The 94,912-nt window shown below is 58.6% G+C and carries 85 protein-coding genes and 3 pseudogenes; 27 read left to right on the top strand and 61 right to left on the bottom strand.

Annotated elements, in window-relative coordinates; genetic code table 11:
• Positions 1-107: 107 nt before the first annotated feature.
• The gene (locus IB244_RS23225) at positions 108-2,015 is read right to left on the bottom strand and encodes a glycoside hydrolase 5 family protein (protein ID WP_192240515.1); all 1,908 of its coding nucleotides are present in this window, start codon (positions 2,013-2,015) and stop codon (positions 108-110) included.
• A 229-nt stretch (positions 2,016-2,244) separates the two neighbouring features.
• Between IB244_RS23225 and IB244_RS23230 the strand changes: the two genes are divergently transcribed.
• Complete coding sequence (locus IB244_RS23230; protein ID WP_169682065.1) at positions 2,245-3,273, top strand: LacI family transcriptional regulator; 1,029 nt, start codon at positions 2,245-2,247, stop codon at positions 3,271-3,273.
• Between the two features lie 103 nt (positions 3,274-3,376).
• Here the strand turns inward: IB244_RS23230 and IB244_RS23235 are convergent, their stop codons facing one another.
• The 8 genes from IB244_RS23235 to IB244_RS23270 are packed head-to-tail and all read right to left on the bottom strand — an operon-like array spanning position 3,377 to position 10,887.
• Complete coding sequence (locus IB244_RS23235) at positions 3,377-4,525, bottom strand: fumarylacetoacetate hydrolase family protein (RefSeq protein WP_169682064.1); 1,149 nt, start codon at positions 4,523-4,525, stop codon at positions 3,377-3,379.
• Complete coding sequence (locus IB244_RS23240) at positions 4,516-5,412, bottom strand: aldose 1-epimerase (protein WP_169682063.1); 897 nt, start codon at positions 5,410-5,412, stop codon at positions 4,516-4,518. The genes IB244_RS23235 and IB244_RS23240 overlap by 10 nt, the downstream gene beginning before the upstream one ends.
• The gene (locus IB244_RS23245; protein ID WP_192305799.1) at positions 5,413-6,156 is read right to left on the bottom strand and encodes an SDR family oxidoreductase; all 744 of its coding nucleotides are present in this window, start codon (positions 6,154-6,156) and stop codon (positions 5,413-5,415) included. It abuts the gene before it with no gap.
• Between the two features lie 10 nt (positions 6,157-6,166).
• Entirely contained in the window at positions 6,167-6,898 is a 732-nt protein-coding gene (locus IB244_RS23250; RefSeq protein WP_169682061.1) for an ATP-binding cassette domain-containing protein, read from the bottom strand.
• Positions 6,899-6,901: 3 nt separating this feature from the next.
• Positions 6,902-7,879, bottom strand: coding sequence for an ABC transporter permease (locus IB244_RS23255; RefSeq protein WP_169682060.1), 978 nt, complete (start codon positions 7,877-7,879; stop codon positions 6,902-6,904).
• Between the two features lie 55 nt (positions 7,880-7,934).
• Entirely contained in the window at positions 7,935-8,912 is a 978-nt protein-coding gene (locus tag IB244_RS23260) for a sugar ABC transporter substrate-binding protein (protein ID WP_169682059.1), read from the bottom strand.
• A 41-nt stretch (positions 8,913-8,953) separates the two neighbouring features.
• Positions 8,954-10,162: a mandelate racemase/muconate lactonizing enzyme family protein gene (locus IB244_RS23265; RefSeq protein ID WP_169682058.1), complete on the bottom strand. Its 1,209-nt coding sequence runs from the start codon at positions 10,160-10,162 to the stop codon at positions 8,954-8,956.
• 11 nt (positions 10,163-10,173) lie between these two features.
• Positions 10,174-10,887, bottom strand: a complete 714-nt coding sequence (locus IB244_RS23270; RefSeq protein WP_169682057.1) for a FadR/GntR family transcriptional regulator — start codon at positions 10,885-10,887, stop codon at positions 10,174-10,176.
• 108 nt (positions 10,888-10,995) lie between these two features.
• Here IB244_RS23270 and IB244_RS23275 point away from each other — a divergent pair, with 108 nt between their 5' ends.
• The gene (locus IB244_RS23275) at positions 10,996-11,886 is read left to right on the top strand and encodes an SMP-30/gluconolactonase/LRE family protein (protein WP_312867263.1); all 891 of its coding nucleotides are present in this window, start codon (positions 10,996-10,998) and stop codon (positions 11,884-11,886) included.
• 446 nt (positions 11,887-12,332) lie between these two features.
• Here IB244_RS23275 and ligD read toward each other — a convergent pair whose 3' ends face one another.
• From ligD to IB244_RS23295, 5 genes are all read right to left on the bottom strand, one after another.
• On the bottom strand, positions 12,333-13,382 hold the full coding sequence (ligD, locus tag IB244_RS23280) for a non-homologous end-joining DNA ligase (protein ID WP_169682056.1): 1,050 nt from the start codon (positions 13,380-13,382) through the stop codon (positions 12,333-12,335).
• A complete protein-coding gene (locus IB244_RS23285; RefSeq protein WP_018856289.1) occupies positions 13,382-13,669 on the bottom strand; it encodes a DUF982 domain-containing protein in 288 nt (95 codons plus the stop codon). The genes ligD and IB244_RS23285 overlap by 1 nt, the downstream gene beginning before the upstream one ends.
• 661 nt (positions 13,670-14,330) lie before the next feature.
• The gene (locus IB244_RS32470; protein WP_169682055.1) at positions 14,331-15,086 is read right to left on the bottom strand and encodes an ImuA family protein; all 756 of its coding nucleotides are present in this window, start codon (positions 15,084-15,086) and stop codon (positions 14,331-14,333) included.
• 321 nt (positions 15,087-15,407) lie between these two features.
• Entirely contained in the window at positions 15,408-15,905 is a 498-nt protein-coding gene (locus IB244_RS23290; RefSeq protein WP_169682054.1) for an NUDIX hydrolase, read from the bottom strand.
• Between the two features lie 72 nt (positions 15,906-15,977).
• Positions 15,978-16,664 (bottom strand): VOC family protein, encoded by a 687-nt coding sequence (locus IB244_RS23295; RefSeq protein ID WP_169682053.1) that lies wholly within the window; start codon positions 16,662-16,664, stop codon positions 15,978-15,980.
• Between the two features lie 284 nt (positions 16,665-16,948).
• Here IB244_RS23295 and IB244_RS23300 point away from each other — a divergent pair, with 284 nt between their 5' ends.
• The gene (locus IB244_RS23300) at positions 16,949-17,224 is read left to right on the top strand and encodes an AAA family ATPase (RefSeq protein WP_246733677.1); all 276 of its coding nucleotides are present in this window, start codon (positions 16,949-16,951) and stop codon (positions 17,222-17,224) included.
• A gap of 53 nt (positions 17,225-17,277) precedes the next feature.
• Here the strand turns inward: IB244_RS23300 and IB244_RS23305 are convergent, their stop codons facing one another.
• From IB244_RS23305 to IB244_RS23360, 12 genes are all read right to left on the bottom strand, one after another.
• Positions 17,278-20,364 (bottom strand): efflux RND transporter permease subunit, encoded by a 3,087-nt coding sequence (locus IB244_RS23305; RefSeq protein WP_169682052.1) that lies wholly within the window; start codon positions 20,362-20,364, stop codon positions 17,278-17,280.
• Complete coding sequence (locus IB244_RS23310; RefSeq protein WP_169682051.1) at positions 20,361-21,461, bottom strand: efflux RND transporter periplasmic adaptor subunit; 1,101 nt, start codon at positions 21,459-21,461, stop codon at positions 20,361-20,363. Before IB244_RS23310 ends, IB244_RS23305 begins: the two co-directional genes overlap by 4 nt.
• Before the next feature lie 95 nt (positions 21,462-21,556).
• Positions 21,557-22,801 carry an arginine deiminase gene (gene arcA, locus IB244_RS23315; protein WP_018856278.1) on the bottom strand — a complete coding sequence of 415 codons (1,245 nt, stop codon included), beginning with the start codon at positions 22,799-22,801 and terminating at the stop codon, positions 21,557-21,559.
• Between the two features lie 19 nt (positions 22,802-22,820).
• Entirely contained in the window at positions 22,821-24,254 is a 1,434-nt protein-coding gene (locus tag IB244_RS23320; RefSeq protein ID WP_018856277.1) for a basic amino acid/polyamine antiporter, read from the bottom strand.
• Between the two features lie 188 nt (positions 24,255-24,442).
• On the bottom strand, positions 24,443-25,873 hold the full coding sequence (locus IB244_RS23325) for a basic amino acid/polyamine antiporter (RefSeq protein WP_192305801.1): 1,431 nt from the start codon (positions 25,871-25,873) through the stop codon (positions 24,443-24,445).
• A gap of 138 nt (positions 25,874-26,011) precedes the next feature.
• Entirely contained in the window at positions 26,012-29,098 is a 3,087-nt protein-coding gene (locus IB244_RS23330; RefSeq protein ID WP_192305803.1) for a complex I subunit 5 family protein, read from the bottom strand.
• A complete protein-coding gene (locus IB244_RS23335) occupies positions 29,092-29,460 on the bottom strand; it encodes a sodium:proton antiporter (protein ID WP_169682048.1) in 369 nt (122 codons plus the stop codon). The genes IB244_RS23330 and IB244_RS23335 overlap by 7 nt, the downstream gene beginning before the upstream one ends.
• Positions 29,461-29,470: 10 nt before the next feature.
• Positions 29,471-30,154, bottom strand: coding sequence for a hydrogen gas-evolving membrane-bound hydrogenase subunit E (gene mbhE / locus IB244_RS23340; RefSeq protein WP_169682047.1), 684 nt, complete (start codon positions 30,152-30,154; stop codon positions 29,471-29,473).
• Positions 30,151-30,492 (bottom strand): monovalent cation/H(+) antiporter subunit G, encoded by a 342-nt coding sequence (gene mnhG / locus IB244_RS23345; protein ID WP_169682046.1) that lies wholly within the window; start codon positions 30,490-30,492, stop codon positions 30,151-30,153. The genes mbhE and mnhG overlap by 4 nt, the downstream gene beginning before the upstream one ends.
• 3 nt (positions 30,493-30,495) lie before the next feature.
• A complete protein-coding gene (locus tag IB244_RS23350) occupies positions 30,496-30,753 on the bottom strand; it encodes a hydrogenase subunit MbhD domain-containing protein (RefSeq protein ID WP_169682045.1) in 258 nt (85 codons plus the stop codon).
• A gap of 4 nt (positions 30,754-30,757) precedes the next feature.
• Positions 30,758-31,018: a monovalent cation/H+ antiporter complex subunit F gene (locus IB244_RS23355; RefSeq protein ID WP_018856270.1), complete on the bottom strand. Its 261-nt coding sequence runs from the start codon at positions 31,016-31,018 to the stop codon at positions 30,758-30,760.
• Positions 31,011-31,577, bottom strand: coding sequence for a Na+/H+ antiporter subunit E (locus IB244_RS23360; RefSeq protein ID WP_246733676.1), 567 nt, complete (start codon positions 31,575-31,577; stop codon positions 31,011-31,013). The genes IB244_RS23355 and IB244_RS23360 overlap by 8 nt, the downstream gene beginning before the upstream one ends.
• Before the next feature lie 435 nt (positions 31,578-32,012).
• Between IB244_RS23360 and IB244_RS23365 the strand changes: the two genes are divergently transcribed.
• Positions 32,013-32,501: a YqhA family protein gene (locus tag IB244_RS23365; RefSeq protein ID WP_198011807.1), complete on the top strand. Its 489-nt coding sequence runs from the start codon at positions 32,013-32,015 to the stop codon at positions 32,499-32,501.
• Positions 32,502-32,621: 120 nt separating this feature from the next.
• On the opposite strand, the gene IB244_RS23370 is transcribed toward IB244_RS23365, so the two are convergent.
• The 4 genes from IB244_RS23370 to IB244_RS23385 all read right to left on the bottom strand — a co-directional run bounded on the left by IB244_RS23370 (position 32,622) and on the right by IB244_RS23385 (position 39,362).
• Positions 32,622-34,136 (bottom strand): peptide MFS transporter, encoded by a 1,515-nt coding sequence (locus IB244_RS23370; protein ID WP_169682044.1) that lies wholly within the window; start codon positions 34,134-34,136, stop codon positions 32,622-32,624.
• Between the two features lie 1,019 nt (positions 34,137-35,155).
• Positions 35,156-37,243, bottom strand: a complete 2,088-nt coding sequence (locus IB244_RS23375; protein ID WP_192305805.1) for a peptidase domain-containing ABC transporter — start codon at positions 37,241-37,243, stop codon at positions 35,156-35,158.
• A complete protein-coding gene (locus tag IB244_RS23380) occupies positions 37,240-38,580 on the bottom strand; it encodes an HlyD family secretion protein (protein ID WP_192305807.1) in 1,341 nt (446 codons plus the stop codon). Before IB244_RS23380 ends, IB244_RS23375 begins: the two co-directional genes overlap by 4 nt.
• Before the next feature lie 131 nt (positions 38,581-38,711).
• Entirely contained in the window at positions 38,712-39,362 is a 651-nt protein-coding gene (locus IB244_RS23385) for a DsbA family protein (protein WP_281412459.1), read from the bottom strand.
• A 450-nt stretch (positions 39,363-39,812) separates the two neighbouring features.
• Here IB244_RS23385 and IB244_RS23390 point away from each other — a divergent pair, with 450 nt between their 5' ends.
• A complete protein-coding gene (locus tag IB244_RS23390) occupies positions 39,813-40,391 on the top strand; it encodes a hypothetical protein (protein WP_169682040.1) in 579 nt (192 codons plus the stop codon).
• A gap of 74 nt (positions 40,392-40,465) precedes the next feature.
• Here the strand turns inward: IB244_RS23390 and IB244_RS23395 are convergent, their stop codons facing one another.
• The 8 genes from IB244_RS23395 to IB244_RS23430 all read right to left on the bottom strand — a co-directional run bounded on the left by IB244_RS23395 (position 40,466) and on the right by IB244_RS23430 (position 49,352).
• Positions 40,466-41,302: an alpha/beta fold hydrolase gene (locus tag IB244_RS23395; protein ID WP_192240516.1), complete on the bottom strand. Its 837-nt coding sequence runs from the start codon at positions 41,300-41,302 to the stop codon at positions 40,466-40,468.
• Between the two features lie 302 nt (positions 41,303-41,604).
• Positions 41,605-43,203, bottom strand: coding sequence for an MFS transporter (locus IB244_RS23400; RefSeq protein WP_192240517.1), 1,599 nt, complete (start codon positions 43,201-43,203; stop codon positions 41,605-41,607).
• Positions 43,200-43,640: a DoxX family protein gene (locus IB244_RS23405; protein ID WP_169682037.1), complete on the bottom strand. Its 441-nt coding sequence runs from the start codon at positions 43,638-43,640 to the stop codon at positions 43,200-43,202. Before IB244_RS23405 ends, IB244_RS23400 begins: the two co-directional genes overlap by 4 nt.
• A 198-nt stretch (positions 43,641-43,838) precedes the next feature.
• A complete protein-coding gene (locus IB244_RS23410; protein ID WP_192240518.1) occupies positions 43,839-45,716 on the bottom strand; it encodes an amidohydrolase in 1,878 nt (625 codons plus the stop codon).
• A gap of 102 nt (positions 45,717-45,818) precedes the next feature.
• Positions 45,819-46,106, bottom strand: a complete 288-nt coding sequence (locus tag IB244_RS23415) for a XapX domain-containing protein (protein ID WP_037089501.1) — start codon at positions 46,104-46,106, stop codon at positions 45,819-45,821.
• 86 nt (positions 46,107-46,192) lie between these two features.
• Positions 46,193-46,885 carry a hydrolase gene (locus tag IB244_RS23420; RefSeq protein WP_018856256.1) on the bottom strand — a complete coding sequence of 231 codons (693 nt, stop codon included), beginning with the start codon at positions 46,883-46,885 and terminating at the stop codon, positions 46,193-46,195.
• Between the two features lie 412 nt (positions 46,886-47,297).
• Entirely contained in the window at positions 47,298-48,209 is a 912-nt protein-coding gene (locus IB244_RS23425) for a helix-turn-helix domain-containing protein (protein WP_210334318.1), read from the bottom strand.
• Positions 48,210-48,419: 210 nt separating this feature from the next.
• Positions 48,420-49,352 carry a VOC family protein gene (locus IB244_RS23430; RefSeq protein WP_192305811.1) on the bottom strand — a complete coding sequence of 311 codons (933 nt, stop codon included), beginning with the start codon at positions 49,350-49,352 and terminating at the stop codon, positions 48,420-48,422.
• A gap of 117 nt (positions 49,353-49,469) precedes the next feature.
• On the opposite strand from IB244_RS23430, the gene IB244_RS23435 reads away from it, so the two are divergent.
• The 3 genes from IB244_RS23435 (at position 49,470) to IB244_RS23445 (ending at position 53,021) form a co-directional block, all read left to right on the top strand.
• Positions 49,470-50,369, top strand: a complete 900-nt coding sequence (locus tag IB244_RS23435) for a LysR family transcriptional regulator (RefSeq protein ID WP_169682034.1) — start codon at positions 49,470-49,472, stop codon at positions 50,367-50,369.
• Positions 50,370-50,764: 395 nt separating this feature from the next.
• Positions 50,765-51,754 (top strand): AraC family transcriptional regulator, encoded by a 990-nt coding sequence (locus IB244_RS23440; protein WP_192305813.1) that lies wholly within the window; start codon positions 50,765-50,767, stop codon positions 51,752-51,754.
• Between the two features lie 58 nt (positions 51,755-51,812).
• Complete coding sequence (locus IB244_RS23445; protein ID WP_192305815.1) at positions 51,813-53,021, top strand: MFS transporter; 1,209 nt, start codon at positions 51,813-51,815, stop codon at positions 53,019-53,021.
• Positions 53,022-53,352: 331 nt separating this feature from the next.
• On the opposite strand, the gene IB244_RS23450 is transcribed toward IB244_RS23445, so the two are convergent.
• Positions 53,353-53,988 (bottom strand): GntR family transcriptional regulator, encoded by a 636-nt coding sequence (locus IB244_RS23450; RefSeq protein WP_169682031.1) that lies wholly within the window; start codon positions 53,986-53,988, stop codon positions 53,353-53,355.
• A gap of 174 nt (positions 53,989-54,162) precedes the next feature.
• Between IB244_RS23450 and IB244_RS23455 the strand changes: the two genes are divergently transcribed.
• Genes IB244_RS23455 through IB244_RS23475 form a run of 5 tightly spaced genes read left to right on the top strand, consistent with a single transcriptional unit; the run spans position 54,163 to position 58,716 of the window.
• Positions 54,163-55,587: a M20 family metallopeptidase gene (locus tag IB244_RS23455; protein WP_192305817.1), complete on the top strand. Its 1,425-nt coding sequence runs from the start codon at positions 54,163-54,165 to the stop codon at positions 55,585-55,587.
• Positions 55,584-56,303: an ABC transporter permease gene (locus IB244_RS23460; RefSeq protein ID WP_192305819.1), complete on the top strand. Its 720-nt coding sequence runs from the start codon at positions 55,584-55,586 to the stop codon at positions 56,301-56,303. The genes IB244_RS23455 and IB244_RS23460 overlap by 4 nt, the downstream gene beginning before the upstream one ends.
• Positions 56,303-57,043 carry an ABC transporter permease gene (locus IB244_RS23465; protein WP_018856246.1) on the top strand — a complete coding sequence of 247 codons (741 nt, stop codon included), beginning with the start codon at positions 56,303-56,305 and terminating at the stop codon, positions 57,041-57,043. The genes IB244_RS23460 and IB244_RS23465 overlap by 1 nt, the downstream gene beginning before the upstream one ends.
• On the top strand, positions 57,040-57,822 hold the full coding sequence (locus IB244_RS23470) for an ABC transporter ATP-binding protein (RefSeq protein ID WP_025659290.1): 783 nt from the start codon (positions 57,040-57,042) through the stop codon (positions 57,820-57,822). Before IB244_RS23465 ends, IB244_RS23470 begins: the two co-directional genes overlap by 4 nt.
• A gap of 36 nt (positions 57,823-57,858) precedes the next feature.
• Entirely contained in the window at positions 57,859-58,716 is an 858-nt protein-coding gene (locus IB244_RS23475) for a transporter substrate-binding domain-containing protein (RefSeq protein WP_192305821.1), read from the top strand.
• A gap of 147 nt (positions 58,717-58,863) precedes the next feature.
• On the opposite strand, the gene IB244_RS23480 is transcribed toward IB244_RS23475, so the two are convergent.
• The 3 genes and pseudogenes from IB244_RS23480 to IB244_RS23490 form a co-directional block, all read right to left on the bottom strand.
• On the bottom strand, positions 58,864-59,670 hold the full coding sequence (locus IB244_RS23480; RefSeq protein WP_192305823.1) for a LysR family transcriptional regulator: 807 nt from the start codon (positions 59,668-59,670) through the stop codon (positions 58,864-58,866).
• A gap of 260 nt (positions 59,671-59,930) precedes the next feature.
• Positions 59,931-60,959: an IS110 family transposase gene (locus IB244_RS23485; protein WP_192305825.1), complete on the bottom strand. Its 1,029-nt coding sequence runs from the start codon at positions 60,957-60,959 to the stop codon at positions 59,931-59,933.
• 49 nt (positions 60,960-61,008) lie between these two features.
• A pseudogene (locus IB244_RS23490) lies at positions 61,009-61,134 on the bottom strand (LysR family transcriptional regulator); the annotation flags it as partial.
• Between the two features lie 109 nt (positions 61,135-61,243).
• Here IB244_RS23490 and IB244_RS23495 point away from each other — a divergent pair.
• Positions 61,244-61,507, top strand: coding sequence for a helix-turn-helix domain-containing protein (locus IB244_RS23495; RefSeq protein ID WP_192305827.1), 264 nt, complete (start codon positions 61,244-61,246; stop codon positions 61,505-61,507).
• A gap of 120 nt (positions 61,508-61,627) precedes the next feature.
• On the opposite strand, the gene IB244_RS23500 is transcribed toward IB244_RS23495, so the two are convergent.
• The 14 genes and pseudogenes from IB244_RS23500 to IB244_RS23560 all read right to left on the bottom strand — a co-directional run bounded on the left by IB244_RS23500 (position 61,628) and on the right by IB244_RS23560 (position 73,502).
• Positions 61,628-62,131 (bottom strand): GNAT family N-acetyltransferase, encoded by a 504-nt coding sequence (locus IB244_RS23500; RefSeq protein ID WP_192305829.1) that lies wholly within the window; start codon positions 62,129-62,131, stop codon positions 61,628-61,630.
• Positions 62,128-62,427 (bottom strand): DUF1778 domain-containing protein, encoded by a 300-nt coding sequence (locus IB244_RS23505; protein WP_192305831.1) that lies wholly within the window; start codon positions 62,425-62,427, stop codon positions 62,128-62,130. Before IB244_RS23505 ends, IB244_RS23500 begins: the two co-directional genes overlap by 4 nt.
• Before the next feature lie 136 nt (positions 62,428-62,563).
• Positions 62,564-62,680: pseudogene (locus IB244_RS32475) on the bottom strand (type II toxin-antitoxin system mRNA interferase toxin, RelE/StbE family); the annotation flags it as partial.
• Between the two features lie 54 nt (positions 62,681-62,734).
• Entirely contained in the window at positions 62,735-63,229 is a 495-nt protein-coding gene (locus IB244_RS23510) for an acyl-CoA thioesterase (RefSeq protein WP_192305832.1), read from the bottom strand.
• Positions 63,230-63,724: 495 nt separating this feature from the next.
• Positions 63,725-64,411 (bottom strand): fumarylacetoacetate hydrolase family protein, encoded by a 687-nt coding sequence (locus IB244_RS23515; protein ID WP_192305882.1) that lies wholly within the window; start codon positions 64,409-64,411, stop codon positions 63,725-63,727.
• A 111-nt stretch (positions 64,412-64,522) separates the two neighbouring features.
• Complete coding sequence (locus IB244_RS23520; RefSeq protein ID WP_192305834.1) at positions 64,523-65,449, bottom strand: dihydrodipicolinate synthase family protein; 927 nt, start codon at positions 65,447-65,449, stop codon at positions 64,523-64,525.
• Positions 65,446-66,153 carry a ribonuclease activity regulator RraA gene (locus IB244_RS23525; RefSeq protein WP_192305836.1) on the bottom strand — a complete coding sequence of 236 codons (708 nt, stop codon included), beginning with the start codon at positions 66,151-66,153 and terminating at the stop codon, positions 65,446-65,448. Before IB244_RS23525 ends, IB244_RS23520 begins: the two co-directional genes overlap by 4 nt.
• A gap of 14 nt (positions 66,154-66,167) precedes the next feature.
• Positions 66,168-66,953, bottom strand: a complete 786-nt coding sequence (locus tag IB244_RS23530) for an SDR family oxidoreductase (RefSeq protein WP_192305838.1) — start codon at positions 66,951-66,953, stop codon at positions 66,168-66,170.
• Between the two features lie 32 nt (positions 66,954-66,985).
• A complete protein-coding gene (locus IB244_RS23535) occupies positions 66,986-67,672 on the bottom strand; it encodes an RraA family protein (protein WP_192305840.1) in 687 nt (228 codons plus the stop codon).
• A 17-nt stretch (positions 67,673-67,689) separates the two neighbouring features.
• Positions 67,690-68,439, bottom strand: a complete 750-nt coding sequence (locus IB244_RS23540; protein WP_192305842.1) for a 2-keto-4-pentenoate hydratase — start codon at positions 68,437-68,439, stop codon at positions 67,690-67,692.
• Positions 68,440-68,441: 2 nt separating this feature from the next.
• Positions 68,442-70,079, bottom strand: coding sequence for an ABC transporter ATP-binding protein (locus IB244_RS23545; RefSeq protein ID WP_192305844.1), 1,638 nt, complete (start codon positions 70,077-70,079; stop codon positions 68,442-68,444).
• Positions 70,072-70,962 carry an ABC transporter permease gene (locus tag IB244_RS23550; protein ID WP_192305846.1) on the bottom strand — a complete coding sequence of 297 codons (891 nt, stop codon included), beginning with the start codon at positions 70,960-70,962 and terminating at the stop codon, positions 70,072-70,074. The genes IB244_RS23545 and IB244_RS23550 overlap by 8 nt, the downstream gene beginning before the upstream one ends.
• A gap of 49 nt (positions 70,963-71,011) precedes the next feature.
• A complete protein-coding gene (locus tag IB244_RS23555) occupies positions 71,012-71,929 on the bottom strand; it encodes an ABC transporter permease (protein WP_192305848.1) in 918 nt (305 codons plus the stop codon).
• Positions 71,930-71,993: 64 nt separating this feature from the next.
• Complete coding sequence (locus IB244_RS23560) at positions 71,994-73,502, bottom strand: ABC transporter substrate-binding protein (protein ID WP_192305850.1); 1,509 nt, start codon at positions 73,500-73,502, stop codon at positions 71,994-71,996.
• Between the two features lie 244 nt (positions 73,503-73,746).
• Between IB244_RS23560 and IB244_RS23565 the strand changes: the two genes are divergently transcribed.
• Complete coding sequence (locus tag IB244_RS23565; protein ID WP_192305852.1) at positions 73,747-74,643, top strand: LysR family transcriptional regulator; 897 nt, start codon at positions 73,747-73,749, stop codon at positions 74,641-74,643.
• A gap of 358 nt (positions 74,644-75,001) precedes the next feature.
• Here IB244_RS23565 and IB244_RS33205 read toward each other — a convergent pair whose 3' ends face one another.
• The 3 genes from IB244_RS33205 to IB244_RS23585 form a co-directional block, all read right to left on the bottom strand.
• Positions 75,002-75,268 (bottom strand): type II toxin-antitoxin system RelE/ParE family toxin, encoded by a 267-nt coding sequence (locus tag IB244_RS33205; protein WP_409564084.1) that lies wholly within the window; start codon positions 75,266-75,268, stop codon positions 75,002-75,004.
• Positions 75,265-75,573, bottom strand: a complete 309-nt coding sequence (locus IB244_RS23580; RefSeq protein WP_192305856.1) for a type II toxin-antitoxin system RelB/DinJ family antitoxin — start codon at positions 75,571-75,573, stop codon at positions 75,265-75,267. Before IB244_RS23580 ends, IB244_RS33205 begins: the two co-directional genes overlap by 4 nt.
• A gap of 229 nt (positions 75,574-75,802) precedes the next feature.
• Complete coding sequence (locus IB244_RS23585; protein WP_192305858.1) at positions 75,803-76,738, bottom strand: LysR family transcriptional regulator; 936 nt, start codon at positions 76,736-76,738, stop codon at positions 75,803-75,805.
• A 107-nt stretch (positions 76,739-76,845) separates the two neighbouring features.
• On the opposite strand from IB244_RS23585, the gene IB244_RS23590 reads away from it, so the two are divergent.
• Complete coding sequence (locus IB244_RS23590; protein WP_192305860.1) at positions 76,846-77,865, top strand: YeiH family protein; 1,020 nt, start codon at positions 76,846-76,848, stop codon at positions 77,863-77,865.
• Between the two features lie 351 nt (positions 77,866-78,216).
• On the opposite strand, the gene zwf is transcribed toward IB244_RS23590, so the two are convergent.
• Positions 78,217-79,668, bottom strand: coding sequence for a glucose-6-phosphate dehydrogenase (zwf, locus tag IB244_RS23595; RefSeq protein ID WP_192305862.1), 1,452 nt, complete (start codon positions 79,666-79,668; stop codon positions 78,217-78,219).
• 260 nt (positions 79,669-79,928) lie between these two features.
• Here zwf and IB244_RS23600 point away from each other — a divergent pair, with 260 nt between their 5' ends.
• The 5 genes from IB244_RS23600 (at position 79,929) to IB244_RS23620 (ending at position 89,339) form a co-directional block, all read left to right on the top strand.
• A complete protein-coding gene (locus IB244_RS23600; protein ID WP_192305864.1) occupies positions 79,929-85,040 on the top strand; it encodes a RecQ family ATP-dependent DNA helicase in 5,112 nt (1,703 codons plus the stop codon).
• 427 nt (positions 85,041-85,467) lie between these two features.
• Positions 85,468-85,911, top strand: a complete 444-nt coding sequence (locus tag IB244_RS33210) for a hypothetical protein (RefSeq protein WP_409564085.1) — start codon at positions 85,468-85,470, stop codon at positions 85,909-85,911.
• A 355-nt stretch (positions 85,912-86,266) separates the two neighbouring features.
• Positions 86,267-87,193, top strand: a complete 927-nt coding sequence (locus tag IB244_RS23610; protein WP_192305868.1) for an HD domain-containing phosphohydrolase — start codon at positions 86,267-86,269, stop codon at positions 87,191-87,193.
• A 487-nt stretch (positions 87,194-87,680) separates the two neighbouring features.
• Entirely contained in the window at positions 87,681-88,784 is a 1,104-nt protein-coding gene (locus IB244_RS23615; RefSeq protein ID WP_192305870.1) for a DUF937 domain-containing protein, read from the top strand.
• Positions 88,785-88,844: 60 nt separating this feature from the next.
• Complete coding sequence (locus tag IB244_RS23620) at positions 88,845-89,339, top strand: hypothetical protein (RefSeq protein WP_192305872.1); 495 nt, start codon at positions 88,845-88,847, stop codon at positions 89,337-89,339.
• Between the two features lie 92 nt (positions 89,340-89,431).
• Here IB244_RS23620 and IB244_RS32485 read toward each other — a convergent pair whose 3' ends face one another.
• Entirely contained in the window at positions 89,432-89,680 is a 249-nt protein-coding gene (locus IB244_RS32485; RefSeq protein ID WP_312867264.1) for a Fic/DOC family N-terminal domain-containing protein, read from the bottom strand.
• 502 nt (positions 89,681-90,182) lie between these two features.
• Here IB244_RS32485 and IB244_RS23630 point away from each other — a divergent pair.
• The 6 genes and pseudogenes from IB244_RS23630 (at position 90,183) to IB244_RS23655 (ending at position 94,637) form a co-directional block, all read left to right on the top strand.
• Positions 90,183-90,545, top strand: a complete 363-nt coding sequence (locus IB244_RS23630) for a hypothetical protein (RefSeq protein ID WP_156828790.1) — start codon at positions 90,183-90,185, stop codon at positions 90,543-90,545.
• Between the two features lie 529 nt (positions 90,546-91,074).
• Positions 91,075-92,037, top strand: coding sequence for an AraC family transcriptional regulator (locus IB244_RS23635; protein ID WP_018859142.1), 963 nt, complete (start codon positions 91,075-91,077; stop codon positions 92,035-92,037).
• 114 nt (positions 92,038-92,151) lie between these two features.
• A pseudogene (locus IB244_RS23640) lies at positions 92,152-92,804 on the top strand (nitroreductase family protein).
• A 34-nt stretch (positions 92,805-92,838) separates the two neighbouring features.
• Positions 92,839-93,384, top strand: coding sequence for a carboxymuconolactone decarboxylase family protein (locus IB244_RS23645; protein WP_192305874.1), 546 nt, complete (start codon positions 92,839-92,841; stop codon positions 93,382-93,384).
• Between the two features lie 43 nt (positions 93,385-93,427).
• The gene (locus tag IB244_RS23650) at positions 93,428-94,084 is read left to right on the top strand and encodes an FMN-dependent NADH-azoreductase (RefSeq protein ID WP_192305876.1); all 657 of its coding nucleotides are present in this window, start codon (positions 93,428-93,430) and stop codon (positions 94,082-94,084) included.
• An 85-nt stretch (positions 94,085-94,169) separates the two neighbouring features.
• Complete coding sequence (locus IB244_RS23655) at positions 94,170-94,637, top strand: DUF3788 domain-containing protein (protein WP_192305878.1); 468 nt, start codon at positions 94,170-94,172, stop codon at positions 94,635-94,637.
• The last annotated feature ends 275 nt before the right edge of the window (positions 94,638-94,912 follow it).

A 94,912-nucleotide genomic window follows, 5' to 3' on the forward strand; every position in this document is an offset into this window, starting at 1 on the left:
GCCGCAAGGAGTTTCGACGCAATATCAAATGCCCTGAGCGACATCTGTGCACTGTTCCCCGTCGAAGAATGTCGAAACTACTTCAGGGCCGCAGGGTATGAGGCGATTTAGACGCGACAAGCTTTAGGACGTCGAGCTACAGCCCCGCCAACGGTCAAGCAGTGCTTCGGCCGCACTCGAAGCATGACAGCATCCAGACCCGGCACCTCGATCCCCGTCCGACCGTCGACGCGTTCTTCATCCTTGCAGATATCTGTGACTTCCCATTCGTCTGGTACCGAGAACTCAATCGATCGAACTTCGCGGCTATGATTGATCAGGACGACAAACCGAAGTTCGGGCGAGAACGCGTGCTCCGTTACGGCAATTGCCGGATCGGCAACCTCTATCAAGCGCGACTTCCTGTTCGCCTTCGAGAACTGCGCATAGAGCCGCCAATAGGGATTGTCCTCACTAAACAAGGTTCCGGCAAATTCGACCTCAACTGGAAAAGCCAAAGCGTAAACATTACCCTTGCCGAGGCGATTGCTCCAGAAGACGGGATCGCCAGTATCGTCCCTCGTTGCAATGGCTTCGCCTGACGTCAATTTCACCCGTGTCTCGCCAGCTCCGAGTATTTCGATCTGATGGCCACCATCCAGGATCGTTGCGGACGCCGCCATCGGTGATTTAGACCGCGATACTATCTCGGCACCAAACGTTTCCACGAAATGGGGCACGATGCCGTCCTTGAAGGACACGTAAAGCGTCGCCCCTTCCCTGGCCCGCCGCAGCAGTTCGAGCCATACGCGCTTCGGTATGCAGTTGGGACCAGTCAACGAAGGCAGGATGTAGATGCCAGCTTCGGGAATCTCTTGATGAACGTGACAATAGGCGAGCTGCAACTTTGCTTGCTTGGCAAGGACAAACGATCCATAGGCGGCCGCCCAATCGTCCTGATTGTCCGACAGGATGCAGACAGCATCGATCGCTGCAGCAGGTAGCGTGCCATTTGGAACATGCCCCATCACCTTCTGGAATTTTGCGAACTCCTCCAAGACAGGTTTCGCCGTGTGGTCGGTCTTCACCAATCCGAGCTCGGTTTCGACGGCGAACCAATCATAGGGCGCATGACCGAGACCGGTTTGATCGTAGGCACACCACCATCCAAAGGCTCGGCAATCGTTCGCCCACAAGGACCACATGTTGACCCGAGCGAACTTCGCCGAAACTTCATCGCTGGCAATCATCGGACCCATTGTCCCGACTTCCTCGACGATACAGGGCTTGCCGCTGATATCGCGATAGAAGCTGGTTTCTGCGGTCGCGTGGAATGTCGTTCGGAAGTCATCGACGTGGCCGAGTTCGGCGTGGCGAACCCAGTACGGGTACGGATGCGTCGTCAGGATATCGGTCAACTCACCCTGATCTTCGATCAGCCACGGGTTCTTATGGCCTTTCAACCGCGAAGAAAGGGTATGCATGCCGGAGACGACCGACCGCGAAGGATCGGCGCGCTTGATGGCACTCGAAATGGCCGCGGTCCATGTATAGGCGACGTCCGGATTATCTGCGACGCCCATGCAATTGCATTCGTTTCCGAGATCCCATACCGCGATCGAACCCTCGTCCTTCAGGGCACTCACGAATTCTCGGACAAATCGTATCTGCCAGGCAATGCTCCTCGCGTCACTGATAGGATCCATGCCCTCCAGTGCCGGCGGAACAAACAGGCGGCCGCTCATCCATCCGGTAATCACACCGACAACGAGTTTGAGATCGTGCTTTTCGGCGAGAGCGCACATTTCCCGAAACCGGCCGATCATTGTCGAGGACAGTCCGGCCCGGCCAAGGGCATCGGTTCCAAGAGGCTCTTCGCGTAGCCGATATTCATAAGGGGCGGCGGAATGTGTTCGAAGCAGCTTGATCGGCTGAAAGTCGGGCCACAATGGGAAGACCCGCAACCAACGGACCCCATGCTTAACCAGGGCAGCCATGTCGGCATCAACGACGGACGGCTGCCAATCCTGCCACATGTTCGTCCCCGCATGGGATGCCCAGTAGTTGCATCCGAGTGCCAAGCCCCCCTGAGGAAAGAGCTTGATTGAATCATTCGCCAAACCGACCAAAACACATCTCCGAAATCGATTACGTAAGCGAATACACAAAATATCAAGACCCCACAAGTGCTGTAAAATCAGATATGTTTGACACTGTTCGTCGAGAGAATTAGGGGTAATCTCTATATCGTTTTCGGAGAGTTCCATGAGGAGCAATCGTGGTCGCGTTGATCGCCAGCCAAAACCAACGCTCAAAACGATCGCGCAGCTCACTGGGCTGACCCCTGCGACCGTCTCCCGTGCGCTCAACGATGCCGACGACATAAGCTCATCGACGAAAGAGCGCGTGAGGCTCGCGGCACGCCAGATAGGCTATCGCCCGGACCGCGCAGGGTTCAGACTTCGTACGGGCAAGTCACGCGTTATTGCCCTGGTGCTGAACATGGAAGATGAAATCCTTGGCATAGCCGGGCCGCTTGTAAACGGCGTCGCCGAGGTGCTCTCCCGTTCAGGCTATGGCATGGTGGTGGTGCCGGATAGCCCGCATGAGGACCCGTTGAAGGCCGTCGGAGAGGTTCTCGACAGCGGCATGGCCGATGGACTGATCATCACCCGTACCCAACCGATGGATCAGCGCGTTATCTTTTTGACGAACGAAGAGTTTCCGTTCGTCACCTTCGGTCGAACGCAGCTACGGAGTGTTCACGCCTCCGTCGATTTCGACAATGAGACCTTCGCTTATGAGAGCGTTCGACGGCTTGCGGACAACGGGCGGCGAAATATCGCGCTCCTGGCGCCACCGTCGCATCTGATGTTCTGCAAGCACATGTCGGACGGATTCCGCCGAGGCATCCGTGACTTTGGATGCGTGGAAGTACCGTTTGGCAACGTCGATCTCGACAGCCCCCTGGAGGATATTTTCAAGGAGGGGACACGCTGGCCATTCGAGAGCGGCTTGGTTGACGGCTTTGTCGCCGGCAGCGCAAGTACTGGTGTCGCTCTCCTTGCTGGACTCGAAAGCGTCGGAGCCCGGATCAAGGTCGATTTTGACATGGTTGCGAAAGAGCCGACGCGTTTCACCGAGTGGATCAGGCCCGAGATTATCGCCATAAACGAGGATATTCGTGCGGCCGGAAACGAATTGGCCCGCACTATCATTTCCGTAGCCAATGGCGTGGAACTGCCGAACCTGCAGTCACTCATTGCTCCGAAATTTCGTGACGCGTCGGTTTGATCCGACACCTTCGCTCCGGCCAATCCCTCTAGCCGGAGCCTATCTATGTGGGCTATTGCGCGCTCGGCGCCACCATCGGCGTTGGCCGATGAATTGTCATGCCCTAGTTGCCAAGCAGGCCGCGCGTGGCAAGGTTGCGCATGAGCGCGGCCGTCCCGAAGGTCCAGGGCGGGCATTCGGTCGACAAGGCCACCGTGTTGATCAGGCTGCCCAACTCAGCGTTCGAAATTGCTACCCTGTCGCCTATCTTGTGCGTAAAGCCCTGGCCGGGTGTATCGCGATCCTCGACCGGCGCAAAAAGGGTTCCCATGAACAGCATGAGCCCATCAGGATATTGATGGTGGCGACCAATCGTCTGGGCGACGAGATCGAGCGGATCGCGACTGATCTCCTTCATCGAACTGCTGCCATCAAGGACGAAACCGTCCCTGCCCTCGATCCGTAGTTCCAGTTCGGCGTTGCGCACGTCCGCGATCGAGTAAGTCTCGTCAAACAGGCGGATAAACGGCCCGATGGAGCAAGAGGCGTTGTTGTCCTTTGCCTTGCCGAGAAGAAGCGCCGAACGACCCTCGATATCGCGCAGGTTGACATCGTTGCCGAGTGTCGCCCCCTTCACGCGCCCCCGGCTGTCGACGGCCAGCACGATCTCGGGCTCGGGATTGTTCCAGTTCGACACCGGATGAAGTCCAACGGAGGCGCCCCAGCCGACGGAGGACAGCACCTGCGCCTTGGTAAAGACCTCTGCGTCTGGTCCGATACCCACTTCCAGATATTGCGACCAGAGGCCGACCTCGATCAATGCCTCCTTGACCTTTGCTGCTTCCTCCGATCCGGCACGCAGGTCGCGCAAGCTATCCCCGATAACCGCCGTCACGCGTTCGCGTATCGAGCGCGCCATGTCCGGGTTTCCGGCAGCTCTTTCTTCGATCACCCGCTCGAGCATCGATCTCGCGAAGGTGACACCGCACGCCTTCACCGCCTGCAGGTCACAGGGTGCAAGCATCGAAAATGGGGCATGGTCGGGTAGATCCGGGTCCATGATCGCTCCCAGCGACGCGACGATTTCGCCGGGCTGCGCGCGAACGAACGAGACCGGATCGTCTTTCTCCAGCAGGTCGCGCATCGTCGGCGCCTCGGCACAGGTGATATCGAACACCATTCCGTCGCGCACGACGACCACGGACGGACCGCCAAACTCGGAGCGGAATATCCGGCCAGCAAACGTGCCGCATTCGAACGAATTCAGTGCCATGAGGAACTCCAGTCCAAAGTCATCGAACTTGTGAGGGTTTTGCCGGGCTGAAGAACCGTCAGCCCGGGCATACCGGGAAGATTGTGCGCATCCACCGGATGAGAAACAGGCTCGAAACAGAAGAAATCCGCATCCGACCCGGGCGAATAGACGACAGTAACGTCGAGATTGTCAGATGCGCTCAAGCGAAAGGAGACGGCATCAGGGCCTTGTTCGACATCGCAGGAGCCCAGCCAGCCAGTGAACGCATTGTTGATCCACTCGGCCGGCAAAGGGGTCGGCGCCGAGAAATCCCAACAACCGTCCGCATCAATATCGACCAATGTCAGCGGCAGATGTCTTTCATTCTCCAGCCAGACTTTGTTCGCTGAAAACCGAACTGTTGTTCGTGCGCTTCGCGGAAACCAGGGATGAAACCCGATGCCGAAAGGCAAGGCCGTCGGTGATGTCGATGTCACCTCCAAACGCACGACAAGCCGGGTTTGCGACAAGACGAGCGTCTGCTTTGCATCATATCGGAACGGACCAATACTACCGTGAGGACAATGCAGCGTGATCGTCGATGTATCCCGCCCGGCGATCAGCCACTCCCGCATGAACGCATCTCCGTGAATCGGAAGCTCTTGACCGCCCAAATTGGGACTGACGGCGTGGAAGTGCTCGCCGAATACAAACCCTCCCTGCGATATCCGGTTGGAGAAGGGAACCAGAACATTACAGCCCAGAGCGAAAGGACCATCAGTGATCCGCCCGCTCCACGGCCGCAGGAGAGGCCGATACCTCCCCTCGGCGTCGCGAACATCAAGCCGCGCCAGACCGCCACCCAAGCTGGGAACAACGGCGACGCGGGCTTTGTCGTTCTCCAGAACGATCTCCTGCGGATGCAATTACCAGCCTCCGTCGATGGCAAAATTCTGGCCCGAGATCATATCGGACGCCGGCGACACCAGAAAGAGAACGAGGCTCGCGACATGGTCGGGCTCGATGCGCTTCTTCAGGCACTGACGGTCCAGAACCCAGTCGCTATATTGCTGCAGCCGATCCCCGAACACGCGCTCTTCTGCTTCGGAAACCACCGCGCCCGGCGAGACGGCATTGACGTTGATGCCATACGGACCGAGTTCACGGGCGAGCCCCTTGGTCAGACCGAGCATCGCGCCTTTCGACGCCACATAAGGCACATAGCCGTCCCACTGCCCGTTCATGGTGATTGACGTGAAATTGAGGATCTTTCCGCTTCGCTTCGGTTTCATGAACGGCGCGACTGCCCGCACCACCGCAAAAGCGGCGGATGAGTTGACCCGGATTTGATCCTCATATTCCTCCAGGCTAAACGCCTCGAACGGCCTGTTGATGATCAAGGCGGCGTTGTTTATAAGGATGTCGATGCCACCTAGGGCTTTGGCTTCCTCGCTGACAATTTCCTCCGTGACCTGCAGCTGGTTGAGATCGCAACCGAGGAACCGAACGCCGGCTCCAAGTTCTGCCGCTTTCTGCGCGCCGTCTTCGATGTCTGGCCGATCAAGAACGATCACGGAAGCGCCTTCGGCATGAAGCCGTAGCACCTGAGTCCTTCCCAGAGTTCCGAGGCCTCCTGTTATCAGGGCCGTCTTTCCTTCTAGCATTCCCATTGGCTTTTCCTCAGAGCACCGACTGAACTTCTTCGATCGTCGTGTCGCCGATCCGCTTGTCGAGCACGACTTGGCCACGGGCCATGGCGACAACCCGATCACAGCATTCGAAGACATGGTGCATGTTGTGACTGATGAAGATGCCGGTTACGTTCTGCTCTTTCAGGGAACGAACGAAACCGATGACCTTGTTGGTTTCCTTGACCGAAAGGTGATTGGTCGGCTCATCAAGGATCATCACCTTCGATTTGAAGTGCATGGCACGCGCAATGGCGACGCCCTGCCGCTGCCCGCCAGACAGCTCGCCGACAAGGGCATCCGGCGATCTCAGATGCAAATCCACATTGCTGATGGCCTTGACGCTCTCCTCACGCATCCTGCCCATGTCCATGACACCGACGCCTGCAATCGAAAACCGCATGGGCTCCCGACCGATGAAGAGGTTGCGCGCGATCGACATGGTCGGGACCATGGAGTTGTATTGATAGATGGTCTCGATGCCGAGCCGCATCGAGTCGCGAGGGCCAGAAATGGCGACCTTTTGGCCCTCCACGAAGATCTCGCCCTCGTCCTGTCGCTGGACGCCTGACAAGATGTTGATCAGGGTGGACTTTCCAGCACCGTTGTCGCCAATCAGCCCGACAGCTTCGTTCCGCGCGAAATCGATCGAAACACCTTTGACGGCATGAACACCCGAATACCATTTGTGCAGGTTTTTAACCGAAACGATGGGTTCGTTCATGGCTCACACCTCCACCTTGATTGCCTTGGCGCGCTTGCGCAGCCAAGAGTTTGCAATAACCGCGAAGATCGTCAGCGATCCGATAGCGAACTTGAACCAGTTGGCGTCGACCTGGCTAAGGATGAGGCCATTGTCGATGACGCGGATTAGCGCCACACCGATAATCCCTCCGAGAACAGCGCCGATGCCGCCTGTCAATGCAGTTCCGCCAATGACCGCAGCCGCGACAGCCTGCAATTCCATGCCTTCCCCGATGGATGGCAAGGGAGAGCCGAGGCGCAAGACCTGGATCAACCCAGCAAATCCACTCAGAACCGAGCATAGGATGAAGCAGGCAATTTTGACGCGCGCCGTGGGGATGCCCATCGCATTTGCTGCGGGAAGAAAGCCGCCAGTCGCACGCACCCAATTGCCGAAATTCGTGCGGCTCAGCAGCAAGGACACGAGGATTGCGACAGCGACGAACCAGATAAAGGACATACGGAAGAGCTCACCCGGTCCGACGAAACTGACAAATAGCCAGGTCGGTAGATCCGCCGACAGCAACGGCGGAAACCCACCGGAGACCACCACCGTTAGCGAGCGCGCCACAAACATCATTCCGAGCGTCGTGATAAAGCTCGGGATGGCGAACTGGATCGTGAGAAAGCCGTTCAGGAAGCCGATTGCGACGCACACTAGCAATCCCGCCGCCAGCGCCACGGAAAAGGGGACATCATGGGTCATTAGGACCGCGACCGTCATCGGCATCAACGCGAACACCGCGCCAACCGAGAGGTCGAACTCGCCACATATCATCAAGACGGTCACGCCGATGGCGACCAAGGCCATCTCGGGCAAGATTCCGAACACGCCTCGCAGGTTGCCAGCGGTAATGAATAGTCCTCCTGACCGGCTCTGAAACAGGAAGATCAAAACGACCAGCAGAAGGAGAGCGGCAAGCTCTGGCTTCTCCATATAAATCTTCAGAAGTCTTTTCATTAAGCAATCTCCAGAGTGGAAGGGGCTCATGAGTGATCCCCTTCCTGCCTTTGACTTAGCGCAGGCCCTTAGCGGACAGATCCATGATCATGCCTGCATCCGCCGGGCGCACGATGCCTTGGCCCGTATCGATGTTCGAGGGCGCAAGACCCAGCTTCTTGGCGAGGTAAACTTCCATCACCGGCATGAAACCTTGCATGTATGGCTGCTGGTCGACCTCGGCCTGCACATAGCCGGCCTGCATCTGCTGGACCACTTCAGGAACGAGGTCGAAACCGCCGAGCAGAACCTTGCCGGGCGCAATGCCGCGATCCTTCAGAACTCGTGCGACCGATGCATGCCAGAAACCCGTGTCGAGATAGGCGGTGGTTTCGGGATGCGCGTTGAGGTAGGCGCCGACACGGTCTGCGGTCACAGCAAGGTCAGTTCCGCTGTCGATGCGGTCCCAAGAAATATCCCGCGCGGGGTTGGCAGCCTTATATTCTTCAAGAAAATCAATGACACCCCGCCCGCGCGCCTCCGACCAGTTCTGCCCAGGCGCGGAGACGCCAACCAGAACCTTGACCGGCCCATCCTTCGGAAAACTCTCGGAGATCGCCTTGCCGAGCGAATGACCGGCCGGCCGGAAGCCCTGGCCGACGAACGCCGCGCGTTTGTTACCGTCGGCCCCCTTACTGTCATCAACGTTGACGCCAATCACAACAACGCCGTCTTTGACCGCGCGATCAATCACGTCGTCGAGCGCCTTGTCGTCAACGATCGAGGTCAAGAGCGCGTCAGGCTTGCGAGCAAGTGCTGCTTCAATGTTCGACAGCTGCTGCTCGACCGATCCTTCGGTTTGCGTGAAGACCATCTGGCAGTTCGCGCCGATCTTCTCGCAGGCGTCGTCGAAGCCCTTCTTGACCGCCTGCCAGAAGGTATTTGATGCCGACGAATGGTGCGCAAAAACGATGTTCAGCGGTTCGGCCTGTGCGATGCTCGTAGTGGCTAAAAGGGCAAGCCCCCATGCACCGCAGATAATGCTCTTTCTCATGCCTTTTCCTCCCAGGTTTGCGTGTTACTTCAGTTACAAAGTCAGATGCTTACGGAGTTCGATATGCGGCGAGACACCGTGAATGCCTTATCGAGATCGGGATGCAGTTCCATGCCCAATCCGGCACCAGGCGGCACGGTGATCATTCCGTTTTTCACCTCGGGCAATGCCGTGACGAGATCGCGATACCAGGTTTTGTAGAAGGCCCGCACACTCTCCTGGACAAGCGCATTGGGCGCGTTGAGCGAAAGATGCGTCGAGGCGCAAAGCACGACGGGCCCGGTACAATCATGAGGCGCGACCGGCAGATGCCAGGCTTCCGCCATCGCAGCTATCTTCCTTGCTTCCGACAGTCCCCCGCACCAGCTGATGTCGAGCATCACAACGCCAGCCGCCCCGGTCTCCAACAGATCGCGGAAGGCCCAGCGCGAACCCAGCGTTTCCGATGCCGAAATCGGTGCGGGCGACACGGCCGCGTAGCGTCCGAGACTGGAGAGACTGTCCATCTTGATCGGATCTTCGTGCCAGAATGTCTGGTAGGGCGTCAGCGCCTTTGCGATCTGCATGGCAGGCAGCAGTTGCCACATCGAATGGAACTCGACCATGATGTCCATCCTGTCGCCCACGGCCGAACGAATTTTCTCGAACGGCTCCAGCGCCCGCCTGAGATCCGGTGAGGAAATGTACTGGCCGCGGGCCTTCTCCGCCGCGATATCGAAGGGCCATATCTTCATGGCCGTTATCCCTTCTTCAAGCAGGGAGTGGGCGAGTTCGTCGGCGTGAAGAAGGAAGCCATTCAGATCGTCGTAAGCGTTGGTCGCAGATGTCGCCAGATCGTAGTTAGCCGTCGTTTGGCCGGTTGCCTTCTTGATGTATTCCGTACCGGCGCAGGTATTGTAAGTGCGGATTTCGCGACGGCTGAATCCGCCCAACAGCTGTGCAATCGGCTGTCCGGTTGCCTTGCCAAAGATGTCCCACAGTGCAATGTCAAATGCCGAGTTGCCCCGCACCTCAGCCCCTGACGACCGAAATCCGAGATAACCGACGAGATCTGCGGCCAGGAGATCGATCTGCAGCGGGTCGCGTCCAATAACGCGTGGCGCTACGTATTCGTGAATGTAGGCTTCCACGGTCTCTGCACCGAAGAAAGTCTCCCCGAGACCGGTAATTCCTTCATCCGTATGGACCAGTACCCAGAGCAGGTTCTGGCGTTCCGCGACACGCACGGTCTCTAGTTTCGTGATTTTCATAAGATGCTTCCCTATGCGACGCCGGCTGCCAGCAACGCCTTCACGCTCTCTTCAAAATGCTGGGCCATCAATTGGCTTGCAGCCTGGGGGTCACCCGCAACAATCGCCTCGGCGATCGCGACATGCAGGTCGTTCATGGCATGCCGCTCATTGTCAGATGATCGACTGCGCCATCCGATTGGCCATGTCTGTCTCGAGACACCCTGAAATGCGCCGACAATCATCGCGAAGATCGGGTTCTTGGAGGCGCGAGCAATCTCAAGATGAAATGCCAGGTCGCTCTCCATGACCCGTTCCGCCGCATCGAAATTTGTACGCATCGCCTCGGCATGCTCAAGAATCGCACGGGCTTCATCATTGGAGCGGCGCAGCGCCGCGAGTGTTGCCGTCCGCACTTCAATGGTCCGGCGCACGTCATAGATTTGCTGGACATTGATTTGTGCGGTGTCAATGCCATGCTCGATCATCAGCGACATCGCACCATGATCCAGTTGCGCGACCATCGCTCGCTTGCCGACACGCAGGTCGATGAGCCTCATTGCTGCAAGCGACCGGAATGCCTCGCGCACCACTGTGCGCGATACGCTGAGCTCTTTAGACAACGCTCCTTCGCTTGGCAGGCGATCGCCCGGGCCCAGTTCGTTCATGCGGATATGAGCGGTGATCGCTCCAATCGCATTGCTGACCAGCCCCGCGTTTCCGACTACCTCCGAAACAGTCGCCATGATAACTCCGTTTAAAAGTTCAAAACCTGTATGACAGCTTTCATTGATTTATGCGTATTTTATGATTACCCTGTCTGTCAACAGTCAATATTCGGACCGGGGGTTTCTGTGGGAATAAATGTTGAGGTGGCTCTGACGGCGGCCAACATCGTGGGGGAGAGCGCAGTATGGGATGACCACAGGCAGCGCCTGCTGTGGGTCGATATTGTTGGACGAGCCATCCATGCCCTGACGCCGGCAACGGGTGAGTACCAAAGCTGGCCGACGCCTGACATGCCAACCTCGATCGGACTGAGGCAAGACGGCGGAGCGATTGTCGGCCTCGCCACCACGATTGCGCTTTGGGATTACGGAGACGTGTTCCGGACGGTTGCGACAGTAGAGCCCGGGACGACCGGCAATCGATTGAATGAAGGCGTCGTCGGTCCGGATGGCGCCTTTTGGGTCGGCACAATGCAGAACAACATCGCCGCTGACGGCACGCCATTGGCAATGAACGGCGAGAAGGGTCGGCTCTACCGTTACACCCCCGATGGCAGGGTGCTACCCTTGACGAACGATCTATTCGGCATCACCAACACCTTGGTCTGGCCGGGTGACGGTACCGTGCTGACGGCGGACACGCTTCAAAACACGATCTACTCTTATGAGATCGCCGGCTCTATGCTCCGCAACCGCGTTCCAGTATTTGCCGGCTTCGAGCGAGGCCTTCCAGATGGCTCGTGCCTAGACGACGAGGGGTTCATCTGGAATTGCCGCGTCGCCCGTGGTGGCTGCATCGTCCGCTTAGATCCAAAGGGACGCGTGGACCGGGTCGTTGACCTGCCGGTTTCCCAGCCAACAAGCTGCACTTTTGGCGGCCATGACCTTTCCACTCTTTTCGTCACTTCCGCCCGGTTTTCGATGACGGACGAAGAGGTAAGGGGAAATCCGCTCGAAGGCGCCCTGCTCGCCATTAACATGGGAAAGCGCGGCCGAAGGGCAAATCGCTTCGGGTAGATCCCATCGCCAGCGGCAAGATAGGTATAGGCTGCACGCACAATCGGGAATGAGGTATTACCCGCGCATCAGAACTTGATTGCCGGCGTACTTTAGTTCCGCCTCTGCAACCGATCGAACATTGGCAAGTTCTCCGGATGCCGCCTATTGTCCGGCAGCCTATGGTTACGCCACCTATGGAGAAGCGGTAGGAGCCCATGCGGCTCGTCTTTCACCTGCAGCCGTAACCTGCCAGCTCCCGGCCGCTCGGACATCGGCGTGCGGAACCACTTCCGGCGCTTTGTCGGCCTCTCTGAAATGCGGTAATCTCATTCGCTTTGCGAGCGATGGGTTCTTCTCCAGGTGTCGTTCTTCGAACGCGGTGCACCCCTCCGCCTTTTGCGCATTGTCGCCCAGCTTACAGCCAATGAGAAAGTCGCATGTGCTGGTCATGTCTACTTTCCAGGTCATGAATCGCAGCCGACTTCGAGCACCGCCGCATTGTCCTGGTGCTCTCGCAGCCCCTTGTAGGAGGCGTGCCGAAGCTTTCCATCATGCGTCCATGCTCGATACTCAACTTCGGCGATGAGGGTCGGCTGCACCCAGACAATGTCCTTCTGGCGGCCGTCGTACACGACTGGCGGCCGCCTTCTGACGATGCGGTCCAGCAGTTTCCGAAGCGCGGCCGCGCTATTTTCATTGAAACCCGTGCCAACGTTGCCAACATAAATCCACGCGTCCCCCTTTCGAGCAGCCAGCAGCAGACTGCCGATCCCTCCTCGCGCCACAGGCGATGGCTCGTATCCGACCACGATAAAGCTGTCGCGCTGGACGCATTTGATCTTGACCCAATCGCCAAGGCGACCTGATCGATAACTGCTGTCCTTGTGCTTGGCGATTATCCCTTCGAGCCCATGCCGGGATGCAGCGGCAAAAATCTCACGGCCATCACCATCAATGGTATCGGACAGGCGGATAGCGCCATCCTCGTTTCGCAAGAGTGACTCCAGAAAGTAGCGCCGCGCCGTCAGTTCCAAGCTGCGGATATCGTGACCGTCGAAATAAAGCAGATCAAAAGCCATCATCATCGCCTGGCCGGACCGAAGCTTGCCTCCTCGTCCCCCGAGCGAGTTCTGCAGCATTCCGAAGTGAGGGCGACCTTCGGGATCGAGGACTACCGCCTCCCCGTCGATGATGGCGCTCCCAACATCCAGTGCCTTAGCCGCCTGGTCAATGTGTGGGAAGCGATGCGTCCAGTCGTGTCCGCCACGCGTCAGGATGCGAACGTTACCCTTGTTGAGGTGGACCGCGATCCGATACCCATCCCACTTTACTTCATAGAACCATTCGTCGCCGACCGGCGGGCGCGGCTTCAAAAGCGCCAGGCACGGCTCGATCCGGTCGGGCATTGGGTCGAATGGCAGCTGAGGCTGCTTGGGGTCGCGCGGCTCTCGTGGACGGGAACGGATTGGCTGGTAGTCGGCCAGCAACGGCCGTTCACGAGGAGCCTTCACCATTAGCCAGCCTTTTTCATCTCGGCGATGTCGTCGGGAAGTACGAGCATGCCTGCCTCGTGGGCAGCATCGACGAACGCGGCCCTGGCTGTATCGGCATCGGTATAAAATTCCAAGGCCTCCACCGATCGCATCAGCGCACTGTGAAATTTCTCGCCGCCGCGATGATGCCATTTGCCGCTGAGCAGCATGGCCGCCAGTTGGTCGACGGTCTCCGCTTTTCGATATCGTCCCATGCCATCGATTTCGACCTGCAGGGGCTTAATAAACACGGGAAGATCGACGGCCATGGCGAAACTCCTTGACATATCTCCGCCCACTAAAATGCCAAGTGATTCGTTTGTCTAGGGGAGTGAAAATATATAAGTCCAGCGGAACAAAAGCGTCGCATGGGAGTTAACCTTTCCCCTGAAGGATAGCCGTTTCCATTTGGAAAACACTTCTCTGGGTCCACTCTGATGTGGCTTTTTGCGGGATTGCTCAACTCTTTATATCAGTCATCACTAAATCAAAGAGCGTTGTGTCGTTGCCCAGCGAGCAATGGTGCATCAATCTGCGCTGGATTCCCGTACCTCCCGGGCGCACCAACTGGCAGGTCCTTTTTGCGCTCAGTTCCCACAGTTGATCATCGCTCAGATCTTGGCTTCCAACCCCGCGTTAGACCGCTGCTCATGCATTTCTGAGCGGTATCGAGCTGGTCTCGAAGGAAGCGGCAGTCGTCGATCAGTGTGGCAATCGTGGCATGCAGATCGCCATCGTGCCACTCTATAGCTTGATCGACTGGACTAATTTCCTCGCGCACTTGCTTCATCGCAGACATGACATTTCCTTTGTCGTCTTCGGTTTCATCGGACAGGATTTGTTAAGGTCACCCGGCGTCACTGCTCGGCGAACATGCGCGTCATGCGGCGTGTACCAGCAAGGTGGATTAGATGAGTGATCCTGGTAAACTCAACTGGCATGGGCGGATCGATTTCCTCCGGTACTCCAAGTTCCAGCCGACGTTGGGATCGCAATGCGACCGGACAAATCACAAGCTTCGACTTCGAACTCGGCACACTCGCCAGCTTTCACTCTCATTAACTCCAGCATCCAGCGAGCCCTCCCCACACCAGGAACAGGAAGCTCTTCCGATGGCATAACGCTTACCCTCCATCGCGTGGCCGAGGCCGTTGGCTGACCGAAGTCCGTTGCCTCGCTCTGTCGGCGCCACCGCCGAATAATCAATCCCAGTGTGCCGGACTTTTCCGCCGCCAGTTGCAGCCGTCGGGACGCCGTCATCGGCAGTCGAACCAATTCAGCAACGACGGCTCCTAGTGCACCGTAGGAAAGGGCTTCCTCCATCGACGCGAGAACATCCTCCTCTCGATCCGCTTCGACGAATATTACCCGGTTCGGGTGAAGGCCGACCTGCGCCAGCGCAGGAAAGAAGAGATCCGGTCGGGTAAGGCACCAAATCACTTTCCCTTTCGTGCGAGCGGCGACCCCGGCTGCAAAAAGGGCTGCGGCTGCCCCATCCACGGCCCCCGCACCACCGCCCGCGAACTCGTGGATCGCTCCCAATGCCAGCCCCCCACCAGGCAGATGGCTATCAATTTCCGGCACACCAAATGGCAGGGCGCATTTCCGTCGCGATAGGGCGCCATCAAGATGAGAAATACGCTCGCGAAGCTCGGAAATAACGGGGTTTGCGCTCGCATGCGCCATCTGTAGCCTTCGTCAATTCATGGGTTCCATCTCGCTTTGGAAGCGATTATGTTCTACATGTGTTCCGGTAAGGCAGTCTAGTCAATAGGGCTATCTGCGGTCACCATGGGCAGCTCGGCTTTTCTAGGGGTGGCATGAAAATGATCCGCGAACGAATCCAATGCCGTAGCCGGTCGAAATTCAAGTTCGTACGATATCTAACGATGAGAAAAAATTCCTGCGACGAGAGAACCTCGCGGAAGTATCGCGGCTCAATCATACCTTGGTGTGCGGCGTCTGCGACCGGAGTATCGAACTCGGCCGCAAAGCTGGCAACACGTATCAGGCCACTGATCTTGCGCTAGCTTTCCACTTCCGACCCAACTTTAGGATCAACCCCTTCAGCTCTGGCTCTTGCACCAAGACGGCTGCTTCTCGCGGATGTCTCCAAATCAAATCGCGCTGGTCTTGCTCTGGAAACTTTAAGCGCTCCCGCCTGACCTCGAGCAGATAAACGCCGACGATCGAAGTTACGTGCTCGTTGTCCTTCAGGTACTTCGTATACGTGTAATGACCGAAGGTCTTCTTCCTGATCTTTCCCCGGACGCCGGCCTCTTCCCACGCTTCCCGCTCTGCGGCCTGGTACGCTTTCAAATTAGCGCACGGCCATCCCTTGGGAATGGTCCACCGCTTTGTTTGGCGGGTCGTGATCAGAAGTATGTCGATACCGCGGAGAGATTTCCGATAGCAAAGCGCCCCGACCTGCTCCGCCAGGTCGCCTGCAAAAACCCTGTGCGTGTAAGGCGTCAGCTTCGAGAAATGTCGATCCGGCTGGTCCATCGCGCGAACATGGAGCGAAGGCCGATACGCGGCAAGGCTTTCGAGTAAGTGGCCTCGCCCCTGCGGCCATGGCTAGGTAGGCAACGGCTCTCCCGTTTGTTCCTTTACCATGTATTCCGCATACCAGATTGGCCAACCTTCATCGTGTTGCCCGGTCAGTTTCTCGTGTTCACCATGGGCCTCTGACGCGCGCCGCAGCGCGGCCTCGAGTTCGGCGGAAGAAACGAAGGCTGCCCCGCCCGTGTCTATGCGACCCGGCAAGCGGCCGGTGACCTCCTGCAACAACCAGCCGTTCCCATCAGGATCATTGAACGAGGCGTAGGTCCTATAGGTGCGGCGCTCAGGGTCGCGGCCGCTTACTCTCCGGCTCCCGAAAAGGTACGGCTCGTCGGTACCAATCTTTTCTTCGCCTGCATGAAACACTTCGCTGATCCGTACACCGCGCGCCAGAAGTTCCTCGCGCGCCGCGCCGATGTCGGAGACGATCAGATATAGGCCCCGCGCAGAACCGGGCGCAGCCGAAGTGACGTTCTTTCCGAAGATGACCGAGCATCCCGAACCGGGCGGCGTGAACTGGATTACGCGCCACTCGCTACCAGCGGTGAAGTCGCCGTCTAGCCGCCAGCCAAGGCTCGCGTAGAAGCTCTTGGCCCGATCGACGTCGGCTACGGGGATTACGACCACTTCCAGCTTCATGTCGACGCCTCGATCGCGCGTGGGCCGGGGTGAATTTTCGCTGCGAACCTCGGTATTACCCATCTCGAGTCTCCTAGATTGTTTAGCTGCGAGATAAACGGCAGGTGGGGAGCGCTCACGGATGACGCGAGTTATCAAACTCTACAAACCTGCACTACGGCCGACATCAACGCGATTGCCCCTATGGTGCCCCCAGACCCGAAGTCGGATTTTAGTCGGCACGCCTCATCGAGACAACAATCCGGCAGTTGCGAGGATTTGCCGCCCATTTTCGCTGGCGTCTAAACGGAGGTTATGGCTCCGATTTCCTTGCAAGCACCAACGCTGCTTCGATGCCCGCCTCTAGTATGTCCTCAGCCAGAGACATATCCGAAACAGCGCGTGCGGTTTGCAGGGTCATCGTCATCGGCGCGACGAACTATCCGCACTTGATCGACGCCGTATTACTGCGCTCTGGCCGTCTCGAGCGCCATTTCGAAATCGGGCTTCCGGACGAGAAACCACGCGCGGATATCTTCCGGTTCTACCTTCGTGGACGCCTTTCCGACGAGGAGATCCGGACTGTGGCGTCGGATTCCGAGGCGGGTCTGGCACGGCACTACAACACGAAATGCAACATGTGACATGCCTCGGCAATACTATGGCCCGGCAAACAGTTACGACCCTACAATCTATCCTAGGATGCGGGCTGCGCCACGGCCTCGGCAATCGGAGCGGGTCGTCGTTCCAATTCAGGTGGAATCCGGAACCACAGGACATAAAGCGCCGGAAGGAAGATCAACGTCAGCGCCGCGGCAACGACCAGACCCCCCACCACGGTAAAGGCAAGCGGCGACCAGAACGGATCGCGGATGATCGGCAGCATGCCGAGGATCGTCGAACCGGCGGTCAGGAAAACCGGCCGCAGACGCTGCGCGGTGACGTCGATGACGCCCTGCCAACTCCTGCCTTCCTCCTCCATCCGTCTATCGATCTGGTCGATGAGCACCACCGAGTTTCGGGTGATCATGCCGATGAGAGCGATCATCCCGAGGACGGCGATGAAACCGACTGGCACGCGAGTGATAAGCATGATCAGCACGACGCCAATCAGCCCGAGCGGAACAACGCTGACGACCAGGATAAGGCGCTGCACGCTCTGCAGCTGAAACATCAGGACGATGAGGATGATGACAGCCATGACCGGCAGCATCGCTACGACTGCTGCGAGCCCGTCTTCCGCACCCTCAACGGAGCCACCCACCTCGATCAGATAATTGGGATTGTCGCGAATGAGTGCAGCGATCTGCGGCGTGGCGGCGTCGACGATGTCAGTCGCCAGCACGCCTTTTTCCGCGTCGGCCTGGACGGTGATCGTAGTCGAGCGGTCGTGCCGCCAGATCAACGGCTGCGTTGTCTGGTATTCCACTGTCGCGATGCTTGAAAGCGGCACGGTGTGATTGGGACCGACCGGTATCTGCAGCGAACGCAGCGTATTGATGTCGACGCGTTGATCCTCCGTCGCGCGTGCGACAACGTTGACCAGATAGATGGAATCGCGCACCTGCGTGATCGGCAAGCCCGAGGAGGTCGCAAACAGCGTCTGCGCGATAACGGACGAGTTCAACCCGACCAGCCTGGCGCGGTCTTGGTCGACGTTGATGACGACCTTCCGGATAGGTTCGTTCCAGTCGAGGTGCGGTTGAACAGCGCCTGGGACGGTATGGAGAACGTCAGCAACCTTCCAGGCGAGATCGCGCACACCGACGATATCAGGGCCGCTGACGCGATATTGAACGGGCCAGCCGACTGGTGGGCCCATTTCCAGCGGAGAGACACGGGCGATGATATCTGGGAACTGCTCGTCGAGGAGTTTTTGCAGCCTCTGCTGCAGGGCATCCCGCTGGGAAACGCTCTTGCTGATGACAACTGCCTGCGCGCGGAAGGGGGCCGGCGGATTGAGGTCCATCGAGAGATAGAAGCGGATCGGGTCGGAGCCGACGTAGAAGCTCCAGTTGGCAACCCCTTCGTCGGCGGCGAGGATTTCCTCCACCCGCTTTACCTGGGCGGCAGTCGCCTCTTGCGAGGCATCTTGTGGCAGGACGAGCGACAGAAGCAGTTCCGGACGATCTGACGATGGGAAAAATTGCCGGCGCATATACTGTGAGCCGAAAAGCGACGCGGCAAACAGGGCGACGGTCGCCAGAATGACGAGAACGCGCATGCGGACGCAGGCGCCGAGCAGCCTCTTGAAACCGCGGATAAGCTTGCTCTCGGTCTTTTCGCCGGCTTTCTCGCTCGGCTTCAGGACGGCAAGGCCAACGATCGGCGTCAGAAGCACCGCCACCAGCCAGGACACGATCAGGGAAAAGCCGATCACGAAGAACAGCGAGCGCGCGTATTCGCCCGAGGAACTCTGGGCGAAGCCAACCGGAATGAAGCCTGCAATGGTGACAAGCGTTCCCGCAAGCATCGGAAAGGCGGTGGATGTATAGGCGTACGCTGCCGCCTTCACGCGGTCCATTCCTTCCTCGAGCTTCGCCATGGTGATCTCAACCGTCACCATCGTGTCGTCGATCATCAACGTCAGCGCGATGATCAGCGCACCGAGCGAGACACGCTGCAATGCAATGCCGGTGATGTCCATGAAGAGGAAGGTCAGCGCCATCACCAGCGGGATCGAGACTGCGACGGCAAGGCCCGCTCGCACGCCGAGTGCCAGGAAACTGACACCAAGGACGATGACGACAGCCTGCGCCAGCGAAGTCGTGAAGCCGCGAATGGCGGTTTGCACCACTGTCGGCTGGCTCGCGACCCGCGTCAGATCAATGCCGATCGGCAGATCGTGCTCGAAACGATTCATGACGCTATCGATGTTTCGGCCAAGCTGCAGAATGTCGCCGCCGGAGGCCATCGAGACGGCAAGCCCGATCGCCGGCTTGCCATCGACGCGAAAGCGCGGTTGCGGCGGATCGACGGTGCCGCGCACGATATCGGCGATGTCGCCGAGGCGAACGAAGCCGGAGGCGGTCGGAATATTGAGCTCGCGCAGATCCTTTTCGCTGGCGAGACTGCCCGAAACCTCCAAGACCGTGCGATCGCGCTCGGTCGTCAGCTGGCCGGTGGGAAGAACGGCGTTCTGCGCCTGAATCGTCGAGATCACGCTCGGCATGCTGAGGCCGAGGCTGGCGAGCCGATTGGTCGAGAACTCGATGAAGATCGTCTCGTCCTGCGTGCCAATAAGCTGAACCTTGCCGATATCGTCGAGCTTGAGCAGGCGGTTGCGCGCCTCGTAGACCCAGTCACGCACCTCGCGGTCACCGAAGCCATCAGCAGTGAAACCGTAGATGATGCCAAAGGTATCGCCGAAATCGTCGTTGAAGAACGGCCCGCGGACGCCAGCCGGAAGCGTCGAGACGATGTCGCCGACCCTGGTTCGGGCCTGATACCAGGATTCGCCGACCTGGTCGGGCGGCGTTGCGTCGTCGAGCACCACGTAGATCACTGACTGGCCGGCGCTGGTCAGGCTCCTCAGGTGATCGAGATGCGGCACCTCCTCGAGTGTCCGCTCCAGCCGGTCCGTAATCTGGTCTGTAGTCTGCTCGATGGTGCCACCCGGCCACGCGGCAGACACGATCATCGTCTTGAAGGTGAATTCCGGGTCCTCGTCGCGGCCGAGATTGAAATAGGCGAGAATGCCGCCGACAGCGCTCAGAAATGCGAGGAAGACGATCAGGCTTTTGCGCTGAATGGCCCATTCGGAGAGATTGAATCCTCCGTTCATTGGACGCTTCCTTCAAGCAGGCGAACCGCCATGCCGGGACGCAGCTGCTGGACGCCGGCGACGACGACCTGATCGCCGCTCGACAGCCCCTTGCTCACGAGGAAATCCTGCGTATCGAATCGATGGACCTCTACCGGCACGAGCTTGGTGGTGTTGCTTGCCGGGTCAACCACCCAGACGGCCGGCTGGTTGTTCTGGTTGAACAGCGCCGTCATCGGCAGCCGCGCGACGGGCGCGCCTGCGATCTGGATCGTACCACGCACCGAACTGCCGAAACGGAACTCTTCAGGCGCGTTGTCCAGGCCGACGCGGACGGTGAAATTGCGCGTAACCGGATTGGCGGTCGGCGATATTTCCCTGACGGATCCACTCGCCGTCACATTTGGATTGCTTAACAACCGAACTTCGACGTGGGCATTGCTGTTGGCGGTCTGGATCGTCGCCTCCGGCACCTGGAACACCGCATCCCGCGGACCAACCTGCGCCACGCGGACGACCATCTGACCCCCGCCGACCACCTGGCCCACTTCGCCGCCAATGCCAGTGACGACGCCGGCACCATTGGCTTTCAGCGTACGGTTGTCGAGGTTGGTCTGGGCAATCCGCAACGCCGCCTCAGCGGCATCGACACCGGCCTGGGCAACATTGGCCTGCGCTATGGCCGCGTCTAACTGCTGACGGGTCGACGTCCGCGGGAAGAGTTGCTGCTGGCGATTGCGCTCGATCTCGGCGTTCTGGAAGGTCGACTGCGCGGAAAACAGATTGGCTTCCGCCTTGCGGAGCGCATCCTGGGCATCTTCGGAATCGAGCCGGGCGATCACCATTCCGACCTCCACGCGATCACCGACCTCGACGTCGCGCTCCCGGATTTCCCCGCCCTGGCGGAAGCCGAAGCTGGTCTCGACCCTTGGCTGGATCTCGCCAACCAGGGAGCCGAACGTATCCTCGGGATTGAACGAGACAGCCTGCGTCTTGACTGGCCGCGTCGGCAGCTCTTCCTTTTCCTCGCTTCTCTGGCAGCCGGAAAGGACAAGGGCGGTAAGCCCCGCGTAAACGAAAATCGCTTTGTGTCTCGACATCAAGGAACGCAACGGCATGGCGGCCTCTCACTTCTCGAACACACCCACAAGTTGGCGCGGCTTACACCGCGTCAGCGATCGGTAACCCGGGCGACCGGAGCACGCGTAAAAGGTCAGTAATCGACCGCGTCGCGGATGATCGGGCAGGTCATGCAATGCCCGCCGCCGCGCCCGCGTCCAAGTTCAGCACCAGTAATGGTGATGACTTCGATACCTTCCTTGCGAAGCAGCGTGTTCGTGTAGGTATTGCGGTCATAGGCATAGACGACGCCCGGGGAAGCGCAGACAAGGTTGGCGCCGCTATCCCACTGGGTGCGCTCGCGCATGTAGTCATTGCCCCCGGTCTGGACGACGCGCATCTTCTTCAAGCCGAGGGAGTCGCGGACCGTCTCGACGAAGCTGCCCTTGTCCTTGTGCAGCTCGACGCCGCCTTTGCCGTCCGGGCGGTAGGAGAAGGCATCGATCTTGTCGACGATGTCGGGATAGATCAGGACGCAATCACGGTCGGCGAACGTGAAGACCGTGTCGAGATGCATGGCCGCGCGCAGCTTCGGCATGGCCGCGACAATAACGCGTTCGGCTGCACCCTTTTCGAACAGCGCCTGGGCAACCTGGCTGATCGCCTGGCGCGAGGTCCGCTCGCTCATGCCGATTAGCACGTTGCCTTTGCCGATTGGCATGACGTCGCCGCCCTCGAGCGTGGCAAGCCCCCAATCCTTGGTCGGATCGCCCCACCAGACGTTCACCTTTCCGGCGAAATCCGGATGGAACTTGTAAATGGAGCTGGTGAGGATTGTCTCCTCGTGGCGGGCCGGCCAGTAAAGTGCGTTGAGCGTTACCCCGCCGTAGATCCAGCAGGTGGTGTCGCGGGTGTAGAGCGTGTTCGGTAGCGGCGGCAGCAGGTATTCGTTGACACCCGCCGCGTCGCGTATCAGCGCGAGCTGCTCACCACCGATCGATTCCGGAAATTCAAAGGTCGAGAGGCCGCCGATCAGCGTTTCGGCGAGCTCGCGGTTGGAAAGCCCCTCCAGATAGGAGCGAACCTCGTCAAGCAATCCGAGCCCGATCTGGTTCGGCGCGACCTGGTTATCGAGGATCCACTTCTTCGCTTCCGGGATGGCAACTGTTTCGGCGAGCAGATTGTGCATCTCAACGACTTCGACGCCGCGATCGCGCATCTTCGTCATGAAGTCGAAATGGTCGCGTTTGGCATTGTCGACCCAAAGCACGTCGTCAAAGAGAAGATCGTCGCAATTGCTCGGTGTCAGGCGCTGGTGAGCCCGGCCGGGCGCGCAGACCATCACCTTGCGAAGCTGGCCCACTTCCGAATGCACGCCGAAAGGGATGTCTGATGTCATGACGCTCCTGCCTTTCTGTTCAAGGTGTGATGATGCCCGTCAACAGGCCGTAGGCCCCGATCAGGCCGGCAATCAATGTAACGGCGAAGATGATGAGCTCGGTGGAGGTAAACAGCTGCAATTTCTGCTCACGCCGCGCCCAGACATAAAGAATGGTGCCAGGCACCAGGAGGACGGCGACGAGAAGCACATATTTGAGACCGGCGGCAATGAACATGAAGATCGTGTAGATGACGGCGATCCAGGCGAAAATCTGGTCGCGACCGCGCTCATTGGGCGTCGTTTCATAGCCCACGCCGCTGCGGGCAAGCAAAACGCCGTAGCCGGCGACGAGGAGATAGGGCAGAAGCGAGGTGACGCTCGTCATGTCGAGCATGAAATTGAAGGCGTCGCGTGACCAGTAGGTGGAGATGATGAACAGCGACACGACCAGGTTCGTCAACCACAACGCGTTGGCTGGTACGCGATTGGCATTCTGCGCGGCAAAGAGCCTCGGCATGTCGTCGGACTTGGCCGCGGCGAAGAGCACTTCGGCGCAGATCAGCGACCAGGCGAGATAAGCGCCCAACACCGAGACCAGAACGCCAATCGAGATGAATACGGCGCCCCAGTGCCCGACAACGGCTTCGAGAACCGCGGCCATTGAAGGTTGCTGGACCGCGGCAATCGCCGATTGCGGCATCACCGCATAGGGAAGCATGGTCACCGCCACCATCAGACCGGTGACGCCGACAAAGCCCAGTATGGTTGCGGCGCCGACATCGGAGCGTTTTTCGGCAAAGCGTGAATAGACGCTTGCGCCTTCGATGCCGATGAACACGAACACAGTGATCAACATGGTATCGCGGACCTGCGCGACCAGCGGCTTTGCCGGCATGTCCGCACCGCCAAAGAAGTTCTCGGAGAACTGCGTGTAGTTGAAAAAGAAGATCAGCAGCAGGATGAAGACGAGGATCGGCACGATCTTGGCGACGGTGACGACGGTGTTGATGAACGCTGCCTGCTCCACTCCCTTCAGGATCATGAAATGGAAGGCCCAGACGCCCAGCAGCGACACGATGATCGCAATCGCGCTGCTTCCGTCGCCGAAGATGCCCGGGAAAAAGCGCCCTAGCGTCGACCCGATGAGCACCCAGTAGAAGACGTTGCCGAGGCAACTTCCGAGCCAGTAACCGAAGGCCGAAAGGAAGCCCATGTAGTTGCCGAAACCAGCCTTGGCATAGGCGAACACGCCCGCGTCGATGTCCGGCCGTTTCTCGGCGAGAGCCTGAAACACACGCGCGAGCATGTACATGCCGGTACCCGCGATTGCCCAGGCAATGATGGCTCCGAAAGGCCCCGTGGCGGCGCCGAAGCGACCGGGCAGGTTGAAAATGCCGGCCCCGACCATGGATCCGACAACCATGCCAGTGAGTGCCAACCGGGAAAATTTCTGCGTGGATTGAGATGCCATGTCGCCCTCTCATGCCAACTGATGTTGCTTTTTAAGGCTTATGCACGTCGTGTAATTATTTGCTCTGGAACGATAATTCGTTTCCCCGCGACTGTGATCCGTATGAAGTACCACGAATATGCGATGCCTGCAATTTTTTGCGACCACTGGCTGTAAATGCGCGACCACTCATCGCGTTGCGCGATCGACTAAATGCTAATACGTCCTGTCGCGATGCCGAGGATCGCGACAACTGCGCCGACGGCCGCAACCATAAATATGGCGGTCTCCGCCGGAGTAAAGGCTCGCGCACTCTGCTCGCGTCTGGCCATGAAGTAGAGGATGGTTCCAGGTCCATAGATGGCGGCCGACAATAGCAGGTGCTTGGCGCCCGCGGCATAGATCAGCCCGGCGGTATAGAGAAGCGCGATACCGGCCCGCACGAAGTCGCCACGATGACCGGACGAATCCCGCTCGTATGTCTCGCCGGTCCAGGCGAGCTTGAAGCCGTAAGCCGCAACTAAGAGGTACGGGATCAGGATCATCGAGCTCGTCAGCTCCAGCGCCAGGGTGAAGGCGTATTGCGCAAAGAGAGTGAGGATCAGGAACACCTGGACCACAATGTTGGTGAGCCAGAGCGCGTTCGAAGGAACACCGCTTTCGTTCTCTTTGGAAAGAAAGCGCGGCATCGTGTCGAACTTCGATGCCGAATAGAGAATTTCGGCGGCGAGCAGCACCCAAGAAAGGTAGGCGCCGGCGACCGAGATTATCAGAGCGGCGCTGACGAACAGCCGACCCCACGGTCCGACCACCGCTTCGAGCACGCCGGCCATTGAAGGATTTCTGAGCGTTGCGAGATCCGTGCGCGGCATTATCCCGTAGGACAGGAGCGTAATCAGAACCATCAGCGAAAGCACGCCGAGAAAGCCGGTCAGCGTTGCGATACCAACATCGGCCCGGTTGCGTGCGTAACGCGAATAAACGCTCGCGCCCTCGATACCGACAAAGACGAAGACCGTGACCAGCATGGTCGCGCGCACCTGGCTGGAAATGTCGGCGAAGGTCGGGTCACCGCCGCCCCAGAAATTGGCGGCGAACAGGTCGTATCTGAAACCCGCAATCACGAAGACGATGAAGAGCAAGATGGGAACAATCTTCGCAAATGTAACGATCGTGTTGATTACCGCGGCTTCGCGAATGCCGCGCAGGATGACGAAATGCATGCACCAGAGGAGGATCGAAGACGTTGCGACCGCGAGTATCGTGTTGCCATCGCCGAAGATCGGGAAGAACAGCCCCAGTGTCGATTTGATGAGCACAAAGTAAGAAACATTGCCCAGCAGCGCCGCCGACCAGTAGCCAAGAGCCGAGAGGAAGCCGAGATAGTTGCCGAAGCCGGCCTTGGCATAGGCATAGATGCCTGCGTCGAGATCGGGGCGGCGCCGCGACAGTGATTGGAAGACGAAGGCGAGCATCAGCATGCCGACGCCGGCAATCGTCCAGGCGATGATGGCACCGAACGGTCCGGTTGCGCGGCCGAAGGCCTGTGGCAAGGAAAATATCCCTGCGCCGACCATCGAGCCCACACACATCGCCATCAAGGTCCAAATCGAAAACTTTCCTTCAGAGGGGGAGGTCATGACACAAACCGAGTTGTTGGATGGGTGAAGTTTAGCGCGTCCTTTGACGCAAAGTGCTCAGCAAGAAATCCAGAAACTACGCCTCCAGTCCCATTTGCAGGATTACGCACGGGCCGCGCCTGTATTGGATGCCGATCATTAACCACGTGCATAGGTCCCGAAAAGGTAAAGGACGATGATGTAACAGAGTATCTGCAGTGAGTAGGTCTGGCCATTGCCGGTATAGGCCTGGCGAACCCACTGCGCCGCTCCAATGACCGTCGCGCTAGTCCCGTTCCAGACGGCCCTGGCCAAGGGTTCGGTGACCGCTGCCAACGCCGGTTTATAAAAGCGATAGAAGGCGTCGATGCTCGTTTTCGAAAAGCGGCCGAGATTGCCCCGGTAAATAAGCCAGGCGACGAGAAAGATCGCAGCCGACAGCATAAGGGCGACCGTCATCGCTGGCAGTGGATTCCAGTGCGCATAAACCGCTTCGAGCGACATTCCCTGCCAGACGAGCCTTGAGGAAAATTGCGGGTCGATTGCTGCCGAAATCGGACCCATCACGAGTTTCGGGAAGAATGAGAGTGCCAGAATGGCGACCGCAAGCAGCGCTTGCGGCGCAAGCAGGCTGATCGGGGCTTCACGCAGATATAGCCGGTCTCCTTTCGGTTGGCTTAGGAAGATCGCGTAGGCGAAGCGGAACATGTAAAGCAGACCGAGCAAGGTCGCAGCCACCCCAAGCGCGGCCAGCCCGTACCACCCACGATCGATCATGGCACTGAGGAGCAGCCATTTGGCGCCGAAGCCGACGAGTGGCGGCAGTCCCGACATTGACAGCAGCGCGACGACGGCAAGCACGAACGTGAGCGGCATTGCCGTCATAAGTCCGCTGATCTCGTCGAAGCGGCGCGTGCCGGTTCGCAAAATGACGGCAGCTGCCACGAGAAAGAGAATGCCCTTGACCATCAGATGGTTGGCGATGAGATACATCGCCGTCACCCAGCCAAGATGGCTCATCATGGCGATGGCCGTCATGATATAGCCGATCTGGCTCATGCTCGAGTAAGCGAGCATGAGCTTTACGTCATCCTGCTTGAGCGCCATCGCTGCACCGCCAAGCGTGGTCAGAAGGCCGATCCAGGCCATCACATGTGCAAGCTCCAACCCCGTGTTTGCCCTTATCGCCAGATAGGTGACAAGAAACAGGCCGACGATCGCGACCTTGCTGACCACGGCCGATAGCATCGCCGACATGTCATCATCGGCTTCCGCATAGGCGCCGGGAAGCCAAACATGCAGGCCGATCGCGCCGGCCTTGATGAGAAAGCCAATCCCCAAGAGGGTGAATGCCATCGACGCCATGCTGGATGAAACGAGGGCGTCCAGGGAGATGGTGCCGCTCGCTGCAGCCGAAAGCCCGAAACCGGAAAGAATGCAGAAGGCCGAAATCAGGGAAAACATCAGGAAGGGCAAGGCATGCGGGTGCGCACTTCGCCCTTGCATGATGAGGAAATAGGTCGACAGGGTGATCAGTTCCCAGTTGAAGAAGAACTCGAGACTGGTGGGCGCCCAAAGCAGTCCGACGATCGCAAGCGGCAGGACCGTCATGAATGGATAGTAGCCGGGACGCTGATCGGTGCGATAAAGCCCCGCCATGGCAACGACGAGCCCGCCCCCAAGCAGTAGAGCCGCGAACAGCTGATTGAGCCCGGACATCAAAGAGACTTGTGCCATACCGAGAAAGAACACGAGCGCGAGCATCAGCACGCATTTGATCCGGCCGGGAAGCCCGTCCACGCAGAAGACGACGAGACCCGCCAGGAGCGGCAGGAAAAGCTGGAGCGAGGCAACCCCGGCAAGGCGTGATGCGATCCAACCTCCCGCAGTCAGTAACATCACGCAGACAAGCGACGGCGCGAGTGCAGCGATCCTGGGCCAGGCTTCGGCAATCTCGGCCGACGCCCGTGTCGACTGCTTGAACCAGCGAAACATATAGGCAGCTTCGAGAAGCGACCCAGCCAGAATGAGGATCACCCAACCGTAGCGCTCGCCCGCGGCAAGGCGCACCACGAGTTCCCACTTTGCCCAGAAGCCGGGGAAAGGTGGCAGACCGGAGATTGCAACCAGCAACATGGCAAAGACGAGGAGCGTCAGCGGTCGGTTGGCGATGGCAGGCCATGCCGCGGTGCGTGGGAGCCCAACCGCACCGACCAGCCAGAACAGGCCGGCCTTCGCGAAAAGATGGTTGAAGAACAGCCCGCCGACCACAAGCGGCATCGCTGCGTCGGCGTCGAGTTCTCGCAGCAAGGCAAGCGACAGCATCAGCAGGCCCATCTGGGCAATCGACGAATAGCCGAGCAGGCGCTGCACCTTCGTCTGCGGCAGACCGGCGAGATTGGAGAAGAGAAAGGTCAGGCCACCCGCCCAGGCGATGAGGTCGTAATGGGTCGCAAACAGCGGCAACAGCTTGAACAGCGCAAAGAAGACGCCCGCCGACACGCCGCCGGAGATGAGGGCCGCAATCCCGGCGGGCGCGGTTTCGTAAACGTCAAGACCCCAGCCATTGGCGGGGAAGGGTTTCAGTTCGAGTATCAGCGCCGACAGGACAAAGAGAAGCGCCGTCGTGCCGATCGGGCCTGATATCAGCGCCCTGTGTTCGATCATGTCGTCGATGTTGAGGGTTCCGGTGACGTGGTAGAGCAGCACCGCGCCCAACAGGAAGCATGACGAGGCAAGCACCGTCGCCATGATATACTTGAAGCTTGCCGAAAGTGCCGCAGGGCTGCCCTCCATCCCAAGCAGGCCGTAGGTCGCGATCGACATGATTTCCAAAAAGACGAACTGGTTGAACAGATCGCGGGTCATCACCATGCCGTTGATGCCCATGACCAGTATGAGATAGAGCAGCAGTGCCGCATAGGAGTTACGCAGCCGGCCCCACAGCTGCCAGACGCCGAGCATTGCGGCGAGATTTACGCTGACGGCGAAAAACCCCTCCCAAAGCCCGAAGCGCAGATTAATGGAAAAGGGTGGGATCGCTCCGGCGGTATAGATCTCGTTTGTCGAGCCGCCACGGAGTAGCCACCACAATTGGACTACAGAGACCAGCGTCATACCGGCAAGGGCAGCGAAGAAGACGATGGCCGGGAGCGGCTTGGCAATGCGATAGACAAGCGGGATCAGAAAGCCGCCGCCAAGGCCGAGCAGGAAGATCGTCAGCGGTTGCAGCACGCCTCCTACCATTTCGATTCCGTCAGCGCATCGATGGAGAGAGTTTTCCTGGCATCATGGATACGGATCGCAAAGGCGAGCATCACGGCGGTCACGGAAAAGCCGATGACGATCGCCGTGACCACCAGCGCGGCGGGGATGGGATCAACCGAACGCACCGTTGCTTCGGAGATTGAAAGCGCCTTGTCGATGATCGGCGCCGTCCCCCCGGTTACATAGCCTGTCGCGACCATCACCAGATGCAGGCCGGTATTGATCAACGAAAAGCCGATGATGATGCGCAGTATGTTGCGATGGCCAAGCATCCCCCAGAAGCCGATGAGGACGAGCGCGAAGCCCGTGACCATGAGAATGTGCGACACCGGCAGCCCCATGTTTCCTCCTTCAGCTTCTGAAGCGATCGATGACGACGCTGAGCTCCGCCCCTACCTTGATACCCAACAGCGCCGAAATCACCGGGATCGCCCCGGCGCTGGCGAGCGAGCCAAACTCACCCTTGGGCAGGATGTGGCTGTCGAGAAACCCGCCTGCGAACCAGAGCCCGCAAATCCCGAGCAGGACGTAAATGACGCCCGCCAGCGATTCCGTTACGCTTAGAAAGCCTTGATGGAGGCCCGTGCCGGGGCGGGCGAGCACTAGCAGCATCACGCCCGACGCCACCACGGCCCCTCCCTGGAAGCCGCCGCCGGCCGAAAGGTGACCGTTCATGATAACATAGGCGCCGAACAGGAAGATCAGCGGCAGGATGATCTTCGCGCCGTTTTCCACGAGCTCGCTTGGTCGCGGGGCTTCGTTCGTGCGGTCTTGCGCCGGCGATCCGCCAAGCAGGATGCCAACGCTCGCAGCCACCATGAAAAGGACGGCCACTTCGCCGAGTGTATCGAAGCCGCGAAAGGTGATCAGGATGCCGGTGACGACGTTCGCTCCGCCGAGATCCTGTGGCACCGCGGTGAGATAGTGCCGGGCAAGCGGCGAGAGCGTCTGGCGTTCGCTATATCCGCCTGCGACGCCGGCGAAGATTAACGCGAAGACGAGGATGGCAAGAAGGCTGAAGACGCGTTTTGTCATGCCTTGCCCTCCTTGGCCGCCTCATCTGCATCGCGAAGCGCGTCCACAACCGTCGTCTCCGCCATCGGCGTGCGTACTGCATGGGCCGCGCGCGACAGCGCGTGCGACGACAGGGGGTTGGTTATCAGAACGAAAACGGCGACAATCAAGAGCTTGAGCGACCAATCGGGATGGTAGATGCCAAGCCCGGCGACGACAAGAATGTTGCCGAGCGTCGAGGCCTTGGTCCCCGCCTGGATGCGGGTGAAGACATCGGGCATGCGCAAAAGCCCGAGGCCGGCGGAAAAGAGAAAGAACGCGCCGACGAGGATGACGATGCTGCCGACTAGCTCCTGCACATCTCACTCCTTCTCACTACCGGCGTCTCCGCCGCCGGTTCTGCGAATGGCATAGAGAAAGATCAGCGTCGCGAGCCCGGAACCGATTGCTGCTTCTGCCATGGCGACATCGGGCGCGGCAAGCAGCACGTAGGAGACGGCCGCAAGCAGGCTCGCGAGCCCCGAACTCACCATCGCCGTCATGAGATTGGGAAGGCGCACAGCAAGAACCCCGCTGATCAGGATGCACCCGCACACCAGCATAACGAGAAGCTCCAGCATCGTGTCACGGCCCCTTTTCCAGGAAACGAGCGATAGCAAGCACGGCAAGGAAGCTGAGCAGCCCGTAGACGAGCGCCACATCGATATACACGAACCGGCCGGAAAGATGCGCATAAAGCGTCACCAGCGCGATCGAGACCACGGTCAGCATGTCGATTGCCACGACGCGGTCCATGAGGGTTTTGCCGATGATCAGACGCAGCGCCCCAAAAACGATGCTGAAGAAGATGAGAACGGCGGCAATGCGAACGATGAAATCAGCCAAACGCCGCCCCCAGGTGCTTTTCGAAGGGTCCGGCGATCATCGCGGCGGCTTGCTCCGGGTCTGTCGTCTTCACATCGAGCCAATGAACGAAAAGGGCGTCGTCCCTGATGTCCATGACCAGCGATCCGGGGGTCAGCGCGATCGCATTGGCAAGGGCAAGGCGACCGATCGGCGATTTCAGCCGCATCGGGATCCTCACGATGCCGGGGTGAATGTCGATGCGCGGCGAATAAACGTAGCGCAGCATGTTGACGTTCGCCTTCACCAGTTCGATGAAGAATACCGATGCAAAGGCAAGGAAATGGTATGCCGCGCCCGGTGTCAGCGCGGTCTGCTGCCATAGTCCATAGCGACGAGAAACGATCGCTGCGATGGAAAGGGAGATGACGGCGCCTGTCATCACGACCGGCAGAGCGAGTGAAGCGTTCACGATCAGCCAGAGCGCGAACAGCAAAACCCAAAGGCCGATCAACCCCTTGAGGGCTTCAGGCAAGCCGTGTTCGGTAGTTTCGCTCTCCGCCGGCATAGCATCGACCTTCGTCGCCACTGCTAGTAGCAATCAAGCAGGGTTACCCCTCGAAATCAAGGGGGGCCGCCCTCCCGTAGGCCGACACCGATCGAACGAAACCTGACATCGCCGACGAAGGTTGTGGCATTGCTTGCTCAAAATCTCGAAACCCGGGAAGCCCCAAGATGATCAGAGCCTCAACCAAATGTCATCGAAATCAAGCTTGAAATTTGCAGCAGAGCCGTTCGGACTTTCAAAGCTTTTCAAAGAAATCGTTCAAAGGCCGGATTGCGTAGAAGACAATTCGAAGACATTCGATCCTCGAAATTATCTTAATGCTCCGCTAACATTTCATAAGTTTAATCAGAGTTAGAAGCCGGGAAGTAACTTGGCGGCAAGACGCTCTCTGGCGAATTGCTGCCTGTCTTGCCGTTAGCAGCCACTTTTCTCCCCGACAGCTTCATTGAAGCAATCAATGATCGACGAGTGGTGATCAAGATGTTTGCCAGGCTATTGGTACTAAGCCGTTATATCATGATCCTGCCAGTGGTCGTGACGTTGATTGGAGCCATATCGCTGATAGTTTACGAGACTGCGGTCATGGCTCTAAGTATCCGCGATACAGTGGAGAACATTGCTATCTCGACGCAAGCAGTCAAAATGTTTGCGATCGGAGTGGTCGAGGGCATTGATGTCTTCCTAATCGCCGTAGCCGCCTACATTATCAGTCTCGGCCTTTATACGCTTTTCATTGACGAGAATTTGGAGCGCCCCCGATGGCTCATGCTGAAAGATCTCGAAGACCTGAAAGCAAATTTGGTCAGCGTGGTGATTGCCGTGCTTGCGGTACTGTTTCTTCGAGAGGCTGTTGCGTGGGATGGGTCGCAAAGAATTGTCTATTTGGGCGTGGCGACAGCCCTTATCATCTTTGCGCTAGCTTTCTACCTTTCTAAGCACAAAGGCTCCCCGCCATGATGCGTGGTCGTTCGTCGGCAGGCCGCTTCTTCGTCAAGCCGGCCGGCGGCTGAGGACGGAAAGTTCTGGCCTGCGCACCATTGCCGGCCCGGCAAATTGCCTGGACAGCACGAATAGCATCTATTGCGCCGGAGCCGTTTCCTCTATCCGCTCGCTTCCGCCGAGCGCCCACCGGGTGACTGGGCGAGCGAGAAGGACGAGGACGATCCCGAAGCCGGCGCTGATCAGGAAGATGCGGGTGAACGCGTCCGGAAGTCCGGCGGCATGTTCGGTGTCCATACCTGCGGCCAGCAATCCCGCCATCAGGTTGCCGAGCGACGCGGCGACAAACCAGAACCCCATGATCTGGCTGGTGAAGCGCTCTGGCGCAAGGCGGGAGAAGGTTGAAAGCCCGACCGGACTGAGCATCAGTTCGCCGACTGTGTGCAGCAGGTAGGTACAGACGAGGAAGAGCCCGGTAACCTTTACGCCCGTTGCCGCTGTGTGCGCCGCCGGCACTAGGATCAGGTAGCCCAGGCCCATCGCGACGAGCGCCAGTCCAAACTTCACGAAAACGGGAATGGTCCAGCGTTTCTCGGCATAGATCCAGAACGCCGCAAAAGCCGGGGTCAGCAGGATGATGAAGAGGGAGTTCAAGTTCTGGAACCATGAGGCAGGCACCGTGAAACCGCCAAGTTGGCGCTGTGTGAGGTCGTTTGCGAAGAGGTTGAGCGAGGAGCCGGCCTGTTCAAAACCGGACCAGAAGAGCGCGGCGGCCACGAAAAGGAGCGCAAGGACGATCATGCGCCGTTTCTCCGAGCCACTCAGGTCCCCTGCCAAATAGATGTTGAGGAAGAAGCCGATGGCCACAGTCACGATGATCAGGCCCATGGCCTGTGCCAGCCCTTGCGCGCTGGTCAGATTGATCTGACCGGTTAGCGCTGCTGCGGCGACCAGGACGACGACGAGGCCACCGATAGCACCCGTGAAGAGGTGGTCACGACGGCCGGTCGCCGCGTCGGGGTGATGGTGCACGGCGGGCGCCCCACCTTTGTCGCGAAGCGAGGTGCGGCTCGCCCGCAGGAAGTTGATCAACCCCAAGAACATGGCAACGGCAGCCGCGCCGAAACCCCAATGCCAGCCCCAGTTCTCGCCGAGATAGCCGGCAATAAGTCCTCCGAGGATCGCGCCGATGTTGATGCCCATGTAGAAGAACGAGAACCCTGCGTCGCGGCCGCCGATATCGTTCTTGTCATAGAGTTGGCCGACCATGGTCGAGATGTTTGGCTTGAGAAGCCCGGTGCCGATCGCGATGCAGAGGAGGCCGAGGAAGAACACGATTGCAGCGGAGCCGGAGACCGCGAGCAGGACATGCCCGATCATGATGACGACACCGCCAACGACGATCGCGCGCTTGCAACCCCAGAAGCGGTCGGCGATCCAACCGCCTGGCAGCGCCAATATGTAGGCCGACGCGGTATACAGGCCATAGATCGCTGCGGCGTCGGCCGTGGCGAGACCCAGGCCGCTGTTTTCGACCCGATCCACGAGGTAAAGGATGAGGATCGCCCGCATGCCGTAGTAGCTGAAGCGCTCCCACATCTCGACGAGAAAAAGCGCAACCAGTCCTGGTGGATACTTGACAGACGTCGTCATCGGCTCCCCCCGACTTTTTCATCTGCGCTAGTATAGCGCGAATCACCGCGGAAAGCGCGCGCTACCTACCTCGCGCTATGGCGAGGAGAGCGTCCAATACCCGCGAATGCTCGTAAGTCCTTTGCCGCAACATTGGAGTCGGCAGCATATTGGATGAATTTGATTTCAGCTTTGAGCGATCACAAAGGCGATATCAGGTTGGGACAAGGCGTGGCAAAACCGGACTTAGGGCGGCGCAGTAACGGAGTGTGCAACCTCGCTAAGGCGATGGGGTGGATTGCAAGGGCGGTGCATTGAGCCGGCCGCGTGCCTGCTGCGAGGAGGTTTTTTGTATCAATGCTGCTTGGCGCGAGCACGCCCACACTCTGGAAACGAATTTGCTTCATGCTTCTTCCCTAATATTTGCTATATAGATACGCGATTGATACTCGTGGTTGGCGCACCATTATCCTCCGTAGGAAATCTTGCTCGAGCAAACATAGTTGGTGGAAGAAACGCGATCATGTTACGCTCATTGCTCCTAGTCATCTGCGTGACCATTGCAGGAGGCTCCCTTTCAGCGTGCGCTCCTCATACCGAGCCCATCGATGTTAACAGCAATGCCGCGCTCAGCACGAAGTCAGCAAATAGGAGCCCAGGCCCTAGGCGCGTCAAAGGCACGACTGACTGCAAGGCAAAGCCCAATTACGCAGGGATGCTCCGTACACTCTGCTATTGACCGCTTAGAGCCTCTTTCAACGGACTTGGGCGGCCGAGCCAGCGGGGACACTGGCATGGCCATCTAACGTCGAACACGAGAAGTTGCTGCTCGTCGTGACGCGTGCGGCTTGAGACGAAGCGGACCTCGCAATCAAGGGTTATCGAGCACGCGTCACAGTTCCTCGGCTTCGAGCGATGACCAATCCGCGAAGATTTCGACGCGAGCACGTTGCGGCCTTGAAATCGATTCGTCAAAGGCCGGCATTGGTGACAGAAAGAAGAAGGCAACTGCAGTACCGACAAGGCCACTACCGCAAAAATCAAGCAAGGGAAATCTGTCGATCCGCCATATCGATTGTTGATTGCCGGTGCGCGACGATGACTCGAGTAATCCTCAAGGCCCCGACTGCGTTGTTTATCGTCGCTTCACTCTTGGAATCTAGATGACTGGTTGCTTCATCGAGAAAGAGGATCGAAGGCCGCCGGTACAAAGCCCGCGCCAGAAACAATCGTTGTATTTGGCCGCGCGACAGAGCACTCCCCATATCCCCCACGAGTGTCTCGAAGCCCATGGGCATCTTAAGGATGTCTTCGTCAATGGCTGCGATTCTGGCACACTCCTCAACCCATTTGTCATCGAACTGCGGATCAAACACAGCAATGTTCTCTGCAATTGACCCCGCAAACAACCGGTCCTCCTGCAACACGCAGGCTATCTGACTCCGGTAGTAACTTAGACCCATCTGCCGGATATCTTGCCCGCCGAGGCTGACGGTTCCGCTCGTCGGCGTGATCAACCCTGCCATGATTCTCAGGACGGTTGTCTTTCCGGAACCGGACGCACCGGTTATCGCCAGACTCTCTCCCGGTGAAACAGAGAGGCTCAACCCGTTTAAGACGAAGGGTTCGCTGTCGCCGTAGCGGAAACATATGTCTGTCGCGCACAATGCTCCAAGCCTCACTGGATTCACGAGAGTGGCAAAGTCACGGCGGGTCATTTCTTCTGGTTCAGCCAGGGCAATGTCGGCTACACGCTCCGTGTGGAGGTTCAACATTCGCAGTTTGATCACAAACCCAATTAAGCTTTGAGATCGCACGATGAACATCCCTTTGTATGAAATGAACGCGATTAGCATGCCGGTCGTCATATTGCCGCCGATCACCGCTCTGGCACCCATCCAGAGCGTCACGATGCCTTCCACACCTGCCACAAAGGTCGCAACTGTTCCAAAAAGTAGATCCAACTTCTTGATCCGGAGTCCAGCATTGATGGTGTCAACAAGCAGGTTGAGCCAGGCGTTTTGGCGGCGCTCGCAAATACCCAACGCCTTGATGCTTGCAATGCCGCGTATCGTCTCCATGAAGTGTGTGTCTTCTTTGGCGTTATGGACGATTGCCGCCTCATTCGCCTCCCTGTAGGGGACGTATGCGAGAAGTCGAAGGATCAGATCGAGACCGAGGCTAACGAGCGCGACAGCTGCAAGCTGACCGCCGAAGAGTACCATCATCGCCGCTGAAGCGAAGATGACGATGACGTCAAGCATGGTGACAACGAGTTCGGCGGTTAGTGTCGTTTGAATTGGGGTGAGCGACCCAAACCGCGAAACGATATCCCCTATGTGCCGCTTTTCGAAGAAATCCAACGGCAGTCGCAACAAATGATCGAAAAGGCCAATTTGCCAATGAACACTCAGCGATGTACCTAGCATCAAGCTGGCCCATGACTGGGCAACGCTGACCATCGTTTGGACGAAGAGGAACAATCCGAGCCCAATGGCAATAAGGCTGAGGAGGTCGAGGTCGCCCGCTACGATGGCCTGATCCACAATGATCTGCGTCCCTATTGGTATTATCAGCCCTAAGATTTCCAGAGCGAGGGACAGGGTCACAATTTGAACAAGTGCTCGCTTCAGTCCGACTATACGACGAAACAGACAAATAAGAGGGAGCCGCTGACGCTTGCTTTGCCTTTCAAAATCGCTCCCGGGCCAGGCTTCTAGGGCAACTCCAGTGAAGCTGCTTGAAAATTCGCTTAGCGGCACACGTCTGCGGCCTCGGGCGGGATCGACGATCGTAGCGTGGTTTGTTGCAACACGCTCGAGCACCACGAAATGCCGGAGATCCCAATGCAATACGCAAGGCAGTCGCAGATTGCGCAATTCATGTAGGTCGAGCCGAAGCGCCCGAGTTGTCAATCCTAACGAAGAAGCAATTCGAACCATACTGTCCAGCGTGATGCCCTTCAAGGAAGCGCTGAATCGCCGGCGAAGGCTTGCAAGATCAACCTCGTATCCGTGATGTCTGGCCACCATTGCCAGGCATGCCAGACCACATTCCGCGACCTCCGTTTGCAGGATGACAGGGATCGTCCGTCCGAAACCGAAGGACAAGCGACGCAATACGCTCATTTCGTTCGGTCTTCGAAAACGTCGGCGGCACGGCCGCGCAAGCTGTACAAGGGCTCTAAAACCCATTTCCACAATGGCCGACGGTCAAGAAGAATATCGGTTTCAACCTGCATCCCCGCCTGAAGGGGTCGGGCTTGGCCGTAAGCCGTAACGAATTGGGTCTTCGGTACGACGGTCACACGATATGAACCGGCCATGGACGGATCTCCGGCAAGCGCCAACTCCGCATCGCCCGGCTGAATGGTCACCCGCGATACCTTTGTCACCGATCCCGTATACTGGCCGAACCTCTCATAGGGAAAGGCGGCGTAGCGAAGCAACACTTGGGCCCCCACTTTCACAAAGCCGATCGCACTGCTGGGAACGGAAAAATAGATCTCCTGCTTTGATCCCGACGGCAAGAGGAACAGAAGCGGTGCACCCGCGAGCACAAACTGTCCTCGTTGGGCGAGTATAGCTGTGACTACACCTTCGCGTGGCGCGTACACGAAAACGCGTCGCCTCGCCTCGCCCTGCGCGATTTGAATTTCGATGTCGGACAATCGACATTTCAGATCGCTAATGAGTGACGCGGTGCGCGCTGGCCTGCTTGCCAGTCTAGCGTGGACTTCAATCAGTCGCTGATCCAACTGCGTACGCTGCCGTTGCAACGTGGCCAGGCTGGCTCTGGTTTGCATGAAATCCTGTTGGCGAGTTTCGAATTCCCTTTGAACTGTGATGCCCTGCCCCGCCAAAAGACGATGCTTCTTCATCAGGGTTCGCAGGACATCCACGTAATCGGAGGTGCCATTAATCTGGTTTCCGATCACCTCCACTTCGCGAACCAGAGCTTGTTCTTGATCTTCGAGCTCTCTTTTTTCGATCTCATCGAGATCGTTGCGACGGTGTATCTCTGCAAGAATTTCCTGGCGCTGAATCTCCAGTTGTGACAGCACTATCGCCCCTGTTTCCCCCAAACTGGTCCAGCTATCAAACCCGAGCGTAGAAAGCGTCGCACCCTGACGCACGGCGACACCTTCCGCGACGCCGATGTTTATCACGCTACCGGCCTGCGGAGCGACGACTCGCACAACGCCGGCGCTCGGCGTCACAATGCCCACAACACGGACTCTGCGCGTGTATTCGCCGAAGATTATGAGGAGCGCCACCAGGCAGATGGCTATCGTTGCCATGCTCGCCACCATCAAGATCGGAAGGGGCTGCAATAATTTCGGCCTACCCAACCAGTTGACGCGCTGTGCGGCGATGACTTCGGGGCGAAGAAAAGAGGACGCAGTTATTTGCGATAAAGGATGACCCGAGTTTTCTGGCGGCGAGTTGACCATCGTCGACGTCATTTTAGAATAGCGACGCGCAACCTGTCGCACATGAACTCAACAGAATAGCCCGTTGGCGAAGCACTCCAAAAGGGCAATGACAATGCAATGACCGCTCTCGTCGTACCTCGCACTAGGAGCGTAGTTTGAATTTACGGACGCACGAGTACGCCTTCCAGGTATTTCGACATCTCATCGACGGAAAAGGCACCGGAATAGCGCTTTGCGTTGATAAAGAACGTGGGCGTCCCATGCACGTCAAAAAGTTGCTCAGCTTTCTTTCGCCCGTCAATGATTTGATCCAACAAGGTCTGGTTTGATAGGCATTTGAGAAACGCAACTTCAGACAATCCTGCAAGTCTTGAAATGCGCAAAAGAGCTGCCTTAGCATTTGCGCCCCGAGCCCATTCATTCTGCTGCTCGAAAAGCGCATCAAGCAACGGCTGCCGAGCTTTCGCCGGAACGCATCGCCCCAACATGGCGGCGCCAGCTGATGCCGTATCGAGCGGAAAGTCCCGCATAACGAAATTTGCCTTACCGGTGTCGATAAATCTCTCCCGCAGCGCTGGAAAAACCTGCGTGGCGAACGCTGCACAGTGTGGACATCCCATCGACGCATACTCAACTATGGACACGGGCGCATTCGCGTTGCCGATGATTACATCGTCAAGGGGCTCGTTGCTTACTAGAACCGCCTGTCGCGTGAATTCGCTGGATTGTGGCGCTCGCGAAAGCAACCAAAGCCAAGCGCCACCTGCCAAGAGTATAACGAATGACAAGAGAATTAGGCGCCGAACGCTCATGATTGATTGTTTATACAACTAATACCTCGTTTTCGGCACCTAAGTCTCGTGCTGCAATGCGGTCTGCTACGAGGTCGGCGCCCCCCCTGGCGCGCAACGATCCTTTCCGTTAGAGCCTGTGGAAGGACGCCCATTCAGGCCCTTGCCATCAGATCCAAATACTCCGCCGGTCGGGGACCTGCTGGAACTCTTCGAAGTCGACTTCCCAGGGTTGCCACTTCCACCACCCCTGCCCCCGCTGATGAGACTTAGTTCGTGACTGTTCAGTTCGCGCATTCGATCTACCTCCTAGCGTTAAGCTTTTCAGACAGGCAACACTACTTATAAGGGCCTATCTTGAGGATGCTATCCGTAGATGTACCTAGGAAATATCATCGGCTTTGGCTTTTACTTATCGATTTCAAACGGACAAATGTCATATGCCCATTAGGGTTAGCCACCAGATTCCGGATGCCCCACCCGCTCGACGTCTCCCAGATCGACAATGCCTCCACGGACATTCATTTCCTGGAGGTGGTCGACGGAGCGGTTGTGGTCGTCGGCCGTTCGTATTTGGCCGTCGTCACCCGATATGGCGACACTGGCCATCGACTTCTGCCTCACCTGGAAAAGCCATCGGTCTTGTCGGTCGCGCTTTGTCTTACCCAGGCCATCCGCGAAAAATGGCTTGCGGCGCGAAATCTCAGTCACCCCTGGCCAATGTTCGGCCGGCCGCGTCTGTTCGCGGATCTGGAGCGCTGCGTGCCGTTGGCCATTGTCAATCACAACCTTCAGGAAAACCCCAAGATGCTGAAGTGCCGTTCATCGAATGGCAATACAACACTGCGGCTCCGACTACTTGCGGCGACGAACCCAGCGGGTGCTGTTGTCGTTTCTGCCGGGTACGGCAATTGTCGCCATAAGGGATCAGCATGTTTGCCTTGCACTATTATTCACCGTGGCTCGGCACCGTCGTTTCACAGCCCTACCGGCTTCGCAAAGCTGGAGGTCAGATACAATCCCCGCGACACTAGTCGTAGGTGGATTTAACAGATCGCCCAAAATGCCAAGCCACAGGCGTCCCGGGATGCGGCGATTTCTCGCCGCACCCAACGCATCTGGCTTTAAGCTTTGATGAAGGCCAGCAGATCGGCGTTCAGGACATCGGCGTTAACCGTCAGCATCCCGTGCGAAAAGCCTGGATAGGTTTTGAGCGAACCGTTTTTCAAAAGCTTGGTCGACTTGAGTGCCGAATCCGCGATCGGCACAATCTGATCGTCCTCACCGTGTAGGACAAGCGTCGGCACGGTGATTTCCTTCAGGTCTTCCGTTTGATCGGTTTCGGAGAACGCTTTGATGCCATCATAGTGGGCCTTGGCGCCGCCCATCATGCCCTGACGCCACCAATTCTGTATCACGCCTTCCTGGATCTTCGCACCGTCGCGGTTGAAGCCATAGAATGGGCCGGCCGGAACATCGCGGAAGAACTGCGCGCGGTTGGCGGCAAGTGCCGAACGGAAGCCGTCAAAAACTTCGATCGGCAGGCCCTCGGGGTTCGAGGCCGTCTTGACCATGAGCGGTGGAACGGCGGAGACGAGAACCGCCTTGGCGACCCTGCCGGCCTTTTGACCATGCTTGGCGACATAGCGAGCGACTTCACCGCCGCCTGTCGAGTGACCGATATGCACGACATTCCTTAGGTTCAGGTGCTCGACGACGGCAAACGCATCGGAGGCGTAATGGTCCATGTCGTGACCTTCGGAGACCTGGGCCGAACGGCCGTGACCGCGGCGGTCATGGGCGACGACGCGATATCCATTGGCGAGGAAGTACAACATCTGTGCGTCCCAATCGTCGGACGACAGCGGCCAGCCGTGGTGGAACATGATCGGCTGTGCGTCCTTCGGACCCCAGTCCTTGTAGAAGATCTCAACGCCGTCCTTAGTGGTTACAGTGCTCATGTTTTTGCTTCCTTCAGTGGAGTGCTTCGTGGATGCAGCGTTGGCTGCAACGCTGAAAGAGGTTGGAATTGCAAGGGACGCAGCGGCGGCAGCTCCAGTGACGAGGGCAGCGCGGCGTGTAACAGGGAAGAGGTTATCGGTCATTTCGGCTCCGGTTTCCGTCGGGTGTGGTGCGCGACGGGTGTCTGATGGACGGATATTGTCGAAGAACATGGCCATCAACAATTGCATCAATAATTCAGATTTAATTGCGCATATTGAAATTATCGGCGGGCAACTACTCCCGCCACCAATGACGAGAATCAGGCAGCCCCCGGACGGTTGATCGTCAGGAAATGTCGGACGACTGGTCTTTCCGAGCCTGAATGATACGTCAGAACCTTGCTCTGCAGGTCCGCATCCGCTTGCGACACACGCTTGTGCTGGCGCAGATGCTCGGCCCAGGACTCCACCATGAACCATTCGACAATCTTTTGAGGATCGGCCGAATCCTCGGTGATGCCCCAGCCGTAGGCGCCATCGCGGCGACGTTCCTCGGAGAGTTCGTCGATTGCACGAAGGAAGGCAGTGCGGTGATGTTTTTCCACCTGGTACTCGATGAGGATCAGGACTGGGCCACGGTCATGGGCGACCGGTTCTGCGACCAGCGGTTCTGGCCAATGGTTTGAGGCCACGAGATCAGCATCGCCGGCCGGCAGTTTGATGCGATGCATGATGATACCAGCGACCAACAGGCCCGCAGCGCCGATCAGCAGTGTACCGGGTACGCCGGCAACCTCACCGACTGTGCCCCAGCCGATGCTGCCAGCCGTCATCGCGCCGTTGAAGACGGTCAGATAGACGGCAAGGCCACGGCCTCGCACCCAGTTGGGCAGGATTGCCTGGGCCGCGCCGTTGAGAGTCGTCAGCGCGGTGATCCATGCGCCCCCGAGGAAAAGCAGGACGATGATGGCGACCCATTGCGGCGGGGCGAGCGAGAGCGCTGCCATAACGAGAGCCGTAATGACTGCGGCGCCGAGAAGCAGTCGATCGGCGTCGAAGCGTTCACGCAACTTCGGCATGACGAGCGCACCGCCGATGGCACCGGCACCGACCGCACCAAGCAGAATTCCGTAGAAGCCGGCATCTCCGCCAAGCAATTGCCTGGCGACGAGCGGCAGTAGTGCCCAGACGGCGCTGGCGAAGGCGAAGAAGATTGCCGCGCGCAGAAGCACGACATGCAGCGGACGGCTGGCGCGGGTATAACGAAGACCGGCACGGAAGGCGCCAAGGAAGCCCTCGGCGAGCGCGTCATCGGCATTCTTTGCTCGTGGCCACCAGACGAGGGCAGCGATGACAACGAAATAGCTTGCGACATCGGCGCCATAAGTAATGCCGGCCCCAAAAGCTGCCAGAAGCAGGCCACCAGCAGCAGGTCCTATCGAGCGGGCAATGTTAATGCCGAGCGAATTGAGGGCGACGGCGCTCTTTACATCCTCCCGCTTTACCAGTTCCGGCACGATCGCCTGCCAGGTGGGGCCCATCAGCGCAGCACCAATGCCGCCGAGGAAGGTAAGTCCGATCAGGGCGCTGACAGAAAGCATTCCGGTGTGTGCCAGAACCATCAGCGTGATGCTGACTGAGGCGAGCAGGAATTGCACGGCGATCAGGAACTTGCGGCGATCGAGGATGTCGGTCAGCACGCCGGCCGGAATGGCGAGAAGGAAGATCGGCAATGTGCCGGCCGCCTGAACCAGCGCCACGGCAGCTGGCGAGGCCGAGAGGTCCGTCATCAGCCAGGAGCTTGCGACATCGCGCATGAAACTGCCTGTGTTGCCAAGCACCGTGGCTGTCCAAAGAACTGCGAAGACAGGTTGAGCGAGTGGGGCGAAACTGCCCCCTGAGGACCGTGCGGGGCTCATTTGGCTGCTCCTTTGGTGAGATCAACGGCGGCGACGAGAACGAAGGCGCCAGTCAGGCCCAGATGTTCGAAGAAGGCATTCGTTGCCATCATCCGCTCCATGCCAGGGGCGAGTTCCCAGAAACGCAGCGCCACGAGGGTTGCGAGAAGTGTAAACCCCGACAATGCCAACGCCCCTGCCCAACGCAGCAGGCCCGAGACCACCATTGCGGAAGCGGTGAGCTCAAAGGTGATCACAGCCACGGCAAAGAAAGGCGCCGGATGCAGGCCGAAATGGTCCATCTCGGCGATCGCACCATTGAAATCTGCGATCTTGAAAAGCGGTCCCTGGATATAGGCCGCGCAAAGCGCCAGAAGCGCAACCGTGCGCGTGGTGGGAGCGGTGACGACTGCTGCGAGCGCGCTCCGCTCTTTTTTGAATGATGCTTTGTCAGTCATGTCTGCTCCTTTGAATGTGGCCGGTCGTAAGAAACGGCGCTCTGTATGGCTGTTGGAGCGATATTGGCTGGAATTATTGCCGCCAACAATTGCATCAATAATTTCGTATTAATTGCGAAATTTGCAATTAAGTGGAAGGTGGGAACGGGGCAGCGGTGATACGCTGCCCGCGCTAGACGCCTGTGGTCGTGACGGGTCTTAGACGGCCCAGCAGGAGCAACCAAGCGCGCCAAAGAAGCCCTTCAGGTCGGCGATCGGCAGTTTCGAAGTCCAGGCGCCGGCATGGTCATGGCCGTGGACACCGCAGTCGTTGGCGCAGCCGCACGAAGCGATCGCGGTGCGGCGCAGCGAGTGGCGACCAGCGCCTTCCGGTTCGCCCCAGGCGGCATAACCGCCAAACTTTCTGACCGGCGACCAGTCGGGCATGGCTGGAGGCACGTCGCTTTCGTCGAGCGCCTTGAAGTCGCCGGCGCCATAGACGACCTTGCCGCCGACCATGGTGAGATCCGATGTCAGGAAGGAGATCTCGTCCTCGGCGCAGGAGAAGAAGTCCTTGTCTGGCACGACGAGATCGGCGAACTGGCCCTTCTCGATGCGACCCTTCTTGCCTTCCTCGTTGGAGAACCAGGTCACCTTTTCCGTCCACATCCTGAGGGCCGTTTCGCGGTCTAGGCAGTTGGCACGTGGATAAAGCTGCATGCCGCCGACTGTCTTGCCGGTGACCATCCAGGCAAGCGAAACCCAGGGGTTATAGGAGGCGACGCGCGTTGCATCGGTGCCGGCCGAGACGTTGACGCCTTTGTCGAGCATGCGGCGGATCGGCGGGGTGGCTTCAGCGACGCCGTGGCCATAGCGCTCCACGAAATATTCACCCTGAAAGGCCATGCGATGCTGGGTGGCAATGCCGCCGCCAAATGCCGCGATGCGGTCGATGGAGCGCTCCGAGATCGTTTCGGCATGGTCGAAGAACCAGTTCAGGCCTTCGAGCGGAATATCCTTGTCGACCTTCTCGAAGACGTCGAGCGCGCGCGAGATGGTTTCGTCATAAGTGGCGTGCAGACGCCAGGGCCAGCGGTTCTGAGCCAGCACCCGAACGACCTCTTCGAGCTCGCCTTCCATTTCCGGTGCCATCTCAGGTCGCGGCTGGCGAAAATCCTCGAAATCGGCTGCCGAAAAGACCAGCATCTCGCCGGCGCCGTTGTGGCGGAAATAATCATTGCCCTGCTTGTATTTGACCGAGGACGTCCAGTTGAGGAAGTCCTCCTTTTCCTGCTTGGGCTTCTGGGTGAAGAGGTTGTAGGCGAGGCGGACAGTGAGCTGGTTTTCGTCCGACAGTTTCTGGATGACTTCGTAGTCATCGGGATAGTTCTGGAAACCGCCGCCAGCATCGATGACGCCGGTAATGCCGAGCCGGTTCAGTTCACGCATGAAGTGGCGGGTAGAATTGACCTGGTAATCGAAGGGCAGTTTCGGGCCCTTGGCCAGCGTCGCATAGAGAATGCCGGCGTTCGGCTTGGCGAGAAGCATGCCGGTCGGGTTACCATTGGCGTCGCGGGTAATTTCGCCGCCTGGCGGGTTCGGTGTGTCCTTTGTGTAGCCGACGGCACGAAGGGCTGCACCATTCAGCAGTGCCCGGTCATAGAGATGCAGCAGGAAGACAGGCGTGTCGGGCGCAACCGCATTGATCTCCTCGATCGTGGGCAGGCGCTTTTCGACGAACTGGTGTTCGGTAAAGCCGCCGACAACGCGCACCCATTGCGGGGCGGGTGTCACGGCCACCTGGCGCTTCAGCATGTCCATGGCATCGGCAAGCGAGCGAACGCCATCCCAGCGCAGTTCCATGTTGAAGTTCAGGCCGCCACGCACGACGTGGGTGTGGTTATCGATCAGGCCCGGCAGGACACGCTTGCCCTTGAGGTCGACGATCCTGGTGTCGGGGCCGGCGAAAGCCATGATTTCGGCATCGGTGCCAACCTCCAGAAAGGTACCGTCCTTGATCGCGACGGCAGTGGCATTCGGTTTCGAACGGTCGAGCGTGGTGATCAAACCGTGGTGGAGGATGAGGTCGGCGAACATGAGATATGCTCCTGGCTTCACTATTAAGATTGATTTCAACGCTTTGCGCCGGGGCAACTGGGCATCGGCGGCCCCATCGCAAGCGAATCTCCTCTTGCGGCCTCAGCTATCAGACTTCGTCTGAGCTTGGCGAGACACGACGATGTCATTGCGGACGTCGCCTTTCGGCATATGGCCGAACATGTGCGGCTTGATCTGGTTGATCCACGACACTGCCGCGGGCTCCTTGGCGATCAGCGTTCTTGCGAAGGGAATGAGCTGTTCGCCAACCAGAATGCCAAGCAGGCCGACCAGCGCAACCACCGGCGGAGCCGGAGAGCGGACATTGAGCAGGCTGTAGACAATGCCGACCAGAAGACCGGCGCCCAGGGAAAAGAGATAGAGTTTCATTGGAGCGTCCTCGACGATGGAGGCGCCGCTTCGGCAAGACATCCTTTCATGCTGCCGAAGCGGGCCGAATGGGTTGGATGGCGGACTTACTTGGCCGGGTTCGGGCCGATGCGCTTGCCGTGGGTGACGCGTTCGTCTACGTCGTGGACCATCGTGTAGGCATAGTCGATGCCCATGCCGTAGGCGCCGGAATGCTCCTTGGCCAGCGAGGTGACCGCGTCATAGGTCTCGCGGTGAGCCCAGTCGCGCTGCCATTCGAGCAAAACCTGCTGCCAGGTCACCGGAACCACCCCGGCCTGGACCATTCGGTCCATCGCGTATTTGTGGGCCTCGGAAGACGTGCCGCCGGAAGCGTCGGCGACCATGTAGATCTCGTAGTCGGGCATGTCGTGCATCGCAGACAGCGCGAAGGTGGTGTTGCAGACTTCTGTCCAAAGGCCGGAAACGACGATCTTCTTGCGTCCTTCGGCGGCGTTCTTGGCCAACGCATCGCGAACGTTCTGGTCATCCCAGGAGTTCATGGAGGTACGTTCGAGGATGTCGTTTTCCGGGAAGACGGCGAGGAGTTCAGGGAAGGTGTGGCCGGAAAAGGACAGCGTCTCGACGGTGGTGATGGTCGTCGGGATGTTGAAGATCTTGGCAGCCTTGGCGAGGCCGACAACATTGTTCTTCAGTACCTGGCGATCCATCGACTGGACGCCGAACGCCATCTGCGGCTGCTGGTCGATGAAGATGAGCTGGCTGTTCTTCGGGGTCAGGACTTCGAGCTTCTTGGACATTTCAGGTTTCTCTTCCGTCTGCTTGAACCGCTGATGCGGCGGGTTGACATGTGAAGCACTTTTCTGGTCGGCGCGGAGTGGCTTTCAGAATGCTCTTGGGTGGCCGGAGCCGGTTAATCGGTGTTAGCGGCCCATCTCTTTTCGTTCGTCTTGGCTGCTGAAATGGAACCTAGATCGGTTTGGTGTGCGGCGGAATTGCAATATTAATTCCGATTGAATTGCTCCAAATGCAATAATCTACGCGATGAAAGCCCTTTCCAGATTGCGGGCGCTCACCGAAAAAACCTAGTTTGAATGGGTGACAAATCGCTCAATTGTCGAGGCGGGTCTTGTCTAAAAGTCAGGTCGATTGGACGAAATGCACTTGCGGTCAATCAAAACCTGGAAATCGCCGCTGCCCCAGGCGTGGTCCTCAGCAACTGCGCCGCCAGCTTCCAGGCGTCGTGCCGACAAGATTGGTGAAAACACGAGTGAAATGGCTCTGGTCGGCAAAGCCGCATGAGGTTGCGACTTCCGAAAGCGGTATATCGGGCGTGCGCAAGAGTTCTCGAGCACGCGAAACCCGTTCGTTGAGAAGCCACCGGTAAGGCGTCATGCCCGTCGTCTCGCGGAAGGCTTGAATGAAGTAGCCGCGCGAAAGGTTGCATGCCCTGGCGACGTCGAGGACAGATATCTCCCCATCGAGGTTGTCGAGGAGAAGGCTCTTGGCCCGCTTCTCCTGAACACGCGACAGCATTCTGGAGCGGAGCGCCAAGGGGGTCGATCTATTGCCATAGCGCTGCACGAGATAGCTGCCGATTGCGGTGGCCATCTGGTCGACAAATAATTGCGGTGCTTTTTCGGGGCTTTCCAGCGCGGGTATCAGCACGCGGGCAAGGTTGGAAAGCACGACATCCTTCGACGCCGTTTCCGCAGTGAGCGAATTCACTCCGGCTAGCTCGGCCTCCTCTGCTATCCGTTCGAGCGAAGTCGGTGAGATTTGAAGGAGCAGAAAGTCGAAAGCGCCGCCAAGGTCAGCCTTGTAATGGTCGGACATGTCTCGGATGTAGATCGCGTCCCGATCGAAGGCATGATTGGTCGCGTGGTGCTCATGGAAGACACGCCGGGTATGCCTTCCGGTGGTGGATAAGCCCACGACAAAACCGCGATTGCTGGCCTCGGCCTCGATCTGCTGCAGATGGCCGTCGCGACTACCCTTGCGGAAAAAGACAATATCGGCCCCCACAATCGACTGGTCCTTGTAGAGCTTGTCGAACGGGCAGCCAAAACTGTCCGTTGGCTTTGACTGGGCTGGTTTGATGTGATCGATAGAGATGGGTCCCAAGTCAGCAACCTTCCGTTCGAAGCATTCGGCACGGCATCTCGATGCCGCGGCTCACGACGGGATCGCCTGGTGAGCCGAAAGTTCGTTTACGGGCGGCGCCTTGCCTCTTCAAGACAGGTTTGCGGCAATCCGCAGAACACAAAATCGTGTAACGCCGCAGGGGGTTAGTCCTGCGGCGCTTTGAATTGTCGGTGTCTGCCAAGGGCTCCCTCAGGCAGCCAGCGGCTGGAGATTGGCTTCGATCCTATCGCGGAACGGCTCGTAGCGGGTCGGCAATTTCAGCACTTCGCCGAGATGCGCGGTGTCCTCATCACGATTAAAGCCAGGTTCATTGGTGGCAATCTCGAACAAGACCCCACCCGGCGTACGAAAATAGATGGCCCAGAAGTAATCGCGGTCGATGACAGGGGTTACCTGATAGCCCGTATCCATTAGCGCCTTGCGCACTTCGATCTGCTTTTGGCGATTGTCGACGGCAAACGCTATATGATGGACCGATCCGGCGCCCTGGCGAGCAAAGGGCGTTTCTGGCAAGGCGGCGAGATCGATTGTGTCGGCACCATTACCGTCGGGCATGATAAAGCGGGTAACATCCCCTTCCTTGTCGGCGCGCTCGTAGCCCATGAAGCTCAGCAGTTCTTCTGTCGCAGCCGTGTCACGCACGTTGAGGCGAGCCCCGGAAAAACCTCGGATCGCAGCCTCGTGCGAGACATCACCGCCAGTCCAGGCCGGTCTGGCGTCATCGGCAGTCTCGATGAGTGCAAAACCGTCGCCGTCCGGGCCGTTGAAGCGCAGACGCCTGGCGCCGAAGACCGTGTCTTCCTGCAGGCCGCCAACATTCTGTGCGGCAAGGCGCTCACGCCAGAAGGCAAGCGAGCCCTTCGGTACGGAGAACTGGGTTTCGCCAACTTCGCCGACACCGGCCCTGCCGCGCATCATGTGCTCGAAAGGGAAGTAAGTCATGACTGTTCCGGCCGAACCGTTCTCATCGCCATAATAGAGGTGGTAAACACTCGGGTCGTCGAAATTCACGGTCTGCTTGACGCGGCGAAGGCCGAGCGTGTCGGTGAAGAATTGGTTGTTCTGGCGGGCATCCGACGCCATCGATGTGACGTGATGCAGTCCCGTGATATCCTTGATCATGTTCCTGGCCTTTCTCTCGGGCGTTGTCTGTTTGATGCCCAAGATGTATGTCGGTTGATCAGTCCCCGGAATTGCAATATTACTTTCGATTGAATTGCTATTTTTGAAATAATCGAGATGAACGACTATAAAGCCCTGAAAACATTCCTCTTGGCGGCCGAGAAGCGCAACTTCGCCCAGGTCGCACGCGAACTCGACATGACCCCCGCGGCGGTGACGCGAGCGATTGCCGCACTGGAGGCCGATCTCGGCCTCCAACTTTTCGTGCGGACCACGCGGCAGGTGTCGCTGACGACTGACGGTGCTGTGTTTGCCGCCCAGATACAGCCGGCGATCGCGATGCTGGAAGATGCGCGCAAGGAGGTGATGAATGCTCACAAGGCCGATGAAGGGCGGTTGCGGATCAGCGCGCCGACCTGGTTCGGCAAAACTGTGCTGCCGCCGATACTGTCGGGCTTCAGGGAGCGTTATCCAAGGATAAGCTTCGAGATTTCGCTGTCGGACGGGCTCGTGAATATCGTCGATGACGACTATGACCTGGCAATCCGCATATCCTCCCAACCGTCCGACAAGTTCACCATCTGGCGCAAGATTCGCGTCGTTCCTCGTATTCTGGTGGCAGCGCCGGGAAGCCGGTACGTGACCATGCAGCACCCGGGCGAGCTGACGCCAGACGATTGCCTTGCCTATAGCGGCGAGAGCCGAAGAGAGACCTGGGTGCTTTCGGACGGCGGATCGAGCATGACGATCTCGGCGGGGCGCTCCTTCAGTGCCAACAATGGTGAAGTGCTGGCCGACATGGCTGCCGATGGGACCGGTGTCGCGATGCTGCCCGGATTTAATATTGCCGAGCATCTGCGAAGCGGCCGCCTTGTGCACGTGTTCCAGGGCTGGGCGCCGCCCGACCTGTGGCTAACGCTCTATTACCCACCCTATCAGGCGCTGCCACCGCGCATTGCTACTTTTTCCAAATTCTTCGAGGAGCAAGTGGCCTCGCAAATGACGCTGCTCGGCTAGTATCGAATTTGGAGTTTCAAGGTTTGATTGACGACGGGGGAGGTTCTTAGGAGCCCTGACTGGAGTCATTGAACGTGGCTTGGCCTTATAGACTGGTCGCCGCGATCCTGGCGGGTCCACGCAAAGGGGCTCGGTTGCTGCTAGGTCCTGGCGCCCGCACACGTTATGCAATCAACGCATAGCTGAGATCGAGTCTTCGCGATCAGAAGGCTCGAAATGTAGCGCGCTTCCGTCTTTCGAACCTGATTTCAATCCGGCGGCTGGAAGCCATAAGGGGCGCGGCTGTTCTGCAGCGATCATATTTGAAATCAGGAACAGGAACAGTGCAGGAAAACCAATTGCGCCGCGTGGCCACCCTGCTTGAATGCTGGACGCTCGAGACCTAGATTGGCTAAATGCTTGACCGTTCGTCTCGACCATTGTCGTCGTCAAATATCCCCATGGATGCGCTAAGTGAAGTCCTGCAAGACTTTCGCTTGAGTGGGGTCAACTATGGACGCTGCGAACTCAGACATCCATGGAGCATCGCCTTTCCGCAACAACAGCTTCTTCGTTTTCACTTTGTAAGCCAGGGTCCGTGCTGGATCCACACGGAACCCCAAGGATGGCAGGAGTTGAACGATGGCGATCTGGTGCTGCTGCCGCAAGGCATCGAGCATCGATTGGCCAGCGCACCAGATGTTGAGGGCGACTCGCTTAAAAGCTGTCAGATAACGAGGTGGGGGAGCAACGTCTGCGAAGTGGTACGGGAAGGAACGGGTGCGACAAGCACTCTCTTCTGCGGCTCCATGGCGTTGGGCGCGCATGCGCTTAATCCCTTGATCGCTCTGATGCCACCAATCATCAAGGGCTGCGATGTTGCCGGCAATGACCCGGTCGTTGGCCCCCTGCTGGCAGCAATGTCGGCGGAGGCGACACAGCCACAAATGGGGAGTGCTACCGTCTTATCGCGAATGGCGGACTTGCTCGCAGCGCGTCTTATCCGCTGTTGGGTCAATTGCAGCGGGGCCTTGACCACGGGTTGGCTCGCCGCCATCCGCGATCCTCACATCGGTCGTGCCTTGGCAGCCATGCATCGAGACCCCGGCCACAACTGGACCCTGGAAAGTCTCGCCGGCGTGGCAGGCCAGTCGCGTTCCATCTTTGCGGAGCGCTTCAGTGCTATTTTGGGAGAAGGCGCAGCACACTATCTCGCCCGTCTGCGCATGCAGCTTGCTCGTGAGTTGTTGGGGCAAAGCGGCATGTCGGTTGCCGAGGTTGCTTCCCGGTTAGGCTATGAGTCCGAGGCATCCTTCGCTCGCGCCTTCAAGCGTATCACGAGGGTCTCACCGGGTGTTGTGCGCCGCACAAATTCCGGACGAATAGACATGGATTTCGGATCCTAAGATACATATCATCCAGAACAGTTCGTCTATGACATCTCCAACCTAAGGAGAGACACGGATGACGGACACAACATCACAGCTTGACGGAGCAGCAATTGGCCTGGAGATCCCTGAGCCATCCACGTGGAATGCTGCGACCTGGCTTGCCGTTCTTTCGATGGCGGCCACCAGCTTTGCACTGGTATCGGCCGAGTTCCTGCCGGCGGGCCTGCTGACGCCGCTGGCGCGCGACCTCGGGATTACCGAAGGAACAGCCGGCCAGGTCGTCACCGCTACCGCTTCCGTCGGTGCTGTGACTGCCCTTCTGAGCAATGTTCTCATCGGCAGATTGAACCGAAAGACGGTGCTGGTCGGTCTCAGTGCATTGGCAATCGGATCCAATATTCTTGCAGCACTAGCGACCGATTTTTCGCTATTGTTGTTAGGCCGGGCTGGATTGGGCATCGCCCTTAGCGGTTTCTGGGCGCTTTCAGTTGCCGTTGTGTCGAGGCTGGTCGGCGCCAATGCAACGGGCCGGGGCATGGCTATCGTCACCCTCGGCGTGTCGCTCGCCACAATAGCTGCACCATCGATGGGTGCTCTGATCAGCGACTGGCTGGGATGGCGCAGCGCCATGGCCATGACAGCGGGGCTTGCCGCGCTTGCAATGCTGCTGCAGGTACTCACCTTGCCAACACTGCCTGCAAGTACAAGCAACAGTCTCGCAGATGTTTTTCGGCTGACACGGCGGCGTGGCATTCAACTGGGGATGCTGGCAATCCTTTTGCTCATGACGGGCCATTTTGCTGGCTCGGTTTATGTGCGTCCCTTCCTCGAACGAGTGACGCTTCTTGAAACCAGATCGATCGCCCTGGCGCTGCTTGGGTTTGGCATTGCCTCAGTGATCGGCAACATCGCTGGTGGCAGAATGGCCGACGCCAGTATCCGCCTGGCACTCGTTGTCACGGCAGCGTTAATGGCGTTTGCTGCATTTGCTTTGGTGCTCTGGGGCGCTCATAGCGCCATTGCGTTCGCTCTCGTCACGCTTTGGGGCTTCGCCTTCGGCATGGCGCCGGTGGTGCTGCCCACCAATCTTTCCCGCGGCGCACCCGACGCTCTGGAGGCGGCAGGCAGCCTGATGGTCGTCTCTTTTCAGGTCGCCATCAGTATCGGCGCGGTTTTCGGTGGCTATATCGTTGACCACTATGGCGCTGTTGGGCCCCTGACCCTTACCGCAGTCCTGGCTGCATCGACCCTCGCCTTGGCGTCGATGCAACCTCGCAGTTGATCCTTGCTTCTGGATTGTGAAGCAAAGGCAATCGGACCGAAGATGCTGTGAGACCCTGCGCATCTGTAGGCGCCGGCTCGGCAATGCGCGCCGGGCCGAGTGGCACTCTTGCCGCGCTCTGGATATGAGGACGCCGCCGGCCATCGTCGGCGTTCTTTTTGGTAGCAGTTGAAAGGAATGCGCGACCCTTCATTGCTTTCTGGAAAAACTCGACGCAACTAGCTCAATAATATACTCCGGCCGGCTCATGGGCCCAGATCTGCAATATCTTGGCTTTCCGCCAGCTTGGGTGAAAATCGGTTGCCAATAGCAGGATCAGCGCATGGGCCTGTCAGTTCTGACGAATGTGCTGCCGCATAAGGTCCTTCAGCCGTTCGGTCTCACCGGCAGCGATCGCATCAATCATCAAGTGATGCTCCCGGCCGGACTGTTCGACGCGGGCACGTGTGCGCCATTGGGAGACCGGCGCGGACGAGGTTCTCTGGCGGATCTCGGTGATGAGATCGACGAGTTCCAGATTGCCGCCGAGCACCAGCAGCTGGCGGTGAAAGGCAAGATTGGCCTCATAGAGCTCCAGCATCGTGCCGTTCAGCGCCATTTGATCGAAGTGCTCGGCAAGCGTCCTGAGAGTGCTGACATCCCCTGCCGAGGCGTTCTGGATGATTGTTCCAGCAATGGCCGTTTCGAGAATGACGCGAATTTCGCTGACTTCCCGCGCCCGGCGGCCGTCCGGCTCATAGACGTGATAGCCGCGGTTCTGCACGTGCTCGACTAGCCGTTTCTGCGCCAGGCGATCGAGCGCACGGCGCACTTCGGGGCGGGTACAATTGTATCGACGTTCGAGGTCAATCTGCTTCAACCACGTCCCAGGAGGCAGAATGCCGGCCAGAATGTCCTGCAGGATGAAGTCTGTCACGTCGCGCGTGCCGGGCGCTTCCGCCTTTTCTTCCATCACGACATCTGCCATGCGATCTCCCCGTTTTTCATCACCGATAGCACGCCAATCGCGGATTCTGTAGGCGTAAGAAGCGCTTGAGGTTGTCCAAAATTTATTCATGCACACGGATTGCACAAATAAAATTTGTACCATAAATTGGCGCCAATTTTGGATACTATGCGAAATGAAGCCGGTTTGAAAGCCATGAAAAACACCGAAGCCGTGTGGGACATCGTCGAAGCAAAGCGTGAGGCCTTTTTTGCGCTCAGCGACCGCGTCTGGGATATGCCGGAAACGAACTATGAGGAATATCGCTCTGCCGAAGAGCATGCGCGGCAGCTCGAAACCGAAGGTTTTCGCGTCGAGCGCGGCATCGCCGGTTTGCCGACAGCCGTCATGGGCGAAGCTGGCGAAGATGGGCCGGTGATTGCCATCCTCGGCGAGTTCGACGCGCTTCCCGGCCTCAGCCAGGTCGCTGGGCTGGCTGAAAAGCGCGAGGCGCTCGCGAACGGCAATGGCCATGGCTGCGGCCACAACATGCTCGGCGCCGGTTCCATGCTTGCGGCTGCCGCCGTCAAGGACTTCCTCGAAACAAATGGCGTCAAGGGCCGTATCCGCTACTATGGTTGCCCTGCCGAAGAGGGCGGCTCATCCAAGGGCTTCATGGTCCGCGCCGGCGTCTTCGATGATGTCGACATCGCCATTTGCTGGCATCCGGCTGCCTTTGCTGGAGTGAACAATCCGGTATCGCTCGCCTGCAACGAGATCAATTTCCACTTTAGCGGCCGCGCCTCACATGCTTCGGCCACGCCGCATCTCGGCCGAAGCGCCCTTGATGCCGTGGAACTGATGAATGTCGGCGTCAACTATATGCGCGAGCACATGCCGTCGACGGCACGCATCCACTATGCCGTGACCGACACAGGCGGCTCGGCACCGAACGTAGTACAGGCCAGAGCGACGGTGCGTTACCTTATCCGTGCCCGCAACCTGCCCGAGCTCCTGTCGCTTGTCGCCCGTGTCAAGAAGGTGGCTGAGGGCGCAGCCTTGATGACCGAGACGTCGGTGCGAAGTGAAGTGATCAGCGGTGACGCCAACCTCGTCGGCAATGTGCCGCTCGAGGAACTGATGTTTGCAAATCTCCAGCGTCTCGGGCCACCGGTCTTCGACGATGCCGACCGCGACACCGCGCGCAAGTTCCAGGCGACGATGAGTGCCGAGGACATCGCCTCCTCCTATGCCCGTTTCGGCTTGAAGCCGAAAAAGGACCAGCCGCTCTGCGAGGAGATCTTCCCTCTCTATGCCGGCGACAGCACGATCGTCGGTTCCACCGATGTCGGCAGCGTCAGCTGGGTCGTCCCGACAGTGCAGATGCGCGGCGCCACCTATGCGATCGGCACGCCAGGCCACTCCTGGCAGCTCGTCGCGCAAGGCAAGCTTCCGGCGGCCCACAAGGGCACGGAGCATGCCGCGAAGGTCATGGCGAGCACCGCCATCGCGCTGATTTCAAATCCGGCGCTGATTAAGGCGGCCAAGGCGGACCTTCAGGCTCGCCTCGATGGGTCACCGTTCGTCAATCCGATCCCAGAAGACGTCGAGCCACCGCTTCCCGAAAGGCAGGCATCATGAACCAGCCCGGGATCCTCGAGCTCGTAAGCTTCGGCCCCGACGGATGGGGCAAGGCGCTGCTTGCCGGCGCGTGGATGACTGTTCTGATTGCCCTTGCCGGCTACTCGATCGGCGCAGTCATCGGTTCGTTTGGCGCCTGGGCGAAAATATCAGGCGGACGGGGAATTCGCATCGCTGCCGATACCTGCACGACCGTCCTGCGTGGCATTCCGGATCTTCTCGTCATCTATCTCTTCTATTTCGGTGGCAGCGCGGCAGTCACCGCCATCGGCCGACTGTTCGGAGCAGAGGGCTTCCTCGGATTCCCCGGTTTCCTCGCTGGTTCGCTTGCGGTCGGCGTCACTTCGGGCGCGCAGTTCACCGAAGTTTTCCGCGGCGCCTTCAGGGCCGTGCATCACGGCGAGATCGAGGCGGCGATTGCCTGCGGCATGGGCAGGACCCTACGCTTCCGGCGGATCATCGCACCGCTCACCCTTCGCCATGCCCTTCCGGGGCTTGGTAATGTGTGGCAGGTTGTGCTGAAGGAATCAGCCCTGGTATCGATCACAGGCGTCGCCGAGCTTCTGCGCCAGACGCAGGTGGCTGCCGGATCGACTGGCCTGCCCTTCGATTTCTACGTCATCGCGGGCGCGATCTACCTGATCATCTCGACAGGCTCGGGTCTCTTTCTACGCGGTGCCGAAAGGCACTTCTCGCGCGGCGTGAGGAGAGGCTAATGGACTGGTCGTTTCTCTTCGAGACATTCGTCAGCCTGGTCTCGGCAATCCCGCTGACGCTCGAGCTTGCCGCGACCTCGATTGTGCTTGGGGCGATGCTGGCGCTTGCGATCGCGCTTTGCCGGCTCTCCGGCATTGCGCCGCTTGAATGGTTCGCGCGGAGTTATGTCTTCGTCTTCCGTGGCACGCCGCTGCTCGTACAGATCTTCCTGATCTACTACGGCCTCGGCCAGTTTCCGGCCGTGCGTCACAGCATTTTCTGGCCGTTTCTCCGCGACGCCTACTGGTGTGCGGTATTGGCGCTGACGATGAACACTGCGGCTTATGCAAGCGAAATCATCCGTGGCGGTCTGCTCTCGGTTCCGTTCGGCCAGATTGAGGCAGCGCGAGCCTGCGGAATGCCGCGGCTCATGCAGTTCCGCCGCATCGTGCTGCCGCTGGCGATCCGCCAGGCCCTGCCGGGCTACAGCAACGAGATGATCGCGATGGTCAAGGCAACCTCGCTTGCCTCGATCATCACACTGATGGAAGTGACCGGTGTTGCGGCGCGTATCATCTCGGAGTCCTATCGGGCGATCGAGGTCTTCATCGTCGCCGGCGCGATCTATCTTGCGATCAACTTCCTGCTGACGCGCCTCGTCCATCTCGTCGAATACTGGTTGAGCCCGCACCTGCGCCAGCCCGTTCCCCACCACCCGGCAGTTCCGGCTGCTCCCGCACTTGAAGGAGACGCCCGATGACAGCGGCGAACGCCTCCCCTTCCCCAATCGCGCTCAGCGTCAAGGACTTGCACAAGAGCTTCGGTCCGGTCGAGGTGCTGAAAGGCATTTCACTCGATGCACATGAAGGTGATGTGGTCTCTATCCTGGGCTCGTCCGGCTCCGGAAAGTCTACCTTCCTGCGGTGCATCAACCTGCTTGAGACGCCAAACTCCGGCGAAGTGACCGTTGCCGGCGAGACGATCCGAATGGTGCCCGATACCAGGAACGGCAGCCGTCCGGCCGACCGCAGCCAGGTCGATCGCATCCGCTCTCAGCTCGGCATGGTGTTCCAAAGCTTCAATCTCTGGACCCACAAGACCGTACTCGAGAATGTCATCGAGGCGCCGGTTCATGTGCTCGGTCGGTCCCGGGCGGAATGCGTCGAGGAAGCCGAAGCGCTGCTTGCCAAGGTCGGCATTGCCGAGAAGCGCAATTTCTATCCGGCCCACCTATCTGGCGGCCAGCAGCAGCGGGCCGCGATCGCACGGGCGCTCGCCATGCGGCCGAAAGTCATGCTCTTCGACGAGCCGACTTCCGCGCTCGATCCCGAGCTCGTCGGCGAGGTTCTGCGCGTCATGCGCGCGCTCGCCGAGGAAGGCCGCACGATGCTGGTCGTCACCCACGAGATGGGCTTTGCCCGCGACGTCTCAAGCCGTGTCGTCTTCCTGCATCAGGGCCGCGTCGAGGAAGACGGCAAGCCGCAGGAGGTATTCGCCAGTTCGCGCTCGGACCGTTTCCGTCAGTTCATCAGCAAGTAAATCTCTCAACCCAAACCAACAAAAGGGGAGCAAAACATGACAATTCTTTCGAGGGCACTTTTGACTGCGGCCGCAACGGCGCTTGTCGCCACCGCCGGTGTTGCACACGCCGAAGAGAAGAAGTGGACGACCGTGACGATCGCCACCGAAGGCGCCTTCAAGCCCTATAATTTCACCAAGCCCGACGGTTCGCTCGACGGCTATGAAATCGAGCTGACAAAATATCTCTGCGACCACATGAAGGTCGAGTGCAAGATCGTCGTGCAGAACTTCGACGGCATGATCCCGGCGCTCAATGCCGGCAAGTTCGACGCCATTATTTCCGGCATGTCGGCGACCGCCAAGCGCGAGGAAGTCATCGCCTTCAGCAATTCCTACGGTTCCACCGGCCAGGCGTTCGCGACCGCCAAGGAAGGCGAGCTCGCAAACCTGCCAGAAAAGGGCCAGGTCTTCTCGCTTGCCAGCGACGAGGCCGGGGCTGCCGCCGAGATCGAAAAGATCAAGCCTGCCCTGCAGGGCAAGATCATCGGCGTTCAGACCGCTTCGACCGCGGCGACTTTTGTCGACAAGTATTTGAAGGGCGTCGTCGAGGTTCGCGAATACAAAACGACGGAAGAACATGATCTCGACCTCAAGGCCGGCCGCGTCGATCTGGTGATGGCGTCCATGGCCTATTTGACGACGGCCTCGGCAAAGCCGGGCAACGAGGACATGACGACTGCCGGACCGCGCTTCCAAGGCGGCTTCCTCGGTCGCGGCAGCTCTGTTGGCCTGCGCAAGTCCGACACCGAGCTGAAGGCTATGTTCAACGACGCCATCGAGGCCGCCAAGGCCGACGGCACGATCAAGACGCTTTCAGAAAAGTGGTTCGGCTTCGACGTTACGCCGAAGTGAGTGGAAGCGTTCACAACGATGGGCCCGGCGGGACTCCCTGCCGGGTCGCGACAGCGGAGCTTAAAACTCAGCGTCACGGCAGGGGTTGAAACGCGGACCGACTGCCCCACGACCGCATATCCTGTTTCTAGCCGAACTCGCAATCAGTCATTGTCCTTGCAACCGATCGGCGGCCTGCCCGCGCCTTGCCAGCGACCGTGCGATGTCGACGATATCGTCGCGGCCAGCGGTTGGATCTTCTCTGTTCCAGGCAATGCCAAGCCCGATCCGGAAGTCGATCCCGCTTACCTTCTTCAGTTCAAAGCCGCGATTGGGAAGATCCAGCGTCCATTCCGGTGCAAAGCCGATGCCAAGCCCGGCAGAGACCAGCGACACCAGCGCATAGGTGTCATCGCAGCTGAAGGCGATGTTGGCGGTGAGGTCGTATTCCGCAAACTTCTCATTGAAGTAGCGCTCGGAGAACGACAGGTTCTGCCGGTTGAAGGCGATGATCTTCTGAGTGCGCAGATCGTCGATGCTGATCTCCTCCCTGGCGGGCAGCGGATTGGCATGGCCAACCGCCAGGTAGTAGCGCTCATGCGCAAGCGAGACGAAGCGCAAGGAGCCGATGTTTTCCACCGGGCGGATGAAGCCTAGATTGAGCTGGCCGGTCTCCAGGCCGCGGATGATCTCGCCGGTATTGCCGGACGCGATGTGGATGCGGACATCGGGATACTTGCGGGCGATCTTGGCAAGGAAGGTCGGCAGCATGCCCATGGTGGCCGGGTAGATGCTGCCGATCCGGATCTGGCGAATGCGACTGCCGCCGGCTGCCCGCGTCAGTTCCGTGGTCAGGTCGATGTCGCTCAGGATCCGCACACAGCGATCGTAAAAGGTTTCCCCTGCCCTGGTCAGTTCCACCCGTCTCGTCGAGCGGATGAACAGCGGGCAGCCAAGCTCCCTTTCCAGCGACATCACATGATTGCTTCTCTAATCGGGCATTTGGGTCAAGCTCTTTCTGATCTTTGATGGCCTGATCGATCATGCGGGTCACGCTTCTCTCCGCAGTCTGGTGGCTCCGTTCGTTTGGAGCCGCTGCACGCATGCATGGGATCAGGGTCTGGAGAGCCTTGCTTAAGGACGCGCTCGAAGCGCAGCAGTCATAGTCGGCTTCATCCATCCCGTCGTCCGCATGGGACGATCCGGCCAGGATCGGTTTCGGTGGCTGTTTCAATTCATGCTGCAGCCTCCAATCCGAACCGGAATTCTGTGCCGTCAATCCACATGCGATGGAGCAAGACAGCAATTTTGCGGGCAACAGCGACAATGGCTCGCCGTCTTCCTTTGGTTTTCATGAGGCGTACACCCCATGCTTTCAAGCTGCTCCACGCAATCGATCGCATGAGCATCGCGTTGGCCGCGGCGTAGAGCGTTGCGCGCACATCGGCGTCACCAGCGTGTGAGATGCGGCCGGGATTATCTTTTTCACCAGATTGGAAGCGTCGTGGTGTTAATCCAAAGTGGGCTCCGACAGTTCGTGAGCTCTTAAAGCGAGCGGGGTCATCGACTGCTGCCTTGAAGCTCAGGGCCGTGACATATCCGACGCCCGGAACGCTCATGAAACGGGTGGTTATGGTGTCTTGATTGGCGGCCTTCCGGACACGTCGATCCAGCTCGAGGAATGTCTCCAAGAGCATTTGCCTAGCCTCTAGCATTGGCAAAAGCGCATGACTGAGCGGTGGATCGTTTTCGATCGTGTCGCGGACAGCCTCTTCAAACGCACCGCCCCTGAGGCGTATGGGCAGCTTCACGCCGAAGACCTTGAGCAGCCCTCGAATCTCGTTTTCGAGATCAAGGCATTTTCGCTGCATCACCTTCCGGCTACTAAGTAGCGCTCGGGTGTAGTGGCTTTCGACGCTCTTCACATGTACCCGGCTGTACCAACCCGATCGAAGCAGCTGGGCAATGCCGCGCGCATCGTTCTTGTCCGTCTTATTACGCATGGCCGAAAGAGCAGCATTGACTTGGCGAGCCTCCATGCACACGACATCGAAGCCCGCCTCCGTCAAACCGTAAGTCAGGTGCTGGGTGAGCGTGCCAGCTTCGAGCCCGACCTCGTGGATAGGTTCGCCGAACTCGTCGAAGCAGCGGACAATATCGGGAACGTCCGATGGCACAGAGCGTTCGAGCCTGACTTTTCCAGTCTCATCGATAATGCAGATAGCCACTGCGCGCAGTGACACGTCCAAAGCAGCATAGAACATCGTCATCTCCCTTCATCGCGGTTGAACCGGGATTGTACTAGGAGCTTGCCTCTTGCGGGACCGCCCGATTACGCATGCTTAAGGCCGGCTGGGCAATGTGCATCCTGGCTGCCGCCCGGCCAAAGTGCAGTTCCTCGGCCACCGCTTTGAAATAGGAGAGTTGGCGTAGTTCCATGAGGGTCGCCGATCCGCTCTTTCCAAGAGAATCCCTGTCCGGGAGGATTAATATATTATGTCGGATATATCCTATGGATTAATGCAACGCAAGATGGTGGCCATGAAATATGGACACTCGTGCTCGCATCGGTTGGAATCTTCGACAACTGCGCTCATCGCTGGGCGTTACCCAGGAAAACCTGGCGGTCGATGCAGGAGTAGATCGCACAGTGATCAGCGATCTCGAACGAAGCAAACACAATGCGTCAATTGATCTGCTTGATCGCCTTGCAAGAGCTCTCAAGGTGGACGTCGCGATTTTTTTCACCTCACCTGATCCGGCCGATCCCAGACCGGAGCCATTGAAGCCCGGTCGCAAATCGCACAAGTAATGTTGGAAAAACCTAATTGGTCGCCTTGACGAGAAGCGAACCCACAACACGGCATGGTTTCTACACTGGTTACAGCAAGTTAGAAACGACTGTAAGTGCGCTGCGCCAAACGTCGACAAACTAAGGTTGGGAGTTCATCGCGCTGTTGAGATCATTCAAGCCGATCATCAGCATCATGGAATCAGATGGCGAAGGCAGAAAGCCCACCGCCTCATAGAAGGCTCGCGCGTCATCGGAAATCGCATGCACCAGCACGCCGCGGATGCCGAGGATCTCTGCGGCATTGAGCAAGCGCAAGCCTGCGTCGCGCACCAATGCTCTGCCGATCCCGCGCCCCTGATAGAACTGATCGATGGCGAGACGACCAAGCACGGCAACCGGAATTGGATCTGGCATGTTGCGCCGAAAACGGCCGGGCACTTCCGGCTGTTTCACTGCGCCGGAAGCGAGTGCGTAATAGGCGATGACGCGATTTTCTTCACACACGACAAAGGTACGGGATGCGGCACTTGCCTGATTGGCGCGGGCGCGGCGACGTAGCCAGTCATCCAGTTCAAAGACGCCGGAATTGAATTCTGCCAGCTCGTGGTGATGGGCCAGTGGTATCGGTGCGCTGAGAGTCACGCCTCATCCCACGGCGCTTTGGTCGACATGGTGCGTTTCAAACGCTCATTGGGCTGCGTGGGCGCATCCAGTCGCGCAAGGTATTCGGCATAGATTTCGGGGCTGACCGTGAAGATAGTACGGTCGAGCAGCACTTCCTCTGCGCGGCGTTCAGAGGCTTCCAGCATGAAATCCGTGCGCGTCTTGCCAAGTAATTCAGCAGCGCGGTCTATCAAGTTGCGGGTCGCAGGCTTGATACGCATATTCAGCGGCACGCTGGCGTCCGGGCTTTTATTCCTATGCGGGGTGGTGGGCATAGAAATCTCCTGTTTTCACCGACCATATAGCGTAACGACGTTATCTTTACAAGTTTCGTGTCGCGCTGTTTCGACACCTCAACTTCTTTGCCGGTCTTGAACGGATCCGAACCGACGCAGCGCTAATAAGGCCGATTTAGCTGGTCGGCAGGGAGTCTGGCCACTCCTGCGCGCCATGGAGGACGCGCAGAATGCGAACGGTTGTTTCGCTAACGGCGTTCGCCGCTACATACGGCGTCCCGTTGATCACAAGTATGTGTCTTACCGGTCGCGTTGCATTGACCCCGCGCAAGACAGCTAGGCGAGGTCACGCCGGGTTCTGGCCAGCGGCAGCCGCCTCATGGCGCTCCGCAAACTCCCGTCGGAGAGTCCGACGCAGTTCCGCCGCCTGATGCCGTCGCCTGTCGATCTCCGTGACGGGTTTCCAATCCGGAACGGCCACGGGTCGCCCCTCATCATCGACGGCAACCATTGTGAAATAACAGGAATTCGTATGGCGGCGCAGTCCAGAGCGAATGTTCTCTGCTTCCACGCGAATACCGATTTCCATCGACGTTCGCCCTGCATAGTTGACGGAAGAGCGAAATGTCACGAGCTCGCCAACATGGATTGGCTCCTTGAACATCACTTGGTCGACGGAGAGCGTAACCGCATACTGCTTGGAGAACCTCGACGCGCAGGAGAAAGCCACGCGGTCGAGGAGGTTCAGCAGCGCTCCTCCATGCACCTTTCCACTGAAGTTCGCCATGTCGGGCGTCATGAGCACTGTCATTTCAAGGATTCGATCTTGCTCGGCTATCATTAGGAAATCCCCTTCCTTCATGTCATACAGACGCAGCCGGCCCCAGTTAGGGCCTATGCCGAGAGAGTATGCTTTGCTCGCACGACGACAATCACGATCAGTATGGACCAGTGGGCTGATATGCAGCCCGGCATGCTCAGAAAGCGCCAAGGCGACTTTCAATATCCCGAGTAGATAGTCTGATCGCGACGATGGAGAAACACTCAACCGCGCGCTGGATCTTTACCTGCGTGGCCGCACGCTCGGCCATCGCTCTGATCTGTGTGGCGTTCTAAAACTCGAGGTCATGGGGCTCATTGAGCGAGAAGGAGCCAACGCCTCGCTCCAGTTCTCTACTATTTGCGCTCGACTAGAGGACACCATAGAGCGACTGAGATGACACTACCCACTGCACAAGTGCCAGGAGAATTGCCACTGCCACCACGACCCCGATACTGAGGAATTTCCATCCGGTAGTTTCGTCGTCGCCGTTCTCCATCTCAATTTCGGTCCTGCCTACAATACCTTGACCGAGATTTCGTCGACGCCCGCAATTCGCGCGACCATGTCATCTCCCACTTTGATCGGTCCGACGCCAGCGGGGGTGCCCGCGAAGATTAGATCACCAGGGCGTAACGTGAAGAGCTTTGAGAGATAGGAAATCATCTCCGGGACCTTCCAGATCATCTGATTGAGGTCACCGGACTGACGGCGCTCGCCGTTGACGCTAAGCCAGATGTCGCCAGCCGAAGGATGACCAATGCGTTCCGCCAGTTGGATTCGTCCGCAGGGTGCTGAATCCTCAAAAGCCTTTGCCACTTCCCAAGGCCGCCCCATTTTCTTGCCCACGTCTTGGAGATCGCGCCTCGTCATATCAAGACCGACAGCATATCCGAACACGCATTCGAGCGCGCGATTGACCGGAATATCGGACCCACCCTTGTGAAGGGCGATGACCAATTCGACCTCATAGTGAACGTCTTCCGACTGCCCCGGGTAGGGAAAGCCACGTTCCGGCCGAACCAGCGAGTCGGAGTTCTTCTGGAAAAAGAACGGCGGCTCCTTGGTCGGATCGTGGCCCATCTCGATCGCATGGTCGGCGAAGTTTCTGCCGACACAGTAGATTCGATGGACCGGGAAATGGATGTCGCTTCCCGCAATCGGCAAAACCGATGTCGCTGGAGGGGCAAACGCGAGTTTCATTTCGTCGCGGACACCTGGGCTCATATATGCTTCCTGGAACTAGCCTATGTCATACTGGGAATGGGGCCGTCCGCGGCAGCCGGGGCTACTGCAAACGGCCGGTTCGGGTGTTTAGAGCGCCGCCCTCTTGTCACGCTTGCCGACGCGAGCGAGAAGGTAGTCGACCTCAGCCTTCGCTGTGGCCGAGAGCATCTGAGCGGGCTTACGCTGGGCATCCGTGGCGATAACGCCGCGACGCTTGAGCACGTGCTTACGCACCGCTAGCCCGACGCCGAGCTGCTGCTCGTACCGGATGAGCGGCAGATGTGCGTCGAAGAGGTCATGCGCCTCGTCACGTTTTCCAGAGGCGAATAGACCGACCAGTTCGGTGAGCATGTCCGGGAAGCCATAACCAGTCATCGCGCCATCAGCTCCACGCTCAGGCTCGAAATCGAGGAACATTCCGCCATTGCCGCAGAGAATGGAGAAGTTGCGGAGCTCGCCGGTTTTCTGCATAGATCGCAACTTCGAGATCTTCTCCAGACCCGGCCAGTCCTCATGCTTCAACATCAAGCACGAGCTGTGGTTGGTCATGATCTTGGCAATCACACCAGGACTCATCACCACAGTCAACGTCAGCGGATAGTCTTGGAGAACCCAAGGCACATCATCTCCGACCGCTTCGACTGCCCCTGCGAAATAGTTGACAATCTGGTCGTCCGTTCGCATCGCCGGAGGCGGTGCGATCATCACCCCCGCAGCTCCCATCTCTATCGAATCCCGCGCAAGCGAGCGCATGGCGGCATATCCTGGCGCAGAGACACCGACGATGACCGGGATCTTCGACCGGGCAAGCACCCGCTTGACTATCGCCCGGCTCTCCTCTGGCTCCATCTTCGGAGCCTCTCCCATGATGCCGAGAATGGTAACGCCCGTGCAGCCGCTCTCCTGGTAGAAGTCGGTCAGCTTGTCGATCGAGTTGAAATCGATCGACCCATCTTCGAAGAACGGCGTTGTCGCGATTGCGTAGACGCCCTTGGACTCCGTTCCGAAGGTCATTTCCCGCTATCCTTCCATGCCTGATAGCGTTCCTTGGTCTCGGCATTCATCGGGTAGAGGCCAGGCAGAGGCACGCCGCGATCGACTTCCGTCATGATCCAAGCTTCCATCCGCTCCTGCTCTGGAGCCTCGGCTAGTACCTCTTCGAGGAAACCTGCCGGGATCAACACCGCGCCATCCTCATCGACAACGACGATGTCGTCGGGGAACACCGCAACGCCGCCGCACGCGATCGGCTGCTGCCACGCAACGAAGGTCAGACCAGCAACCGACGGCGGAGCGGCAATGCCGTCGCACCAGACATTCATGCCGCTGGCAAGGACCCCTTCTGCATCGCGCATTACGCCATCGGTGACGAGACCGGCGACACCGCGTTTGGCCATTCGGGCGCAGAGGATATCGCCAAAGATGCCGGCATCGGTTATGCCCATCGCATCGGCAACGACAACGCAACCTGCCGGCATGTCCTCGATGGCGGCACGAGTGGAGATCGGTGATGCCCAGCTTGCAGGAGTGGCCAGATCTTCGCGGGCCGGCACGAAGCGCAATGTGAATGCCTTGCCGACGACACGGCCCTGACCCGGCTTGATCGGCTTGGTGCCGCGCATCCAGACGTTACGCAGCCCCTTCTTCAGGAGCACCGTCGTAAGTGTGGCGGTAGACACGCCCTTGAGGGTTTCTACGATTTTGGGATCGAGTGACATTGAGATTTTTCCGTTCAGATGCTGTTGATCAGGCCGCCGTCAATGCGGATGACGGAGCCGGTGATGTAGGAAGCGCGAGGGCTGGCAAGGAATGTGACGGTATCGCCGTATTCCTTCGGATCGCCGTAGCGTCCAACCGGGATCGAACCGGTGCTTTCGGCGGTGACATCCGCGACGGGTCGGTTCTCGCGCTTGGCTTTCTGCTCGTCGAGAAAGACGATGCGGCCGGTGGCGATACGGCCCGGCAGGACGATGTTGGCCGTAATGCCGTCACGGCCGATCTCGCGCGCCAGCGTCTTCGACCAGCCGACAAGTGCGAGACGAAGAGAATTGGAGATGCCGAGATTGGGGATCGGTGCGACGACACCCGACGACGTAGACGTGATAATGCGACCCCACTTGCGCTCGCGCATGCCGGGCAGCACCGCATCAGTGACAGCGATGACGGGGCGCACCATCATGTCGAAATATTTCGACCAGTCGGCGGCGGATTGTCCGGAAGCAGGCGTTGGTGGCGGACCACCCGTATTGTTGACAAGGATATCGACCGCGCCGAATTTCGATGCGATCTGAGCGAGCTTTTCCTCGATGAGCGAGAGATCGGCTATATCCCAAACAAGGGCAGTTGCATTCCCACCGGCTGCCGAGATCTTTTCGACCGTCGCCTTCGCAGCATCACCGTCGATGTCGGCGACGACGACCGAAGCACCCTCGGCCGCCAGTGACTGGGCGATAGCGCCACCCAGACCACCACCGGCGCCGAAGACCAGCGCCGTCTTGTCATTCAATTGAAGATCCACGACATTCTCCTGTAATTCTTGATTTGCTAGGACTAGGTGCGCGCAATCTCGTAGCCGCACTCGTCGAGGGCCTTGTCGACCCATTGCCGATTGTCCGGCCCGTAGGCGCCTGAGAGTATGTCCTGAAGCTGCTTCGCTTCCGCCGCGGCCTTCTTCGAGGCGTTGGCGTAGACTGTTTCCAGCATCGCGTAAGGGATCGAAACTAGACCGTCATCGTCGCCGACGATCAGGTCGCCTGGCTCCACGACCATCCCGTCCAGCGCGATCGGCACGTTCATCGACCCGGGACCGTTCTTGTAGGGGCCGCGGTGAGTTACGCCCGCAGCGAAAACCGGAAACTCGTGCGTCTTGACGAAAGCGCTGTCGCGGATCGCTCCATTTACGACAACGCCAGCAAAACCCCTCTTCTCGGCGTAGGCGAGCATCATTTCGCCCATTAGGGAGTTCGTCAGGTCGCCGCCCCCATCGATGACAAGAACATCGCCGGGCTTTGCCATGTCGATTGCCTTGTGAATGATCAGGTTGTCACCCGGACGCGTTTTGACCGTGAAGGCCGGACCGCAGAGCGTCCCACCGGAATGCATCGGCCGAAGTGTTGGGCCGCCGGCTTCCGTACGAAGCATGACGTCGCTGATGGTCGCGACAGGAAGTGCTGCAAACTTGGCGATGACATCCGCCGACGCACGATGCTGCGGCTCAAGAAGCCTGATGACGTTCATTTCTCTTCCTTCCTTCATTATGCAATTGATGCGGCAGCGAGGCTGACATGCCCGACGCCAGACAGTGTTGCGTCCAAAGACGAATTTGCTGCGATGGGTACCGGCCCTACCCGGGCGCCGGTAATGATGATCTGACCAGTCCTGAGTGGTTGGCCCCTGGCGGCAGCGTGGTTGGCAAGCCAAAGAACTGCATCGAGCACACCGCCACTGTCAGGTAGCGTCTTGGTGACTTCGTATTGCGTTCCGCCCATCTTGAGGACAGGCGCAAGCCCAGCGGAATCGAAGTCTTGGACACCATCAATGCCATCGCCTGCGACGACAAGGCAGTTGCTCTGACCGTCGGCTAGCGCTGTCAGGGCAGATACCTGCCTACGGTCGACGAAGCGGGAATCCAGGATCTCCAGCGCCACGTGAAGGCTGCCGACAGCGGCGGAGACATCGGCCCGGCTCGATGCCACTGGGAGGTCCTTGGAGAGCTTGAACGCGACTTCGACTTCGACCTCAGGCGCATGCAATCCTGCGGGAAGTGCTGAACCGTTCTTCACAAATCGGCTTGCTGCGATCGGCGAGCATCTAGGAACCTGGCCCGCGGCGGCGGGCGCCACTTTCCAGCCACCGATCTGTTGGCCCACGAGGGTCGCATCCTGAATGGCGTAGGCTGTATCAACGGAAAGCGGAACGAGGTCCTCCGGAAGATCCGTGATGCGTTCGCCTGCCGTCGCCTTGGCTAGGATGTGGGAAGCGCGCAGGATTAGATCACTATTCATAGTCAAGCATCCATCGTTGAAGGATTCGAGTGTCGGCTGCGGTGTAGATCCGGATCAGGCTCTGGACTGGCAGCGATCAGTTCTCGCGTGTAAGGCTCCTTTGCGTCGGTAAAGATCGCACTGGTTGGTCCCTGTTCCACGATCCGTCCCTTCTGCATGACGATCACACGGTCGGCGAAATCCCGGACCAACGGCAGGTCGTGAGCGATGAAGATGTAGGAGAGCCCAAGCTTCGACTGAAGATCCTTGAGCAAGGTGATTACCTGCGCCTGCACGGAAACGTCGAGCGCAGAAACTGCCTCGTCGCAGAGAATAACCTCGGGCCTCAAAGCGAGCGCCCGCGCGATTGCAATCCTCTGACGCTGTCCGCCGGAGAACTGGTGCGGATACCGTTTGGCGTGCTCTGGCTTAAGTCCGACCTGGACGAGGAGTTCCTCAACGCCCGCGGGCCAATCCTTCTTGGGTTTCACGCCCTTGTGGATCGCCCAAGGCTCGGAGATGATCTCGAATACGGACATACGCGGATTGAGCGATGCCGTGGGATCCTGGAAAACGACCTGTAGCTTTCTGCGATAGTCGAAGAGGTCGTCACCTTTCAGCTCGAAAATATCCTTCCCGCAATAGGTCACCGTCCCCGCGTCGAGAGCGTTTAGGCGCAAAAGAGTCTTTGCAAGCGTTGTCTTGCCCGAGCCGGATTCTCCAACGATGCCGAGTGTTTCTCCCTTCCGGAGTTCGAAGCTGACGTTGTCTAGAGCTCGGAGCATCGGAGCACCGGCAGAAAGGTGATATGCCTTCTGCAACCCCTTCGCTTCCAGCAGAATATCTTCTCGTTCTACTTCCGGGCGAAATGGCTCCTGGCCGGGAATGGCCGCTAGCAATTGACGGGTGTAAGGATGGCGGGGCTCACGGAAAACCTCCGCAACACCACCCTCCTCAACGATCTCGCCGTCTTTCATGACAACCAGTCGGTCTGCAACTTCAGCCACCACACCAAGGTCGTGGGTGATCAGCAGCAGCCCCATACCTTCCTCCTTTTGCAGCTCACGAAGAAGCTTGAGGATCTGTGCCTGCACCGTGACATCGAGGGCAGTCGTAGGTTCGTCAGCGATCAACAGGTCAGGCTTCATCGCGATAGCCATCGCGATCATGATCCTCTGGCGCTGCCCTCCAGAAAATTCATGCGGATAGGAGCTGGCCCGGGAGGCAGCATTGGGAATACCCACGCGCTCAAGCAGTTCGACGGCCCGGCTCCGGGCCGTTTTGGCAACCGTTCCGTGGATTCTCATCACCTCGGCAATCTGCCAGCCGATCGGAAAGACGGGATTCAGGTGCGCCAGCGGATCCTGAAAGATCATGGCAATCTTTTTTCCGCTAATGCCGCGGCGTTTGTCGTCAGTCATCTCGAAGAGATTGCTGCCACGGTACGTGATAGTCCCACTCGTGATGAACCCCGGGGGGCTGTCGATGAGCCCCATCACAGCAGATGCGCTAACACTCTTCCCGGAGCCGCTTTCGCCAAGGATCGCTAGCGTCTCGCCGCGGCCAATGCTCCAGCTAACATTCCGGACGGCCTTGGTGACTGTATTGCGCGCGCGGAACTCGACCGAGAGATTCTCAACGTTCAAAATTGTCTCAGACATTTTTGTCCTCCGGCTTTTCGAGACGCCAGCGCTGTACCGGGTCGGTTGCTATGCGCAGCCAATTGGAGACGAGGTTGAGCGACATGGTGACGAGTGCGATCGCAAGGCCAGGCCAAAAGGACAGCCACCACGCGGTGCTCAGATATGCGCGGCCTTCGGCAACCATCACGCCCCACGTTACGTTGGGTGCCTGGACGCCGAGCCCAAGGAAACTCAGACTGGCCTCGGCAAGCATGACGAAGGCAAAATCCAGGGTCATGATCGTGATCAGCGTCGGAGCGACGATCGGAAGGATGTGCTTGAATACAAGGCGGAAGGTGCTCGCCCCCGTTACCTCGGCAGCAATCACGAACATCCGGCTTCGGATTTCCATCACTTCAGCCCTAGTGGTGCGCAGGTAGATGGGAACGCGGGTGATGGCGAGAACGATGATCACGTTCGTGATCGCCGGACTGAAAACATAGAGAACCACTAGCGCCAACAATAGAGAGGGAAAGCTCATCACGATATCTGTGACGCGCATGATCGCCTCGCCGACAAGGCCTCCACGATACCCGGCGATGAGACCAAGCAGAGTGCCAATGACGAGCGAACAGATCACCGCCGCCGCTGCTATCATTATCGTCGTCTGTGAGGCGAAGAGGACGCGTGCCAGGATGGAGCGTCCGAGACTGTCTGCGCCAAGGATATATTCGAATCCTTTGCTGAGATCGAACGGCGGCGCGTTGCGTGCACGCAGATTCATCATCGTTGCAGACCGGCCAAGCAGCCAGGGACCGAAAAGTGCCGAGAATACGGTCAGCGTGAGGATGATCGCCGCGACGAAGGCGAACTTGTCGCGCCACAACAATCGGAAGACGGTCTTGATCCGATGTTCCGACATTGTCTCATCCGGAATAGAGGTCGATAGAGTGTGCGTTTGATGGGCCATTTCAGTTCACCCGGATCCGCGGATCGAGAACCGCGTAGACGATGTCGATCCCGACGTTGAGCATGAAGATTGCGATAGCCGTGACCATCACGCCCGCTTGGATGACCGCGAAGTCGCGGTATGTGATGGAGTCGATCATCAGCTTGCCAATTCCGGGAAACCCGAAGATGGTTTCCACGATGACTGCGCCGTTGATGATGCCCGCAGCCTGGTCGCCTGCGACAGTGACTACGGGAAGCATCGCATTGCGAAGAGCATGGACGAATATAATTCGACGGCCTCGGGCACCCTTGGCGCGCGCTGTCTTCACATACGCCGACGACAGCACGCTGATCATCGAACTCCGTGCCACCTGTACGAGGAGGCCACATGGCCGGATAGCAAGGACAGCCACCGGAAGGATCCACTGCGATACGCTGCCCGTTCCCGAAGTCGGCACCAGTCGAAGGCCGACGGCGAAGACAAGAACGCCGACGATCGCGATCCAGAAGTTGGGTAGGCTTGCGCCAATCAATGAAAGTAAGGTCGCGATGCGGTCGAAGACGCTGTTGGGTCGCCACGCCGCCAAGGCGCCCGTCACAATGGCGATCATAAGGGCGGCGGTGATGGACCAAAGGGCCAGGAGCAACGTGGTTGGCATTGCCTCCAGCACGAGAGCCAAAGCCGGCCGGCCCTGGCGCAGGGACTGACCGAAGTCGAGAGTAACCAGACCACGGAGAAAGTCGAAGAACTGCACATAGACCGGTTGGTCGAATCCATGGAGCCGCGAGAATTCCTCTCTCATCGAAGTCGGCGCATCGATTGGCAGATAGAGATCAGCGGGTGACCCCGTCAGCCGTGCCATGAAAAAGACCATGACCACGAGAAGGAATAGCGAAAGACCGCTCCAGATCGCGCGCTTGCTAAGATAAATACCCATCAGTTCTCCTCCGGCTGAACTGGCAGCCGGAAAGGATTCCGGCTGCCGCCCTCTGCAAAGTGGGTCACTTGCTCAGCGCGATATCGGACAGCTCGAACTGTACGGTGCTGAGACCGTTCGGTTCGTAATTGACGCGAGGACCTACGCGCATTTGACTGACCATGTGATATTGCGGCACGGCCGGGATGATCTCGTCTGCAATGATCCTGTTGGCTTCCTGGAAATCCTTTGTCCGATGCTCACCGGTTTCAGACATCGCCTTGTCGATCAGCGAGTCGACCGCCGAATTGTTCATCTCGGATTGCTGGCCCTTCGAGTGATACCGGAAGTACATCGTGAACGCGGCGTCGCCGTTGTTGTTGTCGTGCATTTCCTGGATCATCATCGCACTGCGATCTGCCGGATAGGGCTTGTTGACGAGCTTCAGCCACTCCGCCGACTCCATCATCTCGACCTTTACGTTGAGGCCGATCGCCTGCCACATCTGCTGGATCGCCTCGAGGACTTCCGGCTCGTTCGGGAAGAAGTTCGTCCGCCCAACGAGGCGTATCTCTTTGTCAACCGGAACGCCGGCCGCCTTCGCTTCGGCCACAAGCGCCGCCGCTTTGTCCACATCGAAGGGCCAGACCTTGAGATCGGGATTGTACCCGTTGATCTTCGGCAGAATGAACTGCGTGGCGGGAACCACCTTGTCGCTCAGGACCGTGCCGACGAGAGCCTGGCGGTCGAAGCCGAGGTTGAGCGCCTGCCGAATGCGGATGTCGTCGAGCGGTGGCTGCATGATCAGCCGGATACGCGTCGTCTCGCCATTCAGGAAAGACTTGTCCATCTTGGGATCGTCTGCATCCTGCGGAGCGATCGCGAATGCGATGTCGGCCTCTCCCGTCTTCACCATTGCCGCGCGGAGGGCAGATTCGCCCCGGAAAACATAGGTCGCATTTTCGACTTCAGGCTTCTTGCCCCAGTACTTGTCATTGCGCTTCAGCTTGACGCCGTCGCCGTCCCAGGAAACGAACTGGAACGGACCGGTGCCAACTGGGGCGCGGCTCAGTTCGGTCGTCGACGTGTCAGGGCCGACGATACCCATGAATGAAAGGAAGACAGGCATAAGGACCTGCGCTGGGTCGGCGTGGATATCGACGGTCTTTTCGTCTACGGCAGTGGCCGTCAGTTTGACATTTGCGATCTTGGTACGGTCTAGGCAGGTCACTCCCGTGCTCTGCATGCGCGTAATAGCCTTCACCACAGCGTCGGCATTGAAGGGCTTACCATCGTGGAATGTTACGCCTTCCCGGAGGGAGATCCGCCAGGTTCCGTTGCCTTGATCGTCCCACTTTGTCGCAAGCCTAGGCAGGACCTTGCTGTCATTGGGATCAAGCACAGTAAGCGTCTCGACGATGTTCTCTTTGACGATGGTATTGATACCATTCACCGTCGTATTGCAGCCGTCGATGTTTGCGGGTTCGACCGGGACGGCAATCTTGACGTCGGCACCCTGTGCCACCGCAAGCGACGAAGCCGTGGCCACTAGGGCAAATAGCGCGCCACCAAGAATATGAGATCTGTTTGGCATTGTTCCTCCACCGTGTCACCGAACACACAACGTCTCAGGCAGCACAGAAGGTGCCGCCCCGCCGATCGTTCGGTTGTTTGCAAAGCTCCATCCGGACCCGGTCCGCTTCGAGTGCGGTAGTTGTCGGGTGCAGAACTGGATCGCGTTTCCTCCTGCGAACCAATGACCAGGAATCTAGGCCATAAAAAAAGATGCGCCACTACAGAGTTTTGATTAGGGTATCAAAATCTTGTATGAGGCATGCATGAGCTCTGCTTTTTTTGATTTGAGACGCGTACGTTACATTGTGGCTATAGCCGACGCCGGGTCGATCTCCGCCGCGTCTCGCACTTTGAATGTCGCCCAACCTGCCCTCAGCTATCATCTCGCGGAAATGGAGAAGGCACTCGGTGCATCCCTCTTCGAAAGATCCGCGACGGGCATGACCCCGACAGTTCCAGGTCTTCTGTTTATCGAGCATGGACGAGTCCTTCTGAACGCCGTGGCCGTTGCAGACCTCGACATTCGGCGACAGATCAAAACAAAGGCGGTCCAGGAGACCATCCGCCTGACTATAATCCCTTCACTGGCATCAATCATGCTGCCACGCCTAATCGCTGCGTTCCGGGAGAGGATGCCGGACAAGGTGCTCCGCGTCATCGACGCCCGCACCCTGTTTGCGGATGAACTGATCGATAGCGGCAAAGCTGACGTGGCGATCAAGCTTCCCCTAACCGAAAGCTTCCCGGAAACCCCAATTGTCTGGGAGCCGCTCTATTGCATAATGCGGGATAACGGTTCGAGAGGACCGATCTCGTTCCGAGACGTCGCGGCGTTGCCCTTGGTCCTGCCGGCCAGGGAAAACCCGTTGCGAAAGCTGCTGGAGCGGGCTGCCGAAAAGGAAGGCCTCGTCCTGAACGTAGTGATGGACGTCGATGGCTTCGAACCCCGGCGAGAGGTAGTCGTATCCGGCTACGGGGTCACGATCTTTGGCGAGCTGTCGATTCCGCAGGATCAGATGAGTTCCCATCTCATTGCCCGGAAGATTATAGACCCGGATCTGACGCATCCTCTCGTCCTGCGTTCCCGCGAAGGACTCGATCCTGCCTTGGATGCGGCGATTCGCGAGATCCTTTCCGAAGTCTTTCGTAACTGGCATTAACTGATTGGACTTCGACGGCAGTGAAGAAGCTATTGTTCCTATCACCGGGCAAGCTGTACCGACCGATTGCTCCTACCTTAGGAGCAGAAATCAATTGTGGCACGACCGTCTAAACTAGGCTCGCGTATGATCCATACTCGGGGCAGCACTCGCCTTGATCTGAACCCTTCAAACTGGACCAGTTTTGGTTAGAGTTTTCCGGTGCATGCGACCTGCCAAATATACGGGGGCCGCACTCACGCAACGCAGCGCGGCTTGCGCCGTCTTATGCTTGGCAAGGAGAGGTGTCCGCTGTCGGTGACGCGCGAGATGATCTGTCTAAGGCTTGGGTTGGCGTTTGTGGTAAGCTGTCACGGACTTAAATAGCTCCCCAATCGCGAGCACCCGTCGATCCGACCCTTGGGGTCCTATGATCTGCATCGCAAGAGGAAGTCCGCGGTGGTCTATCCCCACTGGAAGAGTGAGGGACGGCAGTCCGACCGCTCACAGGAAAATCGATCAAGCGGCGAGTTGCGTCCACAATCCGTTCGTCGATTAAGACGGCAGCTGAAGGATTATCTGTCTCGATATATGTGAATATTGCATCGCGATCAGATAACGCGAACGCGGACCAAGTAAGCTTCACGATTTGCGCGCGCTCGCCCTAAGTCGGGCTGCCGCTCGACGTTCCGCAAAATGGGCCTCAACCTCATTATCTGGGATGTCCGGTCGAGTATCGTTCAGCGCCTCAAGCACCCTAGTGCGAAACCAAGCGTCATGCGCCTCGCTACTCGAAAGGAGTTCGAGGGGCAGCGCGCCCTCGTTGGCGGTGCGGGTCAGCAGGATACGGACTGCGTCCGATACCGTAAGGCCCATGCTCTCAAGCACGGCGGAGGCACGATCCCGAATTTCGGCATCAATGCGCGTTTGGACAAGTGCATTTGCAGCCATAGCTTTCTCCACGTCTGAAGAGAAAGTAATGCATTTGAATGACAACTCAACAAGAAGTTTCGAACAATCATCAATCGCTTGCGGCTCTTTTATGCTCTTGAAAGGATCCGAACCGTCGCCACCTGATTTGGCTAAGCTGCTGGATTATTAGGAAAATCTGCCACATAAGCCGCTGTTGTGGAATAATCGCCACGACTATGCGGGCTGCAGGAAGGCCGGCCCCGGTATTTTATCGAGCCGATACATAGTTTGCCGCACCCGTTGCAGCGCTGGATGAGCTTTGAGCCGAATGGCGGCACATCTCGATTAGCCTCGAGGCGGCCTTGCTGCTGTGCCGCTCCTTGTGTCTCAGGAGTCGGAACTCGCGAATCGCCCGGCAGAAGTTGATTTCGATGAGCTTGCCGGCGTCGATGTGCTGCTGGGCGGCAAGGCGGGAAACGGCGGCGGCACATATGCTGTCTTTCAGCGCCGACAGGATCGCCTCGTTGGAGGGAAGCACCATCGCGACGTTCAGATCTTCCGAATTGACACCGATCTTGGCCAGCACATGCTCGAAGACCGACCGGGTTCCAGAACCCACCTCGCGCATCACCCAGCGGGCGGTCGTGAAATCGCTGGCGGCAAGCGTCTTGGCGCCAGCCCAGGGATGGGTTGCCGCCACAACGACCACCAGTTCGTCCTGGTCGATCACCGATGCGGCAAGCGCCGGCTCATCGAGATCGCCCTCGACGAAGCCGACATCGGCCTCGCCATTGATGACGGCGTCGGCCACTGTACGGGTGTTGCCGATGGTGAGGTTGAGGTCGATGCCGGGGTGAGAGGCATGAAACCGCATGAGACGGGAAGGCAGCCAGTAGCTTGCGATCGTCTGGCTGGCGAAGACGCCGAGCGTCCCCCGCTGCATCCCGCCGAGTTCGCTGAGTACGAGTTCGGTTGCGCGCGCTCTCGCCAGCAGCGTTTTTGACTCGGAGAGAAAAATCCGGCCGCTCTCCGTCAGCTCGATGCGCCGGCCGACTCGGTGAAAAAGCTCGACACCGTAACGGTGTTCCAGGTTCTTGATGGCCGTGCTGACGGCGGATGGCGTAAGATTGATCGAGGCGGCGGCCTTGGTGAGATGCTCGCGCTCCGCCACCGCGACAAAAATTGCAAGCTGTTCAAAGGTCATGGGAAATCATTCTACTTTCTCGAATGAAATGTAGAAGAATATTCGATGGAAGTCGACGCGATTAGCTGAAAAATCTGAAGGGCAATCTCTGAAATTCCAGGTGCCCGATGACCCTCCAGAACTGTTTCAAGCATACAAGCCAGATCGTTCCTGGCCTGCTCGTCTGTATTGCCGTTGCTGCCGCTGCCTATCTGTTCGAGCAGCTCGAGCATGCCGTGTTCGGCGTCGGTCCTTTGGAAGCGCTCGTCTTTGCGATCGTTATCGGGATCGTCACGCGAACGGCTTTGCCCAGCAGGAAATCCTGGCAGCCTGGTATCAGCTTCAGCTCCAAGACATTGCTCGAGATCGCCATCGTGCTCCTTGGCGCGTCCCTGAGTTTCGGGACGCTGTGGAGTGCCGGTGCGACACTTGTTGTCTGTGTCGCGGCGATCGTTGTCATCTCGATCTGCCTCAGCTTCTTCGTCGCTCGATTGTGCGGCCTGTCGGACCGACTTGCCATGCTGATCGCCTGCGGCAATTCGATATGCGGCAACTCCGCCGTCGTCGCCGTGGCGCCGGTCATCGACGCGGATTCCGATGAGGTTGCTGCCGCGCTCGCCTTCACCGCGGTCCTGGGCGTTGCCTCCTTGCTCATTTTGCCGCTGATTTATGTCTATGCCGGCATGACGGCGAGACAATATGGTGCGCTGACCGGCCTGACCGTCTATGCGGTGCCGCAGGTCCTCGCTGCAGCCGCCCCTGCGGGGTTGGTCGCCGTGCAGACCGGAACAGTGATCAAGCTCCTGCGCGTCTTGATGTTGGGACCGGTCATCTTCGTTCTCGGCCTTCTCCGGATGGGCCACAGCGACTGCGCGCAGGCGCAGCGCGGTCTTGTTCCCTGGTTCATCATCGGCTTCATCGTCGTCGTGATCGCCCGTTCGATGGGGCTCATTCCCACCGCCCTCATCCCGATCCTCCTGACGATCTCGGGCGGCCTGACGGTCGTTGCGATGGCCGCGCTCGGCCTGTCGGTCAATATGCGGACGGTGGCCAGCGCAGGGAGACGAGTGCTTTTCGCGGCATCGGCTTCGCTGCTATTACTGACGACCATGAGCTACTATTGCGTTGTCCTTGTCCTCGCCAAGTGAAAGTGCACAAGAGTCGGAGGCAGAACGGCGTTGTCAGGTTAGGGTTTGAAGCGCGCTTTCGCCATGGCGCGTGGCTCAACCACTGGTCCCGGTCACGGCCCTCAATGCGCGATCGCCCTGAGGCGATTCAGATGGGCGGCGATGGCTGAATGTCGCGAACGGGCGGCATGAAGAGATTTCGCACTATTTGGGCGACGCAAACTATCATCGCTGAAGCCGAAGATTCTAACGTTCGACGAAAGCAACATTGTTCGCGATAGGCTGCGCCAATCAATAAGCTTGGACCTCGCCGGTGGCGAAGAGCTCCATGACAATCTGATCGCCCGATATGCATGCCGGCAAGGATGCCGGTTACTCCTTGGCCGAATCTCGCCAGGCTCGCTCGAACGGTAGGCGCCAGGCATGCGGGGCGATGAGTTGGTGGATCGATTTCGGGCCCCAACCGCCCTGATCATAGAGGCGCACTGGTGGTGGGTTTTCCAGAAGAGGTTGCGAGACCTCCCACAATCGCTCAATGCCCTCGGCGGTGTTGAACAGCGTGTGATCGCCACGCATGGCGTCGAGGATCAGGCGCTCGTAGGCCTCGAGCACTTCGCCGATCAATCCGGTTTCGCTCATGGCGAACTGCAACGATAGCTTGTCGAGCCTGAAGCCAGGGCCAGGCCGCTTGCCATAGAAGGACAGGGAGACCTTTGAGGCATCGGCAAGGTCGAACGTGAGGTGGTCCGGCCCTTGTGCCCCAACGCCCGAACCGGCCGGAAACATCGATTTGGGTGGCTCTCGGAAGGCGATCGAGATGATGCGTTGCCCCTCGGCCAGACGCTTTCCGGTACGCAGGAAGAAGGGCACACCAGCCCAGCGCCAGTTGTCGATGGCGCATTTTAAGGCGATGAAAGTATCGGTGTCGCTCTCCGGATCGACCCCAGGCTCCTTGCGATAGCCGATGTATTGGCCGCGCACCACGTCGCGTGGCTCGATCGGCAGCATGGAGCGGAACACTTTGTTCTTTTCCTCCGAGATCGGCGCCGGCTCCAGAGCCGTGGGCGGCTCCATCGCCATGAAGGCGAGGATTTGAAAAAGGTGAGTTACCACCATGTCGCGATAGGCGCCTGTCGTCTCGTAAAAGGCGGCGCGAGTGGAAAGCCCTAGCGTCTCCGGAACGTCAATCTGCACGTGATCGATGAAGTTACGGTTCCAAATCGGCTCGAAAAGGCCGTTGGCGAAGCGGAAAGCCAGGATGTTCTGCGCCGGCTCCTTGCCGAGGAAGTGGTCAATACGGAAAATCTGCTTCTCGTCGAAAACCTCGTGCAGTTTCGTGTTCAGTTCCACAGCGCTGGCAAGGTCCGTCCCAAATGGCTTCTCCATGATAATCCGACAACGCTCGACCAGTTCGGCCTCGGCAAGGAGTTGCACGGCTGGAAGCGCCGCCTTCGGCGGCACAGAGAGATAGTGAACGCGCCGCGTCTCCGGCCCAAGCGCCTCCTCTGCCCGCTTCACCGCTTCCTTCAGGACGCCGGCGCCGGCAGAGAGCGAGACATAGTCAAGCGAAGCGGAGAAATCTTCCCATTCGGCCTCCGTGAACTTGCGAGTCAGGAACTGATTCAGCGACTCGCGTGCGATGGCGCGGAAACCATCGGCATCAATCTCGTCGAGTGAGACGCCGACGATGCGGCACCCCGGGATGAAGCCGGCCTTAATGAGATGAAACAGCCCCGGCAGCAGCTTGCGCCGTGAGAGATCGCCCGTTGCACCGACGAGAACGACGAGCTGCGGATAGCCAGGTCCGACCCGAGTGGAATTCATTCGCACAGTGCCCGCTCCCTTTTCTGCCGTTGCGTGATGATTAGAGGCATGAATTACTCAGTCAATCAAGGTCTTACGGTCTCTGTGTGCGGGAAGCCGCACGGCTGCAGGGACGACGGAAGACTGCGAAATCGGCGTTACGCGGAGCACACCTTCCCGGGTGGAGCCGCCGTCGCATGTTCTCACCTCTAGCGTGCGCTCGTCCGTCGTGCTTATCTCGCAAAATCAGGATGTTGATGTCGCGGGTGGAAGACTGACGCATGGGTGGAGTTGAGATCAGTCACATTGATGATTCTCTCGTTAGCCGCTGCCTGTCGATCGACCTTGAGGTTAATCCGGGCCAAGCCAAGATTTTCGCCTTTGCCGCGGTTCGCTCCCAGGGCCAAAAGGTGGTTTTCCGAAGCGGAAACCGCGAAGCCGCACTTGACGGTCTCGAGGGCCTCGCTTCCCAAGCCCACTTCCTGCTTGGCCACAACATAATAAGATTTGATCTTCCACACCTCGCAGCCGTGAGGCCACGTTTCGCGCAGTTAGCAGCAAAGCCAATTGATACACTTTGGCTAAATCCCCTGGCCTTTCCGCGCAATCCATATCACCGTTTGGTCAAGCACCATCACGACGGGCGGCTGCAAGCAGGACATGTTAACGATCCGGAGCTGGATGCGCGCCTCGTCCTCGATGTGCTGGCCAACCAGATCGCAGCCTTTGCAACCTTGGCGCAGGAGACGCCTGCCGCTCTTACCGCCTACCATTACCTGACCACCTGCATGCCTGGGAGTGACGGGTTCGATGCGTTGTTTACCAGCTTGCGCACCGCGCCCAGACCCGGAGCGGCTCAGGCCACGAAAGCGATGATGGAGCTGCTCGATGGTCAGGCTTGCGCTTGGCGGATCCAGCAAACACTGAACCGCCTGTCCTCACCACAGCTGGGCTGGCCGATGGCCTATGCACTTTCGTGGATCTCGGTCTCAGGCGGGGATTCCGTTATGCCGCCTTGGGTGCGGGCGCAATTCCGTGAGGCATCGCTGATCGTTCGGCATCTCCGCGATCGCGCATGCGACGACCCAGGCTGCCACTGGTGCCGGGAAAAGAACGACCCGAGGAAAGCGCTCTCGCGCTGGTTTGGCTTTGACAGCTTTCGACCGGAGCCAAAGGATGATGCCGGACGCCCCTTGCAGGAACGCATTGTTGCAGAGGCCATGGAGGGTAAATCCGTTCTCGGTATCCTTCCTACTGGAACTGGGAAGTCTGTCTGCTACCAAATTCCCGCGTTGGCGCGGTTCGACAAGCTCGGCGCGCTTTCTGTTGTCATTTCGCCTCTCGTCGCACTGATGGCCGATCAAGTTCAAGGTCTCGCGCGGCACGGAATCAGCGGCTGCGTTACGATCAACGGGCTTCTCTCAATGCCAGAACGCCATGCTGCGCTGGATCAGGTGCGGCTGGGCGATGCTGCCATGTTATTAATCTCGCCCGAGCAGCTCCGTAGCCCCTCGGTGCGCTCGGTCCTCTCGCAGCGGGAGATCGGATATTGGATCCTGGATGAAGCCCACTGCGTCTCGAAGTGGGGGCATGATTTCCGGCCCGACTACCGTTACGTCTCGCGCTTTATCCGCGAGTATTCCGGTGATCAGGACCCGGCGCCAGTGGTGTGCTTGACCGCGACTGCGAAGCCGGAAGTGGTGCGCGATATCCGGGATCACTTCCAATCCCGCCTTGGAGTAGATCTGCTCCTGCTCGATGGCGGCGCGACGCGTGAGAACCTTACCTTTGAAGTGCAGGAGACCCACCGCAATCGGAAGCTAGCCGATATTCTCGATACCATCGAACGCGCCCTTCCGCGCGATGGTGCTTCGGGTGCGGTTGTTTATTGTGCAACGCGATCTGCGACCGAGCGTATCGCGGATTTCCTACAGCAGCAGGGATTGGCCGCCGACTTCTTTCACGCCGGCTTGACGCCCGAACGCAAGCAGGAAGTGCAGGAGCGTTTCCGTGTCGGTGAGCTGCGTGTCATTGCCGCGACCAACGCCTTCGGCATGGGGATCGACAAGCCCGATATCAGGCTCGTGGTGCATGGTGATATTCCAGGTTCGCTCGAAAACTATCTGCAGGAAGCAGGAAGGGCCGGCCGTGACCGCGATCCCGCGATCTGCGTGCTTCTGTTCAATACCGAGGATGTCGAGCGGCAATTCTCTCTTAACGCGCGCTCGCGTCTGGCACGGCATGAGATAGGCGCAATCTTAAAAGCTCTCCGTCGGCTCGATACCCGCGGGAAATCTAGCGGCGAGGTCGTCGCCACCCCAGGCGAAATAGTGCGGGAAGAGACAGCCCAGGAATTTGAACGCGACAGCGCAACTGATGACACGCGCGTGAAGACTGCTGTTGCCTGGCTCGAAGAATCCACGCTGCTGACACGGGAAGAGAACCGGGTGCAGGTCTTTCCTTCATCCCTGCGAATCCGCACCATGGAAGAGGCCGAGGCGATCCTGTCGAAGACCGAGCTCGCCGGAAGCCGGCGCAAGCAACTTCTGGACCTCGTACGGCATCTAATGACAGCCTCTCCAGATGCCGGGGTCTCGACGGACGAGCTTTCCGGAGCTAGCGGTCTGACAGGCGGGGCACTTCGGAAGGCTTTGTCCGATCTCGAGACGCTTGGTATCGCGACCGACGACACGGCCATTACAATCTTTATTCATGTCGGGGTCGAGGGCGCATCAAAACAGCGCTTCCAAATCGCTACGGCCCTGGAAACCGCGTTGATCGCAGCGATGCGTGAAGCGTCGCCCGATGCAGAGGGTAGCGAAGCGCAACCCTTACTTCTCGCAGCAACCTGTCAAATTCTACGCGATCAGGGCCATGTCGGGGCGCGCCCGGACCTAATTGAGGCGCATCTGCGGAGTTTGGCGCAGGATGGGCGCGATGAGGAAGGCGGGCGCGGCAACATCCATCTGCGCAAAGCGAACAGGAACACCTGCTTGGTGCGGCTGCAGCGGTCCTGGGAAATGGTAAGCCGGACGGCGGAAGTCCGGCGGAGGGGTGCAGAGCTTCTGCTCCAGCATCTTGAAGGGTTGGTGGCGAAAGCCACGCGCGGCAAAGATCTAAGGGTCGAGACCACGACGGGCAAGATGCAAGCCGCCATAATGGGTGATGTTTTCCTGAAAAGCTCGGTCCGGGATGCGACCAAGTTGCTCGGCAGGGCGCTTATGTGGATGCATGAACAGGGCGTGATCACACTTGGCCGGGGCCTGACAATCTTCCGCCCAGCGATCACTATCCACCTTCGCCCCGGCGGTGGTCAATTCACTCAAAAGGACTTTTCGCCTCTCGAGGATCATTACAGCGAGCAGACCATCCAGACACATATCATGGCGGCCTATGCAGAGCGCGGCCTAACCTCGACGAAGGACGCCGAGCTGCTCTCGGCCGACTATTTCAAGCTGGACAAGGAAGCCTTCTTGAAGCGCTGGTTGCCGGATCGAGCGGGCGAATTGCGCCGCCAAACGACACCGGAAAGCTGGCGGCAAATCGTGGACGGTCTTGGTAACCCGGTGCAGTCGAAGATTGTCGCCGATGATCGCGAACAGACGAACGTGCTAGTCCTTGCAGGACCAGGCTCCGGGAAGACCCGAGTGCTGGTGCATCGCGTCGCTTATCTCGTGCGAGTCAAACGCGAAGATCCGCGTGGTATTCTTGTTCTGACCTATAACCGTCATGCTGCAGTCGAAATCCGCAAACGTCTGAAGGAGCTGATCGGTGACGACGCGAATAGCGTGACCGTCTCGACCTGTCACGCGCTCGCGATGCGACTGGTGGGAGCAAGTTTTGCAGGCGAAGCCGATACTCCGCATGAGTTCGACAAGATAGTGATGGAGGCCGTCACCCTGCTGAAAGGCGAAGGCCTTCCGAAGGTCGAAGCCGAAGCCCTCCGCGATACCCTAATTCAAGGCTATCGCTGGATCCTAGTCGACGAGTATCAGGATATCGGTCCCGAGGAATACGCCCTGATTGCCGCCGTGGCAGGCCGATCGCTCGATGACGCAGACCAGCGCCTCAGCCTGTTTGCAGTGGGCGACGACGACCAAAACATCTATGCCTTCGCCGGCGCGTCGATTGAGTTCATCCGACGCTTCGAGGCTGACTACTCTGCCAAGCCCAGCTATCTGATCGAGAACTATCGCTCCACAGCGGCAATTATCGAGGCGGCCAATAGCGTGATTGCGCCAGCCACTGACCGGATGAAAACCGGCCATGACATCACGATCAATCGCGGCCGCGCTAAAGACCCAGAAGGCGGTGCACTGGCATCGCGGGATCCGGTCGCACAGGGACGGGTTCAGCTCTTGCGCACGGCGTCAGACCCCGCAGCACAGGCCAACGCCGCCGTTGATGAACTAGTCCGCCTGTCCCAGCTGGGGCCGGACTGGTCCTGGGCAAAGGCGGCGATCATCGCACGCGAATGGCGGCTCCTGGAATCGGTGCGCAGCTATTGTGAGGCGCGTGGTATACCGGTTCAACTCGCGAGCGAGGGCATGCCTCCCTTCTGGCGTTTGCGGGAAGTCCAGGTGTTTCTTGCCTTCCTTAGAGCGGAGCCTACGAAGATGATAGCCGCCGGAGCTATGCAAGCCTTTATAGCCACCCAGACTTCGAACCATTGGTGGGCTCTGATCTCAGAAGGTGTCGCGGCACTCGATACCGAGCTCGACGGGAGAGCTGTTCCCGTTGCTGATGTCATTGAGATGATGGCCGAATGGGTTCGCGATATCCGTCACGAGCAGCGCGGATTGATGTTGATGACCGCCCATCGTGCCAAGGGGTTAGAGTTCGACGATGTTGTGATCCTTGATGGCGGATGGGATCGGATATCGAAAGAGGAGGATCGCGACGCCTCCCGCCGGCTATTTTATGTCGCTATGACCCGGGCGAAGCGCAGCTTGGCGATCTTGTCGATGCAAGATAGGCATCCGATTCTGCGCGAGGCCGCGGCAAAATTGCTGGAGCGTCGGGTAACTCCGGTTAAGTCTTCGCAAACCGACTTTGGCTTGCGATACCAGACCGTAGAGCCGCACATGGTGGATTTGTCCTGGGTGGGCAGGCAGGCGGCAATCCATCCGGTCCATCGGGCTCTGGCGAAGATACAAACCGGCGATCCCGTCCAACTGACAGAGAACAACGGACGTTGGGAGGTTCGAACCAGTGACGGAGTGACGGTCGGGCGGATGGCTCAGGGCTACCGTCCCTTGGACGGATCGTTCGTTCGTGGCGAGGTTAGCGCAATCATCCGTTGGCGAAAGTTCGACAATGCTGAAGAATTTCGCGGCACGCTTCGCCGTGAAGCGTGGGAGGTTGTTCTTCCAGAGTTGGTTTTTCGCCATTAAGGAACTCAGCATGTTTTCGATGTCGGAACAATGGGGCGGCTAGTCGTAGTGATTAGCGTGGTGCACGACACCAAACGGGGAGGCTATGGTAGATTTAGACGGTATTGCGCTGCTGGGTATCGACGTCGGCTTCTCGAGATCGCGACCAACGACGGGTATCGCTTGGAGCAAAGGTGGAGCATTCAAAGCTACAAAGACATACACCGACTGGCAGCGCCGTAGTCAGCACATTCCCTCAGCGACGACATTCGCTGTGATCGCAATCGACGGTCCTCTTGTTCCTCTCGGTTCGGCCGACAGTCTCGAACGTCTCTGTGAGCGAATCTTCATTCGCGGCTCCTTCCAAGTGCGATGCAAGCCGGGCTTGAGCCATCATGGATATGGCCGCGACTTGAGGCGTGCCGCAGCGGAGACGGCGGAGCAGGTCGTGCATCTCGCCGCCCGGAATACTGCAGTGGAAACGACAATTCGGATTGGTGCCTCGATTGTTGAAGCATTTCCCAACGCATTCTTAGGGGTTCTGTTACCCGAAGCGCGCTTCGCAATGCCGGCGGCGGGCAAGCGCAAGAAGTTCGATTGGCTGTATGATCACGCTGTCGATAGTGGCGTTCTCGAAAATCTGTTTCACACGATCGGATGGCAGAACCTCGAACTGGTAGGCACTGTATTGGCTGAGAGGGATCACGAGAAACGGGCCGCCTGGATCTGCCTCCTTACTGCAGCGTGCGCCGCGGCCGGAAAGTCAGAGGTTGTCGGTGACGAGCTTGGCGGGTGGTTTTGGCTGCCTCCCACAGATCTCTGGGCTCAATGGGCGCGTGACGCCTTGGCCCGCAACACCATAGAGTTGTGGAGAAACACGCATGCCAGCTGAGCCTCAGTCGCCACGACTTACCGTCCTCATCGACAAAGACAACGCTTCGGCAAGCGCTCGTCACGGAACGAAGCGATATCCTGCTGGCTCAAGCCGATCATCGTCCGGTAAGCCAACTCGCCTCTGACGGGGAGCCAAGGATTATCCCGGCGTCTCAAGATACGTATCGTCTTCGCACTTGCGACGAGTCCTTGCCTCGTCAGTAAGCAGACAAGGGTGCCTGAATATCCTCTCGTTCCGGTCGGCTCAGCCTGCCGCAACCGCAGCTTTCTATCGAAACACGTAAAGGTTTTTTATTAGATATTAGATATACCCTTAAAAGGGGAAAAGTATCAGCAATGAGGGGTCGCTGAGCGTGATCTTGCGCATTCCGAAGTCTATGCTTCGCAAAGGAATGTTTATTGAATCGGTAGAATGCTCGGACTTGGAGTTCTCCGGCCGACGCTTCTTGTTGGAAACGGATTCCGCTCTGCATTCTATACTCGCCTCGTCGGCGGAAAACGTGTTGGTCAACCGGGTAAAGAGCAGGGTCGATTGTGGGTTACCGGTTTTCCGACAGGCGGACGAAGACCTCCAACCCAAGTCTGTGCAGGAGCTGAACGAGCGCACGCGGATCCAGCACACTGTAGCTCAAGTTACCGGGATTTTGCGCGACGGTTTTGAAGATATCAAATTAGGAAAATTCGATATCGATCGATTCGCCCCCGCAGCCAGGCACATAGCCGCCTCCTTAAAGGCCTCGCCCCATCTATTGGTCGAGGTCACGCGGCTGAAGACCAAGGATGAGGGAACTTACGTGCACTCGCTCGCGGTCGGCGGGCTAATGACGGGGCTCGGCCACCTGTCGGGCCTGGAAGAGGAAACGATTAAAGAACTGACCCTAGCCGGCCTCTTACATGATCTTGGCAAGCTGATGATACCAAACGCTGTCCTCAACAAGACCGGACAACTGACAGATGCGGAGCGCAAAGTCATACGCAGTCATCCCGAGCGCGGCTACATGCTCCTTAAACAATATCCGGAAGTCTCTGACCTGATTCTTGAAATCTGTCGATTTCACCATGAAGCCCTGGACGGAAGCGGCTATCCGCTTGGCCTTAGAGCCGATCAACTGAGTTTGCCTATTCGTATATGCACGGTGTGCGACGTGTTTGACGCCCTTACGAGCGTCCGCCCCTACAAACGCGCATGGAGCAACACGCAAGCGCTGAAGTGGATGTTCGATAGGGGGCACCTCTTCGACAAAAAGCTGATCCTGCGAATGGGCAGCCTGTTTGATTGAATTCAGGTAGTCCCACGTCTTGCCGGGAGTGACTGACGGAATCGCCAGCCACTTTTCGGCTTCGAGCCTACCGTCGAACGACTGCGGCGGGGCTGTTGCCGGGCCGGCGCACCCGTTCTTCCCAGCGTCCCCTGAGCTTTCTGATCGACGCCATGTGATCTCCAACAGCTGTTGTCGATCAGGCGTGTCCTTCGGCGGGGTGCCAAGGATTATCCCGCCATGGGCCCTGCCCGTCACGATAATCGATGGGCTTTCCGAGGTGGCTCGCTGGGAGCCGATCAGGATGGACTGCGTCGTTGGCCACCCAGCGACATACAAACTGGTGCAATGTATCTTTAAATGCTAATAAAAGTAGATTGGAAATTCTGACAACCAAGTCTCGGGGCGAACTCCGAGAAGCGCGAATCGTTTGCAACCTGTCACCACACCGTCGAGTAGATGGCTCGGAGAAGGGCAGTTATCAACGATATCTTGGGGAGGGGCACCAATGGCCAGCAATCTTGTTTCGTATGTCATGCAGATGCTGACGCCTGATGTGATCGGGCGTATCGCGGCAGCTCTGGGGCTCGATAGCGGCAAGGTGCAGAGCGCTGTGGGTGCTGCCGTGCCGGCAGTTCTAGCAGGGCTTGGGAGTATTGCCGCACAACCAGGTGGGGCGCAGAAGATCGCCGACGCGGCCAGACAGCAGAGCGGATCGCTTGGTAATCTCGCTGGAATGCTCGCAGCGGGCGGCCCGGAATCGCTTGCCCAGAGCGGCTCGCAAATCATTTCGTCGGTGTTCGGCTCCAAAGATGGCGGAGCGCTTGCGAATGCCATAGGCAAGATTTCTGGTCTGGATCAGAATGCAAGCGGGTCGTTGCTTGGAACGCTGGCGCCGCTTGTCATGGGAGGCCTCGCCCAGCACAGCGGCGGCGATCTCAGCGCCAACGGCATCGCCGGATTGCTCGCGAGCCAGAAGGACAATATTGCCGCTGCATTGCCGTCGGGGATGAGTGAACTACTCGGCGGCGCTGGCCTGCTCGGGTCGCTCGGCGCTACGGCGCGAGCGACTACAGCGGCCGCCGGCCAAACAGCACGCAGCGCAGCCTCGTCCGTTTCCTCCATCAGCGGCGCCGGGCAACGCGCGGCCGCAACCGCACCGCCCGCATCGCGCAACTGGCTCTATTGGCTGGTTGCCGCCTTGGTTATTGCAGGCGTGCTTTTCTATCTGTTCGACCGGCAGAGCCAGCCAGTTACTCCCCAGGTCGCCACGGGCGAGCAGAGCTTGATGGTCGGCGGAATCGACGTCGGCAAGCAGGTCAAGGACAGCCTTGCCAGCCTTCAAACGACGGTCACCGGAATAACCGACGCAGCCTCAGCCAACGCCGCCTTGCCAAAGCTGCAAGATGCAGGGAACCAACTCGACAAGGTCAGCGCCGTGCTGGGACAGCTTTCTGCTGGCCAGCGGGCCGCCCTTACGGCACTGGTAAGCCCGCTGATACCGACGCTCAACGGATTGTTTGACAAGGTCTTGGCGATCCCTGGGGTCTCCGAGATCCTGAAGCCCACCATCGACACATTGAAGACGAAGCTCGCCGCCCTGTCGGCGTGACAGCTGCGAGATCGCCGACAATTGTGCCGACGAAAACCAATGAGCAAGGGAGTGGCAGCCATGGCTGACAAGTCGACGTTCACCACAGACGAGTGGAAGACCCTTCTGCAGAGCGCGATGATGGCCGGCATCGCGGTGACTGCGGCGGAGCCGAGCGGTCTCTGGGGCACACTCAAGGAGAGCCTTGCAAGTAGTAGCGCGCTCTTGCAAGCCAAGACCGGCGACGCAAATCCACTGATCTTAGCCCTCGTCGGCGATTTCGAAACTTCGGAAGGACGCGATGCCGCGCGAGACGGATTGCAGGCGAAGCTCAAAGGCGCCAAACCCGACGAAATGAAGACCAGGTGCATCGAGGTGCTCAAGCAGGCCAGAGCGATCATCGAGGCCAAGGCTCCGGGCGATGCGGCGGCCGTCAAGGCCTGGCTATACCAGATCAGCCAGCGAGTGGCGGAGGCTTCCAAGGAGGGTGGCTTCATGGGCATAGGCGGCGTCGCCGTCAGCGACGCCGAGAAGGCGACACTTGCGGAGATATCGGCAGCGCTTCAAACGGGCTAGGCGTCGCCTGCTACGCGCGATTGACGTGTGGGCGCTTTTTATTAGAAAGCTGGACAGAGGTGCTCCCTGCTCGATACTTCTCTGTGCAGCGGTTAGCGCACGTCCGTATAGGAAGACTTCGATCGCTTCGTTGCGATAGTGTCCTCCAGAGCCGTCACCGCTTCCCTCTTGGTCGGCTTCGTATCGCAGCACTTCATCCGCGTGCTGACGGTGCCCTCCATACGTGAGGACACAACGGCTTCTTGATTGCGGAGTGGCGCAAGCAAGATCTCACTATTGTGCATTCCCTTTAGCATTTGATCGTAGCGAGCCAGTGCCGCCGATGCCGAGGCAATTGGCATGATCAAACAGCCAGCGTCGATTCCGTGCGGAGGGAATTGATCATAGTGATATTCCACTACTCAAGGGGCGTTGAGCGCTATGCGTTACAGCCAAATGCCTTTTGAGCGCCGAAAAACATAATTCTTGAGAGTCAACCGATCTTGGCTTCCATCCATGAGATACAAACAGATTTCTCTGCCAAAATTAAGCAAAAGTGGAACTCAAGCTTGAAAAACGTTGGCAGTGCAGGCTGGAACCGCTTCTTTCGTATCCGGCGCGCGATAGGTTTCGACCTTCGCTACCAGTCCAATCTTAAAACAATGAAATCAAATACGTTTTATGGCGGAGAGGGTGGGATTTGAACCCACGATACCCTTGCAGGTATGCCGTATTTCGAGTGCGTTGAAATTCGCCTCTGGGTCGGACCCGAAGGAGTTTCCGTTACGCCGTTATCTCAATGTTGACTCCGGCACAAAAGAGAACATAATAAGAACATCCAAACATCAGAAGAGGATCACGGCCATGTCACACATGCCGGCCGGACAGCCGCGCGCTGAGCAAATTGCGGGAACCTACCGGACGCTACCCAGGAGGGCGACGTTGGCCGAGGTTCACCCCCTTCTGATGGCGATCATAATCATGATGCCGAACCATCAAGATTGGGGCCTCTATTCGGCTGACGTCTACGACATGGCTTCCGGTGGCCCGCTCGGCTACTTCGACATCGCGTTTGACCCGCCCACACATCGCGCCTGCGGGTACTACAGTGCCGTCGGCTCCTCGGTTGTGATGCGCTCACCGCGCTGGTTCCAATGTCCAGGAGACATCAACGACGCCATGCGGGCCTTTCATGCTCTGCTCAGGCAAGCGGGTCATGTCCACTGAGTCGAAGAAGCAACTGGAGGTGGATTTCGAGGTCGAAGCCGCGCTCGCGTTCGATGACTAAGATGCCAATGTAACCATCGTCACGCTCCACGGGGAGATGACGAGCCGGGCATGACCCGCAGCTGGGAACCCAAGTTCGACCGGGAGCTTTGATGCACTCGACAGGACTAGACAATCAGCAAAGCCGAGCTTCGAGATGGCGTCATGGTCGCGCGGCAATCTCGCCCGATCGATCCCGCTCCCGCTTTATGTGTTTTGCGCAACAAGCGGTCGTCGGTTCTCCTGCGTTTGCATCCGTTGTTACATTGGCATTTCCTTTCTGAACCGTCGCTTTTGCTTGTTCCTCCCCGTTACCCGTCGTGGCACGTTGGTTTCTGGACACCACTCTAATGCGGGCTGTGCAAATCAGGGCGCCTGCATAGCTTTCAATTTACCCCGCCGGTGTCGGCTCGCACGCAAGGCCATGTAGCGCGCACAACCGTCGTTAGGATAGATAAGGTGCTTGAGCCTTTTAACTCCCCGAGGTCCAATGTCTGAAGTCGACTGGTTGAGCCATCTCCTGCAAATCATCACGGTGACAGGTCAGCTCGAGGTCCGCTGTGCCTACGGTGCGCCATGGCGCGTGGCCTGGAGCCGGGCGGCGGCGAACGAAATCCCCTATCACGTCATCGTCAAGGGTCGAGCCGTTTTCGAGGATCCAGAGACGAGAACAGCGAGGGAGCTGGTGAGCGGAGACATTGTGCTGCTACCTCACGGCGCGGCGCATGTGCTGCACGACGGTAGCGGGCAAACACCGATCCCCACTCAACAGCACCAAGGGGCCGCCGGTTGGATGCTGAGCGAAAATGACAGCCAGGGAGAGCGGCTCGATCTGTTGTGTGGCCGATTCTTCATTGCTGCGCCCCATGATAGATTGGTCCGCAACTACCTGCCCACAAATCTCGTAACGCGGGCCATGGACGGCGATGGAGATAGTGGTTCGGCTTCCAACCAACTGGCAAGTCTAGTGGGGCTAATGCGAATGGAATCGGCCGGCGACCGAGCAGGAGGGCGCGCGGTTCTCAATGCGCTTTCTTCGGCCCTGTTTACACTCGTGCTTCGCGCCGCGAGTGAGTCCGAGAAAGCTCCCGAAGGTCTGTTGGCCCTAGCCGGCCATCCGCGGCTGGCTCCAGCCATCGCTGCCATGCTTGGCGACCCGGCCCAAGCTTGGAAACTCCCCGATCTCGCAGACTTGTGCGGCATGTCACGCGCTACGTTTATGCGACACTTTCAGGACAGGCTGGGTTGTTCGGCCCTCGATCTACTGACTGATCTGCGTATGAGCCTTGCAGCCAACGAGTTGAAAAAGCCTGCGATCAGCACCGAGGCCGTGGCCGAAACGGTCGGCTATCAATCCGTTTCGGCATTCCGGCGTGTCTTTGCCGAGAGAATGGGGATGACGCCCGGAGAATGGCGCAGACAGGCGCACGGTGGCGAGACGGGCCCGACTTAGGAAAGACCCGCGCGATTGATCCTTTCGAGCATCATATTGAGATAATTCAGTCTCGTTATTCTCAATCTGGTCGGTAAATTGGGCTCCGTAATCACTTGATGAGGGAGCAACCCAATGAACTACATCAGCAACGCAGCCAACCAACCGACGCCGACGAATGCCGTCATCGAAACCATTCTGAGCCGTAGCGCTGCCAAATACTACGACACTACCGCAGCGCTGAGCGACGATCAGATCCGAGATCTGGTGCGGATCGGCACTTCCGCGCCGACATCGTTCCATTTGCAGAACTGGCGGTTTATCGCTGTCCGTACGCAAGGGGCAAAGGCCCGGCTACGTCGATCGCCTGGAATCAGCCAGCGATCACCGAAGCCGCCGTCACATTCATTGTCATCGGTCGGTTGGCCGATGCCAGCACCGTCCCCGAGCGCCTCGCCCCGGTGGTGGAGGCCGGCATCATGCCGGCGCATCTGGTGGCGGAGTGGGAAGCACCCGCTCGCGGCCTCTATGACGATCAACCCCAGCGGCAGCGCGACGAAGCGGTACGCTCCGCTACTTTTGGCACCTCGGCGATCATCTATGCAGCTCGCTCCCTCGGCCTCGGTACGACGCCGATGATCGGCTTCGACGCAGAGGCCGTGCACAGCGAGTTCGGCCTGGCCGAAGACGAAATCCCGGTCATGCTTTTGACCGTAGGGCCGGAGCGGGCCGGCAACTGGCCGCAGAAGCCGCGCATGCCAGTGGCCGATGTCCTGTCCTTCGCATGATTTGCAATCCAATCAAAAGCTTATGGAGATTTAGATGCCTAGAACCACTACCCTGAGGCCGGAACAGGTTCCGGCCGAGTCGAAACCGACCCTCGATATGTTCACCAAGAGCCTCGGGTTCACGCCCAACATGATGGCGGCCTTCGCGCAGAGCCCAATCGCGTTCAACGCCTGGGCCACTCTGCTCGGCTCCCTGAGCAAGGCGCTCGACGTGAAAACACGCGACAGCATCGGCCTCGCCGTTTCCGAGGTGAACGGTTGCAACTACTGCCTGACGGTTCACAGTTTCACCGCTGAACACATGGCCAAGTTGCCGGCCAGCGACATCATTCTCGCACGCAAGGGCCACGCCAACGATCCAAAGCGCGACGCCGCCCTCCAGTTTGCGCGCAACGTCATTGAGACCCGCGGACACGTTTCTGATGCCCATCTGAAAGCCGTCCGTGACGCCGGGTACACGGACGCGAACGCCATCGAGATTGTGGCACTGGTCGCCATGTACACGCTGACGAATTTCTTCAACAACGTCTTCGATCCCGAGAAGGATTTTCCCGCCGTGACGCCGGCCGGGTCGATCTGATCCTATCCCGTCGCAACTTGTCGAAGTCACTGGGAGCAATCACATGAACATCCTCCATATTGATAGCAGTCCGCGCCAACAATCGCATAGCCGTCAGCTTTCGGCGGCAGTCGTCGAAAGGCTTCTCGAAGTTGCACCCGGCGCAAGCGTCAGCCGGCGTGACCTGGGGACCGAACCCTTGCCTCACGCGGTGGCTGATTATGCAGTGGCGCTATCGACGCCGACCACGTTGGCGGCCCCTCCGAAAGGTTCACTCGATGTTTCGGAAGCGCTTATCCAGGAAGTCGAAGCAGCTGATGTGATTGTCATCGGAACGCCGATGCACAACTTCGCGATCCCTTCGGCCCTCAAGGCTTGGATCGATCAAATTCTGCGCGTCGGTCGCACAATGAAGTCGACACCCGCTGGGAAGGTGGGAATGCTCCGGGACCGTCCGGTCTTTATCGGTGTCGCCTCCGGAGCCATCTTTAGCGGTGAGCGAGCTAACCAGCCGGACTTTCTCACCCCCTATCTGTCGCTGGCACTCAGCTCCATTGGGCTGAAGACCCAGCAGTTTCTCCCCTTGCAGGCCACTGCGTTCCTGGACTGGAACGATGCGCCCTTGGCTAGAAAGAAAGTCCTCGCCGCTCTCGACCTCAGTGTGGTGAGGGAGCCTCGAGGCATGCGCAGCGGTCCTGCCGCCCTGTCGAGCACCGGTTGACCCTAACGCGATACGGCGCCGCAAGCCCCTGCACAGCTTCATCTTAACCCCTCCGGCCTGCCGGACTACAATAACGAGCCTTCAGATGATTTTACCAACCACCATGCTTCCACAGATCGGCGACAGGATCACCGACCATTCAGCGCCGCCAGACGACAGCGCAATTCGAGAATGGATCGGACCGCAGGCATTCGGACATTGGGCCGAACTGCGCAGTTGGATCGACGAGTTCTATCCTGCGGTTTTCGAGCCGGACTGGCTCTACGGTGGCAGGAACCGCGGTTGGTCCTTGCGCTACAAGAAAACCAAGGCGTTCACCACGCTGGTGCCGGAATACCGGCGGTTTTCGGCCGTCGTGGTCATGGGCGGAGCGGAACGAGAGAAGTTTGAGGAGCGGCGTTATGTTTGGCGCCCGCACCTGGTCAAGCGCTACGATGAGGCCAAAACATATGTCGACGGGAAATGGCTGACCCTTGCCATCTCATCGACAGATGATCTGGACGATGTGACTGCGCTTCTAACGATGAAGCGCCCGCCTCCATCGCGCGGTTGAATGTCATCCCGGATTCACGGCGCTGCGGCTCCATCGAACTCGGGCGGCGATCTCTTCGACATCGCACACCAACTCGAGATCACGGTCGGCGCGGAAGCAAACCGACAGCCTCTTGTGTGCGAGATCGAATAGATTTCCGCGAGCAATTTAAAGCGCGTCGCCCGTTTTTTGATTCAGGTTCTCGAATCGGCCGATTTGTGATTCCTTCTTAGCTGGAAGGAGACCGGTCATGGGCAAATCACATCCGATCGAGTTGCGTTCCCGTGTTGTTGCGT

Source organism: Rhizobium sp. RHZ02 (assembly GCF_014851575.1).
GTDB classification, from domain to species: Bacteria; Pseudomonadota; Alphaproteobacteria; order Rhizobiales; family Rhizobiaceae; genus Rhizobium; species Rhizobium altiplani.

Coding starts and splice junctions, on each gene's coding strand:
- IB244_RS23225 (WP_192240515.1), bottom strand. CDS start 2,015: ATGTGGCAGGATTGGCAGCCGTCCGTCGTTGATGCCGACATGGCTGCC.
- IB244_RS23230 (WP_169682065.1), top strand. CDS start 2,245: ATGAGGAGCAATCGTGGTCGCGTTGATCGCCAGCCAAAACCAACGCTC.
- IB244_RS23235 (WP_169682064.1), bottom strand. CDS start 4,525: ATGGCACTGAATTCGTTCGAATGCGGCACGTTTGCTGGCCGGATATTC.
- IB244_RS23245 (WP_192305799.1), bottom strand. CDS start 6,156: ATGGGAATGCTAGAAGGAAAGACGGCCCTGATAACAGGAGGCCTCGGA.
- IB244_RS23250 (WP_169682061.1), bottom strand. CDS start 6,898: ATGAACGAACCCATCGTTTCGGTTAAAAACCTGCACAAATGGTATTCG.
- IB244_RS23255 (WP_169682060.1), bottom strand. CDS start 7,879: ATGAAAAGACTTCTGAAGATTTATATGGAGAAGCCAGAGCTTGCCGCT.
- IB244_RS23260 (WP_169682059.1), bottom strand. CDS start 8,912: ATGAGAAAGAGCATTATCTGCGGTGCATGGGGGCTTGCCCTTTTAGCC.
- IB244_RS23265 (WP_169682058.1), bottom strand. CDS start 10,162: ATGAAAATCACGAAACTAGAGACCGTGCGTGTCGCGGAACGCCAGAAC.
- IB244_RS23270 (WP_169682057.1), bottom strand. CDS start 10,887: ATGGCGACTGTTTCGGAGGTAGTCGGAAACGCGGGGCTGGTCAGCAAT.
- ligD (WP_169682056.1), bottom strand. CDS start 13,382: ATGGTGAAGGCTCCTCGTGAACGGCCGTTGCTGGCCGACTACCAGCCA.
- IB244_RS23285 (WP_018856289.1), bottom strand. CDS start 13,669: ATGGCCGTCGATCTTCCCGTGTTTATTAAGCCCCTGCAGGTCGAAATC.
- IB244_RS32470 (WP_169682055.1), bottom strand. CDS start 15,086: ATGGCGCATGCGAGCGCAAACCCCGTTATTTCCGAGCTTCGCGAGCGT.
- IB244_RS23290 (WP_169682054.1), bottom strand. CDS start 15,905: ATGGACCAGCCGGATCGACATTTCTCGAAGCTGACGCCTTACACGCAC.
- IB244_RS23295 (WP_169682053.1), bottom strand. CDS start 16,664: ATGGGTAATACCGAGGTTCGCAGCGAAAATTCACCCCGGCCCACGCGC.
- IB244_RS23300 (WP_246733677.1), top strand. CDS start 16,949: ATGTCCTCAGCCAGAGACATATCCGAAACAGCGCGTGCGGTTTGCAGG.
- IB244_RS23305 (WP_169682052.1), bottom strand. CDS start 20,364: ATGAACGGAGGATTCAATCTCTCCGAATGGGCCATTCAGCGCAAAAGC.
- IB244_RS23310 (WP_169682051.1), bottom strand. CDS start 21,461: ATGCCGTTGCGTTCCTTGATGTCGAGACACAAAGCGATTTTCGTTTAC.
- arcA (WP_018856278.1), bottom strand. CDS start 22,801: ATGACATCAGACATCCCTTTCGGCGTGCATTCGGAAGTGGGCCAGCTT.
- IB244_RS23320 (WP_018856277.1), bottom strand. CDS start 24,254: ATGGCATCTCAATCCACGCAGAAATTTTCCCGGTTGGCACTCACTGGC.
- IB244_RS23325 (WP_192305801.1), bottom strand. CDS start 25,873: ATGACCTCCCCCTCTGAAGGAAAGTTTTCGATTTGGACCTTGATGGCG.
- IB244_RS23330 (WP_192305803.1), bottom strand. CDS start 29,098: ATGGTAGGAGGCGTGCTGCAACCGCTGACGATCTTCCTGCTCGGCCTT.
- IB244_RS23335 (WP_169682048.1), bottom strand. CDS start 29,460: ATGGGGCTGCCGGTGTCGCACATTCTCATGGTCACGGGCTTCGCGCTC.
- mbhE (WP_169682047.1), bottom strand. CDS start 30,154: ATGACAAAACGCGTCTTCAGCCTTCTTGCCATCCTCGTCTTCGCGTTA.
- IB244_RS23350 (WP_169682045.1), bottom strand. CDS start 30,753: ATGCTGGAGCTTCTCGTTATGCTGGTGTGCGGGTGCATCCTGATCAGC.
- IB244_RS23370 (WP_169682044.1), bottom strand. CDS start 34,136: ATGACGACGTCTGTCAAGTATCCACCAGGACTGGTTGCGCTTTTTCTC.
- IB244_RS23375 (WP_192305805.1), bottom strand. CDS start 37,243: ATGAGCGTATTGCGTCGCTTGTCCTTCGGTTTCGGACGGACGATCCCT.
- IB244_RS23380 (WP_192305807.1), bottom strand. CDS start 38,580: ATGACGTCGACGATGGTCAACTCGCCGCCAGAAAACTCGGGTCATCCT.
- IB244_RS23385 (WP_281412459.1), bottom strand. CDS start 39,362: ATGAGCGTTCGGCGCCTAATTCTCTTGTCATTCGTTATACTCTTGGCA.
- IB244_RS23390 (WP_169682040.1), top strand. CDS start 39,813: ATGCCCCACCCGCTCGACGTCTCCCAGATCGACAATGCCTCCACGGAC.
- IB244_RS23395 (WP_192240516.1), bottom strand. CDS start 41,302: ATGAGCACTGTAACCACTAAGGACGGCGTTGAGATCTTCTACAAGGAC.
- IB244_RS23400 (WP_192240517.1), bottom strand. CDS start 43,203: ATGAGCCCCGCACGGTCCTCAGGGGGCAGTTTCGCCCCACTCGCTCAA.
- IB244_RS23405 (WP_169682037.1), bottom strand. CDS start 43,640: ATGACTGACAAAGCATCATTCAAAAAAGAGCGGAGCGCGCTCGCAGCA.
- IB244_RS23410 (WP_192240518.1), bottom strand. CDS start 45,716: ATGTTCGCCGACCTCATCCTCCACCACGGTTTGATCACCACGCTCGAC.
- IB244_RS23415 (WP_037089501.1), bottom strand. CDS start 46,106: ATGAAACTCTATCTCTTTTCCCTGGGCGCCGGTCTTCTGGTCGGCATT.
- IB244_RS23420 (WP_018856256.1), bottom strand. CDS start 46,885: ATGTCCAAGAAGCTCGAAGTCCTGACCCCGAAGAACAGCCAGCTCATC.
- IB244_RS23430 (WP_192305811.1), bottom strand. CDS start 49,352: ATGATCAAGGATATCACGGGACTGCATCACGTCACATCGATGGCGTCG.
- IB244_RS23435 (WP_169682034.1), top strand. CDS start 49,470: ATGAACGACTATAAAGCCCTGAAAACATTCCTCTTGGCGGCCGAGAAG.
- IB244_RS23440 (WP_192305813.1), top strand. CDS start 50,765: ATGCTTGACCGTTCGTCTCGACCATTGTCGTCGTCAAATATCCCCATG.
- IB244_RS23445 (WP_192305815.1), top strand. CDS start 51,813: ATGACGGACACAACATCACAGCTTGACGGAGCAGCAATTGGCCTGGAG.
- IB244_RS23450 (WP_169682031.1), bottom strand. CDS start 53,988: ATGGCAGATGTCGTGATGGAAGAAAAGGCGGAAGCGCCCGGCACGCGC.
- IB244_RS23455 (WP_192305817.1), top strand. CDS start 54,163: ATGAAAAACACCGAAGCCGTGTGGGACATCGTCGAAGCAAAGCGTGAG.
- IB244_RS23460 (WP_192305819.1), top strand. CDS start 55,584: ATGAACCAGCCCGGGATCCTCGAGCTCGTAAGCTTCGGCCCCGACGGA.
- IB244_RS23465 (WP_018856246.1), top strand. CDS start 56,303: ATGGACTGGTCGTTTCTCTTCGAGACATTCGTCAGCCTGGTCTCGGCA.
- IB244_RS23470 (WP_025659290.1), top strand. CDS start 57,040: ATGACAGCGGCGAACGCCTCCCCTTCCCCAATCGCGCTCAGCGTCAAG.
- IB244_RS23475 (WP_192305821.1), top strand. CDS start 57,859: ATGACAATTCTTTCGAGGGCACTTTTGACTGCGGCCGCAACGGCGCTT.
- IB244_RS23480 (WP_192305823.1), bottom strand. CDS start 59,670: ATGTCGCTGGAAAGGGAGCTTGGCTGCCCGCTGTTCATCCGCTCGACG.
- IB244_RS23485 (WP_192305825.1), bottom strand. CDS start 60,959: ATGTTCTATGCTGCTTTGGACGTGTCACTGCGCGCAGTGGCTATCTGC.
- IB244_RS23495 (WP_192305827.1), top strand. CDS start 61,244: ATGGACACTCGTGCTCGCATCGGTTGGAATCTTCGACAACTGCGCTCA.
- IB244_RS23505 (WP_192305831.1), bottom strand. CDS start 62,427: ATGCCCACCACCCCGCATAGGAATAAAAGCCCGGACGCCAGCGTGCCG.
- IB244_RS23510 (WP_192305832.1), bottom strand. CDS start 63,229: ATGATAGCCGAGCAAGATCGAATCCTTGAAATGACAGTGCTCATGACG.
- IB244_RS23515 (WP_192305882.1), bottom strand. CDS start 64,411: ATGAAACTCGCGTTTGCCCCTCCAGCGACATCGGTTTTGCCGATTGCG.
- IB244_RS23520 (WP_192305834.1), bottom strand. CDS start 65,449: ATGACCTTCGGAACGGAGTCCAAGGGCGTCTACGCAATCGCGACAACG.
- IB244_RS23525 (WP_192305836.1), bottom strand. CDS start 66,153: ATGTCACTCGATCCCAAAATCGTAGAAACCCTCAAGGGCGTGTCTACC.
- IB244_RS23535 (WP_192305840.1), bottom strand. CDS start 67,672: ATGAACGTCATCAGGCTTCTTGAGCCGCAGCATCGTGCGTCGGCGGAT.
- IB244_RS23540 (WP_192305842.1), bottom strand. CDS start 68,439: ATGAATAGTGATCTAATCCTGCGCGCTTCCCACATCCTAGCCAAGGCG.
- IB244_RS23545 (WP_192305844.1), bottom strand. CDS start 70,079: ATGTCTGAGACAATTTTGAACGTTGAGAATCTCTCGGTCGAGTTCCGC.
- IB244_RS23550 (WP_192305846.1), bottom strand. CDS start 70,962: ATGTCGGAACATCGGATCAAGACCGTCTTCCGATTGTTGTGGCGCGAC.
- IB244_RS23555 (WP_192305848.1), bottom strand. CDS start 71,929: ATGGGTATTTATCTTAGCAAGCGCGCGATCTGGAGCGGTCTTTCGCTA.
- IB244_RS23560 (WP_192305850.1), bottom strand. CDS start 73,502: ATGCCAAACAGATCTCATATTCTTGGTGGCGCGCTATTTGCCCTAGTG.
- IB244_RS23565 (WP_192305852.1), top strand. CDS start 73,747: ATGAGCTCTGCTTTTTTTGATTTGAGACGCGTACGTTACATTGTGGCT.
- IB244_RS23580 (WP_192305856.1), bottom strand. CDS start 75,573: ATGGCTGCAAATGCACTTGTCCAAACGCGCATTGATGCCGAAATTCGG.
- IB244_RS23585 (WP_192305858.1), bottom strand. CDS start 76,738: ATGACCTTTGAACAGCTTGCAATTTTTGTCGCGGTGGCGGAGCGCGAG.
- IB244_RS23590 (WP_192305860.1), top strand. CDS start 76,846: ATGACCCTCCAGAACTGTTTCAAGCATACAAGCCAGATCGTTCCTGGC.
- zwf (WP_192305862.1), bottom strand. CDS start 79,668: ATGAATTCCACTCGGGTCGGACCTGGCTATCCGCAGCTCGTCGTTCTC.
- IB244_RS23600 (WP_192305864.1), top strand. CDS start 79,929: ATGGGTGGAGTTGAGATCAGTCACATTGATGATTCTCTCGTTAGCCGC.
- IB244_RS23615 (WP_192305870.1), top strand. CDS start 87,681: ATGGCCAGCAATCTTGTTTCGTATGTCATGCAGATGCTGACGCCTGAT.
- IB244_RS23620 (WP_192305872.1), top strand. CDS start 88,845: ATGGCTGACAAGTCGACGTTCACCACAGACGAGTGGAAGACCCTTCTG.
- IB244_RS32485 (WP_312867264.1), bottom strand. CDS start 89,680: ATGCCAATTGCCTCGGCATCGGCGGCACTGGCTCGCTACGATCAAATG.
- IB244_RS23630 (WP_156828790.1), top strand. CDS start 90,183: ATGTCACACATGCCGGCCGGACAGCCGCGCGCTGAGCAAATTGCGGGA.
- IB244_RS23635 (WP_018859142.1), top strand. CDS start 91,075: ATGTCTGAAGTCGACTGGTTGAGCCATCTCCTGCAAATCATCACGGTG.
- IB244_RS23645 (WP_192305874.1), top strand. CDS start 92,839: ATGCCTAGAACCACTACCCTGAGGCCGGAACAGGTTCCGGCCGAGTCG.
- IB244_RS23650 (WP_192305876.1), top strand. CDS start 93,428: ATGAACATCCTCCATATTGATAGCAGTCCGCGCCAACAATCGCATAGC.
- IB244_RS23655 (WP_192305878.1), top strand. CDS start 94,170: ATGATTTTACCAACCACCATGCTTCCACAGATCGGCGACAGGATCACC.